Annotated in this window: 108 protein-coding genes, 1 tRNA gene and 1 pseudogene (1 of these 110 running past the window's edge); 72 read left to right on the plus strand and 38 right to left on the minus strand. The window is 60.1% G+C overall.

What is annotated here, in order from left to right; translation table 11 throughout:
- The 6 genes from AC1DYF_RS22240 to AC1DYF_RS22265 all read right to left on the minus strand — a co-directional run.
- Window positions 1-182, minus strand: a 182-nt coding sequence (locus tag AC1DYF_RS22240) for a hypothetical protein (RefSeq protein WP_477878950.1), incomplete at its 3' end; no start/stop codon positions are given.
- A 423-nt stretch (window positions 183-605) separates the two neighbouring features.
- Window positions 606-1358, minus strand: coding sequence for a hypothetical protein (locus AC1DYF_RS22245; protein WP_477878951.1), 753 nt, complete (start codon window positions 1356-1358; stop codon window positions 606-608).
- A 19-nt stretch (window positions 1359-1377) separates the two neighbouring features.
- A complete protein-coding gene (locus AC1DYF_RS22250; RefSeq protein ID WP_477878952.1) occupies window positions 1378-7842 on the minus strand; it encodes an RHS repeat-associated core domain-containing protein in 6465 nt (2154 codons plus the stop codon).
- Window positions 7843-8106: 264 nt separating this feature from the next.
- On the minus strand, window positions 8107-8508 hold the full coding sequence (locus AC1DYF_RS22255) for a hypothetical protein (protein ID WP_477878953.1): 402 nt from the start codon (window positions 8506-8508) through the stop codon (window positions 8107-8109).
- Window positions 8509-8979: 471 nt separating this feature from the next.
- Window positions 8980-11493: a malto-oligosyltrehalose synthase gene (gene treY / locus AC1DYF_RS22260; RefSeq protein ID WP_477878954.1), complete on the minus strand. Its 2514-nt coding sequence runs from the start codon at window positions 11491-11493 to the stop codon at window positions 8980-8982.
- 76 nt (window positions 11494-11569) lie between these two features.
- A complete protein-coding gene (locus AC1DYF_RS22265) occupies window positions 11570-11776 on the minus strand; it encodes a hypothetical protein (RefSeq protein ID WP_477878955.1) in 207 nt (68 codons plus the stop codon).
- A gap of 135 nt (window positions 11777-11911) precedes the next feature.
- Here AC1DYF_RS22265 and glgX point away from each other — a divergent pair, with 135 nt between their 5' ends.
- The 5 genes from glgX to AC1DYF_RS22290 all read left to right on the plus strand — a co-directional run bounded on the left by glgX (window position 11912) and on the right by AC1DYF_RS22290 (window position 16542).
- Window positions 11912-13984 carry a glycogen debranching protein GlgX gene (gene glgX, locus AC1DYF_RS22270; RefSeq protein WP_477878956.1) on the plus strand — a complete coding sequence of 691 codons (2073 nt, stop codon included), beginning with the start codon at window positions 11912-11914 and terminating at the stop codon, window positions 13982-13984.
- Window positions 13985-14337: 353 nt separating this feature from the next.
- Entirely contained in the window at window positions 14338-14934 is a 597-nt protein-coding gene (locus AC1DYF_RS22275) for a LysE family translocator (protein ID WP_477878957.1), read from the plus strand.
- Between the two features lie 113 nt (window positions 14935-15047).
- On the plus strand, window positions 15048-15473 hold the full coding sequence (locus AC1DYF_RS22280) for a nuclear transport factor 2 family protein (protein ID WP_477878958.1): 426 nt from the start codon (window positions 15048-15050) through the stop codon (window positions 15471-15473).
- Between the two features lie 176 nt (window positions 15474-15649).
- The gene (locus AC1DYF_RS22285; protein WP_477878959.1) at window positions 15650-16087 is read left to right on the plus strand and encodes a nuclear transport factor 2 family protein; all 438 of its coding nucleotides are present in this window, start codon (window positions 15650-15652) and stop codon (window positions 16085-16087) included.
- Window positions 16088-16113: 26 nt separating this feature from the next.
- Window positions 16114-16542: a nuclear transport factor 2 family protein gene (locus tag AC1DYF_RS22290; RefSeq protein ID WP_477878960.1), complete on the plus strand. Its 429-nt coding sequence runs from the start codon at window positions 16114-16116 to the stop codon at window positions 16540-16542.
- A 27-nt stretch (window positions 16543-16569) separates the two neighbouring features.
- Here the strand turns inward: AC1DYF_RS22290 and AC1DYF_RS22295 are convergent, their stop codons facing one another.
- The 9 genes and pseudogenes from AC1DYF_RS22295 to AC1DYF_RS22335 all read right to left on the minus strand — a co-directional run bounded on the left by AC1DYF_RS22295 (window position 16570) and on the right by AC1DYF_RS22335 (window position 27858).
- Complete coding sequence (locus AC1DYF_RS22295; protein WP_477878961.1) at window positions 16570-17259, minus strand: response regulator; 690 nt, start codon at window positions 17257-17259, stop codon at window positions 16570-16572.
- Window positions 17228-19823: pseudogene (locus AC1DYF_RS22300) on the minus strand (ATP-binding protein). The gene AC1DYF_RS22295 and the pseudogene AC1DYF_RS22300 overlap by 32 nt, the downstream one beginning before the upstream one ends.
- 15 nt (window positions 19824-19838) lie before the next feature.
- Window positions 19839-20408 (minus strand): potassium-transporting ATPase subunit KdpC, encoded by a 570-nt coding sequence (gene kdpC, locus AC1DYF_RS22305; RefSeq protein ID WP_477878962.1) that lies wholly within the window; start codon window positions 20406-20408, stop codon window positions 19839-19841.
- A 2-nt stretch (window positions 20409-20410) separates the two neighbouring features.
- Entirely contained in the window at window positions 20411-22444 is a 2034-nt protein-coding gene (gene kdpB, locus AC1DYF_RS22310; RefSeq protein WP_477878963.1) for a potassium-transporting ATPase subunit KdpB, read from the minus strand.
- Between the two features lie 28 nt (window positions 22445-22472).
- Window positions 22473-24182, minus strand: coding sequence for a potassium-transporting ATPase subunit KdpA (gene kdpA, locus AC1DYF_RS22315; protein ID WP_477878964.1), 1710 nt, complete (start codon window positions 24180-24182; stop codon window positions 22473-22475).
- A gap of 23 nt (window positions 24183-24205) precedes the next feature.
- Window positions 24206-24292: a K(+)-transporting ATPase subunit F gene (gene kdpF, locus AC1DYF_RS22320; protein WP_477679591.1), complete on the minus strand. Its 87-nt coding sequence runs from the start codon at window positions 24290-24292 to the stop codon at window positions 24206-24208.
- Between the two features lie 366 nt (window positions 24293-24658).
- Window positions 24659-25165: a MarR family winged helix-turn-helix transcriptional regulator gene (locus AC1DYF_RS22325; RefSeq protein ID WP_477878965.1), complete on the minus strand. Its 507-nt coding sequence runs from the start codon at window positions 25163-25165 to the stop codon at window positions 24659-24661.
- A gap of 13 nt (window positions 25166-25178) precedes the next feature.
- Complete coding sequence (locus tag AC1DYF_RS22330) at window positions 25179-26768, minus strand: phytoene desaturase family protein (protein ID WP_477878966.1); 1590 nt, start codon at window positions 26766-26768, stop codon at window positions 25179-25181.
- A 304-nt stretch (window positions 26769-27072) separates the two neighbouring features.
- Window positions 27073-27858, minus strand: coding sequence for a cyclase family protein (locus AC1DYF_RS22335; protein ID WP_477878967.1), 786 nt, complete (start codon window positions 27856-27858; stop codon window positions 27073-27075).
- A gap of 257 nt (window positions 27859-28115) precedes the next feature.
- Between AC1DYF_RS22335 and AC1DYF_RS22340 the strand changes: the two genes are divergently transcribed.
- The 24 genes from AC1DYF_RS22340 to AC1DYF_RS22455 all read left to right on the plus strand — a co-directional run bounded on the left by AC1DYF_RS22340 (window position 28116) and on the right by AC1DYF_RS22455 (window position 53261).
- On the plus strand, window positions 28116-29723 hold the full coding sequence (locus AC1DYF_RS22340) for a phytoene desaturase family protein (RefSeq protein WP_477878968.1): 1608 nt from the start codon (window positions 28116-28118) through the stop codon (window positions 29721-29723).
- 81 nt (window positions 29724-29804) lie between these two features.
- Window positions 29805-30314, plus strand: a complete 510-nt coding sequence (locus AC1DYF_RS22345; protein ID WP_477878969.1) for a MarR family winged helix-turn-helix transcriptional regulator — start codon at window positions 29805-29807, stop codon at window positions 30312-30314.
- A 307-nt stretch (window positions 30315-30621) separates the two neighbouring features.
- Entirely contained in the window at window positions 30622-30987 is a 366-nt protein-coding gene (locus AC1DYF_RS22350) for an NADH-quinone oxidoreductase subunit A (protein ID WP_477878970.1), read from the plus strand.
- Complete coding sequence (locus AC1DYF_RS22355) at window positions 30978-31556, plus strand: NuoB/complex I 20 kDa subunit family protein (protein WP_477878971.1); 579 nt, start codon at window positions 30978-30980, stop codon at window positions 31554-31556. Before AC1DYF_RS22350 ends, AC1DYF_RS22355 begins: the two co-directional genes overlap by 10 nt.
- A 14-nt stretch (window positions 31557-31570) precedes the next feature.
- On the plus strand, window positions 31571-32170 hold the full coding sequence (locus tag AC1DYF_RS22360) for an NADH-quinone oxidoreductase subunit C (RefSeq protein WP_477878972.1): 600 nt from the start codon (window positions 31571-31573) through the stop codon (window positions 32168-32170).
- Window positions 32171-32220: 50 nt separating this feature from the next.
- Complete coding sequence (locus tag AC1DYF_RS22365; RefSeq protein WP_477878973.1) at window positions 32221-33411, plus strand: NADH-quinone oxidoreductase subunit D; 1191 nt, start codon at window positions 32221-32223, stop codon at window positions 33409-33411.
- On the plus strand, window positions 33411-33659 hold the full coding sequence (locus AC1DYF_RS22370) for a hypothetical protein (RefSeq protein WP_477879057.1): 249 nt from the start codon (window positions 33411-33413) through the stop codon (window positions 33657-33659). The genes AC1DYF_RS22365 and AC1DYF_RS22370 overlap by 1 nt, the downstream gene beginning before the upstream one ends.
- A gap of 16 nt (window positions 33660-33675) precedes the next feature.
- On the plus strand, window positions 33676-34809 hold the full coding sequence (locus tag AC1DYF_RS22375) for an NADH-quinone oxidoreductase subunit E (RefSeq protein ID WP_477878974.1): 1134 nt from the start codon (window positions 33676-33678) through the stop codon (window positions 34807-34809).
- A gap of 11 nt (window positions 34810-34820) precedes the next feature.
- Entirely contained in the window at window positions 34821-36125 is a 1305-nt protein-coding gene (gene nuoF, locus AC1DYF_RS22380; protein ID WP_477878975.1) for an NADH-quinone oxidoreductase subunit NuoF, read from the plus strand.
- 5 nt (window positions 36126-36130) lie between these two features.
- Window positions 36131-36622, plus strand: coding sequence for a hypothetical protein (locus tag AC1DYF_RS22385; RefSeq protein WP_477878976.1), 492 nt, complete (start codon window positions 36131-36133; stop codon window positions 36620-36622).
- 1 nt (window position 36623) lies between these two features.
- Entirely contained in the window at window positions 36624-38705 is a 2082-nt protein-coding gene (gene nuoG / locus AC1DYF_RS22390) for an NADH-quinone oxidoreductase subunit NuoG (RefSeq protein WP_477878977.1), read from the plus strand.
- 20 nt (window positions 38706-38725) lie between these two features.
- Complete coding sequence (nuoH, locus tag AC1DYF_RS22395; protein WP_477878978.1) at window positions 38726-39769, plus strand: NADH-quinone oxidoreductase subunit NuoH; 1044 nt, start codon at window positions 38726-38728, stop codon at window positions 39767-39769.
- A 39-nt stretch (window positions 39770-39808) separates the two neighbouring features.
- The gene (gene nuoI, locus AC1DYF_RS22400; RefSeq protein ID WP_477878979.1) at window positions 39809-40300 is read left to right on the plus strand and encodes an NADH-quinone oxidoreductase subunit NuoI; all 492 of its coding nucleotides are present in this window, start codon (window positions 39809-39811) and stop codon (window positions 40298-40300) included.
- A gap of 120 nt (window positions 40301-40420) precedes the next feature.
- Entirely contained in the window at window positions 40421-41035 is a 615-nt protein-coding gene (locus AC1DYF_RS22405; RefSeq protein ID WP_477878980.1) for an NADH-quinone oxidoreductase subunit J, read from the plus strand.
- Window positions 41036-41049: 14 nt separating this feature from the next.
- Complete coding sequence (gene nuoK / locus AC1DYF_RS22410) at window positions 41050-41358, plus strand: NADH-quinone oxidoreductase subunit NuoK (protein ID WP_477878981.1); 309 nt, start codon at window positions 41050-41052, stop codon at window positions 41356-41358.
- Window positions 41359-41365: 7 nt separating this feature from the next.
- Window positions 41366-43360: an NADH-quinone oxidoreductase subunit L gene (gene nuoL, locus AC1DYF_RS22415; protein ID WP_477878982.1), complete on the plus strand. Its 1995-nt coding sequence runs from the start codon at window positions 41366-41368 to the stop codon at window positions 43358-43360.
- Window positions 43360-44871: an NADH-quinone oxidoreductase subunit M gene (locus AC1DYF_RS22420; RefSeq protein WP_477878983.1), complete on the plus strand. Its 1512-nt coding sequence runs from the start codon at window positions 43360-43362 to the stop codon at window positions 44869-44871. Before nuoL ends, AC1DYF_RS22420 begins: the two co-directional genes overlap by 1 nt.
- A 17-nt stretch (window positions 44872-44888) precedes the next feature.
- Window positions 44889-46331, plus strand: a complete 1443-nt coding sequence (nuoN, locus tag AC1DYF_RS22425; protein ID WP_477878984.1) for an NADH-quinone oxidoreductase subunit NuoN — start codon at window positions 44889-44891, stop codon at window positions 46329-46331.
- A 23-nt stretch (window positions 46332-46354) separates the two neighbouring features.
- Window positions 46355-47092, plus strand: a complete 738-nt coding sequence (locus tag AC1DYF_RS22430) for a biotin--[acetyl-CoA-carboxylase] ligase (protein WP_477878985.1) — start codon at window positions 46355-46357, stop codon at window positions 47090-47092.
- Between the two features lie 11 nt (window positions 47093-47103).
- Window positions 47104-48771 (plus strand): ribonuclease J, encoded by a 1668-nt coding sequence (locus tag AC1DYF_RS22435; RefSeq protein WP_477878986.1) that lies wholly within the window; start codon window positions 47104-47106, stop codon window positions 48769-48771.
- A gap of 24 nt (window positions 48772-48795) precedes the next feature.
- On the plus strand, window positions 48796-49065 hold the full coding sequence (locus tag AC1DYF_RS22440; RefSeq protein ID WP_477878987.1) for a DUF1467 family protein: 270 nt from the start codon (window positions 48796-48798) through the stop codon (window positions 49063-49065).
- An 869-nt stretch (window positions 49066-49934) separates the two neighbouring features.
- Complete coding sequence (gene proS / locus AC1DYF_RS22445) at window positions 49935-51263, plus strand: proline--tRNA ligase (RefSeq protein ID WP_477878988.1); 1329 nt, start codon at window positions 49935-49937, stop codon at window positions 51261-51263.
- An 11-nt stretch (window positions 51264-51274) separates the two neighbouring features.
- On the plus strand, window positions 51275-52579 hold the full coding sequence (locus tag AC1DYF_RS22450; protein ID WP_477878989.1) for a lipoprotein-releasing ABC transporter permease subunit: 1305 nt from the start codon (window positions 51275-51277) through the stop codon (window positions 52577-52579).
- Window positions 52572-53261 (plus strand): ABC transporter ATP-binding protein, encoded by a 690-nt coding sequence (locus AC1DYF_RS22455; RefSeq protein ID WP_477878990.1) that lies wholly within the window; start codon window positions 52572-52574, stop codon window positions 53259-53261. Before AC1DYF_RS22450 ends, AC1DYF_RS22455 begins: the two co-directional genes overlap by 8 nt.
- A 28-nt stretch (window positions 53262-53289) precedes the next feature.
- Here the strand turns inward: AC1DYF_RS22455 and AC1DYF_RS22460 are convergent, their stop codons facing one another.
- The 3 genes from AC1DYF_RS22460 to AC1DYF_RS22470 form a co-directional block, all read right to left on the minus strand.
- Window positions 53290-53868 (minus strand): hypothetical protein, encoded by a 579-nt coding sequence (locus tag AC1DYF_RS22460; RefSeq protein ID WP_477878991.1) that lies wholly within the window; start codon window positions 53866-53868, stop codon window positions 53290-53292.
- 33 nt (window positions 53869-53901) lie between these two features.
- The gene (locus AC1DYF_RS22465; protein ID WP_477878992.1) at window positions 53902-54477 is read right to left on the minus strand and encodes a hypothetical protein; all 576 of its coding nucleotides are present in this window, start codon (window positions 54475-54477) and stop codon (window positions 53902-53904) included.
- Window positions 54478-54578: 101 nt separating this feature from the next.
- The gene (locus tag AC1DYF_RS22470; RefSeq protein WP_477878993.1) at window positions 54579-55499 is read right to left on the minus strand and encodes an alpha/beta hydrolase; all 921 of its coding nucleotides are present in this window, start codon (window positions 55497-55499) and stop codon (window positions 54579-54581) included.
- A 184-nt stretch (window positions 55500-55683) separates the two neighbouring features.
- Between AC1DYF_RS22470 and AC1DYF_RS22475 the strand changes: the two genes are divergently transcribed.
- Together AC1DYF_RS22475 and AC1DYF_RS22480 are read left to right on the plus strand one after the other, a co-directional pair.
- Window positions 55684-56001 (plus strand): HlyU family transcriptional regulator, encoded by a 318-nt coding sequence (locus AC1DYF_RS22475; RefSeq protein WP_477878994.1) that lies wholly within the window; start codon window positions 55684-55686, stop codon window positions 55999-56001.
- A 138-nt stretch (window positions 56002-56139) separates the two neighbouring features.
- Window positions 56140-56619: a hypothetical protein gene (locus AC1DYF_RS22480; RefSeq protein WP_477878995.1), complete on the plus strand. Its 480-nt coding sequence runs from the start codon at window positions 56140-56142 to the stop codon at window positions 56617-56619.
- A gap of 21 nt (window positions 56620-56640) precedes the next feature.
- Here AC1DYF_RS22480 and AC1DYF_RS22485 read toward each other — a convergent pair whose 3' ends face one another.
- Window positions 56641-57408 carry a class II aldolase and adducin N-terminal domain-containing protein gene (locus AC1DYF_RS22485; protein ID WP_477878996.1) on the minus strand — a complete coding sequence of 256 codons (768 nt, stop codon included), beginning with the start codon at window positions 57406-57408 and terminating at the stop codon, window positions 56641-56643.
- 104 nt (window positions 57409-57512) lie between these two features.
- The gene (locus tag AC1DYF_RS22490) at window positions 57513-59495 is read right to left on the minus strand and encodes a bifunctional 2',3'-cyclic-nucleotide 2'-phosphodiesterase/3'-nucleotidase (RefSeq protein ID WP_477878997.1); all 1983 of its coding nucleotides are present in this window, start codon (window positions 59493-59495) and stop codon (window positions 57513-57515) included.
- A 412-nt stretch (window positions 59496-59907) separates the two neighbouring features.
- Between AC1DYF_RS22490 and AC1DYF_RS22495 the strand changes: the two genes are divergently transcribed.
- Entirely contained in the window at window positions 59908-60780 is an 873-nt protein-coding gene (locus AC1DYF_RS22495) for a VOC family protein (RefSeq protein ID WP_477878998.1), read from the plus strand.
- Between the two features lies 1 nt (window position 60781).
- Complete coding sequence (gene kdsA / locus AC1DYF_RS22500) at window positions 60782-61630, plus strand: 3-deoxy-8-phosphooctulonate synthase (protein ID WP_477878999.1); 849 nt, start codon at window positions 60782-60784, stop codon at window positions 61628-61630.
- 56 nt (window positions 61631-61686) lie between these two features.
- Here the strand turns inward: kdsA and AC1DYF_RS22505 are convergent, their stop codons facing one another.
- The gene (locus tag AC1DYF_RS22505; RefSeq protein WP_477879000.1) at window positions 61687-63501 is read right to left on the minus strand and encodes a methyl-accepting chemotaxis protein; all 1815 of its coding nucleotides are present in this window, start codon (window positions 63499-63501) and stop codon (window positions 61687-61689) included.
- Between the two features lie 269 nt (window positions 63502-63770).
- Here AC1DYF_RS22505 and eno point away from each other — a divergent pair, with 269 nt between their 5' ends.
- From eno to AC1DYF_RS22575, 14 genes are all read left to right on the plus strand, one after another.
- Complete coding sequence (eno, locus tag AC1DYF_RS22510; protein WP_477879001.1) at window positions 63771-65045, plus strand: phosphopyruvate hydratase; 1275 nt, start codon at window positions 63771-63773, stop codon at window positions 65043-65045.
- Between the two features lie 223 nt (window positions 65046-65268).
- Window positions 65269-65577, plus strand: a complete 309-nt coding sequence (locus AC1DYF_RS22515; protein ID WP_477879002.1) for an FtsB family cell division protein — start codon at window positions 65269-65271, stop codon at window positions 65575-65577.
- 200 nt (window positions 65578-65777) lie between these two features.
- Entirely contained in the window at window positions 65778-66830 is a 1053-nt protein-coding gene (gene pdhA, locus AC1DYF_RS22520; RefSeq protein ID WP_477879003.1) for a pyruvate dehydrogenase (acetyl-transferring) E1 component subunit alpha, read from the plus strand.
- A 3-nt stretch (window positions 66831-66833) separates the two neighbouring features.
- Complete coding sequence (locus AC1DYF_RS22525; protein ID WP_477879004.1) at window positions 66834-67109, plus strand: hypothetical protein; 276 nt, start codon at window positions 66834-66836, stop codon at window positions 67107-67109.
- Between the two features lie 26 nt (window positions 67110-67135).
- Complete coding sequence (locus tag AC1DYF_RS22530; RefSeq protein ID WP_477879005.1) at window positions 67136-68524, plus strand: pyruvate dehydrogenase complex E1 component subunit beta; 1389 nt, start codon at window positions 67136-67138, stop codon at window positions 68522-68524.
- 12 nt (window positions 68525-68536) lie between these two features.
- Window positions 68537-68848, plus strand: coding sequence for a hypothetical protein (locus tag AC1DYF_RS22535; protein WP_477879006.1), 312 nt, complete (start codon window positions 68537-68539; stop codon window positions 68846-68848).
- A gap of 1 nt (window position 68849) precedes the next feature.
- Window positions 68850-70184, plus strand: coding sequence for a pyruvate dehydrogenase complex dihydrolipoamide acetyltransferase (locus AC1DYF_RS22540; protein WP_477879007.1), 1335 nt, complete (start codon window positions 68850-68852; stop codon window positions 70182-70184).
- A gap of 16 nt (window positions 70185-70200) precedes the next feature.
- Window positions 70201-70752, plus strand: a complete 552-nt coding sequence (locus AC1DYF_RS22545; protein WP_477879008.1) for a hypothetical protein — start codon at window positions 70201-70203, stop codon at window positions 70750-70752.
- A complete protein-coding gene (locus AC1DYF_RS22550) occupies window positions 70752-71393 on the plus strand; it encodes an SGNH/GDSL hydrolase family protein (RefSeq protein ID WP_477879009.1) in 642 nt (213 codons plus the stop codon). The genes AC1DYF_RS22545 and AC1DYF_RS22550 overlap by 1 nt, the downstream gene beginning before the upstream one ends.
- Window positions 71394-71453: 60 nt before the next feature.
- A complete protein-coding gene (lpdA, locus tag AC1DYF_RS22555; RefSeq protein ID WP_477879010.1) occupies window positions 71454-72932 on the plus strand; it encodes a dihydrolipoyl dehydrogenase in 1479 nt (492 codons plus the stop codon).
- Between the two features lie 85 nt (window positions 72933-73017).
- Window positions 73018-73272: a GlsB/YeaQ/YmgE family stress response membrane protein gene (locus AC1DYF_RS22560; RefSeq protein WP_477879058.1), complete on the plus strand. Its 255-nt coding sequence runs from the start codon at window positions 73018-73020 to the stop codon at window positions 73270-73272.
- 211 nt (window positions 73273-73483) lie between these two features.
- A complete protein-coding gene (gene lipA, locus AC1DYF_RS22565) occupies window positions 73484-74455 on the plus strand; it encodes a lipoyl synthase (RefSeq protein WP_477879011.1) in 972 nt (323 codons plus the stop codon).
- A gap of 76 nt (window positions 74456-74531) precedes the next feature.
- The gene (locus AC1DYF_RS22570) at window positions 74532-75956 is read left to right on the plus strand and encodes a pyridoxal phosphate-dependent decarboxylase family protein (protein ID WP_477879012.1); all 1425 of its coding nucleotides are present in this window, start codon (window positions 74532-74534) and stop codon (window positions 75954-75956) included.
- A 66-nt stretch (window positions 75957-76022) separates the two neighbouring features.
- Window positions 76023-76493: a type II toxin-antitoxin system RatA family toxin gene (locus AC1DYF_RS22575; protein WP_477879013.1), complete on the plus strand. Its 471-nt coding sequence runs from the start codon at window positions 76023-76025 to the stop codon at window positions 76491-76493.
- Between the two features lies 1 nt (window position 76494).
- Here the strand turns inward: AC1DYF_RS22575 and AC1DYF_RS22580 are convergent, their stop codons facing one another.
- From AC1DYF_RS22580 to AC1DYF_RS22590, 3 genes are all read right to left on the minus strand, one after another.
- A complete protein-coding gene (locus AC1DYF_RS22580; RefSeq protein ID WP_477879014.1) occupies window positions 76495-77781 on the minus strand; it encodes an adenylate/guanylate cyclase domain-containing protein in 1287 nt (428 codons plus the stop codon).
- A gap of 176 nt (window positions 77782-77957) precedes the next feature.
- Entirely contained in the window at window positions 77958-78455 is a 498-nt protein-coding gene (locus tag AC1DYF_RS22585; protein ID WP_477879015.1) for a CinA family protein, read from the minus strand.
- A complete protein-coding gene (locus AC1DYF_RS22590) occupies window positions 78452-79660 on the minus strand; it encodes a bifunctional 2-C-methyl-D-erythritol 4-phosphate cytidylyltransferase/2-C-methyl-D-erythritol 2,4-cyclodiphosphate synthase (protein ID WP_477879016.1) in 1209 nt (402 codons plus the stop codon). The genes AC1DYF_RS22585 and AC1DYF_RS22590 overlap by 4 nt, the downstream gene beginning before the upstream one ends.
- A 183-nt stretch (window positions 79661-79843) precedes the next feature.
- On the opposite strand from AC1DYF_RS22590, the gene dusB reads away from it, so the two are divergent.
- From dusB to hflX, 8 genes are all read left to right on the plus strand, one after another.
- On the plus strand, window positions 79844-80848 hold the full coding sequence (gene dusB / locus AC1DYF_RS22595; protein WP_477879017.1) for a tRNA dihydrouridine synthase DusB: 1005 nt from the start codon (window positions 79844-79846) through the stop codon (window positions 80846-80848).
- Complete coding sequence (locus AC1DYF_RS22600; protein WP_477879018.1) at window positions 80845-82002, plus strand: two-component system sensor histidine kinase NtrB; 1158 nt, start codon at window positions 80845-80847, stop codon at window positions 82000-82002. Before dusB ends, AC1DYF_RS22600 begins: the two co-directional genes overlap by 4 nt.
- Window positions 81999-83453 carry a nitrogen regulation protein NR(I) gene (gene ntrC / locus AC1DYF_RS22605; RefSeq protein ID WP_477879019.1) on the plus strand — a complete coding sequence of 485 codons (1455 nt, stop codon included), beginning with the start codon at window positions 81999-82001 and terminating at the stop codon, window positions 83451-83453. Before AC1DYF_RS22600 ends, ntrC begins: the two co-directional genes overlap by 4 nt.
- A gap of 202 nt (window positions 83454-83655) precedes the next feature.
- Window positions 83656-85923, plus strand: coding sequence for a sensor histidine kinase NtrY-like (locus AC1DYF_RS22610; protein WP_477879020.1), 2268 nt, complete (start codon window positions 83656-83658; stop codon window positions 85921-85923).
- The gene (gene ntrX, locus AC1DYF_RS22615; RefSeq protein WP_477879021.1) at window positions 85913-87277 is read left to right on the plus strand and encodes a nitrogen assimilation response regulator NtrX; all 1365 of its coding nucleotides are present in this window, start codon (window positions 85913-85915) and stop codon (window positions 87275-87277) included. The genes AC1DYF_RS22610 and ntrX overlap by 11 nt, the downstream gene beginning before the upstream one ends.
- Before the next feature lie 27 nt (window positions 87278-87304).
- Window positions 87305-88168: a D-amino-acid transaminase gene (locus AC1DYF_RS22620; protein WP_477879022.1), complete on the plus strand. Its 864-nt coding sequence runs from the start codon at window positions 87305-87307 to the stop codon at window positions 88166-88168.
- Between the two features lie 99 nt (window positions 88169-88267).
- Window positions 88268-88510: an RNA chaperone Hfq gene (gene hfq, locus AC1DYF_RS22625; protein ID WP_201661278.1), complete on the plus strand. Its 243-nt coding sequence runs from the start codon at window positions 88268-88270 to the stop codon at window positions 88508-88510.
- Window positions 88511-88624: 114 nt separating this feature from the next.
- Window positions 88625-90004, plus strand: coding sequence for a GTPase HflX (gene hflX / locus AC1DYF_RS22630; protein ID WP_477879023.1), 1380 nt, complete (start codon window positions 88625-88627; stop codon window positions 90002-90004).
- Window positions 90005-90100: 96 nt separating this feature from the next.
- On the opposite strand, the gene AC1DYF_RS22635 is transcribed toward hflX, so the two are convergent.
- Window positions 90101-90688 (minus strand): transglutaminase-like cysteine peptidase, encoded by a 588-nt coding sequence (locus AC1DYF_RS22635; protein ID WP_477879024.1) that lies wholly within the window; start codon window positions 90686-90688, stop codon window positions 90101-90103.
- 333 nt (window positions 90689-91021) lie between these two features.
- On the opposite strand from AC1DYF_RS22635, the gene AC1DYF_RS22640 reads away from it, so the two are divergent.
- Window positions 91022-91792: a metallophosphoesterase gene (locus AC1DYF_RS22640; protein ID WP_477879025.1), complete on the plus strand. Its 771-nt coding sequence runs from the start codon at window positions 91022-91024 to the stop codon at window positions 91790-91792.
- A 100-nt stretch (window positions 91793-91892) separates the two neighbouring features.
- On the plus strand, window positions 91893-93152 hold the full coding sequence (locus tag AC1DYF_RS22645) for a GGDEF domain-containing protein (RefSeq protein WP_477879026.1): 1260 nt from the start codon (window positions 91893-91895) through the stop codon (window positions 93150-93152).
- On the opposite strand, the gene mazG is transcribed toward AC1DYF_RS22645, so the two are convergent.
- The 5 genes from mazG to AC1DYF_RS22670 all read right to left on the minus strand — a co-directional run bounded on the left by mazG (window position 93139) and on the right by AC1DYF_RS22670 (window position 95472).
- Window positions 93139-93975: a nucleoside triphosphate pyrophosphohydrolase gene (gene mazG / locus AC1DYF_RS22650; protein ID WP_477879027.1), complete on the minus strand. Its 837-nt coding sequence runs from the start codon at window positions 93973-93975 to the stop codon at window positions 93139-93141. The two genes, AC1DYF_RS22645 and mazG, sit on opposite strands and share 14 nt — an antisense overlap.
- A 7-nt stretch (window positions 93976-93982) precedes the next feature.
- Entirely contained in the window at window positions 93983-94579 is a 597-nt protein-coding gene (locus AC1DYF_RS22655) for a deaminase (protein ID WP_477879028.1), read from the minus strand.
- A 130-nt stretch (window positions 94580-94709) separates the two neighbouring features.
- Entirely contained in the window at window positions 94710-94982 is a 273-nt protein-coding gene (locus tag AC1DYF_RS22660) for a hypothetical protein (protein WP_477879029.1), read from the minus strand.
- Complete coding sequence (locus tag AC1DYF_RS22665; protein ID WP_477879030.1) at window positions 94979-95263, minus strand: type II toxin-antitoxin system RelE/ParE family toxin; 285 nt, start codon at window positions 95261-95263, stop codon at window positions 94979-94981. The genes AC1DYF_RS22660 and AC1DYF_RS22665 overlap by 4 nt, the downstream gene beginning before the upstream one ends.
- Window positions 95260-95472, minus strand: coding sequence for a hypothetical protein (locus AC1DYF_RS22670; RefSeq protein ID WP_477879031.1), 213 nt, complete (start codon window positions 95470-95472; stop codon window positions 95260-95262). The genes AC1DYF_RS22665 and AC1DYF_RS22670 overlap by 4 nt, the downstream gene beginning before the upstream one ends.
- A gap of 185 nt (window positions 95473-95657) precedes the next feature.
- Between AC1DYF_RS22670 and cysG the strand changes: the two genes are divergently transcribed.
- From cysG to AC1DYF_RS22690, 4 genes are read left to right on the plus strand one after another with little or no spacing between them, the layout of a single operon-like run.
- On the plus strand, window positions 95658-97094 hold the full coding sequence (cysG, locus tag AC1DYF_RS22675; protein ID WP_477879032.1) for a siroheme synthase CysG: 1437 nt from the start codon (window positions 95658-95660) through the stop codon (window positions 97092-97094).
- A 1-nt stretch (window position 97095) separates the two neighbouring features.
- Window positions 97096-97374 carry a DUF2849 domain-containing protein gene (locus tag AC1DYF_RS22680; protein ID WP_477680024.1) on the plus strand — a complete coding sequence of 93 codons (279 nt, stop codon included), beginning with the start codon at window positions 97096-97098 and terminating at the stop codon, window positions 97372-97374.
- A 43-nt stretch (window positions 97375-97417) separates the two neighbouring features.
- The gene (locus AC1DYF_RS22685) at window positions 97418-99091 is read left to right on the plus strand and encodes a nitrite/sulfite reductase (RefSeq protein WP_477879033.1); all 1674 of its coding nucleotides are present in this window, start codon (window positions 97418-97420) and stop codon (window positions 99089-99091) included.
- Window positions 99092-99105: 14 nt separating this feature from the next.
- Window positions 99106-99603: a DUF934 domain-containing protein gene (locus tag AC1DYF_RS22690; protein WP_477879034.1), complete on the plus strand. Its 498-nt coding sequence runs from the start codon at window positions 99106-99108 to the stop codon at window positions 99601-99603.
- Window positions 99604-99699: 96 nt separating this feature from the next.
- Here the strand turns inward: AC1DYF_RS22690 and AC1DYF_RS22695 are convergent, their stop codons facing one another.
- The gene (locus AC1DYF_RS22695; protein ID WP_477879035.1) at window positions 99700-100125 is read right to left on the minus strand and encodes a nuclear transport factor 2 family protein; all 426 of its coding nucleotides are present in this window, start codon (window positions 100123-100125) and stop codon (window positions 99700-99702) included.
- A gap of 336 nt (window positions 100126-100461) precedes the next feature.
- Between AC1DYF_RS22695 and AC1DYF_RS22700 the strand changes: the two genes are divergently transcribed.
- Window positions 100462-101280, plus strand: a complete 819-nt coding sequence (locus AC1DYF_RS22700; protein ID WP_477879036.1) for a ferredoxin--NADP reductase — start codon at window positions 100462-100464, stop codon at window positions 101278-101280.
- A gap of 9 nt (window positions 101281-101289) precedes the next feature.
- Here AC1DYF_RS22700 and AC1DYF_RS22705 read toward each other — a convergent pair whose 3' ends face one another.
- Window positions 101290-101931 (minus strand): GntR family transcriptional regulator, encoded by a 642-nt coding sequence (locus tag AC1DYF_RS22705; RefSeq protein ID WP_477879037.1) that lies wholly within the window; start codon window positions 101929-101931, stop codon window positions 101290-101292.
- A 144-nt stretch (window positions 101932-102075) separates the two neighbouring features.
- Window positions 102076-102855, minus strand: a complete 780-nt coding sequence (locus AC1DYF_RS22710) for an NAD kinase (RefSeq protein WP_477879038.1) — start codon at window positions 102853-102855, stop codon at window positions 102076-102078.
- Window positions 102856-103134: 279 nt separating this feature from the next.
- On the opposite strand from AC1DYF_RS22710, the gene cobF reads away from it, so the two are divergent.
- The 5 genes from cobF to AC1DYF_RS22735 all read left to right on the plus strand — a co-directional run bounded on the left by cobF (window position 103135) and on the right by AC1DYF_RS22735 (window position 107760).
- The gene (gene cobF / locus AC1DYF_RS22715; RefSeq protein ID WP_477879039.1) at window positions 103135-103905 is read left to right on the plus strand and encodes a precorrin-6A synthase (deacetylating); all 771 of its coding nucleotides are present in this window, start codon (window positions 103135-103137) and stop codon (window positions 103903-103905) included.
- Between the two features lie 156 nt (window positions 103906-104061).
- The gene (locus tag AC1DYF_RS22720) at window positions 104062-105636 is read left to right on the plus strand and encodes a hypothetical protein (protein WP_477879040.1); all 1575 of its coding nucleotides are present in this window, start codon (window positions 104062-104064) and stop codon (window positions 105634-105636) included.
- Window positions 105633-106265: a precorrin-8X methylmutase gene (locus tag AC1DYF_RS22725; protein WP_477879041.1), complete on the plus strand. Its 633-nt coding sequence runs from the start codon at window positions 105633-105635 to the stop codon at window positions 106263-106265. The genes AC1DYF_RS22720 and AC1DYF_RS22725 overlap by 4 nt, the downstream gene beginning before the upstream one ends.
- On the plus strand, window positions 106262-106999 hold the full coding sequence (locus AC1DYF_RS22730) for a precorrin-2 C(20)-methyltransferase (RefSeq protein ID WP_477879042.1): 738 nt from the start codon (window positions 106262-106264) through the stop codon (window positions 106997-106999). Before AC1DYF_RS22725 ends, AC1DYF_RS22730 begins: the two co-directional genes overlap by 4 nt.
- Window positions 106996-107760, plus strand: a complete 765-nt coding sequence (locus tag AC1DYF_RS22735) for a precorrin-3B C(17)-methyltransferase (RefSeq protein ID WP_477879043.1) — start codon at window positions 106996-106998, stop codon at window positions 107758-107760. The genes AC1DYF_RS22730 and AC1DYF_RS22735 overlap by 4 nt, the downstream gene beginning before the upstream one ends.
- Here the strand turns inward: AC1DYF_RS22735 and AC1DYF_RS22740 are convergent.
- A complete protein-coding gene (locus tag AC1DYF_RS22740) occupies window positions 107724-108494 on the minus strand; it encodes a cobalt-precorrin-6A reductase (protein ID WP_477879044.1) in 771 nt (256 codons plus the stop codon). The two genes, AC1DYF_RS22735 and AC1DYF_RS22740, sit on opposite strands and share 37 nt — an antisense overlap.
- Between AC1DYF_RS22740 and cbiE the strand changes: the two genes are divergently transcribed.
- Together cbiE and cobM are read left to right on the plus strand one after the other, a co-directional pair.
- Window positions 108493-109734 (plus strand): precorrin-6y C5,15-methyltransferase (decarboxylating) subunit CbiE, encoded by a 1242-nt coding sequence (cbiE, locus tag AC1DYF_RS22745; RefSeq protein ID WP_477879045.1) that lies wholly within the window; start codon window positions 108493-108495, stop codon window positions 109732-109734. The genes AC1DYF_RS22740 and cbiE overlap by 2 nt on opposite strands.
- A gap of 9 nt (window positions 109735-109743) precedes the next feature.
- A complete protein-coding gene (cobM, locus tag AC1DYF_RS22750) occupies window positions 109744-110508 on the plus strand; it encodes a precorrin-4 C(11)-methyltransferase (protein WP_477879046.1) in 765 nt (254 codons plus the stop codon).
- A gap of 4 nt (window positions 110509-110512) precedes the next feature.
- Here cobM and AC1DYF_RS22755 read toward each other — a convergent pair whose 3' ends face one another.
- On the minus strand, window positions 110513-111712 hold the full coding sequence (locus tag AC1DYF_RS22755; protein ID WP_477879047.1) for an alpha/beta fold hydrolase: 1200 nt from the start codon (window positions 111710-111712) through the stop codon (window positions 110513-110515).
- Window positions 111713-111928: 216 nt separating this feature from the next.
- On the opposite strand from AC1DYF_RS22755, the gene AC1DYF_RS22760 reads away from it, so the two are divergent.
- Both AC1DYF_RS22760 and AC1DYF_RS22765 read left to right on the plus strand, forming a co-directional pair.
- Window positions 111929-112004, plus strand: a tRNA-Thr gene (locus tag AC1DYF_RS22760).
- 425 nt (window positions 112005-112429) lie between these two features.
- Window positions 112430-112855 (plus strand): hypothetical protein, encoded by a 426-nt coding sequence (locus AC1DYF_RS22765; protein ID WP_477879048.1) that lies wholly within the window; start codon window positions 112430-112432, stop codon window positions 112853-112855.
- 62 nt (window positions 112856-112917) lie between these two features.
- Here the strand turns inward: AC1DYF_RS22765 and AC1DYF_RS22770 are convergent, their stop codons facing one another.
- Complete coding sequence (locus AC1DYF_RS22770) at window positions 112918-113253, minus strand: hypothetical protein (RefSeq protein WP_477879049.1); 336 nt, start codon at window positions 113251-113253, stop codon at window positions 112918-112920.
- 80 nt (window positions 113254-113333) lie between these two features.
- On the opposite strand from AC1DYF_RS22770, the gene AC1DYF_RS22775 reads away from it, so the two are divergent.
- Window positions 113334-113567, plus strand: coding sequence for a hypothetical protein (locus tag AC1DYF_RS22775; RefSeq protein ID WP_477879050.1), 234 nt, complete (start codon window positions 113334-113336; stop codon window positions 113565-113567).
- A gap of 699 nt (window positions 113568-114266) precedes the next feature.
- On the opposite strand, the gene AC1DYF_RS22780 is transcribed toward AC1DYF_RS22775, so the two are convergent.
- On the minus strand, window positions 114267-114551 hold the full coding sequence (locus AC1DYF_RS22780) for a hypothetical protein (RefSeq protein ID WP_477879051.1): 285 nt from the start codon (window positions 114549-114551) through the stop codon (window positions 114267-114269).
- 466 nt (window positions 114552-115017) lie between these two features.
- A protein-coding gene (locus tag AC1DYF_RS22785) for an alpha/beta hydrolase (protein ID WP_477879052.1) crosses the window boundary here: on the minus strand, window positions 115018-115343 show its end. 604 nt of this gene lie beyond the right edge of the window; the window shows 326 of its 930 coding nt (coding positions 605-930); the start codon falls outside the window, past its right edge; it ends in the stop codon at window positions 115018-115020.

Genomic DNA, 115343 nt, shown 5'->3' on the forward strand with positions numbered 1-115343 from the left:
TGCCGCGGGCGGCACTGCTCGCCCCGTTGACGGTCAAAATGCTGCAGCGCGCCCCTGACCCGCCGCGCAAGCACCGACATCACCGCTGAACCCTCGAAAACGCCCGCCGAAAGCAAATTCAAAAACAAGTGTGAGATATCCGGGCTAGCCGTTCCAAATTTGGCAATCAAAGCTTCTTCCACCGAGCGAGCCTCCGCCTTCGACATAGATGATAGGCCTGGAATCGCGGAGACTGAAATTCCTTTATTGCTCATGTGTTGGGCGCTTCGCACCTCAACCGTTTGTGTAGTTATTCCGACATATTGCGGCTGCTTTTGGCTATTCAACGAATGATATACGTCGTAATTTCCAGGAGCAATATCTACTGCCTCGGGGCCGGCTTTGAAAGCGTTCTTGATACTGTTGGCAATTGCAGGGACTTTGTCGACCTTGTAATTTCCAGGAGCGATATTTACCGCCTCGGGGCCGGCTTTGAGAGCATTTTTGATACTGTTGGCGATTGCGGGGACTTTGTCGGCGCCCCATAGTGAGAATCACTGCAGGCCAATGAATCACAAACGATCGTCAATCCGAAAGCCGCGTTAACCTGACTTCCCCACCGCGAGCTAAGTGGACGTCTCGGTTGGTTGCATATGAGGATTGTAGTAAGATGCCACAGCTATTGCAATCTTAACGATGCGAGAGATACCTGATTCGACGCTGTTCGAAGCGACATGAAACTGCTCTTCAGACCCTGGACTAATTTCAAATTTTGCATAATGAAATGAGCCCGTCAGATAATAGTCTTGGGCGTTAACATATATATCGCCTGATTTAGGATATATGCTGCTCACATAAAAGTTCATTCTTCCATTGTATTTCAATTTTATGTCAATATGTGCCGTCATTGAGCCGTAAATTATGGCTGGGAACTTGAATTCAATACTTTTTTGCCCTCTAGAGCTTTCTATTACTACGCTGTCAAATGCGGTGCCATCAAAAAAGTCACGTTTTATGTTCCGGAGACACTGATCTATCGCCGGGAACTTCTGGTCAAATGATCCAACGACTGGTCGTTGGTAATCTATACTCTCGCGCCACCGTGAAGCGGTTTCAACGATGCAGTTGTATTTAAGGTTGTGTTCAGCTGTAACTGGCTGCCCTGTGATACACGAAAGGCGCTCCGCGTCTAAAATTTCAAGTATCGATTGACGCGACATCGGTACAAATTCGATGAATGGCAGGTCGAGTATATTGGTGCGGGTGGGATAATTAAGGCCCTCGAAACTACCTCGATGATTGTCGAAATCAGCCAACATGGCTTTGGTCCGAACAAGGACGATTTCACTTTCTGGTTGCATGTTAGAAAAGTAGCGCATTGGTGTCTCCTGCCTCAAGTCACGGGATTTGCGATGCTGCGTATGCAAGTCCCCACCCAATTGTTGCAAGCACCCCCATAAAAGTAGCCGTTTTCGCATTCCGTTCAAATTCCTTGGAGGGCCCGTAATCGCTATTCAGTCCCTCGGAAGCCGTAGAGTCAGCTCTTGAAGCTTGATTCATGGACGATACTTCAGCCTCACGACCCTTTTTATTCACGTTTGTGAGTGAATAGTACACAATACCTGGGACTGTGCCTACATAAGTTCTGACAGTTTTCAACTGACCGTCGGTGCCTGTAATCGTGCCCTGAATCTTTCCGCCTCCAAAGTACTTCGAAAGAAAGTCAGTGGAAGCGAACGTTAAGCTTACGTGATGCTGGCGCGCAACCTGCGACCAGGCCCTCTGCTGTGCAAGGTCACGATCCTTCAATGGCCCGTCGTGAACGTGTGTCACTGGCTTGTAGTCTAAAGTAGAAAGTGCAGCTGGACCTGTAACCAAGCTCCCATCAGGCCGATGCGGATCTTTTGAATCGATGCCAAATGCGCTTCTAAATATCTCACCTAACGTCCTTTCGGGAGTGTATCCAGCTCGTACAGTTGGACCATCGTTGGCACCCAATAATGAATGAACTGCAATGCCGTTTGTTCCGTTGTAATCGAAGTCAAGATGGCCATTCGGATCGCTCTTATTAATTGGGTCGCCTTCGGCATAAGAATACCTGTTCGTACCAACTCCATCCTTAATCGGATCCCAGTCATCTGGTGATATAAACCTACCAGTATAAGGATTCATATAGCGGGCGTGGAGGTAGATAAGATTTGCGTCTTTGTCGAAACGCTCGCCGATATATTTCTTCGCGAGTATGCCGACTGCTGTTGGCGCAGCTCCAGTAGTCGAGTCGAACGGCTGGCCATAGGCCTGATAGACGATGGGGTCTCGTTGGTTTGTCCCACTGGTCAGTATGCGTACCGAAGCCTGATGATCACGGTGAAGGAACCACTGAGTAGTGCCGTCGACTTCGACATCCATATGTGGATAGCGCGTGTATTTCCACGTGCTGGTGCCAGGAGGAAGATCCATCTCGGCCTCCGCATCTGGATACAGTGTGATCTCATTAGTGGTCGAGACTCGCTTTGAGAGTTCTCCATCCGGCCCGTAAAAATATTTGGTTGAGACCGTCTGTCCGCTCTTTGTGACCGTCAACAGCCGGTTGGCGTCGTCCCAGGTATAGGTCGCCGTGCCGTCGGTGAGCGTGTTGCCATTGGCATCATACGTCACCGCCACCCCATTCAGCTTGGAGATCGCATGCGGCGGCTTGTTGGAGTTGCCGTAGACCATGGTGACATTGCTGGCCGTCGCCGAGGTGATATGTGTCCGCTGCGTCAGATTGCCGGCGGTGTCGTAGGTGAAGTCTTCCTTCAGCGGCCCCACATACTGTCCGGAATAGGCAGAGGTCAGCCGGTCGGACCCATCATAGGTATAGGTCCAGCTGTTGAAGTTCAGCCCACCACCATCGATGGCCGTGATGCGGCCGATATTGTCGCGGGTATAGGTGTTGTTGATCAGGTTCGTGCCGCTCGACTGCTTGGTGACCAAGGTCTTCAGCCAGCGGCGGTTGAGGTCATAGGTGAAGTTGGTCGTCACGCCGTTGGCATATTGGATCGAGGTGGTCTGGCCATCGAGCTCGTAGGTGATCGACGGGATATAGCCGCCCGGGATTTTCGTCAGCTGGCCCTTTTTGTTATATTGCCAGGGGCTTGTCGAGGTGCCGACCTGCAGATCGGCAGTGCTCGACGTGGCGCCGAAATATTCCTTGTAGATCGGCAGTTTCGACGCGCGGTCATAGGTGGTGGTCGTCGTGCTGACGACGGGCGTGCTGGCCCCGGCATTGATGGTCGAGACCTTCTTCCGCAGCTGCCCATTGTCATTGTAGTAGAAGCGCTGCTCGGCATAGTTCGCGTCGCTGGTCGCCAGGCCATTGGTCGCCAGTGTCAACTGCCCCTTGCAGTCCGTTGTGGTGTTTTGCGGCACTTCCAGGCAGTCATAGGTATTGACCGCGATATAGGTCGGCGAACTGCTGTTGCCGGTGTACTTCTTCGTCACCCGATCCATGCCGTCATATTTGATCGTCGTGACGATATTGCGGGCATCGGTCTGGGTGCTCAGGCGATTGGCGGCGTCATAGGTGTATGTCCAGTGCCCCATATCGGGGTCTGTGGCATCGGTGCGATTGCCGGCCAGGTCGTAGGCGTAAGCCCAGCGCAGGCTGGGAGTGCTGATGCCGAGCGGATCGGCCACGCCGACCAGCCGTCGAAGATTGTCGTAGGAGGCTGCATAGACGATGTTGAAACTGTCGCTTGCGGCCGGCCCCTTGCGCCGGAGCAAGATCACGTCGCCATCGCTCGACGTCGTCGTCTCGGTCTTTGCGCCGATCTCATCGGTCACGGTGACGATGCCAAGTGGCAGGTTGCTGGAACCGCTCGATGATGTGGCCGTCTGCAGACTGTAATTCGTTGTCTTGGATGTTGTATCCGGATTGGTCGCCGTGATGACGCGATCGCCCCAGTCATAGGCGAAGGTATTGAATTTCGGTGTTTCGGTCCCATGCGGCAGGGACTGTTTGGCGATATTGCCATGCACATCGTAGACCACGTCGACATTGGCGTCCGGCGAAGACGTGTCACCAGCAGTCAGCGTCGAATACACCCGCCCGAAGCCATCGATGAACTTGACGGTTCTGGTCAGCGTGCCATCGGGCAGGGGAGACTGGATGACGACCCGCGGCGGCGTTCCCGACGGGCCGCTGGCGATGGCGTCCACATTGCTTTCATCGCTGTAGTCTGTCGTCGTATAGGCATTCGTCGCGAGGTTTTCGACCCGCTCCTCGCGGCAGAACTCGTCATAGCTGTGGCGCGTGGTGATGCCGTTCGGATCGGTCTCGTCGCCGGCGTCCTCGCAGGTCAGGTTGTTGCTGTAGGTGGAGGTCAGCGTTGTGTTGCTGTCGACCAAAAGGTCCATTTGCGTCGGGCGCAGCAATTGCGCGTCGGTATAGGAGAAGATCGTCCGCTTGAGCACGTCCGAGCCACTCTTCACCGTCTCGACGGTCTTGTTGCCCAGGCTGTCATAGGCGTAGGTGATTGTCGAAGAGGCGTTCGTATTCGCGTTCTGGTAGACCCGCTGCTGCGCCAGGTTCGCATTGCTTGGCGAAACGTTCGGCGTGGCCGTAATATCCGCATTGCCGTACCAGAAATCGGTCTGGGCAATGGCCGCCGTATTGTCGCCCATTGCACCGCTCGGCGACGTGCCGGACGGGCCGGCAAATGTATATTGCCGATAGGGCAGCGAGACGATGTAGCTGGCATTGTTGTAGATGAACCACTTGTCGATCCGCTTGCCGTCGCCGGCAATGTCGGTATCACCAGACGTGCCGAAGGGGCTCGCCAGAGCGTCGGACGGGCTTCTCCCCGGCGTCACCAGGCCAAAATCCCGATCGTGCAGGATATTGCCGTAGACGTCATAATCGCGAGTGGTCTTCAGCGTCTGGACGCTGCCGTCCTCGCGCAGATAGGTGTGGGTGGCGATATTGAAGGCGCTGTAGGGCAGTTGCACGGCCTGGACGCTCCAGGCGTCGTCCACCATCTTATGCCAATTATCGTTCTCGTCGTAGAACACCTGCAATTCCGGCAGGCCGAAGCTGGCAAGGTCCTGGCGATATGTTGTGACGATATGCGAACCCTTGGCCTGGTTTGCCAAAGCAGGCAGATATTTGGTCGAGGTGCTGAAGCCGAGGAATTTGCGCGCGACTTGGTCGTAGAGTCCGCCGGAGTAGCTGTAGGTCGTTGTGGCGACATTGCCGCGCCGGTCGTCGCTTGTCTCCTTGGTCACCGTTTGCACGACGAAGGGCAGATAGGTGTTGGAGAAGGTGGTCGACGGCGTGAATTCAAAGGTCGTCTTTGCGCCGGTTTCGACGACGACGCGTGTCAGAAGATTCGTCGAATTATTGGGTCCGACTTCAGCATTGGGCAGCGTGACCGCGCTGGAGCCGAGCACGGCGGTGTAGGACGTCGCATTTCCAGCGTCGCGCATATCGCTTTGATATTGCAGCTGACCCGTCGAAGTCCACGTGCTTGGGGTCGCGATCCCGTAATTGGCGGGATCGATCACCGTGCCGCCCTTCTTGAGCTGGTCGCGATAGGCATAGTCGGTGAGGCCATCGCCGTTGAAATCGCCTAAGACGATGTCACGGGCCGAAAGCGTCAGGACGTTCTGCAGGCTGTAGCTTCCGGGTGCAGCGTCCGTCGTCATCGTCAGCGTTCCATCCGAAGTCACCCTCAGCTGCTTGACCTTGAACGTCTTCTGGGAGTTGTCGTATGCCTTGAGGTCGTAGTAATCAGTGTTGGTCCCGGCCGGATTCTGGCCGATCGCGATCGGATTGCTGAAGATGATTTCGGCTTTTCCATCACCGTCGAGATCGCGAATGGCAAGCGTCATCGGCTGGATCTTATAGGCCCTGCCGGTATTCAGCGTCGTCGTCAAAACCTTGGTCAGATTGCCGTTGTCGTAGCGGCCCTGGCTCAAATAGGCGGTCAGCGTCACCGTATAGGCGCAGGGTGCCGGCTGCAGATCGGGGCAGGTACTATTGTGGTCGTCATAGATGTCGTGTGATACGACCACCATGACCAGATCGTCGAGACCATCTCCGTTCAGGTCGCCGAACTCGCAATACGAGTACATCGTCTCCGATTCGCCCGAAGGCCCTCCCGGGCAGATAACACCGACGGCCAGCATTGCGATCTCATTGGACGTCGCGCCGGGCAGAAGTCGCTTGACTTCGATGCCGCTGTTGCGCGCGAACACCTGTTCATCCCGGCCGTCGTCATAGAAATTCGCCGTTCCGAGGCTGCCCGCCTGACCGCTGTCATTGGTGGTTGTCAGATTGTCGCGACCATTGCCGTCGAAATCGGCAACCTGTGTCACCAGATAGTCTTCGCCGCATTGGTTATGCAGGGCATCGCTTGCTGGGATATCCGTCGCGCAGGTTTGCGGCGTTATGGTGAAGGTGCTATCGGTATTCCTGCGGAACGTTGCAGCTACATCGACAGTTGCGCTGCCAAGCGGGTGCCGGAACAGCAATTGCGTTTTGTTGATGTTGTCAGCAAAATGTCCGAGGCTGAACTCGGGCAAACTGTGCTCCTTGCCGCTGATATACTGATATGAAGCGGAACAATTGATCGCGCTCATATCGGTGAACCGCGCACTGGGATTGGCGCCGGGGGTCAAACTCAGCAAATCGTAGCAGTCTTGCCTGCTCGCATCCTGGAAGTCCCGCGTCGCCACGATTTCGGTGATTCCGTCGGAGTCGACATCGGCGGGGAGCAGCTTGCCCCAGACGCTGGAGCCGTTCAAAGCAAAGGGAGTGGTGGCCGAGGAGAAGAAGCTGTAGTCCGCATAGGTGAAACTTGTGTCCCTCGGACCCAGGCCCGAATGCGTGACCGTGCCATTCGCCGCCTGCGTGCCGTAGTCGACGGTGCCGTCGCTGTTGACGATGGCATTGGTGCCGTAATGGCGCATCTTGATCAGGCGCGAAGCGCCGCTGCCGGGCGCGACTTCGTAAACAAACTTGTAGGCGCCGACAACGGCGGTCGGCCCGCTGATCTTGATGGCGGCAAGGCGCTTGTTGATCGGCGTCAGATTTTGACCATTGGCCTCGACCAGGTCGTCAGCACGATCTTCGAAGATGAAGCGGATGGTGAAGATGTCGTTGCTGTTGCCATTGTTTCGATAGCTGATGGTCTTGGGGTAGCAAAACGGCAGGGATGGGCAGTTATAGTCGTAGACGATCTTGTTGCCGTTGGTGTCGGTGATCGATGCGACCAGGTAGCGGGCGGCCGTGGCCAGAAGTGTGTTCGGAGCTCCGGTGACGAAGGCACTCGCCGGCTGCAGCACCATTGTGGTGCCTTCACGACTGGTGATCGTCCACGAGGTCGGATTCTGCAGATCCGTGCCGTTGGCGACGATTTTCAGGAAGTTTTCGGTCTCGGAGACATAATTGCCGCCAGCGGTGCAGGATGCATTTGTGCTCGGCGCCTTGGTGCAGCGGACGAGCTCCTCGCCGTTCAGCTGAAACACGTCATTGCTGTCGAAATTCGGAATCGTGCCCAGATGGCGGGCCCGCTCGATGACGTCAAAACCCTTGAAACCCCATTGATAGCCGAGCCATCCCTGGTAAAGGCCGTTGACCTTGGTCTTTCGCGTCGATGAATAATTGATCGACAGCTTGGGTTCGAGCCCACGAAAGTCAGGGACATCGATATCGTAGCTATAATCGAGGGTTCCGGTCGAACTGATATCGGGAACCTTGATGGTCGTGCCTTTTTCCGACTGCTTGGACGGCTGGTCGCCCGGGTCGCTCGCGAAAGACAGCGTCGGAAGCGCAAAAGCAAGCGCCAGCGCCAAGACACAGCGAATAGTACGGAAAGCCATCTCAGTCCCCTCGAACCTGTTTCGTGCCCCACGACACAGAATTAGGGTTTGGTTAACACGGCATTTCCATAAAAATCAAGTGAAGTTTATTGTTACTCGCAGTGCAGTTGCGTTGTTATTAAGTGTAAATTAAGTATTATTAAGATTTAATATACCTAAGTATACTGAGCTATACATAAACTTTCGTTGAAGAATTCTGGATGGAACTTTTTTATGGGGATTGTTGTGTCCATGGCAGAGTGGTTCTTGCCATTCTGTCCTATGTTATTGTGCGGTGCCGGAGGTGTCCGGGCTGGTGGACCCGTCGATCGCCGGATTCTGGGTCGTGTCGCTCGACGTATCGTCGACGCCTGTCGATGTGTCCCCCACCGGAGTCGACGTGTTGTCGACGGAGGTCGTGTTGTCCGTGCTTTCCGGGGGCGGGCTGTCTTCCAGGACATCGATAGCAGTCACGTCTATCGTGCCGTCCGTATAGGTTGCCCTCACCAATTGTCCGGGCGACAGGCCGTCGAGGACAACGCTTTCCGTCAGGTTCAGAACGGCACCACTATCCAATGTCAGGCGATGGTTGTCTGTGTCGATCGAGACCAGGTGGCCGTCGACGGTTGCGCAAAAGGCCGACGCAGGAGCTGAGAGCAAACCAATAATCATAAGGTGTTTAAACATGATAAAGCTCCACTTTATCTCGCGTCATATCGAGCTCGGAATAGTCTGACAAGGGCAATCTAAAGTATGTTAGAGATGCGTCATGTAATGGTGCTAAAGTTGTCATTCATCGATTACCCAATGTATGCTATGTAAATTCACAACCTGAAAGCGTTTGGACATTTTTAGACAGCTCGGATTTCAGAACAATAGTTGGCAGATCTGAAACCATGAGTTCGCTGCCCACTACGATGCTCGCGACATTTTTTGTGTTCCAAGAGATAGCCAGCATTTGCAACGCATAGTTAAGTATACCGTTTCACGCAGAGGCAGTCAGCACGAGATAATCTGATGCACCTTTCTGGATTGGCTGGTTCTCGTCATGCGAACTCCGGTGTGCGGCAATTTGACGCATGATTTCCCGCTATTCGTCTCAACTCAAGCTATGTTCTGGCGAGGAAGCTGCTCAGGGCTGCTTGTCGACAACCGGCATCACGAAATCAGCATAGAGAACGGTAAGCCGTTGAGAAGCGGTCCCACCGCAGCAGGGCAGGTGGGGTTGGGCGTCACAACGCGCCCATCCGACAGAAGCGTATAGGCGCGGTCCCCTCGACTTTCCGGCAAATAGACGACCGTCCCTGCCCAAAACGTCTCTGGAATCTCTCCGTCCCTCAGAGCATGGAACAACAGCCTAGTGACGATCACGACCATCGTGCGTTCCTGATGACTGCGCGCAAAAGCCAGAACATGCTCCGCCCGCGGACCGGACACGGAGAGCGGCACGTAGTCACCTTCGGCAAACAGCTCCGGCAATCTCTGTCGCTGCCGCAGCAGGGCTGCGATGAGGCTGAGCTTCAGGCTGCCGTCACGCAATGCGCCGCGGCTGTTCGACAAGTTTTGCAGAAGCGGCACGTTCAAGAGCGCGCCAATGTCGAGCGGGCGTCGATTGTCCGGATCGACAAGGCTGAAATCGGCCAGTTCGGATCCGTTATAGATGTCGGGAATGCCCGGGCAGGTCAGCTTCAGCACGGTCTGGCTCAGCGAATTATAGAGGCCAGCATCGACGAAGGGTTTTAGCACATTGCAGAAATCTTCAAGGAAGCCGCCAGCTTTGCCATCCAGCATCGCCGCGGCGTAATCCTTGACGGCCCGCTCGTGTTCGAGGTCCGGGCCGTTCCAGTTGCTGTCGAGTTTCGCCTCGCGCAATACCTTTTCGAGATAGGCCGTAAAGCGCCCCTTGAGGTCGGCGGCGGTCGCTTGGTTGTGCGGATCGAAGTCCACCGGCAGGACGCCTGCAAGAGCCTGGAAAATCAGCCATTCGGCATGAGCATCGGGCACGGGACCGGACGCCAGACGGGTTGAAAATGGACGCAACATCTGCCTCCAGCGTTCGATAGCCGCGAGCCAGGTGTCAGGCGCTTCCGACAGCGCATAGAGCCGCGCTCTCGCATCTTCGCCGCGCTTGGTGTCGTGGGTCGAGGTCGCGGACAATGCGTATCGGGCGACCGTCTGGCGGTGGCGCATTTTCCGATGAAAATTGTCCGGTGAAAGGCCTTTTGCCAGCGGATCGCCACCGACTTCGTTGAGGGCGATGAAGCTGTTGTAGCGATAGAAAAACGTGTCTTCGAGCGATTTCGCCAGCAGCGGACCCGTCAGATGCTGCATCCGGGTGCGGGCGCGCAGCGCCCGGTGCAGATGTTGCGACGACACCTTTTCCTCAAGCACCGCCTGGACGAAGGCGAGGGCAGGCCGGAGGTCGTGCGTGGTCTGTGAAGTCAGCCTATCGAACACATCCCGCAGCACCCCGGCGCTTTCCTGCGGCAGGTTGCGCGGCGATCCGTAGGTCCGGTAGACGGGAAGCGCGATCAGCACCTCGCGCACGGCCGCATTGAGCGCCTCTCTCCCGATCGCCGCATTTTCACTTTCGGCGAGCGCATGGAACAGGCGCTGCAGTGCCTCCACTTCGCCGCGGAAATTGACGTCGACCATCAATTCCTTGGCGCGCCTGAGGCCCGCATGCGCATCGGCGTCGTTCGGGTTCATCGCCGCCCAGGCATGCTTCAATGTCTCGACCTCAGGCGACACGAACACGTTCGACAGTGCCTCGATGAACTCGTAGCCCGTGGTTCCCTGGACAGGCCAGGAGTGCGGCAAGTCCTCATTGCCTTCGAGAATCTTTTCGACGACGATGTAGATATCCGGGCCGACGGCGGCGCGCAGCCGTTTCAGATAGGCCTCGGGGTCGGCGAGGCCATCGATATGGTCGATGCGCAGGCCATCCACGCGTCCCTGGCGGACGAGATCAAGCACCGTCGCGTGGACAGCGTCGAAAACATGGGTCCCTTCGACCCGAACGCCGACAAGCCCGGTGATCTCGAAGAACCGCCGATAGCTCAGCCCGTTCGCCGCCTCCTGCCACGGCACGAGCTCCCAGGCCTGCTGCCGGAGGACCGACATGATTGTTTCCCGATTTCCGCTGGTCGCTGCGCGTGCAGCCTCCTGCGAGGCGGGCAGCAGTGGATATTTCGTGCCGTTATAGTCGAAGGCAATGAGGCCATTCTCTTCCTCAAGCTTGCCGGCGCCGTTCGCGATTTCTTCCTGAAGCGGACCAGTCAGGATCGGCAAGGTCAGCTTGCGATCCCAGTCCACGTCGAAATAGCTGGCAAAGCGGCTCAGTCGGCCGTGCTGCAGCACGTCATGCCACCACGGATTCTCCACCGATGCAGCCAGGTGATTGGGGACGATGTCCAGTATCAGTCCGAGGCCATGCTCCCTGAGCCTGTCCGAAAGCCGGATCAGGCCATCCATCCCGCCCAGCGACGGATCCACGAGATTGGGATCGGCGATGTCATAGCCATGCGTCGAACCGTTGGTGGCGGCGAAGATCGGCGATGCGTAGAGGTGGCTGATGCCCAGGCGGGTAAGGTGGGGAATGAGTTCGGCAGCCTTGTCGAAGGTCATGCCGTTGCGAAACTGGAGGCGGTAGGTCGCGGTGGGAAGTCTCATGCGGGCGATCCCAAGAGCATAGCAATGCATTTGCGCCAGCGGCAGTCGCTCCGCCGGCGCGGCAGGCATTCATGCCTCAGGGTCGCCCGTCCGAAAGGTTGCGTCCGTTGATCGACGCCGGAATCGAGATCTGCTCATGCGTCGTCGGCGGCAGCGGCACGTTGACCTCCTGCGGCACGGCGACATGGACTTCATCGCCGAATTCCGCCGACGGCTTGTCGTTCTCGACATTGTGGACGCACGGCTTGGAAGGCTCCGGATGCGTCAATGTTTCAAGGGTCATGTCAGTTGATCTCCTGATGAGGGCAAGCCCCTCTGCAACGGTCGAAACGCCCCTATGTTCCCAAATTAATCGCCTTGCGAGGAACCTCACGTCGCCGAAACGCGTTCTTGACGGGTCTGCAAGCGAGATCCCAGAATGCTCAAATCCAAAGTTTTTGAAATTCTTCCTGGCGATGGACGCCGTCTCGGCGCTCAGGTTACGGAAGAAGGCGTCAATTTCGCGATTTTTTCCGCCTGCGCCGAGGGCGTCGAACTTTGTCTTTTCGATGAAGACGGCAAGACGGAAATTGCCCGACTGCCTCTGCCTGAAAACACCGACGAGATCTGGCACGGCTTCGTGCCGGACCTGAAGCCGGGCGCCCTCTATGGATATCGTGTTCACGGCCCCTACGATCCGGCGAATGGCCATCGCTTCAACGCCAACAAGCTGCTCATTGATCCCTATGCCAGGGAATTGGTGGGTGAGTTGAAACAGTCCAACGCCCATTTCGGCTATGACGTGCTGTCGCCTGAAAAGGACTTGTCTTTCGACGAACAGGACAATGCCAGCTTCATGCCCAAATGTCGGGTTGTCGGCCCGAAGCCTCAGGCGAGGGGGCCATCCCATATGGACATACCCTGGGCGTCGACGATCATCTACGAAACGCATGTCAAGGGTTTCACGCAACTCAATCCGGCGATACCCGAAAACCTGCGCGGCACCTATGAGGGCATGGGCCATGACAGGACGGTCGAATATATCAAATCGCTCGGCATCACCTCCGTCGAGCTGATGCCCGTCCATGCCTTCTTCGACGATTTCCACCTGCTCGACAAAGGGCTGCGGAATTACTGGGGCTACAACACGCTGGGCTTCTTCGCGCCCGCCGCCCGCTACTACGGCCCGGCCGGCCTGGACGGTTTTCGCAAGATGGTGCGGTCTTTCCATGATGCCGGGATCGAGGTGATCCTCGACGTTGTCTACAATCACACCGCCGAAGGCAACGAGCTCGGCCCGACATTGTCTTTCAAGGGGATCGACAATTTCTCTTATTATCGGACCATAGGGGATGAGCACCGCTACTATGTCAACGACACTGGCACCGGCAACACGCTGAACACCTCCCATCCACGCGTGCTGCAGCTGGTGATGGATTCGTTGCGCTACTGGCACGACGAGATGGAAGTCGACGGGTTCCGCTTCGACCTCGGGACCATTCTTGGCCGTGAACCTGGCGGCTTCGACCCGCGTGGCGGCTTTTTCGACGCGATCGCCCAGGATCCCGCTCTTGCCAAGGCCAAGCTGATCGGCGAGCCCTGGGATATCGGCCCCGGCGGCTACCAGGTCGGCAGTTTCCCTCCCGGCTGGGCGGAGTGGAACGACAAATATCGCGACTCCGTGCGCGAATACTGGAAGGGCGATCCCAACACTGCGCAGGATTTTGCCTCCCGCATTCTCGGCTCCGGCGACCTCTACGACCAGCGCGGCCGCCGGCCTTGGTCGAGCGTCAATTTCGTCACCGCCCATGACGGCTTCACGTTGCGGGATCTCGTCTCCTACGACGGCAAGCACAACGACGCCAATGGCGAAGACAACAATGACGGCCACAATGACAATCGCAGCCACAATTACGGCTGGGAAGGGCCAGCGGACAACGAGGACATCAACCGTATCCGGGCGCGCCAGCAGCGCAATTTCCTTGCGACACTCTTGTTCTCGCACGGCACGCCGATGATGCTTGCAGGCGACGAACTCGGCCACAGCCAGAACGGCAACAACAATGCCTATTGCCAGGACAACGAGACGACCTGGCTCGACTGGTCGACGGTGGACAAGGAGGCGGAAGCACTGCGCGACTTCACGAGGCGGCTGATCGTATTGCGCAAGAAACAGCCGCTCCTGCATCGCGTCACCTGGCGCGACGGCATGCTGGTCAACTGGTTCGCAGCCGACGGCGGCGAGCAATCGCCCGAGCATTGGACCGAGGAAACCACGCTCTGCCTGCACCTGTCCCGCGACGATCTGGCCGGTGAGCCCGGCATCTGGACGGAATTGCTGCTGATCTTCAACCCGACGCCTGACGATGTGATGTTCACGGTGCCCGATTACGGCGACAAACCCTGGAAGCTTCGCCTGACCACGATCGACATAGCGATTACCGAGGAACGGATGGAGCCGAACGAGCAGTTCCTAATGGCGGGCAGGGGGCTTGCGCTGTTGAGCCGGTAGGCTTGCTCTTCTATCGCATACGTTGTGCCTGGCCCCTCATCCGGCTGCCGCCACCTTCTCCCCGTAGTGACGGGGAGAAGGGAGATATGGCTCCGCTTTGCCCCACCTCTAACACGGTAAAGGCTTGCTCTACTCGTCTTACCGCAACGGCAGCTGGACGCGAGGCCGGTGCGCCCATCCCCTTCTCTCCGTTTTACGGGGAGAAGGTGGCGGCAGCCGGATGAGGGGCGTGGCACAATGTCTGCGTGTTTTCAAGAAAAGCGAATGACGCCGACCTTCCCCCTCACAAACGTTCAAGACCCACCCTCCATTCTCCCATAAACTCGCATCCGTTCCGACAATGCGAGTTGACCATGACCCCCGACCAGGCCGCAGCCTTCTTCACCTTTTCGCTGGTGGCAGCAATCACGCCCGGGCCGAGCAATGTGATGATCACGGCCACGAGTTCGCTTGCCGGCATCCGGCGCGGTTTTCCCTGCGCGCTGGGTGCTGCGACCGGCATGGCGGCATTGCTCTTCTGCTCCCAGCTCGGCCTCGGCCGCCTGCTCATTGGCTTTCCCGTCATCATGGGCGCGATGAAATGGGCGGGGGCGGCCCTGTTGCTCTGGCTCTCCTGGAAGATCGCCACCTCAGGCGCGATGAACGGCGGCAAGGAGGSCAAGGTGGTCGGTTTCTGGGGTGCTGCCGGCTTCCAGTGGCTGAACCCCAAGGGATGGCTGGTGGCCGTCAGTGCCGCGAGCGTCTACGGCGTCACCGGCGACGGCAATCCCGCTCTTGCGGCGCTGCTCTTCGCCGCGATTTTCTTTGTCGCCGCCTTTCCGAGCTGCCTTGTCTGGCTTTTCCTCGGCGCGATGATCAGCCGCCTGCTGCGCGACGAAAGAAGCGCGCGCGTCTTCAACATTGCGATGGGCCTGCTGCTTGCCGTCTCGGTGGTGATCATCGTCGCCTAGACAGCCTATGGTCTTAACCGGAGGTGGAGAATCGGTCGCAGGAAACCACTTGGATTTCTGTTGCAACTTTCGCAGTTGGGCGCATTATGAAAACAACCAGGCGGGAGGGGACCATGGCGAATTCAGCAGACGTGCGTGCATTGACTGAGGAATTCTTTACGATCCGCAATACGGACGACCCTGTCGAGCATATAGTGAAGCGGTTCCAGCCGGATGGTTGCTTCCAGATCCTCGGCCCGACCCGGCTCGGTGCTTTTACGCAGAGATTCGAGGGCCACGACGCGGTTCGGGTGGCGGCCACCGCGCTCGTCGGGGACTGGGATCTTTCGGGCCTGGCCAATGTCATCTACACGGATGGCGACACGACGCTGACCCATCGCAAAGGGAAGGTGCGCTTCAATCCCACCAACCATGAATTCGAAACGGAATTCATCGACAAGATGACCTTCCGCGATGGCAAGATCGTCGAATATGTCCAATTCCTTGACACGCTGGGCATAGCCGAGGCTGTCGGCATGGTGCGCCTCGCTGAGGAATAGGGGGCACTGGGTTATCACTCGCCAGTGACACGAGCGGGGCCTGCGTAGTCGAGACGCCTTCGGTCGAAAGTCGCAGACATCGCGCGATCATCGATCACTCCGACAACTGGATAATTTTGGCCGTGGCCTTCCGGACGAAAGTGCAACGCGAAAAAACAAAATGGGAGGGGATATCAATGGCAGATTCAGCAGACGTGCGTGCGCTTGCCGAAGGATTCTTTGTCGTCCGCAACGGAGACGATCCGGCCGTTGCCACCGAGGGGGTAATGGACCGATTTGCCTCCAATGCCCGGTTTCAGATCATCGGCACCGAACGTCTCGGCGGCTTTACTCGCAAATATGAGGGCGCCGAGGCGCTTCGGCCGGCTGTGACGGCATTCGTCGCGGACTGGGATCTTTCGAACCTGGTCAAGGTCAGCACACATACCGATGGTGACACGGTCTTCATCCATTGGAAGGGAAAGGTGCGTTTCATCCCGACCGGTCGAGAGTTCGAGACGGAATTCATGGACAAGATGACATTCCGCGACGGCAAGATCATCGACTATCGGCAATTCGTCGACACGCTGGGTTTCGCGGAAACCTATGACATGGTGCGTCTCGCCGAGGAATAACGGAAACGATCATCCGGGAGAAGCAAATGACAGATTCAGCAGACCTGCATCGATTGACAGAGGAATTCTATGCGCTGCGCAATGCCGACGACCCTGTCCAGGACATGCTGGACCGGTTCGCACCTGACGGTTGCTTCCAGATCCTCGGTCCCGACCGGCTTGGCCCCTTCACGCAGCGATGGGAGGGCCTGGATGCGCTTCGTGCGGCCGCCACCCAACTCGTCGGCACCTGGGATCTTTCAGGCATGTTCAATGTCGGCAAATATGCCGACGGCGACACGATCGTTACCCACAGGAAGGGAAAGGTGCGTTTTATCCCGACCGGCCATGAGTTCGAAACGGAATTCATGGACAAAATTATCTTTCGCGACGGCAAGATCGTCGACCATGTGCAATTCGTCGATACGCTTGCTATAGCCGAGGCCGCCGGCTTGGTGCGCCTCGCGCAGGAGTAAGCCCCGGCCCTTATGAGAGCTGCCACTTCACTCCGCTTCCATGAAGCGATAGCCGATGCCCGGCTCCGTCACGATGAACACCGGATTGGCCGCATCGCGTTCGATCTTGGCCCGCAACTGGCCGATGAAAACACGCAGATATTGCAGATCCTCCGCATGCGCCGGACCCCAGACGGAGGTGAGCAGAGTCTTGTGCGTCACCACCTTGCCGGAATGCAGCGCCAGCAGTTCCAACAGATCATGCTCCTTCGGCGTCAGCTTCACCGGCTCGCCGTCGCGCTCGATCCGGCGGCGGACGAAATCGATCATCAGGCCGCCGGTCTCGATCTTCTCCGTGCCCGCTTCTTGCCGCACGCGGTGGCGTAGCGCGGTGCGGATGCGGGCGGTGAGTTCGCCGATGCCGAACGGCTTTTCGATATAGTCGTCGGCGCCGAGGTCCAGCGCTGCGATCTTCTCCGCCTCGCGGTCGCGGGCCGAGAGGATGATGATCGGGATTTCCGACCAGCCGCGCACCCGCGCGATCACCTCCTTGCCGTCCATATCAGGCAGGCCGAGATCGAGGATCATGAGGTCGGGTGCTGCGGTCGCCACTTTCTGGATCGCCTGGGCACCGTTCTCGGCCTCGATCACGTCATAGTCGGCAGCGGTCAGCGCCGGCTTCAGGAAACGCAGGATCTGCGGTTCGTCATCGACGATCAGGATTCGGTGTCCGCTCAACGGTCTGTTCTCCAGTCTCGGGCGCGTCCGGCACCGGGAAGCGCATCATGAAGCGCGTGCCCCGCTTCTTCACGGCAGGGCTTTCCGCCTTGATCGTGCCACTCATCGCTTCCACGAAACCACGGGCAATGGCAAGCCCCAGCCCAGTGCCGGCACTGCGGCCGTCGGCCTTGCCGCCGCGGCGGTAGAATTTCTCGAAGATTCGTTCAAGCTCTGCAGGCGGAATGCCGCGTCCCATATCGGTGACCGACACCGTGACGGACTTGCTATCCTTGCGCGCATAGAGCGCCACCGGCTCGTCGCCGCCATATTTGATCGCATTGTCGATCAGGTTGAACAGGACCTGGCCGAGCAGCACGCTGTCGCCGCGGATGAGCGGCAGGTTCGTGGCTATGCTGACATCGATATCATGGCCGGGAAAATATTTCTTCGCCCGCTCGACGCTGCCGCGGATCACGTCGGTGACGTCGACCCAGTCGCGCTTCGGGTTGACGGTGCCGGATTCGATCCGGGTCATGTCGAGCAGGTTGGCAACGAAGCGCGACAGCCTAGCGCCTTCCTCCTCGATCGATTGCAGGAGGTCGTCACGGCTCTCGGCATTCATCTTGTCGCCCAGCTGTCGCAGGCTGGTGACAGCCCCGGTAATGGTGGCGAGCGGCGTCTTGAGGTCGTGCGAGATGGAGGAGAGCAGGGCGGAGCGAAAGCGGTCGCCCTCCAGCTTGGCGTTCTGCGCCGAGGCCTCGCGCGACAGCCGCGCGCGGTCGATGGCGATCGCCGACTGGTCGGTCATCGCAGCCCAGATGCGCTCCTCGTTGCTGTCGAGCGCCCGGCCGTCGAAGCCGAAACCGCAGACTCCCATCACCCCGTGCGGGCTCATCAGCGGCCGGAATTGATGGGCGCTGTTGGGCAGCGTGCCCGTGCCGGGCCCCGGCGGCGTTGAGCAACGCCTGCAGTTGCGACACGGTGGCCCAGATCACATCGTCGGCCTTGGCCGTGCCGGAGAGCTTTGAGGAAAAGCCGTAGAGCGCTTCGGTCATGCGGGCGCGCTCGCTGGCGAGCTGCGCCTGATCACGGGTGCGCGAGGCGATGCCGCCCGCGGTCAACGCGGCGACGATGAAGATCACGAAGGCGAAAACCTCGTGCGGCTGCGCAATGCTCAGCGTGCCAATCGGTGCAATAAAGGCAAAGTTGTAGGTCAGCGCTGAAAGCAGGGCGGTGATGAAAGCGGCGCGATAACCCTCTCGGATTGCGCCCACCAGCACCGCCAGCAGATAGAGCAGCGATACATTCGGCAGCGGAACAATGGCGTTGAAGGACAGTCCAAGCGCCGTCGCCACGGCGACGGAAAGAACAGCCGTGACGATGTCGCGCGGTAGCGCCTGCCAGCGCCAGTCGCTCGGGTCGAGCCGGCGCCGCGTCGTTCCATTTTCGCCGGTCACATAGTGGATGCCAAAGCCTTCGGAATTGTGCAAAAGCGCTTGCGGCAGCGATTGCCGGAACAGGCGTGACAGTGGATCGCGGCGCGGCGCGCCGATGACGATCTGCGTCGCATGCTCCTTGCGCGCGAGCTTGAGGATTTCCACGACATAGTCATTGCCGGCGACGCGCCTGGTTTCCGCGCCCAGCCGCTCGGCCAGCAGGAAAATTTCGTCGAGCCGCCGCAATGCCTCGCTGTCGCCGGAGCGGTCGGTGCGCTCGACGGAGACGACCAGCCACGGCGCGTTGAGGCCGGAGGCAAGGCGGCTTGCCGTGCGCACTACCTTCTCCGCCAGCGCATCGGGGCCGACACAGACGACCAGCCGCTCGGCAGACTGCCATGGCCCCTCGATAGCATTCTGCCGGAGATAATCGACCATCTGGTCGTCGACACGGTCGGCGGTACGGCGGAGCGCCAATTCGCGCAAGGCCGTGAGATTGCCGACGCGGAAAAACTTGTCCGTCGCCCGCTTGGCATTGTCAGGCAGGTAGATCTTGCCCTCGTCCAGCCGGGTGATGAGCTCGGCCGGCGTCAGGTCGATCAGCACGACTTCGTCGGCCTTCTGCAGCACGATATCCGGAATGATCTCGCGCACGGTGACGCCGGTAATGTCGGCGACGATGTCTGACAGGCTTTCGAGATGCTGGATGTTGAGCGCGGTCCAAACATTGATGCCGGCCCGCAGCAATTCCGCAACGTCCTGGTAGCGCTTGGGATGCCGGCTGCCCTCGACATTCGAATGCGCCAGTTCGTCGACGACGATGATCTTCGGCTTGCGCGCCAGCGCCGCGTCGATGTCGAATTCCTCGACGATGCCGTTGCCGTATGGCACCTGCCGACGCGGCAGGATATCGAGGCCGGTGACCAGTTCGGCGGTCTCTCGCCGGCCGTGAGTCTCGACGAGGCCGATGACGATATCAGCGCCATCGGCCTTGAGTCTTTTTGCCCGCGCCAGCATGGCATAGGTCTTGCCGACACCGGGTGCGGCGCCGAGGAAGATCGTTAGCTTGCCGCGACCGTCCCCGCTCGCCAGCGCGAGCAGGGCATCGGGATCGGGCCGGTTCGGATCGCGGTCGCTGTCTGCCATGCCTATGTTCTAATCCTACGACTTGAGGGAATCGAGGGCCATGTTGAGCTCGAGCACGTTGACGCGCGGCTCGCCGATAATGCCAAGCAGCCGGCCGTCGGTGTGGTCCTCGACTAGCGTCTTGACGGCGTCGGGCGAGAGATTGCGGGCCTTCGCGACCCGCTCCACCTGCGCCAGCGCGAAGGCCGGCGAGATGTGCGGGTCGAGACCCGAGCCCGACGATGTGGCTGCATCGGCGGGGATCGGACCTGACATGCCCGACTTGTGCAGATTGTCGATCGCCGCCTTGACAGCCTGTTTCAGCTTGTCGGAGGTGGGGCCGAGATTGGTACCCGTCGAAGCGCTCGCGTCGTACGGCGCGTTACTGGTCGCGGAGGGTCGCGGCCAGAAGTATTTGTCCTTCGTGAAGTTCTGGCCGATCAGCGTCGAGCCGATGATCGTCTTGTCCTTCATGATCAGGCTGCCTCCCGCAAGATCATGCAGCGCCGTCTTGGCGATGCCGGTGATGGCGAGCGGATAGGCGATGCCGGTGAGGACGGTGAAGAGGACGAGCATGGAGACGCCCGTGCGAAGATGGTTGAGCATGGTTACACCAAATGAATCGCGTTGACGACGAGGTCGATCGCCTTGATGCCCACGAAGGGCAGGAGGATGCCGCCAAGGCCGTAGACGATGAGGTTGCGGCGCAGAAGCGCGTTGGCGCCGACGGCGCGGTACGCCACGCCCTTGAGCGCCAGCGGGATCAGCGCGATGATGATCAGCGCGTTGAAGATGACTGCGGAAAGGATCGCCGACTGCGATGAGTGCAACCCCATGACGTTGAGCGCGCCGAGCGACGGATAGGTCACCAGGAACAGCGCCGGGATGATGGCGAAATATTTCGCCACGTCGTTGGCAATCGAGAAGGTCGTCAGCGAGCCGCGGGTCATGAGCAGCTGCTTGCCGATCTCGACGATCTCGATCAGCTTGGTCGGCGAGGAGTCGAGGTCGACCATGTTGGCGGCCTCGCGGGCGGCCTGGGTGCCGGTCTGCATGGCGACGCCGACATCGGCCTGCGCCAGCGCGGGGGCGTCGTTGGTGCCGTCGCCGCACATGGCGACCAGCTTGCCGCCGGTCTGCTCGCGGCGGATATAGGCGAGCTTGTCTTCCGGCTTGGCCTGGGCGAGGAAATCGTCGACGCCGGCTTCCGAAGCGATCGCCGCCGCCGTCACCGGGTTGTCGCCGGTGACCATGACGGTACGGATGCCCATCGAACGCAGCGCGGCGAAGCGCTCCTTGATGCCTGGTTTGACCACGTCCTTGAGGTGGATGACGCCGAGCAGCCGGTTGCCTTCGGCGACCGCGAGGGGCGTGCCGCCGGTGCGCGCGACCTTGTCGACTGATTGACGGAAGATATCCGGCGTGTCTGCTTGCTTGAGGCCGGTAAAGGCCAACACCGCATCGACCGCGCCCTTGCGATAGGTGCGCTGCATTGTATCGACGCCGGAAATGCGGGTTTCGGCAGCGAAGGGAATGACAGCGTCGATCGCGCTGGCCGGCTCGGGAACGGCGAACTCGCCCTTGGCCAGCCCGATGATCGAGCGGCCCTCGGGCGTATCGTCGCCCTGGCTGGCAAGCATGGCCGCTTCGGCAAGCTCACGCGCCGTGACACCCGGCACAGGCAGGAAATCGGTCGCCATGCGGTTGCCGAAGGTGATCGTGCCGGTCTTGTCGAGCAGCAGTGTGTCGACGTCGCCGGCAGCTTCCACCGCGCGGCCGGAGGTGGCAATGACATTGAAGCGGACGAGGCGATCCATGCCGGCGATACCGATGGCCGAGAGCAGGCCGCCGATGGTCGTCGGGATCAGCGTGACCAGCAGCGCCGAGAGCACCGTGACCGACAGGATGGTGCCGGAATAGAGCGCCAGGCCGGCGAGAGTCACCACGGTGATCAGGAAGACCAGCGTCAGGCCTGAGAGCAGTGTCGAAAGCGCGATTTCGTTCGGCGTCTTCTGGCGCTTGGCGCCTTCGATCAGCGCAATCATGCGGTCGACGAAGGAATTGCCCGGCGCCACGGTGATCTTGATCTTGATGACGTCGGAGAGCACTTCCGTGCCGCCGGTGACGGCCGAACGGTCGCCGCCGGCCTCGCGGATCACGGGGGCGGATTCGCCGGTGATGGCGCTTTCATTGACGGTGGCGATGCCCTCGATGACTTCGCCGTCGCCGGGGATCAGTTCGCCCGCCTTGACGCGGATGATGTCGCCAATCCTCAGCGAGGTCGCAGCGACCTTCTCGACCTGGCCGTTGGGCAGCAGCCGGTTGGCGCTGAGGTCGGATTTGGTCTTGCGCAGGCTGTCGGCCTGCGCCTTGCCGCGGCCTTCCGCCACGGCTTCGGCGAAGGTGGCGAACAGCACCGTGAACCAGAGCCAGGCGGCAATCTGGCCCGAGAAGCCGGCATTCTTGATATTAAAGGCGAGGTCACGGAGGAAGAACAGCGTGACCACGGCGGCGACGACTTCGGTGACGAAGATCACCGGATTCTTCAGCAGCAGCCTGGGATCGAGCTTCACGAAGGCATCGCGAAAGGCCGGCCCGAGGATCTTGGCGTCGAACAGGGAGGTTGGTTTTTGTTTGCTCATGATCAAAACTTTCAGAAGGCCCCGTTTGTTAAAAGGTTTGGCCGGCCAGCATCGAGAAATGCTCGACGATCGGGCCAAGTGCCAGAGCCGGGAAGAATTGCAGGCCGCCCATGATCAGGATGACGCCGATCAGAAGGCCGACGAACAGCGGTGTATGGGTCGGGAAGGTACCGGCGGACGGGGCGACACGGATCTTGGCGGCGACTGAGCCGGCGATCGCCATCACGGGAACCGCGTAGCCGAAGCGGCCGAGCAGCATGCCGAAACCGAGCGTCGTGTTGTACCACGGCGTGTTGGCGCTAAGACCACCGAAGGCCGAGCCATTGTTGCCGGCTGCCGATGTGTAGGCGTAGAGGATTTCCGACAGGCCGTGCGGGCCGGCGGTACCGATCGAGGAGACGGCGAAGGGCAGGATGGCCGAGACCGCGGCAAAGCCGAGGATGGCCGCCGGCAGGATGAGGATGGCGAGCACGCCGAACTTCATCTCGCGGCTTTCGATCTTTTTGCCCAAGAGTTCCGGCGTGCGGCCAACCATCAGGCCGGCAACGAACACCGACAGGATGGCATAGACGATCATGCCGTAGAGGCCCGAGCCGACACCGCCCGGCAGCATTTCGCCGAGATGGATCAGGAACATCGGGATCATGCCGCCGAGACCGGTGAACGAGCCGAGCATGCCATTGACGCCGCCATCGGAAATGGCGGTGGTCACGGCGCTATAGGCGGCGGTCATCGCCTGGCCGAAGCGGACTTCCTTGCCTTCCATGTTGCCGAGCGTAGGGTCGAGGCCAAGAGCGGTGTGGATCGGGTTACCGGTGCTTTCCGCCCAATAGATGATGCCGGTGCCGATGATCAGAAAGAAGCCGCAGGCCGCGACGAAGGCCCAGCCCTGCCGGCGATCACCGACCATCTGGCCGAACGTGTAGAGCAGCGCCGCGGTGATCGACAGCATGCTGATGATGTTGAGATAGTCCGCCAGCGCCGACGGATTCTCGAACGGGTGCGCGGCATTGACGTTGAGGAAGCCGCCGCCGWTGGTGCCGAGCTGCTTGATGGCTTCCTGGCTGGCGATTGGGCCGAGCGCGATCGTCTGCTTGGCGCCTTCGAGCGTGGTCGCCGTTGCCGACGCGTCAAGCGTCTGCGGCAGGCCCATGGCGACGAAAACCAGTGCCACGACAATCGATAGCGGCAGCAGCACGTAGAGCGTCGAACGGGTCATGTCGACCCAGAAATTGCCGATCGTCTTGGCGCCGGAGCGGGCAAAAGCCCGGGTGACGCCGAGCGCGAGCGCAATGCCGGTGGCGGCCGAGAGGAAATTCTGCACGGTGAGCCCGGCCATCTGGCTGAAATTGCTCATCGTCGTTTCACCGCCATAGGACTGCCAGTTGGTGTTGCTGACGAAACTGACGGCGGTGTTGAAGGCAAGATCCGGTGACACGGCGCCAAAGCCCTGCGGATTCAGCGGCAGGATGCCCTGCAGGCGCAGGATGGCATAGAGCAGCGCGAAGCCGAGTGCGTTGAACACCAGCATCGACATGGTGAACGACAGCCAGCCCTGCTCTTTCTTCGGATCAACGCCGGAGATTGCATAGAAGCCGGCTTCGACCGGCCGCAAGATTGGCGAGAGAAAATTGCGCTCGCCCTCGAACACGCGGGCCATATAGAGGCCGAGTGGCTTGATCAGCGCCAGCGTGATCAGGAAGAGAAGGCCGATTTGCAGCCATCCGTTGAAGGTCATGGAAAATACTCCGGATGGCGGGGTCAGAACCGCTCGGGATGAACGAGGGTGACCACCAGATAGGCGCCGAGCGCCAGCGCGACGGCAAGGCCGAAGATGGCTTCAAACATGCTTCACCTCACAACCGTTCGAGAAGCCGTGCATAAACGGCAAAAATGCCGAAGGCGGCGACGCCCACGGCCAGGAAAACCAGGTCCAACATCTCTAACTCCTGAGGATAATTTGGAGCCCGCACTTTGCCTCTCTTCCGGATCAAATCTCGATCGGGAAGGTGGGTTGGCTGCGTAAGGAATTGATAAGGGCGCGGGGTGCCCGGCGGAGCCGGTGGCGGACAGAAGCCCGTCGACATCTCTTGCGCACGAAATTCGAGATAAGGGTCAACGGAGCGGAGAGCCGCTCCGACAGCGTGTCATACGCAGCGACCTTGCGTCACGACAGCTGGTGCATGACGTTACGTGAACGGGACCATGCCCGCCTCAGATATCATGTTTGCGGATATTGTGCAGGATCCGATGGAGCACATCGATGAAGGCCTTATAGTCCTCTTCCTCGATGCCGTGGAACATCTTGACGAGCGAGTCGTACATGGTCGGCCAGATCTTCTCGAAGGCGGCGCGGCCGGCCTCGGTGATGGTGACGTCGCGCACGCGCATGTCGTCGGCGCGCGGCTGGCGGCGGATATAGCCCTGTTCCTCCAGCGAATCCAATGTCCGGCTCATTGTCGATTGTTCGGTGACGGCAAACACGGAGAGCTCGTTGATCGTCACCGACGGCGTGATGGCGAGGATGGCGAGTGCCCGCATCTTCGCCGTGGTCATCTCCTGGGATTTGATCTCATCGGCAAGGTTGGCGTTCCAGCGCGCCATGATCCGGTTCATGAGGTAGGGCGCGAACTGGTTCAGCCCGATCTCCCCCATAGTCGGGCGTTTGGCCTCGGCGCCATCGAGATCTCGGAGCACTGTGCCTGAAAACCGTTCCGTCATGAAGTTTTTCCGATTATTTCAACGATGAGGCGAGCAGGAAGCCTGAGCCGCCGCCAAGGCCGGGGCCGGGATGGGTCGAGGCGCCGATATGGTAAAGGCCCGGTACATGGGTCTTGTGGTTGACCGATGATTTGAACGGCCGGAAGAGGAAGAACTGATCGACGCCGCAATAGCCGCCATAGGGATCGCCGCCGACAAGGTTCATGTTCATCTTTTCGAGATCGCCGGGCGAATAGGCCTTTCGCGCCATGATATTTTCCGACCAGCCGTCGATATGGCTTTCAAGAATGCGCTCGACCCGGTCGGCAAACCGTTCGCGCAGTTCCTCGGTCCATTGGCCATCGGCCGGGATCGGCAGTTCGGCGGCGGCATCGCCCTTGATATAGCGCGGCGCTTCCGGCAGTTGCAGCCAGAGGATAGAGCGGCCTTCCGGCACGCGGCTCGGGTCGAACGAGGCCGGCTGGCCGACGCAGATGGTCGGCACGGCCGGCAACAGGCCGCGCTCGCATTCATTGGCGGCGCGCGACACGCCGTCGAGGCCGGGCGTAAGATGCAGGAGAGCCACCTTGCCGAGCTCGTCGCCGCCCTTCCAGCGCGGCGGCGACTTCAGCGCATAGTGGATCTGCATATTGCCCTTGCCGTAACGATAGTTCTTCAGGCTTTCGGCAATCTCCTGCGGCAGCTTGGCGGAGGTTTCGCGCAGCAGCCGGCCATAGAGCTGGGTTGGCGTCACCGAGGCGATGACGCCCTGGTTCGCCTGCATCACTTCGCCGCTCGCCAGCCTGACACCGCTCACCTTGCCGCCGGGGCCATCGAGAATCCGGTCGACATCGGCGCCCGTGCGAATCGTGCCGCCATTGTCGGTGATCAGTTTTTCGAAGGCAGCGAGCAGGGTCCGCGCGCCGCCCTTGGCGACCGGGCAGCCGGCCAATTCGATGGCAAAGCCGATCACCTTGGCCATTTCCGCCGAATAGGCGCTTTCCGGTCCGAGGCCGCAATGCAGGACCCAGGGCGCCCAGAGCGCGCGGACCAGATCCGACTGATAATTGCTTTCGAGATGAGCCCGCGCGGTGACCAGCGCCTCGCCAAACCAGGCGGCGAGGCCGCGCAGCCCGCGCTTCCAGGCCTCCTTGGCGATGGTCTTGGCAATATTGCCGGACCAGAGTGAGCCGCCGAGCAGCGAGAATAGGAAGGGCGCATCGGCGCCGAGCCTGTCCATGTCGCGCGAAAAGGCGTAGCCATCGCCGGCCGCCAGATTCTCGAAGGCAGCGACATTGCGCGCCCGGTCCTTGGAGAAGATGAGATGCGAGCCATCCGGCCTGAGAACACCGGTCGGAAGATCGGCGTGGGCGAATTCCAGGCCCCGCGCTTCCAGATCCTTGCCGAGTGCGCCATAGGCAGGCGAGGTCAGGAACAGCACCATGGTGGTCGCCATGACGTCGTGCTTGAAGCCCGGCTCGGTGATCTCCTCCGTCCGGAGGCAGCCGCCGATGCGATCACTGCGCTCCAGAACCAGCACCTTCTTGCCCTTCTTACCGAGCAGGCTGGCTGCGACCAGGGCATTGATGCCGCTTCCGACGATGATGTAGTCATAAGTGGACATGGCGGATCACCGGACTGATGCAAAACTGGTGCAAAATCCCTTCGCCCCGTGACAACGGGGAGAAGACAGACATTCTCGCCTAGACGGCAGAACTACGCGTCCGGCGTTAAGACCCCGCCCCAAACCCCTCCCCACAAGGGGGAGGGGCTTAACCCGGCCGCACCCTCGGAGCCCCAATCGAGGCAAGGAGCGAGCCGCGAGTCTTCTCCCTCCTTGTGGGGGAGATGGCCGGCAGGCCAGAGAGGGTCTTTATCCCATATGCGATTGCCCGGCCGTGAACGGGAGTGGGGACCTTCTCTCGATCTTAGTTCGCCACCAGCGCCAGCGCGCGGATCGGCGAGCCTGTGCCCTTGACGAACTTCAGCGGTGCGGCGATCAGGATCGCGCCCTTGGCCGGCAGCTGGTCGAGATGGCAGAGGCTGGCAAGGCCGTAGCGGCCGGCCTTGTGCATCAGGTTATGCGCCGGGAAGGGCGGGTTCATGCCGCCCGCAGAACCGGCATCGGTGCCGATGGTTTCCTGGCCCCAGCCCATGATCTTCTTGGAGACGAGATATTCGATCGCTTCCGCCGTCGGTCCGGGTGAATGCGGGCCGTTCTCGTCAGCATTGAGGAAGGTTTCGGTCGAGCCGTTGCGCTTGTACCAGTCGGTGCGCATCACCACCCAGCTATTGGCTTCGATCTCGCCATGCTCGGCTTCCCATTCCTTGATGCTGTCGACGGTCAGGAGATAGTCGGGATTGGCGGCCGATTCCTTGGAACGGTCGATGACGTTGAGCGGGCCGACGAAGGACTGCGGCGGAATGGTGTCGGTGGTGTTGTTGGCCAGGTCCTTGCCGGTGATCCAGTGGCATGGGGCGTCGAAATGGGTGCCGGTATGTTCGCCGAGTTCCAGCCAGTTCCAGGCCCAGAACGGGCCATTCTGGTCATAGTGCGAGATTTCGTGCACCTTGACCTTCGGCGTGTTCTGGCCGAACTGCGGAGGCAGGTAGAGGACCGGTGTTTCCGGACCGAGCGGTGCGGTCAGGTCGACGACCCTCACGGAACCGGAAAGAAGTGCGGCTGCGACGTCGGCAAGTGCTTTGGCTGTCATGGTTCTGTTCCCTGGTTGCGAGGGTCTCTCAGCGGCCCAACCGGTCGCCGTCTCCGCCCCTGTAGAGGCAACGCTAAGCCAGGAAATATGAAATTGCAAGCATCTGGCGGCGCGGGGAAATGCCGTCCAACGCCTCAAGGGATTTCAGTATTATGTTGATATAAAACATCATTTCAAAAATTGACGTAACGTAATCCCAAAAACCTTTATACTTAAAATATTTGTGACTTGCGACGGTCCGGCGAAGATGTATGCATATGCGGAAAACAATCGACGGCCTGCAGCAGGAGAGGACGATGAACTACGACGCGGTGGTGATCGGTGCTGGACACAATGGGCTGGCTGCGGCCGTCGAACTGGCCAACAAGGGTTGGTCGGTCGCCGTCGTAGAGGCGAAGGACGAGCCGGGCGGGGCGGTCAAGACCCGCGAGGTGACGCTGCCCGGCTTCCGCCACGACCTCTGCGCCATGAACCTCTCCATGTTCGCCGGCTCTGCCTTCTTCAACGCCAACAAGGATGCGCTGTTCGCCAATGGCCTCGGCATCGTGCCGGCGGCCGATTGTTTTGCCAGCGTTTTTCGCGATCACACCTGGCTCGGCGTCAGCACCGATCTGGAAAAGACCGCCAGCCGCATCGCAGCACTTTCTGCCAGGGACGCTCAGGCCTGGCGCGACCTGCTCGCTACCTTCGGTGCCGATGCGCCGCACATCTTCGGCCTGCTCGGCTCGCCGATGCCATCCTTCGCCGCCGCCAAAGTCGCCTGGAAAGCCTGGCGCGAAAAGGGCACGGGCTGGATGTACGACACATTGAAGCTGCTGCTGGCTTCGCCGCGCGATTTCCTCGACGCCCGTTTCGAAAGCCCTAAACTCAAGGCGATGATGGCGGCGTGGGGCATGCATCTCGACTTTCCGCCGGATGTCGCCGGTGGCGCTCTCTTCCCCTATCTCGAATCTATGGCCAACCAGGCGTTCGGCATGGTGATCGGCCAGGGCGGCGCCGACACTATTATAAAGTCTATGGTCGGCGTGCTGAAATCCAAGGGCGGCGAACTCCTGCTCGGCACGTCGGTCGACCAGATCGAACTGGGCAATGGTGCCGCAACCGGTGTCCGCCTCTCTGACGGCCGCGTGCTCGCGGCCAGGCGCGCTGTGATCTCCAACGCCCATCCGCAGATCGTCTTCGGCAACCTGCTCGCCAAGGATTCGTCTCGCGCAGCATTCGACGCCAAGATCGAAAAGTTCCGGGCCGGGCCGGGTACGCTGATGGTGCATCTGGCCCTCGACAGCCTGCCGGACTGGCGCGCCGGCGAAGAGTTGAAAAAGTTCGCCTATGTCCATGTCGCGCCCGATATGGAGATGATGACGCGGGCCTATGCCGAAGCGGCAGCCGGACTGCTGCCGGTTGAACCGGTGCTCGTCGTCGGCCAGCCGAGCGTGCTCGATGCGTCGCGCGCGCCGGATGGCAAGCATGTGCTCTGGATCCAGACCCGCGTGCTTCCGGCCGAGATCAAGGGTGACGCCAAGGGTGAGATCGGTGCTCGGGATTGGGATCAGGTCAAGGAAGCCTATGCCGATCGCGTCCTCGACATTCTCGAAACCTATGCGCCCGGCCTGCGTGGAAAAATCCTCGGCCGCTCAGTCTTCTCGCCAATAGACCTCGAACGGGAGAATCCGAATCTGATCGGCGGCGACAATCTGTCCGGCAGCCATCATCTCGACCAGAATTTCCTCTTCCGTCCCGTCGCCGGCTATTCACGTTACAGGACGCCGGTGAAAAACCTCTATCTTTGCGGCGCCTCGACCTGGCCGGGCGCCGGAACCGGTGCAGGCTCGGGCTTCATGCTTGCCAAGTTGTTGGCAAAGTGACGGGCGTGCCAGCTAACATTTGACATCTAAAATATTGACGCGCATAGAGCGGGAGACACTATACCCAATCCGGGCCGGGATATGGCAGACAGCGATACCGTCGACATCGAGATCATCGTTCAGGACACGCAGGAGGGCAAGAAGCCCGAACTCAGGCTCTGGCTGCGCATGCTCTCGACCACCAAGCTGATCAGCCAGGAAGTCCGCCGTCGCCTGCGCAGCGAATTCGGCGCCACGCTGCCGCAATTCGACCTGCTCGCCCAGCTCGACCGCGAGAAGAACGGCCTGCGTCTCGGCGAGCTGTCCAAGCGCACCATGGTCACCAACGGCAATGTCACGGGCCTTGTCGAGCGCCTCGAAGGAGATGGCCTGATCGTCCGCGAAACCCCTGACGGCGACCGCCGTGTCACAGTCGCCAAGCTGACCGCCAAAGGCGAGAAATTCTTCGCCGAAATGGCCGCCGCMCATGAAGGATGGCTGCGCGACATGATGGCCGATGTCGATCCCGCGGCGATCAAGGTGCTGCTTGACGACATGCATCTGGTGAAGGCTTCGGTGAACAATCACCTCTCCGGCTCGGACGACGACTGAACGGCTGCAGAAACGCCGAGGCAGCCCTGCGCAAAAGGCAAGGCGCTGGTCGAACGAAATCCGACATCCATCGTCTACTTTGAAAAAATCGGATAGATCGGTCAATCCCTGCAAATTCAATCGTTTCGCAGCGGCTTTGTGACGCTTTTGTCAAATCATGCGACAATGCAGCGAAAATAGATTCCGACACTTGCTTATCCGGTATAGCTGCGCTAACCACGATTGCGTTGCAACAAATTCGGCTCTGCCGGGCCGCACGATCGCTGATCGCAGTCTCGTGTAGCGTGGCGGGCGAGGTTGGATTGAAATGACTGCTCTCCTCGGCTCCTATATGCCAATCGCCATCTTCATTGGCATCGCTCTCGTCATCGGTCTTGCTCTTCTGGTCGCTCCTTTCATCGTTGCCTTCAAAGCGCCCGATTCGGAAAAGCTGTCGGCCTTTGAATGCGGCTTCAATGCCTTCGACGATGCGCGCATGAAGTTTGACATCCGCTTCTACCTGGTTTCGATCCTGTTCATCATCTTCGACCTGGAAGTGGCCTTCCTGTTTCCCTGGGCCGTGTCCTTCCATGCGATCGACTGGTTCGGTTTCTGGTCGATGATGGTTTTCCTCGCCGTGCTGACCATCGGCTTTATTTATGAATGGAAGAAGGGAGCACTCGAATGGGAGTGACATCCTCGACGCTCGTCGCCGAAGAGCCGAAGGGGATCATCGATCCCGCGACCGGCAAGCCGGTTGGCGCCAATGATGCTTTCTTCGGCGAAATCAACAATGAACTCGCCGACAAGGGTTTTATCACCACCACGACCTCCGCCCTGATCACCTGGGCGCGCACGGGTTCGCTGATGTGGATGCAGTTCGGCCTCGCCTGCTGCGCTGTTGAAGGCCTGATGCAGGTCTCCGGCCCGCGCTACGACATGGAGCGCTTCGGTGTCGCGCCGCGCGCCTCGCCGCGCCAGTCAGACGTGATGATCGTCGCGGGCACGCTGACCAACAAGATGGCCCCGGCGCTGCGCAAGGTCTACGACCAGATGCCCGAGCCGCGTTACGTCATTTCGATGGGCTCCTGCGCCAATGGCGGCGGTTATTACCACTATTCCTATTCGGTGGTGCGTGGCTGCGATCGCGTCGTGCCTGTCGACATCTACGTGCCRGGCTGTCCTCCCACGGCAGAGGCGCTGCTCTATGGCGTGCTCCTGCTGCAGAAGAAAATCCGCCGCACCGGCACGATCGAGCGCTGAGGGGAGACGGGACCATGGCCACTCTGGACGAGCTTTCCGTCTATCTCCGCGAAGCCCGCGGTCCGCTGATTGCCGACGCGGTTCTCGCCTATGGCGAACTGACGCTGACGGTTGCGCCTGAAAACTATATCGAACTGCTGACCTTCCTTCGGGATGACGAGCGCTGCCAGTTCATCAGCTTCATCGACCTCTGCGGCGCCGACTATCCGTCGCGCGAAAAGCGCTTCGATGTGGTGGTACACTTGCTGTCGCCCAAGCATAACATTCGTGTTCGCGTGAAGGCGCAGGTCGGCGAAGACGAGACGATCACCTCGGCGACCGGTCTCTATCTCGGCGCCGAATGGTTCGAACGCGAAGCCTACGATATGTACGGCATCCTGTTCGCCGGCCACTCGGATCTTCGCCGCATCCTGACCGACTACGGCTTCGAAGGCTTCCCGCTGCGTAAGGACTTCCCGACAACGGGTTATGTCGAAGTCCGCTACGACGACACCGTCAAGCGCGTCGTGTATGAGCCGGTTCAGCTCCGCCAGGAATTCCGCAATTTCGACTTTTTGTCGCCTTGGGAGGGAACAGACTATGTCCTGCCAGGTGACGAGAAGAAGAGCCAGTAAGGCCTGCTGAGTCTCTATCGCTTATTCGCCTCCATTCTGGAGCATGAAATATGACTGAACATAACGTCCGGAATTTTACCATCAACTTTGGACCGGAGCATCCGTCTGCGCACGGTGTGCTTCGTCTTGTGCTGGAGCTTGATGGTGAAATCGTAGAACGCGTCGACCCGCACATTGGTCTCTTGCATCGCGGCACTGAAAAGCTGATCGAGACCAAGACGTATCTGCAGGCCGTGCCTTATTTCGATCGCCTCGATTACGTCGCCCCGATGAATCAGGAGCATGCTTTCGCGCTCGCTGCGGAAAAGCTGCTCGGCCTCGAAGTTCCGATCCGCGGCCAGCTGATCCGCGTGCTCTACTCCGAAATTGGCCGCATCCTGTCGCACATCATGAACGTCACGACGCAGGCCATGGACGTCGGCGCCATGACGCCGCCGGTCTGGGGTTTCGAAGAGCGCGAAAAGCTGATGGTGTTCTACGAGCGCGCCTGCGGCGCCCGCATGCACTCCGCTTATTTCCGTCCGGGCGGCATCCATCAGGACATTCCGCCGGAATTGGTCGAGGATATCGGCAAGTGGTGCGACAAGTTCGACGCCATTCTCGATGACATCGAAGGCTTGTTGACCGACAACCGCATCTACAAGCAGCGCAACGTCGATATCGGCGTCGTCACGCTCGCCGACGCCTGGGCTTGGGGCTTTTCGGGTGTCATGGTCCGCGGTTCGGGGGCTGCCTGGGACCTGCGCCGGGCGCAGCCCTACGAATGCTATTCCGAGCTCGATTTCGACATCGCCGTCGGCAAGAACGGCGACTGCTATGACCGTTACCTGATCCGCATGTTCGAAATGCGCCAGGCCAACCGGATCATGAAGCAGTGCGTCAACCGCCTGCTCGGCAAGGAGAAATATGGCCCGGTGTCGTCGCTCGACGGCAAGGTCGTGCCGCCGAAGCGTGGCGAGATGAAGCGCTCGATGGAAGCGCTGATCCACCACTTCAAGCTCTATACCGAAGGCTACCACGTGCCGGCCGGCGAGGTTTATGCCGCGGTCGAGGCGCCCAAGGGCGAGTTCGGCGTCTATCTGGTCGCCGACGGCAGCAACAAGCCTTATCGCTGCAAGATTCGCGCTCCGGGTTACGCGCATCTGCAGGCGATGGACTTCCTTTGCAAAGGCCACCAGCTCGCCGACGTCACCGCCGTGCTCGGCTCGCTCGATATCGTTTTCGGTGAGGTCGACCGGTGATGATCAAGGTCGCGCTCGCAGCTTCCGCCATTCTGCTCGCCACTGTCGCATTCGCGCAAGAGGACGAGCAGAAGCCGGCCAAGAGCAGCGACGGCTCCACGATCGGACAACTGATTGCGCAGGGATACGAGATCAAGGCGGCCGTGCCGAACGGCAAGCGCTTCGTCGTTTTCCTGCAGCAGGATTCAACAGGATACGCATGCGAAATGACGGGCCTCAGCACGTCGCAATGCGGAAAGATCAATTGATAGGACGATAACGAGAATGTCCGTACGTCGATTAGCCGAAGAGAATGTCCAGCCGCCGAGCTTCGCTTTCACGAGCGACAATGCGACCTGGGCGCAGGCGACGATTGCGAAATATCCGGAAGGTCGGCAGCAGTCCGCCGTCATCCCGTTGCTCATGCGTGCGCAGGAGCAGGACGGCTGGGTGACCAAGGCGGCGATCGAATCGGTCGCGGATATGCTCAGCATGGCCTATATCCGCGTCCTCGAAGTCGCGACCTTCTATACCCAGTTCCAACTGGCGCCGGTCGGCTCGCGCGCTCATATCCAGGTCTGCGGCACGACGCCGTGCATGCTGCGTGGTTCCGAGGACTTGATGGCCGTTTGCCGGTCGAAGATTCATCCCGAGCCGCATCATCTCAATGCCGATGGCACGCTTTCCTGGGAAGAGGTCGAATGTCTTGGGGCCTGCGTCAACGCCCCGATGATCATGGTTGCCAAGGACACCTATGAGGACCTGACGCCGCGGCAGCTCGAATATATCATCGAGCGCTTCGAGGCCGGCAAGGCCGGCGACGTCAAGCCGGGCACGCAGATCGACCGTTTCTATTCCGCTCCCTTCGGCGGCATGACCTCGCTCACCGCTCCGGACGAGCGCCGTCCGCTGCAGCCGGCGCTGACCGGCGAAGAACCGCCGAAGCCCGCGGCGGAAGCCGTCGCGGTCCCGCCGTCCAATGCGGCCCAGCCGAAGACGGCTGCTGTCGAGACAGCGCCCGCGGTGAAGTCGCCGGCCGACGACAAGAGTGCCACGCCTAGTGGCGCACCGGTCAAGGAATCCACGGCTGCCGAAAACGCCGCCGATGCTGGCAAGGCCGCGGCCAAGCCGTCGCTGGACGATCCGAACCGCCCGACTGGCATCGAAAAGCCGGCAACGCCGGATGACTTGCAGCTGATCTCGGGCGTCGGCCCTAAGATCGAAGGTACGCTGCACGATCTCGGCATCTTCACTTATGCGCAGGTTGCTGCCTGGAATGCCGAGCAGCGTGCCTGGGTCGACAGCTACCTGAACTTCCGCGGCCGCATCGATCGCGACGAATGGGTCAAGCAAGCCGACGCCTTGGCGCGCGGCGGCGAAGAAGAATATGTTCGGGTTTTCGGCAAGAAGCCCCGGTAAGGACGAGACGGATGTTGGACGATAAGGACCGCATATTCACCAATATCTACGGCCACAAGGACAAGTCGCTGAAGGGCGCCATGTCGCGTGGACATTGGGACGGCACCAAGCAGATGCTTGAAAAGGGCCGCGATTGGATCGTCAACGAGATGAAGGCGTCGGGCCTGCGTGGCCGTGGCGGCGCCGGCTTCCCGACCGGCCTCAAATGGTCCTTCATGCCGAAGGAAAGCGACGGCCGTCCGCATTTCCTCGTCGTCAACGCCGACGAATCCGAACCCGGCACCTGCAAAGACCGCGACATCATGCGCCACGATCCGCATACGCTGATCGAAGGCTGCCTGATCGCGAGCTTCGCCATGGGCGCGCATGTCGCCTATATCTATCTGCGCGGCGAATATATCCGGGAGCGTGAGGCGCTACAGGCGGCGATCGACGAATGTTACGACGCCAACCTGCTCGGCAAGAACAACATCCATGGCTGGGACATGGAAGTGTTCCTCCATCACGGTGCCGGGGCCTATATCTGCGGCGAAGAAACGGCACTGCTCGAAAGCCTCGAAGGAAAGAAGGGCCAGCCGCGTCTGAAGCCGCCATTCCCGGCCAATATGGGCCTCTACGGCTGTCCGACGACGGTCAACAACGTTGAATCGATCGCGGTGGCGCCGACCATCCTGCGCCGCGGCGCCGGCTGGTTCTCTGCCATCGGCCGGCCGAACAATGTCGGCACGAAGCTGTTCATGCTGTCGGGCCATGTCAACAAGCCCTGCACCGTCGAGGACGCGATGGGTGTCACCTTCCGCGAACTGGTCGACAAGCATGCCGGCGGCATCCGCGGCGGCTGGGACAACCTGCTCGCCGTCATCCCCGGCGGCGCATCGTGCCCGATCGTGCCGGCGGCCGATATCATCGATTGCCAGATGGACTTCGACGGCTTGCGCGCTGTCGGTTCCTCCTTCGGCACGGCCGGCGCCATCGTCATGGACAAGTCGACCGACGTCATCAAGGCGATCTGGCGCATCTCGGCCTTCTTCAAGCACGAGAGCTGCGGCCAGTGCACGCCCTGCCGCGAAGGCACGGGCTGGATGATGCGCGTCATGGAGCGCATGGTGCGCGGCAACGCGCAGAAGCGCGAAATCGACATGCTGTTCGAAGTTACCAAGCAGGTGGAAGGCCACACGATCTGCGCGCTCGGCGACGCCGCGGCCTGGCCGATCCAGGGCCTGATCCGTCGCTTCCGTCCGGAGATCGAGAGGCGTATTGATCAGTATACCAGCAATGCCACGTCGCATGGCGCGGTTCTGGAGGCTGCCGAGTAGGAAACATGAGCGAGCCGCAACAGGGCAGGGACGAGGCGGAAGCGCGGGATACCGCAGCTGAGCCGAACTTTGCCCAAGCGTCCGCCAAATTCATCGCCGATCAGGCGGCGGTGATGACGATGATGACTGCCGTCGGCGTCAATATGGCGACGCAGATGGCGGGTCTCTTCATGGGGGCAATGGCCGATGCGCTGGACAAGCGCAATGAGGCGGCGCCGGTGAAGACGGAAGGGGCGAAGAAGCCGGAAGAACCGAAGGTCGTGCCGCTCAAGGTGGTCCGGAAAACCGAGACCGCCAGGACGGACGACCTCAAGCGGATTTCCGGCATCGGCCCGAGATTGGAAAAAGTGCTCAGGGACATGGGTGTCACCTCATTTGCCGATATCGCCAAATGGGATGATGCCGAGGCCATGAGAATCGATAAAGAGCTTGACCTCGACAACCGGATTATCCGGGACGGCTGGGTCAGGCAGGCGAAAGCGCTGTTGGAAGGCTGAAATGGCGAAGCTGAAAGTTGACGGAAAAGAAGTCGAGGTACCGGATCATTTCACGCTGTTGCAGGCGTGCGAGGAGGCTGGCGCCGAAGTTCCGCGCTTCTGTTTTCATGAACGGCTGTCGGTCGCCGGCAATTGCCGCATGTGTCTGATCGAAGTGAAGGGTGGCCCGCCGAAGCCGCAGGCATCGTGCGCCATGGGCGTGCGCGACGTGCGCGGCGGCCCGAATGGCGAACTGCCGGAAGTCTTCACCAACACGCCGATGGTCAAGAAGGCCCGCGAAGGCGTGATGGAATTCCTGCTGATCAACCATCCGCTGGATTGCCCGATCTGCGACCAGGGCGGCGAATGCGACCTGCAGGACCAGGCGATGACCTTTGGTGTCGACGCCTCGCGCTACCAGGAAAACAAGCGCGCCGTCGAAGACAAGTATATCGGACCGCTGGTCAAGACGGTGATGAACCGCTGCATCCACTGCACGCGCTGCGTCCGCTTCACCACGGAAGTGGCTGGGATCAGCGAACTCGGCCTGATCGGCCGCGGCGAGGATGCTGAGATCACCACCTATCTCGAAAGCGCCATGACCTCGGAACTGCAGGGCAATGTCGTTGACCTCTGCCCTGTCGGCGCGCTGACCTCCAAGCCCTTTGCCTTCACGGCACGTCCGTGGGAGCTCAACAAGACGGAATCGATCGACGTCATGGACGCGCTTGGTTCGGCGATCCGCGTCGACACCCGCGGCCGTGAAGTCATGCGCATCCTGCCGCGCGTTAACGAAGACATCAACGAGGAATGGATCTCCGACAAGTCCCGCCATATCTGGGATGGTCTGAAGACCCAGCGCCTCGACCGGCCCTATGTCCGCAAGGACGGCCGACTGGTGCCAGCCACCTGGCAGGAAGCGTTTGCCACCATCAAGGCTGCCGTTTCCGCCACATCAGGCGAGAAGATCGGCGCCGTTGCCGGCGACCTCGCTTCCGTCGAGGAAATGTATGCGCTCTCCGAACTCGTGCGCTCATTCGGTTCGCAGAATCTCGATTGTCGCCAGGATGGCGCCCAGCTCGATCCGTCGAACGGCCGTGCCAGCTATATCTTCAACCCGACCATCGCCGGCATCGACGAGGCGGACGCGCTGCTGATCGTCGGCGCCAATCCGCGCATCGAAGCCTCTGTGCTCAACGCTCGCATCCGCAAGCGCTGGCGCCGCGGCGGTTTCCCAGTCGGCCTCATCGGCCAACAAGCGGATCTGCGCTACAAGTATGACTATCTCGGCGCAGGCACCGACACGCTCGATGATCTCGCCGCCGGCAATGGCAGCTTCCTCGACAAGCTGAAGAACGCCAAGAAGCCGATGATCATCATCGGCCAGGGGGCGCTTTCTCGCGCCGATGGCCGCGGCATTCTCGCAACCGTCGCCGGCCTCGCCGAATCGGTGGGTGCGCTGACGCCTGAATGGAATGGCCTTGCTGTGTTGCACACCGCCGCTTCCCGCGTCGGTGGCCTCGATCTCGGCTTCGTGCCGGGCGAGAACGGCGTCGATGCCGCGACCCAGCTCGCGACCATGGACGTGGTCTTCCTGCTCGGTGCCGACGAACTCGATTTCTCCAGGAAGAGCACCAATCTTCTGGTCTATATCGGCTCGCATGGCGACAATGGCGCCTCGAATGCTGATGTGATCCTGCCGGGCGCCACCTATACCGAAAAGTCGGGCATCTGGGTGAACACCGAAGGCCGCGTGCAGATGGGCAATCGCGCCAATTTCGCACCGGGCGACGCGCGCGAGGACTGGGCGATCATCCGCGCCCTCTCGGACGTGCTCGGCAAGCGCTTACCCTTTGATTCGCTTCATCAATTGCGTGCAAAACTCTATGCAGCCTTCCCGCATTTCGCCGAAGAGGACGAGATCAAGCTGGGCAGCGTCGACGAAATTGCCGCAGTTGCGAAAAAACTCAGGAAAATGGACAAATCGGGGTTTGCTTCTCCGATCAAAGACTTCTATTTGACGAACCCGATAGCACGCGCCTCGGCGGTCATGGCCGAATGCTCCGCATTGGCCCAAAGCAACCTTAAGGTTGCGGTGGAATAGGCGCGAGGGGACAGGGAATCATGGACGATTTTTTCACCGCCTATGTCTTGCCGGCATTGATCATGGTCGGCCAGTCGCTTCTGATGCTGGTTCTGCTCCTGGTCTTCATCGCCTTCATTCTGCTTGCCGACCGCAAGGTCTGGGCGGCAGTGCAATTGCGCCGTGGTCCGAATGTGGTGGGTCCGTTCGGACTTTTCCAGTCCTTCGCCGACCTGGGCAAATTTATCCTGAAGGAACCGATCATCCCGGCCGGCGCCAACAAGGCCGTCTTCCTGCTCGCCCCGCTCGTCGCCGTGACGCTGGCGCTTGCCACCTACGCCGTCATCCCGGTCAACCAGAACTGGGTGATCGCCAATATCAATGTCGGCATCCTCTACGTGTTCGCCATCTCTTCGCTCGAAGTCTATGGCGTCATCATGGGCGGCTGGGCCTCGAACTCGAAATACCCGTTCCTCGGCGCGCTGCGCTCGGCGGCGCAGATGGTGTCCTATGAAGTCTCGATCGGCTTCGTGATCGTTACCGTGCTGCTCTGCGTCGGTTCCTTGAACCTCACCGATATCGTGCTGTCGCAGAAGGTCGGCCTCGGCACCAAGCTTGGCCTGCCGAACTCCTTCCTCGACTGGCATTGGCTGTCGCTGTTCCCGATGTTCATCGTCTTCTTCATCTCGGCTCTCGCCGAGACGAACCGGCCGCCCTTCGACCTCCCGGAAGCGGAATCGGAACTGGTCGCCGGCTTCATGGTCGAATACGGCTCGACCCCGTACATGATGTTCATGCTCGGCGAATATGCAGCCATCGTGCTGATGTGCTCGCTGACCACCATCCTCTTCCTCGGAGGCTGGCTGCCGCCGGTCGATATCTTCCTCCTCAACTGGGTGCCGGGCATCATCTGGTTCCTGATCAAGGTCTGCCTGTGCTTCTTCATGTTCGCCATGGTCAAGGCCTTCGTGCCGCGCTATCGCTATGACCAGCTGATGCGGCTGGGCTGGAAGGTCTTCCTGCCGCTGTCGCTCGCCATGGTCGTCATCACCGCCTTTGTCCTGAAACTGACGGGATGGGCGTGATATGGCGGCTCCAATCAATACAATGAAGGAATGATTGCGATGTCAGCCATTGCACAGTCCATCCGTTCGCTGTTCCTTCGGGAGTTCTTCGGCGCGTTCGTCCTTACCATGCGGTATTTCTTCAAGCAGAAGGCGACCGTCAACTATCCCTACGAAAAGGGTCCGGTCTCGCCCCGCTTCCGCGGCGAGCATGCGCTGCGCCGTTATCCGAACGGCGAGGAACGCTGCATTGCCTGCAAGCTCTGCGAGGCGATCTGTCCTGCCCAGGCCATCACCATCGAGGCTGGCCCGCGTCGCAATGACGGCACCCGCCGCACAGTGCGCTATGACATCGACATGGTGAAGTGCATCTATTGCGGCTTCTGCCAGGAAGCCTGCCCGGTCGACGCCATCGTCGAAGGCCCGAACTTCGAATTCGCCACCGAAACCCGCGAAGAGCTCTATTTCGACAAGCAGAGGCTGCTCGACAATGGCGACCGGTGGGAGCGTGAAATCGCGCGCAATCTGGCGCTCGACGCGCCCTATCGCTGATCGGCATTTCAATTCCTCCGGCCCGGCCGGAGTTCATTCAAAAGGCCCGGTTGCTTAGCCGGGGGAAACGGGGAGGGGCCACGTGGCCTCAGATCCCGGGGAAGAAAAAGGCGCCAAAATATGGGTCTGCAGGCTCTGTTTTTCTATCTGTTCGCCTTCGTCGCTGTGGCGTCGGCATTCATGGTCATCTGGGCCAGGAACCCGGTTCATTCGGTCCTGTTCCTGATCCTGACCTTCGTCAATGCGGCAGGCCTCTTCCTGCTCACCGGCGCCGAATTCCTGGCGATGATCCTGCTGGTCGTCTATGTCGGCGCGGTGGCGGTGCTCTTCCTGTTCGTCGTGATGATGCTCGACATCGACTTCACCAAGCTGCGCTCGACGGCGCTTGAATATACGCCGGTCGGCGTGCTGATCGGCCTCATCCTTGCGGCAGAACTGGTCATCATCATCGGCGGCACGGTGTTCACCCCGAACGTGGCGAAGAGCATTTCGATGCCGATCCCGGACGTGGCCAAGCGCACCAACACGGCAGCGCTCGGCGACGTGCTCTATACCCACTACGTCTACTTTTTCCAGATTGCCGGCCTCGTTCTCCTCGTCGCCATGATCGGCGCGATCGTGCTGACCTTGAAGCACCGCACCGATATCAAGCGGCAGAACATCGGGAGCCAGGTGGCGCGCAATCCCAAGACGGCTATCGCCGTCGTCAATCCGAAACCCGGCCAGGGCATCTGAGGCGGAGAGAGATCATGGAAATCACCATCGGCCATTACCTCACCGTCAGCGCCATCTTGTTCATGCTCGGCCTGTTCGGCATCTTCCTGAACCGCAAGAACGTCATTGTCATCCTGATGTCGGTGGAACTGATCCTGCTCGCGGTCAACCTCAACATGGTGGCCTTCTCGTCCTTCCTGCACGACATTACGGGCCAGGTTTTCGCGCTGTTTATCCTGACCGTCGCTGCCGCCGAAGCGGCGATCGGTCTTGCAATACTCGTCGTCTTCTATCGTAACCGGGGCACGATCGCGGTCGAAGACGTCAACATGATGAAGGGCTGAGAAGGCTATGATCATCTACAAACTCATCGTCTTCTTGCCGCTTCTGGGCGCGATCATCGCTGGCCTCGGCGGCAACCAGATCGGCGCCAAGGCGTCGGAATATGTGACGACCGGCTTGCTGCTGATCGCCGCCGTTCTCTCCTGGATCGTTTTCTTCATGGTCGCCGTCGGCAACACGGAACAGTTCACTGTTCCTGTCATGCGCTGGGTGCAGTCCGGCGGCGTCGACGTCGAATGGGCCTTCCGCATCGATACGCTGACTGCCGTGATGTTCGTCGTCGTCAACACAGTGTCGAGTCTGGTGCATGTCTATTCGATCGGCTACATGCATCACGACCCGGATCGGCCGCGCTTCTTCGCCTATCTGTCTCTCTTCACCTTCGCCATGCTGATGCTGATCACTGCCGATAACCTGCTGCAGATGTTCTTCGGCTGGGAAGGCGTGGGTCTCGCTTCCTACCTGCTGATCGGCTTTTGGTATAAGAAGCCGTCGGCGAGTGCTGCGGCGATGAAGGCCTTCATCGTCAACCGCGTCGGTGACTTCGGCTTCGCGCTCGGTATCTTTGGCGTCTTTGTCCTGTTTGGCTCGATCAATTTTGAATCCATCTTCGCTGCTGCCCCGACTTACATCCCGGCACCGGGCGCCAAGGGTGCCACCGATGCGGTGATCAATCTCTTCGGCATGCAACTCGACAAGCAGGCCGCGATCACTGGCACCTGCCTGCTGCTGTTCATGGGCGCGATGGGCAAGTCGGCGCAATTCCTGCTGCACACCTGGCTGCCGGACGCGATGGAAGGCCCGACCCCGGTCTCGGCCCTCATCCATGCCGCGACCATGGTTACCGCCGGCGTCTTCCTCGTCGCCCGCATGTCGCCGCTGTTCGAGCTGTCGCATACCGCGCTCGTCTTCGTGACGCTGGTCGGCACGATCACCGCCTTCTTCGCTGCCTCGGTTGGCCTTGTGCAGAACGACATCAAGCGCGTCATCGCTTATTCGACCTGTTCGCAGCTTGGCTACATGTTCGTGGCGCTCGGCATGGGCGCCTATGGCGCAGGCATTTTCCACCTGTTCACGCACGCCTTCTTCAAGGCGCTGTTGTTCCTCTGTGCCGGTTCGGTGATCCATGCCGTCTCCGACGAGCAGGACATGCGTAACATGGGTGGCCTTCGCACCTATATTCCGAGGACGTTCTGGCTGATGGTCATCGGCACGATCGCCATCACCGGTGTCGGCATTCCCGGCACCTTGATCGGCACCGCCGGCTTCTTCTCCAAGGACGGCATCATCGAGACGGCCTATGCCTCGACGAGCCCGCTCTCCGGCTTCTCCTTCACCCTGCTGGTGCTCGCCGCGGTGTTCACGAGCTTCTATTCATGGCGCCTGATCTTCATGACCTTCTTCGGCAAGCCGCGCGCTTCCCACGATGTCATGCATCACGTGCATGAATCGCCGAATGTCATGCTGGTGCCGCTCTATGTCCTCGCAGCCGGCGCGCTTGTCGCTGGTGTCATCTTCCACAATTACTTCTTCGGCGAAGCCTATAAGGAGTTCTGGAAGGGGGCGCTGTTCACGCTGCCGCATAACGACATTCTCGAAGCGCATGAGCATGTGCCGCTGCTCGTCAAGTGGGCCTCGTTCATCGCCATGGTCGTCGGTCTGGCGGTCGCCTGGCTGTTCTACATCCGCTCGCCGTGGATGCCGGGCTACTTCGCCAACCAGCAGCGATTCCTCTACCGGTTCCTGCTCAACAAATGGTATTTCGACGAGCTCTATGACGTGCTCTTCGTCCGCTCTGCCAAGTGGCTCGGCCGCTTCCTGTGGAAAGAGGGTGATGGCACGGTCATCGATGGCCTCGGTCCGAACGGTGTCGCTGCCCGCGTCATCGATGCGACCAACCAGGTCGTCCGCCTGCAGACCGGCTATCTCTACCACTATGCCTTCGTGATGCTGATCGGCATTGCCGCACTCGTAACCTGGATGATGCTCGGGAGTTCGTTCTGATGTCCGGTTGGCCCATTCTTTCGCTGGTCACATTCATACCGCTGGTCGGCGCCGCCCTGCTTCTGCTGATGAAGGGCGATAGCGAGGACGGCCGGCAGAACGTGCTCTATATCTCGCTTGCCACGACTGTCGTTACCTTCGTGCTGTCGCTGTTCATCTGGTGGGGCTTTGACAATTCGACGGCCAGCTTCCAGTTCGTGGAGAAGCAGAATTGGCTGAACACCGGCATTTCCTACCATGTCGGCGTTGACGGCATCTCGATGCTGTTCGTGATCCTCACGACCTTCCTCATGCCTTTCTGCGTGCTGGCGAGCTGGATCTCGGTCGAGAAGCGCATCCGCGAATATATGATCGCCTTCCTGTTCCTGGAAACACTGATGATCGGCACCTTCGTGGCGCTCGACATCGTACTCTTCTACGTCTTCTTCGAAGGCGTGCTGATCCCGATGTACATCATTATCGGTGTCTGGGGCGGCAAGGAGCGCGTCTACGCCTCCTACAAGTTCTTCCTCTATACGCTGCTCGGCTCGGTGCTGATGCTCTTGGCAATCATGGCGATGTACTGGGATGCGGGCACGACCGATATCACCCAGATGCTGACCCACAAGTTCCCGGCGCATATGCAGACCTATCTCTGGCTGGCCTTCTTCGCCTCGTTTGCGGTGAAGATGCCGATGTGGCCGGTGCATACCTGGCTGCCGGACGCACACGTGCAGGCGCCGACGGCGGGCTCGGTCATCCTGGCCGGCATCCTCTTGAAGCTCGGCGGATACGGTTTCCTGCGCTTCTCGCTGCCAATGTTCCCGTTGGCGTCCGAATATTTCGCGCCGCTGATCTTCTCGCTCTCGGTCATCGCGATCATCTACACCTCGCTGGTGGCGTTGATGCAGGAGGACATCAAGAAGCTGATCGCCTATTCGTCGGTGGCCCATATGGGCTACGTGACCATGGGCATCTTCGTCGCCAATACGCAGGGCATCCAAGGGGCGCTGTTCCAGATGCTGTCGCATGGCATCGTCTCCGGCGCGCTCTTCCTCTGCGTCGGCGTCGTCTATGACCGGACGCATACACGCGAAATCAACGCCTATGGCGGCCTGGTCAACAACATGCCGAAATATGCGGTGGCCTTCATGGTCTTCACCATGGCCAATGTCGGCCTTCCCGGCACGTCCGGCTTCATCGGCGAGTTCCTGACGCTGCTCGGCGCTTTCCGCTTCAACACCTGGGTGGCCCTGTTTGCCACGACGGGCGTGATCCTCTCGGCCGCCTATGCGCTCTGGCTCTATCGCCGGGTGATTTTTGGTGCGTTGGAGAAAGAGAACCTCAAGAAGCTTCTCGACCTCTCACCGCGCGAACAGCTGATCCTCTATCCGATGGTCGCGCTGACCATTTTCTTCGGCGTCTATCCGGCACCGGTCTTCGATGCCACCGCCGCTTCGGTCGACCACCTCGTCAATAGCTATACCGCGGCCGTGCAGGCCGCGCATGATGTCGCATCCGCGGCGCAGTGATCACGGGACACTTGAAAATGACTTCTGAACCCATTCTCTCAAGTCTGAGCGTCTCGACCCCAGAGCTGATCCTGGCGATCGGCGCCTTGGCGCTGCTGATGATCGGCGTCTATGGCGGCGAAAAGTCGGCCAAGCCGGTGACCTGGTTGTCGATCGCGTTGATGGTTGTCGCCGCACTCTGGATCATCTTCTACCCGGCCGACGGTTCTGCCTATAGCGGCGCCTTCGTCTCGGACCATTTCGCGCGCTTCATGAAGATCCTGGCGCTGATCGGCTCGGCATCGGCACTTCTCATGTCCACCAGCCTGCAGGGCGTGGAGAAGATCGACAAGTTCGAATTCCCGGTCCTGGTCACGCTTGCGACTCTCGGCATGATGCTGATGATCTCGGCGCATGACCTGATCTCGTTCTACATGTCGCTGGAATTGCAGTCGCTGGCGCTCTATGTCGTCGCCGCGATGAACCGTGAATCCGCCCGTTCGACCGAAGCCGGCCTGAAATATTTCGTCCTCGGTGCGCTGTCCTCGGGCATGATGCTTTACGGCATGTCGCTGGTCTACGGCTTCACCGGCCACACGAATTTCGCCGACATCGCCAAGATCCTCGGTTCCGAGACCCGCTCGCTGGGCCTGGTCTTCGGTCTGGTTTTCGTCCTCGCCGGCGTCGCCTTCAAAATCTCGGCCGCTCCCTTCCACATGTGGACGCCGGACGTCTATGAGGGCGCACCGACCCCCGTGACCGCCTTCTTTGCCGGCGCGCCGAAGATTGCCGCCATGGCGGTTTTCGTCCGCGTGGTGATCGAGGCCTTTCAGCCGATCACCCATGATTGGCAGCAGATCGTTATTTTCGTCTCGATGCTGTCGATGGTCATCGGTTCCTTCGCCGCCATCGGCCAGACCAACTTCAAGCGCCTGATGGCCTATTCCTCGATCGGTCACATGGGCTACGCCTTGGTCGGTCTCGCGGCCGGCAACCAGCCGGGCGTTTCCGGCGTGATGCTCTACATGACCATCTACGTTGCCATGACGCTCGGCACTTTTGCCGTCATCATGTCGATGCGCAACAAGGATGGCGAAGCGCTGGAGCGCATCGACGACTTCGCCGGCCTGTCGACCACAGATCCGCTGATGGCTGCGGTGCTAACGATCATGATGTTCTCGCTCGCAGGCATTCCGCCGCTGGCCGGCTTCTTCGCCAAGTATTTCGTCTTCGTCGCCGCGATCAAGGCCGGCCTCTACTGGCTGTCGGTCATCGGCGTACTCGCTTCGGTCGTCGGCGCTTACTATTATCTGCGCATCGTCAAGCTGATGTGGTTCGATGCGCCTGTCCGCGAGATCGCCCGCGTTCCAGGTAGCCTCAAGCTGGTCTATAGTATCGCCGGTGTGTTCGTCCTCGGCTATGTCGTCTTCGGCGGTCCGATCGGCAATGCGGCAGAAGCGGCGGCGGCCGCCCTGTTTTGACAGTTACCGAACAGAATAGCAGATTGATCGAGCGCTTCAGGCATGAGGCGCTCGATGACGTTGGATCGACCAACACTGTTTGCATGGAGCGCGCTCGCGCCGGAGATTCCGGCCATCTCTGGATCACCGCCCGCCGCCAACTTGGCGGTCGCGGCCGTCGAGGCAGGGTCTGGGTGTCGGAGCCGGGCAATCTCTATGCATCCCTGCTGCTGATCAATCCCGCGCCGGCATCTGCCCTGGGATCCCTGCCGATCGCTGTGGCGCTCGCGCTCTATCGCGCCATTTCCGACGAAATGCCGTTTGCCGACGACCGCATCGCCATCAAATGGCCGAATGATATCCTGGTTGATGGCAAGAAGGTGTCCGGCATCCTGGTCGAGGCGGAAAACCTGCCGGATGGCCGGCATGCCGTGGTGATCGGCTGCGGCATTAACATCGCCCACCGACCGGACAATCCGCTCTATCCTTCCGTCACTCTTCACGAAGTGGGCGCCACGGCCTCGCCGGAAAGCTTGTTCGCGCATCTGATGCAGGAACTGGCCGGCGTGCTTGCCCTCTGGGATCATGGACAAGGTGTGCCGGCCGTTGTCGCCGAATGGAAACGGCACGTGAAGGGCATCGGCGCACCAATCACCGTGAATTTGCCGGATCGGTCGATATCCGGGATTTTTTCGGCTATAGACGATGACGGCCTGCTGCAATTGCAACTTCCGACCGGCGAGGTGATACGGATCGCTTCGGGCGATGTCTTCTTTTCGTGAAAGTATGATCGATGGCCGCAAATGACGAATTGGTATTCCTGCCTTTGGGAGGTGTCGGCGAGATCGGCATGAACCTCGCCCTCTATGGTTTTGGCCCGAAACAGCACCGGCAGTGGATCATGGTCGATTGCGGCGTGTCTTTCGCGGGGCCGGACCTGCCGGGCGTCGAACTGATCCTGCCCGATATTAGCTTCGTTGAAAAGGAAAAGCCCAACCTCAAAGCGATGTTCATCACGCATGCGCATGAAGACCATTATGGCGCCGTCCGCGATCTCTGGCCGCGGCTCGGCGTACCGCTTTACGCTTCGCCCTTCACCCAGGGCCTTCTGGAAGCGAAGGGCGATTACGACAGCACCCGCGACGAAATCCCGGTGAAGACGCTTGTCCCCGGCATGCGCGTCGACGTCGGCCCCTTCAGCGTCGAGCCAATCAATGTCGCCCATTCGATCCCCGAAGCGATGGGTCTCGTGATCCGCACCCCGCTCGGCAATGTGCTGCACACCGGCGACTGGAAGATCGATCCGCAGCCGTCGCTCGGCAAGCCCACCGACGAAGCGCGGCTGCGCGAGATCGGCAATGAGGGCGTGCTGGCGCTGATCTGCGATTCCACCAATGCCCAGCGCGAGGGCGATTCTCCGTCCGAGATGGACGTCTCCAACAGCCTGGCGGAAGTGATCAAGCGTGCCGAGGGCAGGGTGGCGATTACCACGTTCTCCTCCAATGTCGGCCGCATCAAATCGGTGGCGCTTGCCGCTCAGCAGGCCGGCCGTGAGGTGATGCTGCTTGGCTCGTCCATGCGCCGCTCGACCGATGTCGCGCGGGATCTCGGCATGCTCGAAGGCATGAAGCCGTTCATCGCCGAGGACGAATTCGGCTATCTGCCGCGCGAGCACGCGGTGGTGATCCTCACCGGCAGCCAGGGCGAGGCGCGTGCGGCGCTTGCCAAGATATCGCGCGACGAGATGCGCAATATCGGTTTTTCCAAGGGCGACACCTTCGTCTTCTCCTCGCGCACGATTCCCGGCAATGAGAAGGCGATCCTCGACATCAAGAATGCGCTGATCGACCAGGGCATGATCGTCATCTCCGACACCGATGCGCTGGTGCATGTCTCGGGCCATCCGCGCCGCAACGAATTGAAGCGCATGTACGAATGGACCAAGCCGAAGATCCTTGTTCCGGTGCATGGCGAAGCGGCGCATCTGCATGCCCATGCCGAACTTGGCCGTGAAGCCGGCATCCCCCAGGTGGCCGAAGTGCGCAACGGAATGATGTTGCGTCTGGCGCCGGGGCCGGCCGAGATCATCGACGAGGCGCCGCATGGCCGCATCTTCAAGGACGGCAACCTGATCGGCGATTTCGACGAAATGGGTATCGGTGATCGCCGCAAGCTCGCCTATGTCGGCCATGTCTCCGTTAATGTCATCCTCGACGGCCGTTACGATTTCGTCACCGAGCCGGATGTCGTCGCCTTCGGCCTGCCTGCCTTCGACGAAGAGGGCGAGGACATGGAGGACCTGCTGTTCGACGCGGTGATGGGCGCTGTCGAAAGCATTCCGCGTACCAAGCGCAAGGACCTCGACATGGTCAAGGAGGCGGCGCGGCGTGCGGTGAGGGCTGCGGCAAATCAGACCTGGGGCAAGAAGCCGGTTGTGACGGTCTTCGTCACCCGGATATAATCGCCGGAAACGGGGAAACCTCACATGCCTTGGCTATCGATCGTCGCGGAATATTTCATCTGCTGGTGGATCACCTTGTTCATGGTCCTGCCGGTGGGGCTGCGGACGCAGGGCGAGAACAAATCCGTGGTCAAGGGTACGGTGGAAAGTGCGCCGGCGAACTTTCGCTTCTGGCGGATGTTCCTGATGAACACCATCGTCGCCGCTGTTGTCTACGGCGTCTTTTACTGGCTGACCGAGGTCAAGGGCGTCAGCGCCATGTCTATCCCGCGCATCATCCCGGACTTCAAATAATTACAGGTAATGCGAAACGGCGTCCGCCGCGCGGACGCTGATCTCCTGGCGGGGCATAGATGGCGGTGACAGCCTTCGCTTACCGGTTCCATCCGCGACTGTAAAACGACGCGATCTCGACCTGCCGATCCTGCCTTTATGGCATCGGCCATGGGAGACAGTCGGCGCCTCGTATCCAGTCCGGACTCGCTTTCCGGCACACCGGGTTTTCTTGTGTTTTGTTACCAATTGCTTACGCAATTTGACGCTTATCAAGCGCCGCGACAGTGCTGTCGCCAGCGGACAAGTCGACGACGCTTTCGAGAATCCGCGTTCAAGGCAAGCTTCGTAAGCCATTCGCAAGGCAAAAAAAAACAAGGCATAAAGCCTTGTTTTTTAGTGATTTCGCGTGATCTCATTCCCTATTCGGGGGCAGCGGGTTAGCGCGCCAAAGATCCCATCCTCCCAAGACTTGACCGCGAATGCTGACAAGGATTTGATCTCCCTGCCTGTTTTATGACCGGACCGTAGCTTAAAGAATAATCGTTGTCATCCGCTTTTTTGCAAAAATGAGACACGATCGAAAAAAAATTTCGTTGACAAAGAAAACAAGGTTGCGGTAGCTGCATCCGTCGCAAAACTGTCAAATAATTGACAAATTCAATCAAATTCACCTCGTTATTTCCCGGTGCATTGGGCGTTCACATATGAACATATAGCAGCCTTTGCATCTCGTGGACTGACCTTCTTGGGCTTCCACTTTTCATAAGCAAATGCGAGATTTGGCGGCAGGCCGGGTTTTCTTCCGGACGGGAAGCCGTTAAGAACGCCTGTCAAAGATCGGGTATTTTTCGCGATTCTGATCATCGCCAGCGTTCCGGATAAACATCATGCGTCTCAGCCGTTATTTTCTGCCCATTCTCAAGGAAAACCCCAAGGAAGCGGAGATCGTCTCGCACCGGCTGATGCTGCGCGCCGGCATGGTCCGCCAGGAAAGCCAGGGCATCTATGCCTGGCTGCCATTGGGCAAGCGGGTGCTGGACAAGGTCAACGCGATCATCCGCGAAGAGCAGAACCGCGCCGGCGCCATCGAACTGCTGATGCCGACGCTGCAGTCGGCCGATCTCTGGCGCGAAAGCGGCCGCTACGATGACTATGGCAAGGAAATGCTGCGCATCAAGGACCGCCAGGAGCGCGAAATGCTCTATGGTCCCACCAATGAGGAAATGATCACCGAGATTTTCCGCGCCTATGTCAAGTCCTACAAGGACCTGCCGCTCAATCTCTATCATATCCAGCTAAAATTCCGTGACGAGGTGCGGCCGCGCTTCGGCACCATGCGCTCGCGCGAATTCCTGATGAAGGATGCCTATTCCTTCGACCTGAACCGCGAAGGCGCCGAACATTCCTACCGCAAGATGTTCACGGCCTACCTTCGCACCTTCGACCGGCTCGGTCTGCGCGCCATCCCGATGCGCGCAGACACTGGTCCGATCGGCGGCGATCTCAGCCATGAATTCATCATTCTTGCCGATACCGGCGAATCCGAAGTGTTCTCGCACAAGGATTTCGTCAATTTCGACATTCCGCCTGTCGACACCGATTTCGACGATGTCGCCGGACTGCAGGCGATCTTTGACAAGTGGACCTCGGTCTATGCCGCGACGTCCGAAATGCATGACGAGGCTGCCTTCAACGCGATTCCCGAATCCGACCGTCTGTCGGCGCGCGGCATCGAGGTCGGCCACATCTTCTATTTCGGCACCAAATATTCCGAACCCATGGGCGCCAACGTCCAGGGTCCGGATGGCAAGCAGCATACGGTCCATATGGGCTCCTATGGCATTGGGCCGACACGCCTTGTTCCAGCCATCATTGAAGCCTCACATGATGAGAATGGAATCATCTGGCCGAAATCCGTGGCGCCGTTCGAGGTCTCCGTCATCAATATGAAGGTCGGCGACCAGGCCTGTGATGGCGCCAGCGAGCAGATTTATGCTGCGCTGTCGAAAGCCGGCGTCGACGTGCTCTATGACGACACGGACGATCGCGCCGGTGCGAAATTCGCCACCGCCGATCTCATCGGCGTGCCGTCGCAGGTCATCGTCGGCCCGCGCTCGGTGGCGAGCGGCGAGGTCGAGATCAAGGACCGCAAGTCTGGCGCACGCGAGACCGTGTCTATTGAGGCGGCTATCAACCGGCTGACATCGGCCAATTGAGCGGGGCAGGAATGACGGAAGGCGTGGTGGAAGCGGAAGCGACGGTTGAACACAGCCCGTCCGCCGCACCGTTTTCCGCTTTCGAACGGATGGTCGCGTGGCGCTATCTGCGCGCGCGGCGCAAGGAATCCGTCGTTTCCGTGATCGCGGCTTTCTCCTTTATCGGCATCATGCTGGGCGTGGCGGCCCTGATCATCGTCATGGCCGTCATGAACGGATTCCGCAGCGAACTGATCAGCCGCATCCTCGGCGTCAACGGCCATATGGTGATTTCGTCGGCAGACGATCCGCTCAAGGACTATGCCGACATGAGCGACCGTTTCACCAAAATACCAGGCGTCAAGCTCGCCATTCCCTATATCGACGGCCAGGTGCTGGCGGAGGGCAAGGGGCAGAACAATTCCGGCGCCTTGGTGCGTGGTATTCGCGCTGATGACCTGAACAAATTGAAGCTGGTCTCCGAAAATATCCGCGAGGGCGACCTCGTCGGCTTCGCCTCAGGCGACGGCATCGCCATCGGCAGCCGGTTGGCGGCGCAACTCGGCGTCGGAGCGGGCGACTCGATCACGCTGCTGTCCCCGGATGGCGACGTTACGCCGATGGGCGTCAATCCGCGCGTCAAGAACTACAAGATCACGGCCGTCTTCGAGGTCGGCATGTCGGAATATGATTCTTCGATTATCTTCATGCCGTTCGAGGAGGCGCAAACCTTCTTTAATGCCGATGGCATCGCCCAGTCGATCGAAGTCTTCATCGACCACCCCGATATGGTCGACCAGATGCGGCCGTTGATCGAAAAGGCGGCCGGCAAGCAGATATTCATCACCGACTGGCGGGAGCGCAATAGGACGTTCTTCTCGGCGCTGTCGGTCGAGCGCAATGTCATGTTCATGATCCTGACGCTGATCGTCCTGGTCGCAGCACTCAACATCATTTCCGGCTTGATCATGCTGGTGAAGGACAAGGGCAGCGATATCGCCATCCTGCGCACCATGGGCGCCTCCTCCGGGGCGGTGATGCGCATCTTCTTCATGACCGGGGCGGCGATCGGCATTGTCGGCACGCTGGCCGGCGTCATCCTCGGCGTTATCGTCTGCCTTAATGTCGAGCGCATCCGGGAATTCTTTTCCTGGATCTCAGGCACGACGATTTTCAATCCCGAACTCTATTTCCTCAGCCAGCTTCCGGCCGAGATGAATTTCGGCGAGACCATGTCTGTCATCATCATGGCACTGGTGCTTTCCTTCATCGCCACCATCTTCCCGGCCTGGCGTGCCTCGCGCCTCGATCCCGTACAGGCGTTGCGCTATGAATGATCACGCTGCGGAAGTCCTGAAGATCGACAATGTCTGGCGCCACTACGGCAAGGCCGAGACGCGTCTTGATATCCTCAAGGGTGCCAATTTCGCTATCCGCAAGGGCGAGATGGTCGGCCTCGTCGCGCCGTCAGGCACCGGCAAGTCGACGCTGCTGCATCTCTGCGGCCTGCTTGAAAAGCCCGATGAGGGCAATGTCTTCATCGATGGCAAGGATTGCGGGAACCTGCCGGACAGCGAGCGCACCGCCATCCGCCGCTCCGATATCGGCTTCGTCTATCAGTTCCATCATCTGCTGCCGGAATTCTCGGCACTGGAAAATGTGATGATGCCGCAGTTGATTTCCGGCCTTGGCCGCAAGGAGGCGAGCGAGCGGGCAGGGCAGCTGCTCGACTATCTGCGCGTCGGCCATCGCGGTGAACATCGTCCGGCGGAACTTTCCGGCGGCGAGCAGCAGCGTGTTGCCATTGCCCGCGCCGTTGCCAATGCGCCGCTCATCCTCCTCGCCGACGAACCGACCGGCAACCTCGACCCCAAGACCGCGCATTATGTCTTCGATGCGCTGGAGGCACTGGTGCGGCAATCGGGGCTCGCGGCAATGATCGCGACGCACAATCACGAACTCGCGGCCCGCATGGACCGGCGGGTGACGCTCGAGGGCGGGCTGGTTGTCGAAGTTTGAGCGCCTTCCGCGTTCGGCGCAACGGCTTTCAGGAATGTATTGTGAACTTGCCTTTGGCGACGGCAGTCTGATTTTTGGTCAGATCATGGACGGTCAACTCCAATGTATAACCGCCGACTGTGTAGTTCATGGTATCGAGATAGAAATTGAGAAAGAAATCCAGGCTGGCTTCCCGCGCTGGCAGACTGTTGAACGGCAGATTATTTCGCTGAAGAACGAAGTTATGGTCGTCTGACGTGACTTTGAAGTCGAGAGTTATGTTGGGACGATACAAACCATTGCCAATTGACTTCCAGAGCAGTCCAATTGGTTCAAGATAAACGTTAATCCGCTCACCTGCCGTGTAGCTGGTGTTCGTTCGCTCGACATAGCCCTCGAATCCCTTCGAGGGAAAGGCTACGAATACGATCTTTTTCATCATCAGCGGCACGGAAGCCGCATAGTCTTGCTCGGCCCTCTTCAGAGCGTCGAGAGCATCTGCCTGCTTGCCTTCACGATCCAGATCGATCGCGTGCCGCAACAATCCCTTCAGTTCGACTGCCTGTGCGGGTGGGGTTGTGGATATGGTCAGAGATACGGTCGTGGCAAGAATTTGAACAATATTCATTTCAGATGCCCAATGGAGAAATGGCAGTTCTTTCTACTTCAGCTTGAACCTCTGTTCAATATCCGTCGACTTCTTCGAATTGAGGTCGTTGAACGTATATTTCAGCACATAGTCGCCGGCCGGCACGGCGGAGACGTCGAGTGTCAAAGGCGTAAAGATCTCGAACAACGGTTCGTGGCTCTCGATCTTGAAACTGCCGAAAGCCTTCTGTACCGCGAGCACCTCGCCCGCCGGATTGCGCAGCTCGAAATCGACCGTGAACTGCGCCTGCACCTCGGCGCCATCGGCCGGCCTCCAGGCCAGGCCTACCGGTTCGGCATAGGTGATCAGCGATGAGCCGACCGGGAACTCATTGTTGCCGACGCGGGCATAATTGCCGAAATTGACCGGCTTTTCGCTGACGAAGAAGGCCTTGCGGATGTTGAAAGGGGTCTTCTCGGAGGCCTCGTTCAGCGACTGCCGCATCTTTTCATAGGCGCCCATAGCGTCGCCCTTGTTGATCAGGCCTTCCGCCTGGGTGGCGAGATCGACCAGTTCGCCCGCATGCAGTTGAGGTGCAGCGGACATCGCGACGACCGCCGATAGCAGGAAGCTCAGATAGTTCGCCAAGACACTCTCCGCCGCGCAGAATCATTGTTCGTGACGCTGATTAAAGAACGCCGCCCGCCGCCCGGTCAAGAAATGTGCCGGGCGAATTCGGCCTGTCGGTCTCATTTCAGGTTGAGCACCTTTCCTAACCATGCCTTTGTCGCGGTTGCGGCGTCCCTGGTGGTCGATGGCGACAGCGTGTCGCCGACGGGCACATGCTGATAAGGATCATCAGCATTGGAGATTTCAACCAGTTCATGTTGGCCGCCCCAACGTGCGACAATCGCACGGGTTACGCTTGGCGACACGATCTGATCCCTGGGCGAGATCATCACATAGAGTGGGGTCGGAATTTCCTCCACACGGGTATTGACTGCGAGCTTGACGATTTCCGCCATCGGCAACAGTGCTTCGACAGGATAGGAATATGTCCAATATTTCGCGTGCGATGCGTTGACCGGAACAAAAGAGCGGGTTTTGCCGATCAGCAGATGCGCGAGCTCTTTCGCACCGCGCATGGTAAGCAGAGATGCACCAAAACTCCGGATCTTGAAATTGGGAGAGATGAAGATCGCCGCCGCCACCCGACTCCTGAACTGCGGTTGGGCAAGCGCCCAAGTCAGTGCCGAGGCGCCGGTCGAGACTGCGATGGCGACGACGCGGTCGCCGATCGTCTCGCCGATGGCAATCGATTCAGCAATGTCGTTGAGCCAGTCGTTGACAGTGAACCTGCCCATCGCTTCATTCGTCGCGCCGTGGCCAGTCAGCCGGCTGAAATAAAGGTTGGCGTCGAGTGCGCTGGCGATCAGGTCCGGATAGGGTCTGGCTTCACCCAGTGAGGCGGAAAAACCGTGGATATAAACGATCGCGATCGGCTTTTTTTCCTTGGTTGCCGGATCGGCCCAGATAATCTGCTTCTGTAAACCCGGCCGGATACCGTCAACCTTAGCTTCCGCAGCCTTGAGATAGGCATCTGGATCGGCGCCGATCGCGGCGCTGTCGAAGGTCATGGTCGTGTCGACATGTGTCCGCGAACCGAACATCTGGACCGCTCCTCTTGCCGCTACGATCATAACAACAAATAGAATAACAATTTTCCTCGCCAGCTTCCCCAAATATATGCGCCGCACTCTACCTTCTCACGAGGCCTAACCGGTTGATCCGGTTTGACGCTGGTCTCGTTTTGGGCTTTATGCTAAGCCTCGTTTGCAACATGTGGATTGTTTCATGGCTGGATTTTTTTCCAAGATTCTCGGTGCTTTCTCCGGTGGCGATGCGGCTTCGGTCGCAGCGGGCAAGGAGCACAAGCAGCAAATCGGCGAATACACCGTTTTTGCCACGCCGCGCAGGGAAGGATCACAGTATCGTCTCGCCGGCCGGATCGAGCATGAAGTGAATGGCGAGAAGCTGATCCGCAATTTCGTCCGCGCCGACGTCTTTGCCAGCGAGGATGACACGGTCGAAACTACCTTCCGCAAGGCGACGCAGATCATAGAGCAGAATCCCGGCCTGTTCGCCGACGGCGAGAAAGAACGCCAGGTCTGAGGCGGCCGTGGGCCGTCGACATCCTTCTGATCGTCGATGGTCGATGCATATGGCCGTCGCCACATGCCTCTGCATGATCACAGCGAATTTCGAATGGCCATGAACCGTATTTCTACTGTCGCTGCTTCAGGGGGAAATATGCGCTCGTTGTTTCTGTCTTCCGTTATCGTCTCCGCCGCATCGCTTGTCATGCTGCCTTCGGTCGCTTTCGCCGACGCGCCGAAGATCGAGAAGCTGCGTGCCTTCCTGATCTATGAGGATAGCGGAGACATGTCGAAGAATGTTGCCGCCAAGGCCGACAGCGGCGATACGATCGTCGCCAACGGCGACAAGGGCCAGAGCATCCAGATGCGCGTCGACATCGTCATGAGCGGCAAGGCCAACCAGCTCTACGAGAACAATCCGGTGCTGCATGTCGTCGTCCACGGCAGCGATTCCGGCACGCCGCCGATCGTCAATGCCGAATTCCCGCTGGCCTTCATGGCGAAGGACAAGCTCTTTCGCACTGTCGTGATCGACCACAACTGCAACGGCGTCAACATCGACGCCTATATGATGGACGGCAACAAAAAGACGTCCGAAATCAAGAAGTCGTTCTCGATCACCTGTGGCGATTGAGGCTCCTTTGTCCGAGCAGCCTCAATGCATGAAATCCGGCTCCTGCTTTTCCAGCAGGATCCTGAGATCGGCGAGGTGGCGTTCGGCCTGGCCCGGATAGTCATCGATTTCCTGAGCCACCTTCTCGGCGATTTCGTCGGAAAGTATCCTTAGCTTCTGGCCGGTCATCAGCGCCTTGATATAGGTTTCGGCGGCGCGCTCGAAATAGTACATGCGATTGAAAGTGTCGGCGACGTTCTTGCCGATGACCAGCACACCGTGATTGCCCATGATCATCACCTTGTGCTTGGGGTCCTTCAGCATGCGGGCGCAACGCTCGCCCTCGCTTTCGAAGGCGAGCCCGCCGAATTGCTCGTCGATGACATAGCGGTTGAAGAAGGTGGCGGTGTTCTGGTCGATCGGCAGCAGGCGGGAATCGGCCAGCGAGGCGAGCACGGTGGCATGGATCGAATGCACATGCATCAGGCAGCGCGCATGCGGCACGTATCGATGGATGGAGCCGTGCAGGCCCCAGGCGGTCGGATCGGGTGCATCGGGGCGATCCATGGTTTTCGGATCGTTGGCGTCGAGCAGCAGCAGGTTCGAAGCCTTGATCAGCGAGAAATGCACCTGGTTCGGATTCATCAGGAACTGTGTGCCGTCGTCATTGACCGCAAGCGAGAAATGGTTGGCGACCGCCTCGTGCATATTGAGCTTTGCCGTCCAACGGAAAGCACAGGCGAGGTCGACGCGCTCCAGATAGTGGGGCAAGTTGTCCAGGCGGTGGACCGAAGCGACGTTGGCGGTCATGGCAAATCTCCCAGAATAGGTCTGCCATGAAGATGCCCGCCCAGCGCAGGGGCGTCAACAAAACCGGCGGATTTCCCGCCGGTTCTGACACAAATTATTCGGGGTCACAGCGTGATGCGGAATTTCGCGAAGCCATTTTCGCCTTCGCCGGCATCCGCGATATTCACGCCCTTGACCTCCTTGATGAAGTTGCGTGCCTTGGGACCACTTTCGAAGGTCACGGTCGTGCCCGGCAGCGGCTTGAAGGTCCAGTTGCCGTCGGCGGTTGGATTGATCGTGCCGTTCTGGATGATGTAGCGCACCAGCACGTCGCGATTGGTGTCCGGTGCCACGAAGACCACCTTGTCTCCCTTGATGTCGGGGAAATTACCGCCGCCGCCGGCGCGATAGTTGTTGGTGGCGACGATGAATTTTTGCGCGGGATCGATCGGCTTGCCCTTGTATTGAAGGTTCTGGATGCGGCTCGAATCCGGATTGATCAGCTTGCCGTCATGATCATATTTCGGCGGCTGCGACAGGTCGATCTGATAGGTGACACCGTCGATCACGTCATAATTATAGGACGGGAAATCGAGGTTGATCAGCGCTACATCCTTGGAGCCCGGCTTGACCTGGTTGAAGATGCCGGCCGACATTTCCAGCCAGTTCTTGACCTCGGCGCCGGTGATCAGCACGCCGCGCAGCGTATTGGGATAGAGATAGAGGTCGGAGGCATTCTTGATGGCGATATTACCGGCCGGCACGTCGGTATAGTATTCAGCGCCGCCGCGGCCACCGCATTTGAACGGCGCCGCTGCCGACAGCATCGGCAGGTCCTTGTACTGCGACGACTTCAGGATGTCCTTGAGATACCAGAGCTGCGCCTCGCTGACGATCTGCACCGACGGGTCATCGGCGACCAGGGCGAAATAGGAATAAAGCGGTGCCGAGGTCTTGCCGACCGGCTTGCGGATATAGGCAAGCGTCGCCTCATGTTCGGTCTTGATCGCATCGATGATGCGCTTGTCGTCGCCGACATCGGCGACCACCTTCTTGCCGTCGCGATGATAGATCGGCCGCGCTTCGGCGGTGAAATCGACAATCTTCCAGCTCTTGCCGTCCTTTTCGAGCAGCAGGTCGATCAGGCCCATATGCGAGCCCCAAAAACCGGCCATGACCGCCGGCTTGCCCATCAGCGTGCCTTTCTTGGGATCAGCGCCGGCAATGCCATCCCAGGTTTTGGGGCCGGGGAACACCAGATGCTGGTGGCCGGTGAACACCGCATCGATGCCCTCGACACCAGCGAGGTAGAGCGAGGCATTTTCCATGCGTTCGTCCGGCTTGGCGCCATCGATGCCCGAATGCGAGAGGGCGACGATGAGATCGGCGCCGTCTTCCTTCATGACCGGAACCCAGGCTTTGGCAGCTTCGACGATGTCGCGCGTCTGCGCCTTGCCCTCAAGGTTCTTCGAATCCCAGATCATGATCTGCGGCGGCACGAAGCCGATAAAGCCGATCTTGACCTTGCTTTCGACGCCCGCGCCATCCTTGATCGTCTTTTCGACGATCCGGTAGGGTTTCAGGTAGAGGTCATCCTTGCGCGGGTCGCTCGCCAGTTGACCCTTGGTGAGGTTGGCGCAGACGTAAGGGAAGTTGGCGCCCTGCATGACCTTGAACATGAAGTCGAGGCCATAGTTGAATTCGTGGTTGCCGAGCGTGCCGCATTCATAACCGAGCACGTTCATCGCTTTGATGACGGGATGCAGGTCGCCATCCTTCATGCCGCGCTGATAGGCGATATAGTCTCCCAGCGGATTGCCCTGCAGGAAGTCGCCATTGTCGATCAGCATGGAATTGCCGGCTTCGGCGCGGATCTTGTCGATGATCGTCGCTGTGCGGGCAAGGCCGGATTTGTCGTCCGGCGCGTCGGCGTAGTAATCATAGGGATAGACGGCGACGTGGATGTCGGTCGTTTCCATGATTCGAAGATGTGCTTGGTTGGCGGCGGCACGGGCGGCGAAGGGATGCAGCATGACGAGCGCCGAAGTGGCTGCGATGCCGGTGAGCAGGGAGCGGCGGGTAGAGGGAAGGTCCAGGATCGATTGCATTGTCATCTCCTCGTCTTGAATGCGGAAGGAAATCCTGACTACGCGCCGAAGATGACAGAAATGTTGTGGCTCGCAATGACTGGATGTGCATGCGTCAAGATGCGCCGGGGCGCAAGCGTGTGGTGTTCTTTCTCATAATACTTGGGGTAGGGCCTTTCGAGGCCCCATTCCGCTTCGCGTCATGAGGCGCCTCACGGTGAGGGGAGATTGGGCGCTCGCGGTGCCGCAAGCGCACTTGCAGCAAGGGGTAGATTGCGGCACCTGCGCTGCCACATATAGGCCCTCACCCCGGGGCGCTTTTTCGGCATAGCCGGAAAGCCTCGAAGGGGCCCGCCAAGACTGCTGACCATCACGCCCTTGATCCGCCACCCCTAAACATGCAAAAGGGCACCATCCTTTTCAGGGAGCTCCCATGCCGCCACGCCCGCTCGACCATCTCGTCCTGCCTGTCACCGATATCCGCACCGCCCGGGCGCGCTTGACGCGCCTCGGATTTACCGTCGCGGCCGACGCCCGCCATCCGTTCGGCACCGAAAATGCCTGCGTCTTCTTCAAGGATAAGTCCTATCTGGAGCCGCTCGGCGTCGCCAGCGAAGAGGAGTGCGCTGTCGCGATCAAGGCCGGCAACCAGTTCGTCGCCCGCAGCGCGGCCTTCCGCTTCCGCAATGGTCCGGAAGGCCTGTCGGGGATCGTCATGGGATCCGATGATGGCGATGGCGACGATGCGGCCTTCCGCGCCGCCGGCATCTCGGCCGGTGAACAGTTGCAATTCTCGCGGCAGATGAAGTTTCCAGACGGCAATGAGATCACAGCGACTTTCAAGCTCTCCTTTGCCGCCGATCTCAGGGCGCCGGAATTCCATGCCTTCACCTGCCAGCGCATCAATGTGCCGCCGGCAGATCGCTCAGCGCTCGAAGCGCATGCCAATGGCGTGACTGGCATCAAGTCGGTGATCCTGACGGAACATGAGCCCGTCGAGTTCGCGCCGTTCCTCGAAGAGGTGATCGGCCAGCCGGCGATGGAGCGTAGCCGGGGCGGTATCGATATTGCTTCGCGCAATGTCGAAATCCAGGTGCTGGACAAGGATGGCGCACGCGACTATCTGCGCATCGACATGCCGGCGGAGCGCGGCCTTCGCGGCCGGGCGATCGTCTTCTCCGTCGAGAGCCTGGCACAGACGGAGGCGCTGCTGATTGCCAATGGTGTCACCACGATGAGACATAACGGCATGCTGCTCGTGCCCGCCGAACCGGGGCAGGGCATTCTGATGGGTTTCTGGGAGTAAGATGATGACAAATACCAATTCAACCGTCGTGGTCGGCGAAGGCCGGCACAAGGTGACCTTTACCAATACCGGTAGCCTGTCGCTGATTGCCGGCCCCTGCCAGATGGAAAGCCGCGAACACGCCTTCATGATCGCCGGCACGCTTTCCGAACTGTGCCAGAAACTCGGTATCGGCCTGGTCTACAAGTCCTCTTTCGACAAAGCCAATCGCACTTCGCTCTCCGGCAAGCGCGGCATCGGCCTCGAAAAATCGCTGGAAGTCTTCGCCGACCTGAAGAAGGAATTCGGCTTTCCGGTGCTGACCGACATTCATACCGAGGAGCAATGCGCCGAGGTGGCCCCGGTGATCGATATCCTGCAGATCCCCGCCTTCCTGTCACGCCAGACCGATCTCCTGATCGCCGCCGCCAAGACCGGCCGCGTCGTCAACGTCAAGAAGGGGCAGTTCCTCGCACCTTGGGACATGAAGAACGTGCTCGCCAAGCTCAACGAGAGCGGCAATCCGAATGTGCTGCTCTGCGAGCGTGGCGCGTCCTTCGGCTATAACACGCTTGTCTCCGACATGCGCTCGCTGCCGATCATGGCGGCCATGGGCGCGCCGGTGATTTTTGACGCCACGCATTCGGTGCAGCAGCCGGGCGGGCAGGGCGCGTCTACCGGCGGCGATCGGGCGATGGTGCCGGTGCTGGCGCGTGCGGCGGTGGCCGTGGGCGTCGCTGGCGTATTCATGGAAACGCACGAGGATCCGGACAACGCGCCATCGGATGGTCCCAACATGGTCTATCTCAAGGATATGCCGATGCTGCTCGAAAAGCTTATCTCTTTCGACCGCATCGCCAAGGCGGCCTGAGCAGAGATTATTTCGCCGGCGAAGAATTTTGCAAGGCCGCGGGACCGGGTCGCTGGTCACGCGGCCTTGTTCTGTCTCTGCCCGGTGATGTGATCGAGATGGAAACGGCCAACCACAGCCTCGAGCGCCTGCGTTTCACCGCCAAGCGCGCGGCAGGCGGTCGTCGTCTCGGCGGCCATGGCCGTATTCTGCTGCGTCGCCTGGTCGAGCGTATTGACCGATAGATTGATCTCGCCGATCGCGGAGGCCTGATCGCTGGATGCCGCGACGATCTCGCCGATCAGCCCCGTCACCTTGCCGACCTGTGCTTCGATGTCCGTGAGCGCGCTGCCGGTGCGGTTGACCAGCGACACGCCGTTGGCCACTTGCGCTGATGACGCCGAGATCAATGTCTTGATCTCCTTGGCAGCTTTGGCGGAGCGCGAGGCAAGTTCCCGGACTTCCTGCGCCACAACGGCAAAACCCTTGCCGGCTTCGCCGGCGCGCGCCGCCTCGACACCGGCGTTCAGCGCCAGGAGGTTGGTCTGGAAGGCGATCTCATCGATGACGTTGATGATCTGGCCGATCTCGCTCGACGAGCTTTCGATCATCTCCATGGCGGAGATCGCCTCGCGTACGACGATGGCCGAATGCTCGGCACCGGCGCGTGCCTCGGCCATCATATCATTGGCCCGCCGGGCGCGGTCGGATGCGTTCTTCGCCGTGGTGTTCATCTGGTCGAGGGCGGCGGCTGTCTCTTCGATCGTCGCCGCCTGCTGCTCGGTCCGGCGGGCGAGGTTTTCATTGGCTTCGGTAATGCTGGCCGAGGCCAGTCGTACGCGGCCACTTGTCGCGGCGATCTCATCCAGCGAGTGCGACAGCGCTTCGAGGCTGGCGTTGAATTCGGCCCTGAGGGTTTCGTAATTGGCTGCGAACGCCTGTTCGATGCGGTAGCCGAGATTGCCGCGCGACAATTGGTCAAGCCCGCCGCGCAAAGCGTGGATCACCGCCTCGCGCATGCGCTCTTCCGCAGCCTTCTCGGCCGTAGTGCGGCGCTCGCGTTCGCTCTCGGCATCCTTGGCCGCCTCGTCGCGGTGGCGCGCCTCCTGCCGTTCACGCGCGGTGTCGCGGAACACTGCGACCGCCTTGGAGATCGCGCCGATTTCGTCGGAACGGTCCGCGTAGGGAACCTCGGCGGTGAAATCACCGGCGGCCAGTTCGCCCATATAGGCCGTCATCGCTGCGACCGGCACGATCACGCGGCGGCGCAACAGGTAGAGTCCAGCAAGCAGCAGCGCGAACGAGCCCAAGCCTGCCGCGCCGGCATAGATCGTCCAGGTGACGATTTCGGAGCCCGCGTTTTTCTCCTCGCCTTCGAGGAAAGCGTTGGAATTCTCGACCAGCTTTTCGACCGCATCCTGATGCGTATGGAAGGCGACGCGCAATTGCTCTATCGCATCGTGCGCCTTGTCCTCATCCTTGGCTTTCAGTGCAGGGATGATCTTGCTGTCCATCACTTTCCAGAAGACATCGCCCTTGGCGACCACATCATGTTCGAGCTCGTCCTTCAGCGATTGTGGCAGCCGTGTGGTTTGCCAGTAGGCGCGGCGATCGTCATATTGGCTCTTCAGATTGGCAATCTTGGCAAGATTGGCTTCGGTGAGTTCCGGGAATTTCGCGGCCTCGAAGGACAGCATGTAGGATTCGACCACAAACAGCGGCGGCGGCAGTATATCGGCAATCAAGTCCTTGCCGTAAACTACCTGCTCATAGACCGGCCCATTGACCTTCAGCCGTTCCAGCGCACTCTGCTGCAAGCCGATAGACACGAAAAGTCCGGCTGAAACGGCAATGCCAAACACGACAAGACTACGGGCGATGGTGAATGCCATGCTGACCTCCTCAGGGCAAACAAATCGATCTGAACCCTGGCGAACGTGGCCAGACCAAAATCAATTAAGTAATTGTGTGATAATTCACCACGATATAGTTAATACTTGCTTGCACGGTCTGTTTTCTCGCGCACAGCGACACTCAAATCGTTTTAAGTCGCGGCTGAACTTTTGAATCCGCGAAATTCCGCCCCACCATTGAAATTTCGCACAGACGGGCTAATGAGTGCGGGAACCGCCAGAATCCGCCAACAGCAAGGGATAGGATCATGACCGCAATCGTTGATATTTTGGGCCGGGAAATTCTCGACAGCCGTGGCAACCCGACCGTCGAGGTCGATGTGCTGCTCGAAGACGGCAGCCTCGGCCGCGCCGCAGTCCCGTCGGGCGCCTCGACCGGCGCGCATGAGGCGGTCGAACTGCGCGACGGCGGCAAGCGCTATCTCGGCAAGGGTGTCGAAAAGGCGGTCGATGCCGTCAATGGCGAGCTCTTCGACGCTATTACCGGCATGGATGCCGAGGACCAGATCGATATCGACCGCGCCATGATCGAGCTCGACGGCACGCCCAACAAAAGCCGCCTCGGCGCCAATGCCATTCTCGGCATTTCGCTGGCTGTCGCCAAGGCCGCCGCGATCTCCTCCGGCCTGCCGCTTTATCGCTATGTCGGCGGCGCCAGCGCCCGCACGCTGCCGGTGCCGATGATGAACATCATCAATGGCGGCGCGCATGCCGACAATCCGATCGACTTCCAGGAATTCATGATCCTGCCGGTTGGCGCCGAGACGCTACGCGACGCCGTGCGCATGGGTTCGGAAGTCTTCCACACGCTGAAGAAGGAGCTGCATGCCGGCGGCCACAATACCAATGTCGGCGACGAAGGCGGTTTTGCTCCCAACCTCAATTCCCCGCCGGAAGCGCTGGACTTCATCATGAAGTCGATCGAGAAGGCCGGCTATCGTCCGGGCGAAGACATCTATCTCGGCCTCGACTGCGCCTCCACTGAATATTTCAAGGACGGCAAATACAATATGGAAGGCGAGGGCAAGGTGCGCGATTCCGCCGAGATGGCGCAGTATCTCGCTGACCTCGTCGGCCGCTACCCGATCATTTCTGTCGAAGACGGCATGGCCGAGGATGATTGGGAGGGCTGGAAGATGCTGACCGACCTCTGCGGCAAAAAGTGCCAGCTCGTCGGCGACGACCTGTTCGTCACCAATACCAAGCGCCTCAAGGACGGTATCAAGCAGGGTGTCGCCAATTCGATCCTCGTCAAGGTCAACCAGATCGGTTCGCTGACCGAGACGCTCGAAGCCGTCGAGATGGCACACAAGGCGGCCTATACCGCTGTCATGTCGCATCGTTCGGGCGAAACCGAGGACTCGACCATCGCCGACCTCGCCGTCGCCACCAACTGCGGCCAGATCAAGACCGGCTCGCTGTCGCGCTCCGACCGCACTGCCAAGTACAACCAGTTGATCCGAATCGAGCAGGAACTCGGCTCGGCCGCTTATTACGCCGGCCGTTCGATCATCAAGGGCTGATCATTTCGCATACGCGAAACGGCCTGCGGGTGGAACGCCACCCGCAGGCCGTTTGCTTGAGTCGGAGAAGGTCAACTCCCGTCGTCGGGGTATTTGCTGAGTCTCTGTAAAATATCGGATTCGCTGACGAATTTCGTGCCGATGCAAACAGAGTCAATGTTCGGTTAAACATTTCGATTCATATTGGTCATCAAGAACGTATTGCGTCTCTCCAAGGCCTGACATGTGGACCAAGCAACATAAAAAGCGTTATTTCGGCCGCCTTATCACCCCTCTTCTCGCCGTCTGCTTCTGCAGCTATTTCGGCTATCATTCCATTCATGGCGACCTCGGCCTGAACGCTACCAAGCAGTTCGAACAGCGCCGTATCGAGCGCGAAGCCGAGCTGACTGAGCTGGTCAAGACGCGCGAAGCGCTGGAACGCCAGGTCCATCTGATGAGCGACGGCTCGCTCGAAAAGGACATGCTGGACGAGAAGGCGCGCTATTACCTCAACGTTTCACGCAGCGACGAAATCGTCATTTTCAAATGAGGCGTGATCGGCGTTTTGCGTTGCAAAACGGTACATGTTGCGTCGCAAAATAGAATTAACCTGAATTTAGTTTATTACAGAATTATGTAGCGGAATCAATAGCATGGAATGAATAGTAGCTGTGCAATTATGGCATTGCTACCTCTCGCGGAATTGCCTATTCTCCCGTCAGATCGAGACCGCCGCTAGGGAGGATTTGAATGGCCACGCGCAAGACTGCGACGCTTCCTGCTCGTAAACCCGCCGTCAAGGCACAGAAGAGTGAGAGCAAGGCGCCCGCTATTGCCGAGTTCGACCGCGACGCCGAATTGAAGGCCTATCGCGAAATGCTGCTCATCCGCCGCTTCGAGGAAAAGGCCGGCCAGCTTTACGGCATGGGCTTTATCGGCGGCTTCTGTCACCTCTATATCGGTCAGGAGGCCGTGGTTGTCGGCATGCAGATGGCGCTCAAGGACGGCGACCAGATGATCACCGGCTATCGCGATCACGGCCACATGCTCTCCATGGGAATGAGCGCGCGCGGCGTCATGGCTGAGCTGACCGGACGCCGGGGCGGCCTGTCCAAGGGCAAGGGCGGCTCGATGCATATGTTCTCCAAGGAGAAGAATTTTTACGGCGGCCATGGCATCGTCGGCGCCCAGGTGTCGCTCGGCACCGGCATTGCCTTCGCCAACCGCTATCGCGACAATGGCAGTGTCTGCTGCGCCTTCTACGGCGACGGCGCCGCCAACCAGGGCCAGGTCTACGAGAGCTTCAACATGGCCGAGCTCTGGAAGCTGCCGGTCGTCTACGTGGTCGAGAACAATCGCTACGCCATGGGCACCGCGGTATCGCGCGCTTCGGCGCAGACCGATTTCTCCCAGCGTGGCGCCTCCTTCAACATCCCCGGTATCCAGGTGGATGGCATGGATGTCCGCGCCGTGCAGGCGGCGACCGCCGAGGCTGCGGATTATGCACGCTCCGGCAAGGGGCCGATGATCCTTGAAATGATGACCTACCGCTATCGCGGCCACTCCATGTCCGACCCGGCCAAGTACCGCTCGAAGGACGAAGTGCAGAAGATGCGCTCCGAGCACGACCCGATCGAGCAGGTGCGTGCACGCCTCCTGGAAAAGAAGTGGGCCTCCGAGGACGACCTGAAGGCGATCGACAAGGATGTGCGCGACGTGGTCGCCGATGCAGCCGATTTCGCCCAGGCCGACAAGGAGCCGGATGTCTCCGAACTCTGGACGGATATTCTGCTCGAGGCATGATGCATGACAGCCGCGGAGCCGGTGGGTTGGATCGTTTTTGCTGTCCTCCTGCTTGCGCTCTTCGGCTGGTTTTTCTGGCATACGGCAACATCGATGCTGCATTATGCCAGGAGGATAGTTGAGTATCTGGATACGCGTTCGGAGCGGCTGCGGCGTCAGCTGGAATTCGAAGCGATCCACGGAAGACCGCCATTCTGGTACCGCCTCGCACAGAGGCTAGTTATTCTGATGGTCATCGCAGGTGCTGCCGCGCTGATCTGGACCAAATTCAGGGGCTGACGCTCCGAAGACACGGGTGAGGAAAAATGCCGATCGATATTCTCATGCCAGCGCTGTCGCCCACCATGGAAGAAGGCACGCTTTCGAAATGGGTGAAGAAAGAGGGCGACACGGTGAAATCCGGCGATGTCATTGCCGAGATTGAAACCGACAAGGCGACCATGGAGGTCGAGGCGGTCGACGAAGGTACGATCGGCAAGCTCCTGGTTGCCGCCGGCACTGAGAACGTCAAAGTCAACACGCCGATCGCCGTGCTCCTGCAGGAAGGCGAGAGCGCTTCGGATGCCAAGGCGCCTGCTGCTCCGACAGCTGCTGTGGCCCCGAGGGTCGAGGAAGCCGAACAACCGACCAAAGCGGTTTCGGCCGCGGCTCCGGTTCCGGCCGCGCCGAAGGCTGAAGTCGCCGCCGATCCTGCGATCCCGGCCGGCACCGAAATGGTGCATATCACGGTCCGCGAAGCACTGCGCGACGCCATGGCCGAGGAGATGCGCCGTGACCCCAACGTCTTCGTCATGGGCGAGGAGGTCGCCGAATATCAGGGCGCCTATAAGATCACCCAGGGCCTGCTGCAGGAATTCGGCGCCAAGCGCGTCGTCGATACGCCGATCACCGAGCATGGCTTTGCCGGCATAGGCGTCGGTGCTGCCATGGCCGGGCTTCGCCCGATCGTCGAATTCATGACCTTCAACTTCGCCATGCAGGCGATCGACCAGATCATCAATTCTGCTGCCAAGACGCTTTACATGTCCGGCGGCCAGATGGGCGCGCCGATGGTGTTCCGCGGCCCCAATGGTGCCGCCGCCCGCGTTGCCGCCCAGCACAGCCAGGATTACGGCGCCTGGTATAGTCAGATCCCAGGCCTCAAGGTCATCCAGCCCTATACGGCGGCCGACGCCAAGGGCCTGCTCAAGGCCGCGATCCGCGATCCCAATCCGGTGATCTTCCTTGAAAACGAAATCCTCTACGGCCAGTCCTTCGACGTGCCGAAGCTCGATGATTTCGTCCTGCCGATCGGCAAGGCGCGCATCCATCGTTCCGGCAAGGACGTAACCATGGTTTCCTGGGGTATCGGCATGACCTATGCGGTCAAGGCGATCGCCGAACTCGAAAAGCTTGGCATCGATGTCGAACTCATCGACCTGCGCACCCTAAGGCCCATGGACCTGCCGGCGGTGATCGAAAGCGTCAAGAAGACCGGCCGCCTGGTGACGGTGGAAGAGGGTTACCCGCAGAGCTCGGTGGGCGACTTCATCGCCAACCGCGTCAGCCGCGAGGCTTTCGATTATCTCGATGCGCCGGTCATCACAATTGCCGGCAAGGACGTGCCGATGCCCTATGCATCCAATCTCGAAAAGCTGGCTCTGCCGAATGTCGGCGAAGTCATCGATGCCGTCAAAGCCGTCTGCTACAAGTGAGGACGACGGCCCATGGCCACAATGGATGAAGTCAGGCGGATAACCTGGTCGATCTATTGGAAGCTGATGCTGATTTCGCTGATCGGCGGTTTCGCTGCCGGTGCTGTTGTCGGATTCATCATCGGCTTCACAGCTGCCATCGTCAGTGGCTCGACTGCGCTAGCGACTGCTCCGTGGCCGACCATCATTCGGGTTTCCTCGGGTTTGGTTGGCCTCGGTGTCAGCTTTCTCGCGTTGAATTATCTAATCGCCAATTCCATCGGAAAACAGATTGGCAGCAAGAAGCTGGTGCTCGTCGACGCTTTTGCTGCGGGGGAGAAGTAAGATGCCCATCAACATTACCATGCCCGCCCTTTCGCCGACCATGGAAGAGGGCAATCTCTCCAAATGGCTGGTCAAGGAAGGCGATACGATCAAGTCCGGCGACGTGATCGCCGAGATCGAGACCGACAAGGCGACGATGGAAGTCGAAGCCGTCGATGAGGGCACGGTCGCCAAGATCGTCATTCCTGCCGGCACGGAAAACGTCAAGGTCAACAGCGTGATCGCCATCCTGGCGGCCGAAGGCGAGGATGCCAAGGCTGCCGCGAGTGCGGCACCCTCTGCTGCTCCAGCGCCGAAGGCCGAAGCCGCACCTGCTCCTGCGGCGGCGCCGGCCCCGGCTCCCGCCGCTTCGGCGCCCGCGCCGCAGCCGGCCGCAGCATCCCACGGCGACCGCGCCTTCTCTTCGCCACTCGCCCGTCGTCTCGCCAAAGAGGCCGGCCTCGATATCTCGCTGGTGTCCGGTTCCGGTCCGCATGGCCGCGTGGTGAAATCCGATATCGAAAAGGCCGTCGCCTCAGGCACCGGCAAGGCTGCACCGGCCGGTACAGCCGCTGCGGCCCCGGCGCCTGCCGCCGCAGCGCCGGTGGCAGCCAAGGGACCTTCGGAGGATGCCGTGCTCAAACTTTTCGAGCCGGGTTCCTACGAGCTTGTGCCGCATGACGGCATGYGCAAGACCATTGCCCGGCGGCTCACCGAGTCCAAGCAGACGATTCCACATTTCTATGTTTCGGTGGATTGCGAACTCGATGCGCTCTTGGCGCTCCGTGCTGAGCTGAACCACGCCGCGCCGAAGAAGGACGACAGGCCGGCCTACAAGCTCTCGGTCAACGACATGGTGATCAAGGCCATGGCGCTTGCCCTGCGTGATGTACCGGAAGCCAATGTCTCCTGGACCGACAGCAACATGGTCAAGCACAAGCATTCCGACGTCGGTGTTGCCGTCTCCATCCCAGGTGGCCTGATCACCCCGATCATCCGCCATGCCGAGCTCAAGAGCCTGTCAGCCATCTCCAACGAGATGAAGGACCTCGGCAAGCGTGCCAAGGGCCGCAAGCTGAAGCCCGAGGAGTATCAGGGTGGCACGACCTCGGTGTCGAATATGGGCATGATGGGCGTGTCGAACTTTGCCGCCGTCGTCAATCCGCCTCATGCGACCATTCTCGCGGTCGGTGCCGGCCAGGAGCGGGTGATCGTCAAGAACAAAGAGATGGTGATCGCCCAGGTAATGACCGTGACGCTCTCGACCGATCATCGCGCCGTCGATGGTGCGCTGGGGGCCGAATTGCTGCAGGCGTTCAAGCGCTACATCGAAAACCCGATGGGGATGCTGGTTTAAGTCTGGAGCCGCCCGCATGTCGGACTACTTCCAGTCCTATGTTTTCGGGGAGCTGGTTGCTGGACATAGTCACGGCGATTTCCAGCGCGTGCCGGCCTTTCTCCTCTCTGAGCAGATCATGGGAGAAAAGACAGCGAACAACACTCTGGAAGGTGATGGCCATGTTCCAGGATTGCGGGCGGCAACCATACTAACCGAAGACAATGGCTATTGGCGGCTCCTCGACGTCAAAGGCGTGCGGGTCGAACAAGGCAGAATCATCGAGTTCTCGTCAGAACTAGAACATGGCCGGTGCCCGCATTGCCATGTCGAGATCGAGGCAGGGACCGAAGCCTTCCAGCCGATCGACGATGCCCTGTCTGCATTTAACGACGGCCATGGCGACGATGTCGAATGCCCAAATTGCCGGGCACGTAGCAAGCTCTCGCAATGGGATTTCGGCAACGGTCTGGCTGTCGGATACGCGATGGTGAAGTTCTGGAATTGGCCAGACATCATTGAGGGCCTCAACGCCAGGTTTGAGGCATTGGCAGCGATGAAATGCAAGAAGATCTGGGGAAAGCTCTGATGAAAACCATTCTCTGTTACGGCGATAGCCTCACCTGGGGCGTGGATGCGGAAAATGAACAGCGCCATGCTTATGAGAACCGCTGGACCTCTACGCTGCAGAAAGGTCTCGGCCACGGCGTCCGCGTCATCCCCGAAGGCTTGAACGGTCGAACGACAGTCTATGACGACTACATGGCGGAATGCGATCGCAACGGCGCGCGTGTCCTGCCGACGCTCCTGCACACGCACGGTCCTCTCGATCTGATAATAATCCTGCTCGGCACCAACGATCTGAAACCTGTATATGCCAACAACGCCGTGATCGTCGGCGCCGGCATCAGGCGGCTGGTCGAGATCGTCCGCCATCACGCCTGGCCGATGGGATTGGAGACTGAGCCGGAAATCCTGCTCGTGTCGCCGCCGCCCTTCTGCGAAACCGATCACGCGCTGCTTGGCCCGATGTTTGCCAGTCGGATTGATGAGAGCCGCAATCTGGCGTCCGTCTATCGCGATGTCGCCGACGAACTGGGCTGTGGTTTCTTCGATGCTGGTTCGGTGGCGAGGACCACACCGATCGACGGCATTCATCTCGATGCCGAGAATACCGCGGCGATCGGGCGCGGCCTCGAGCCGATCGTCCGCATGATGCTGGGAATGTAAGGCCTTTCGGCCGGTCGGCGCTCGTCGCCGATAGATTAGTCTAAGGAGTGGAAGCGCCCCATGTCTGATACGAAAGCTGCGAATGCATATGACGTCATCATCATCGGTTCGGGTCCGGGCGGCTATGTGGCCGCAATCCGCGCCGCTCAACTCGGCCTCAAGACGGCTGTGGTCGAGCGCGAGCACCTCGCCGGCATCTGCTCCAACTGGGGCTGCATCCCGACCAAGGCGCTGCTTCGCACGGCCGAAATCTATCACTATGCCGAACATCCCGGCGACTATGGCATCAAGATCGAAGGCAAGGTCACGCCTGACATCAAGGCGATCGTCGCCCGCTCGCGCGGCATTGCCCAGCGGATGAATTCCGGCGTCGGCTTCCTGATGAAGAAGAACAAGATCGACGTCATCTGGGGTGAAGCCAAGCTCACCAAGGCTTCGACAGGGGCTCAGCCCGGCGAGATCGTCGTCTCCAAGACCGCCAAGAAGCCGGTCGAGCCGATGGGGCCGATCCCGAAGAACACGCTGCCCGAAGGCACCTATACCGCCAAGCACATCATCGTTGCCACCGGTGCCCGGCCGCGCGCTCTGCCAGGCATCGAGCCGGACGGCAAGCTGATCTGGACCTATTTCGAGGCAATGAAGCCCGACGAGATCCCGAAGTCGCTGCTGGTCATGGGTTCGGGCGCCATCGGCATCGAGTTCGCCTCCTTCTATCGCACGCTCGGCGTCGACGTCACGGTCGTCGAGATCATGAGCCAGGTCATGCCGGTCGAAGATGCGGAAATCTCGGGCCTGGCGAAGAAGCAGTTCGACAAGCAGGGCATGAAGATCCTGCTCGAAGCCAAGGTCGCCAAGGTCGAGAAGGGGGCCAATTCGGTCACTGCCACGGTCGAGACGAAGGACGGCAAGACCCAGACCATCACCGCGGACCGGATGATCTCCGCCGTCGGCGTCCAGGCCAATGTCGAAAATATCGGCCTTGAAGCGCTGGGCGTGAAGACCGACCGCGGCTTCATCGCCATTGACGGCTACGGCAAGACCAATGTGCCGGGCATCTATGCCATTGGTGACGTCGCCGGCCCGCCGCTGCTCGCCCACAAGGCCGAGCACGAGGCGGTGATCTGCGTCGAAAAGATCGCCGGCCTGCCGAACGTGCATCCGATGGACCGCAACAAGATCCCGGGCTGCACCTATTGCCAGCCGCAGGTCGCCTCGGTCGGCCTCACTGAAGCCAGGGCCAAGGCCGAAGGCCGCGACATCCGCGTCGGCCGCTTCCCCTTCGTCGGCAACGGCAAGGCAATCGCGCTCGGCGAGGATCAGGGCCTGGTCAAGACCATCTTCGACAAGAAGACCGGCGAACTGATCGGCGCGCATCTGGTCGGTGCGGAAGTCACCGAACTGATCCAGGGTTTTGTCGTGGCGATGAACCTCGAAACCACCGAGGAAGAATTGATGCACACGATCTTCCCGCATCCGACGATTTCGGAGACGCTGAAGGAAAGCGTGCTCGATGCCTATGGCCGGGCGCTCAATATCTGAGTACCCGGAATACAGAAATTTCATGAGCGCCGCTGCTCCCTTTCATGCTATGGAAAAGCGGCGTCTGTCAGTGGAGGACTATGCGATGCATCCAAATGGAGTGGGCTTTATTGCGGCAATCATCATCGGCGGTTTTGCCGGCTGGTTCGCCGAAATGTTCATGAAGTCGAATACCGGCATCATCATGAACATCATTCTCGGCATCGTCGGTGCTGCGCTCCTGAACTTCGTTCTCGCGAACCTCTTCCACATCGGCTACACCGGCTGGCTCGCCTATCTGGTCATCGGTTTCATTGGCGCCTGCATCCTGATCGTGCTCGGGCGAATGATCCGGCGCTGACTCACCTTCAGCAGAGTCTTGACGGTACATATGGCCGTGTTGCGCGGCAGTGCGTAGTCGTGACTTTGCTGGAAAGCTTCATCGCGAATAATTAGATAAGTAGCCTTGCAGGGTCTGCAAGGCAGCGGTGAGGCTTAGTCGAGGCTTCGGGCTTTGAACGCCCAAACTTCTGATTTATAAGCAGGTACATCTGCACACGGGCACGGTTTCGATGGTCACTATTCTCGATACGGTCAATTCCGAAAAGCGCCTCCGGCATCCGGAAAAAGCGCATCGGCCGGACACGGAAGTGCTGCGCAAGCCGGACTGGATCCGCGTCAAGGCGCCGGTGTCGAAGGGTTACCAGGAAACCCGCGCGCTCGTCCGCGACCACAATCTCGTCACCGTCTGCGAAGAGGCCGGCTGCCCCAATATCGGCGAGTGCTGGGACAAGAAGCACGCCACTTTCATGATCATGGGCGAGATCTGCACCCGCGCCTGTGCCTTCTGCAATGTCGCCACCGGCCGGCCGGTAGCGCTCGATCAGGAAGAGCCTTCCAACGTCGGCAAAGCGGTGAAGAAGATGGGGCTCAGCCACGTCGTCATCACCTCCGTCGACCGCGACGATCTCGAGGACGGCGGCGCCGAGCATTTCGAAAAGGTGATCTTCGCCATCCGCGAAACTTCACCTGAAACGACGATCGAGATTCTGACGCCGGATTTCCTGCGCAAGCCCGGTGCGCTCGAACGTGTTGTCGCCGCCAAGCCTGATGTCTTCAACCACAATCTCGAAACCGTGCCGTCCAACTATCTGACGGTGCGCCCAGGCGCCCGCTATTTCCACTCGATCCGCCTGTTGCAGCGGGTCAAGGAACTCGATCCCTCAATGTTCACCAAGTCCGGCATTATGGTTGGCCTGGGCGAGGAGCGCAACGAGGTGTTGCAATTGATGGACGACCTGCGCGTCGCCGATGTCGATTTCCTCACCATCGGCCAATACTTGCAGCCGACCCGCAAGCACCACCAGGTGATGAGCTTCGTCACCCCGGACGAGTTCAAGTCCTACGAGACGGTCGCCTATACCAAGGGTTTCCTGATGGTGTCGTCGAGCCCACTCACCCGCTCCTCGCATCATGCCGGCGACGATTTCGCCCGGCTGAGGGCGGCGCGGGAGAAGGTGCTTGCTGGCCGCCACGGGGTCTGATCCGGCTTTTCCGGAATCGGGTTGCCTTTTTCCCGTTTTCCTCGAAACTGCGTGCCAGGGATAGGGGGAGGTTGGGATGGATGTCCGGTCATTGTTCCTGAAGGCTGCGGAGCAGGCGGCGGCTTTCCGGGAGCGCGCTTCTACTGACAGACGGCATGGCCCGTCGCAGACATATTCCGAAGCGCTGGCAAGCTTTTCCGAACTATTGCCGCAAGGATCGACCGACGCGGATTCGGTGATTGACGATCTTGTTGTCCGGGCTGATCCCGGCCTTCATCTGATGGCTGGGCCAAGGTTCCTCGGTTGGGTCATCGGCGGATCGCATCCTGTCGGCGTTGCAGCCGACATGCTCGTCTCCGCCTGGGGACAGAATGCCGGCAACCATGTTGCCACGCCCGCTGCTGCTGCGGCGGAAACCGCGGCGTCCGCATGGCTGCTTGAACTGCTCGCATTGCCACGGCAAAGTTCTGTCGGTTTTGTCACCGGCGCCACGCTTGCCAACTTCAGCTGCTTGGCGGCCGCGCGCAGCGCGGTGCTGCGCGCGGTCGGTTGGGACCCGGATGTACAGGGCCTGTTCGGTGCGCCGCCGATTTCAGTTCTGATTGGCGACGATGCGCATACGACTGTGTTCTCCGGACTGCAATTTCTCGGGCTGGGCCACGATCGTGTTGTCAGGATTGCGACGGACGAGCAGGGACGGATGATCAATAGCGCCTTCGAAGAGGCGATAGCGCGGGTCGACGGTCCGGTGATCGTGATTCTCCAAGCAGGGCAAATAAATACCGGTGCGTTCGACGACTTCGCGACGGTTATTCCGGCCGCCAGGGCCAAGGGCGCCTGGGTGCATGTCGATGGTGCCTTCGGACTTTGGGCTCAGGTGTCGCCAGTGCTGCGTCACTTGACCGATGGAGTCGAGAACGCCGACAGTTGGGCGACGGATGGTCACAAATGGCTGCAGACGCCTTATGACTGCGGCTATGCGATCGTTCGCGATGAGCTATCGCATCGCCGCGCCATGACGATCGCGGCGAGCTATTTGCCGAGCGCCGTCGACGGGGAGCGAGATCCATCCCACTATGTCCCGGAGCTCTCGCGTCGTGCACGCGGATTTGCGACCTGGGCCGTTATCAAACATCTTGGTCGACAGGGCATCGTCGATATCATCGAACGCGACTGCAATTCGGCAGCGTTGATCGCAGAGGCGCTGGCCCACGAATCTGGCGTCACCATCCTCAACAAAGTTGTGCTCAATCAGGTGATCGCCCGCTTCGGCGCCCATCTTCCTGCGGAGGAAGCGGACTTACTGACCGCGCGCGTCATCGCCGGCATCCAGGAAGACGGTGAGATCTTCGTCGGAGGTGCGAAATGGCGCGGTCAGCAGGTCATGCGCATATCGGTGACCAACTATCAGACCGATGAAGACCAAGCCCGCAGGGTGGTCTCAGCCATCCTGCGTGCCTATCACCAGGCCCGCGGCGACAACCTGGGAGAGGAGCGCTGAAATAATGCCCGGTCACGTCGGATGCGGGGGCTTGTATCAACGCGGTGAGTTCAATATTTCAACGCCATGCCACAGTTCGAAACCACCCGCATCGCCCGCCATTCCGCAGATCAGATGTTTGCGCTTGTCGCCGACGTCGAAAAATATCCGCAATTCCTGCCGCTCTGCGAGGCTCTTAATGTGCAAAGCCGCAAAGAGCGAGAGGGCAAGACGCTGCTGATCGCTGACATGAGCATCGGCTACAAGGCGATCAAGGAGACCTTCACCACCCAGGTTCTGCTCAAACCGGATGAGAAGGTCATCGAGGTCAAATATATCGACGGGCCGTTCAAATTTCTCAACAATACCTGGCGTTTCGTCGACCACGGCGATGGCCGTGCGGAAGTCCATTTCTTTATCGAGTATGAATTCAAGAGCCGTATTCTCGGTGCGATGATGGGCGCGATGTTCGACCGCGCCTTCCGCATGTTCACCGATGCCTTCGAGAAACGCGCCGATCAGATATACGGCCCGAACGCTGCACCGGTCGCGCCGTAGATCACTCCGAACGTCGGCGGGGCATGGGATAAACGTTTCCATGTCCAGCGCTGGCCGGCTCGTCGAAGCGGAGCGACATCACGTCGACCGCTTCGCCCACGCCCTTCAGGCTGAATCGCCCGAGACTCTCGACCTCGTTCGCGCAGTCGGCCTTCTCGACAAACGCCTTTGACAGCAGCACTGGACGATTGACATCCTTGGTCAGGCTCTCGAGCCTGGACGCAATATTGACGGCCGGGCCGATGACGGTGAAATCGAGCCGTGCCTTGGAGCCGATATTGCCGTACATCACATCGCCGAAATGCACGCCGACACCGTAGCCGAGCTGCGGACGGCCTTCCCCGGCACTTTTTTCATTCAGCGCCGCCATCGCCGCCCGGCCTTCGCGGATGGCGGCGAGCAAATCGCTGAAAGCGCTCGGCTTGGAAAGCGGGAAGATGGCCAAAAGGCCGTCGCCCATGAATTTCAGGATTTCGCCGCCATGTTCCTCGATCGGTCCTGAAAGGGCATCGAAATAAGCGTTCAGGAGATCGATGACGAAGTCACGCGGCCAGAGCGAGGAAAGCGTCGTGAAGTCGCGAAGATCACAGATCATGATCGCTGCACTGATCGTGGCGCCGCTGCCGCGGGTCGTGGCGCCGGCGAGGATCTCTTCGCTGGCATGCGGCCCGACATAAGTCCGGAGCAATGTCCGGGCCATGATGTTCTTGACGCGGATCTCGGTGACCAGCGCGATCACTGGAAGAAGGTCTTTCAGAAAGGTAACATGCTCATCCGAGAATCCGCCCGGGCGCGCCGTCGAAAAGGTGACAACATGGCGCTTGCCGAGCGTGTGCTCGAGGGGCAGAGCCATGTATTCGGTCAGTCCATCCTGCCTTAGGTCGGCATAGAGCGTCGGCTCGGATGAGGGATCGGCCGGCACTTGCGTCAGGTCGGTGCGCAGTTCCGGCGCGCCTTCAAAAATCACTTTGATCGGGCTTTTCTGGAAAAGCTGCGAAACCTCGACCTCATAGCCGTAGAATTCGAATTCGGCCTCGGTCAGACCGGTGCGCCAGAGCAGGCGCGCGCCACGCCATTGGGGATGGTTGGTCTGGAAATGAAACGAGACGCGTACAACGGGTACGCCGGCTGCCACCAGCCGCTCGCTCATTTCGACCAGGATGTTGTCGACGAACCGCTGATTGCGCGTCTCGTTGACCAGCCAGTCGAGGATTTTCCGTCGCCGCGCCGGCCAGACGCCGTCTTCGATATCGCGTTCGGTTTCGGAAGCGTGTGCCGTCATCGCCATAAACTACCCCTCAATCAGTCCGATGAGTCACCGACTGGTGATCATGCCATGGGCCGATCAACTTTCCACATGGACAACACATAGGATTTCAATTGCCGGTGAGACAGGTGCGCCCGCAAAAAATAAAACCCTGAAGCCCACGCGCGGTGATCGCCGGCCAACCTTGCAGATGTCCGTCAGCCTTCCCTGGCGAGCTCGATGATCATTTCAAGCGCGATCTCCACCGAAGCCATCCGCACCTCGTGGCGGCCGATATCGCCGAAATTCATCTCGCGATGGATCATCTTGCCCTTATAGTGGCGCCCGCCGAAATGCACGAGGCCGACCGGCTTGCCGGTCGTGCCGCCCAACGGACCGGCTATGCCGGTCGTCGAGACAGAAATGCCGGCTTCCGAGCGGGCGAGCGCGCCATGCGCCATCTCAAGCGATACATCCTTCGAGACGGCGCCATATTGCCTGAGCGTGATCGGCATCACGCCGAGCATTTCGATCTTTGCCTGGTCGGAATAGGTGACGAAGCCGCGCTCCAGCACCTGCGAGGCGCCGGATATCGCCGTGATCGCGCCGGCCACCAGTCCGCCGGTGCAGGATTCCGCCGTCGCGACCATGACATTCTTGTCCGTGCACATCGTCACGACCTGCTGGGCGAGTTCAAGGATGATCTTGTCATTCATGGCTTTCTCCCGAATACCACTGTGGCGGTCGCAATGGCCGCGATACCTTCACCGCGACCGACGAAGCCGATCTTCTCATTCGTCGTCGCTTTGACGGAGCAGCGATCCAGATCGATTCCGAGGATGTCGGCGAGGGCTTGTCGCATGGCTTGCCTGTGCGGGCCTATCCTCGGGGCCTCGGCGATGATGGAAATATCCGCATTCATGATGACACCGCCATGGTCGCGGACGATCGCTGCCGCATGTTCGAGGAAAATGCGCGACGGAGCGCCCTTCCATTGCGGATCGGACGGCGGAAAATGGTCGCCGATATCGCCGGCGCCGCACGTGGCCAGCAATGCGTCGGTCAGGGCATGCAACGCGCAATCGGCGTCCGAATGGCCCCTGAGCCTTTGGTTGTGATCGATGAACACGCCGCTCAACGTGACGCCATCGCCCGGTTCGAGTTGATGGACATCATAGCCGTTGCCGGTCCGCACGTCGGGAAGGTTCGTTTGCATCAGTCTCTGGTCCGCCAGTTCGATATCGCTGGCAAGTGTCAGCTTGACATTTTCACGGTCGCCCTCGGCGAGTCTTACCGCAAGCCCCGCCCATTCGGCGATAGCCGCGTCGTCGGTGAAATCGCTTATCCCCGACCGGGCGGCTGCGCGATGTGCTTCGAGAATCGGCTCGAACAGGAAACTCTGCGGCGTCTGYGCCGCATAGAGCCCAGCCCGCGAGACGGTTTCCGCGACGTGACCGTCCGGCGAGCCACGCTTCAATGTATCGGCAACGGCCGTGGCGGGCAGCACCGCGCGTTCGCCGGCATCGAGCGCGGCAGCGATGCGATCGAGCAGGTCGGAGCCGACGAATGGGCGTACAGCATCCTGGATCATGACGTGCGAAACAGACAGCTCGGCCATCGCTTCGAGGCCCGCCAGCACGGAACCTTGTCGTGTCGGGGCGCCATGGACCGTGCGGATCGTGTGAGAGACGTCAAGCATCGCGATCGCCTTGGCGAACAAGGCCTCGTCATCTGGATGGATTACCACGACGATCGCCCCGGAGCGCGGCCATGCGAGGAAACGCTCCAGCGTATGGGCGATCACCGGCTTGCCGCCGATCGAACGATATTGCTTGGGTCCTTCCGCGCTCGCGCCGGCGCGCTCGCCGCGGCCTGCGGCGACGATGAGAATGCCTATCTTATATGTATTGTCTTGGTTCATGCTGTCCGAAATTTGCCTGCTGGAATTTGCCGCAATCGGTTTATAGAGAGCGCTTCGACTTTGCCAGTCTGCTCATTTGTCAAGACAGCTAGTTTTTTAGGCTTGCACGCGAATCCGCTTGGCAAGTGAAATGGAAATGTCTAAAAATAATGCATTGGAAAATGGTGCCCGAAAGATAAGCATTTGAGTTTGGACGTTTTGACATCGCTGCTCAGCGTCGGACCGGTAGAGTTCCGCAACCGGGTGGCGCTCGCGCCGATGTCCGGGGTCACCGACCTGCCGTTCCGCCAGCTCGCCTTTGAATTCGGCGCGGGCTTCGTGGTGACGGAAATGGTCGCCAGCCGCGAACTGGTCGGCAATTCGGCCGAATCGTGGTCGCGACTGCAAAATTCCGGCATCCACCCGCACATCGTCCAGCTTGCTGGCCGCGACCCCTACTACATGGCCGAAGGGGCGCGAATCGCGGAAGCCAACGGCGCCGATGTCATCGATATCAACATGGGGTGCCCGGCCAAGAAAGTGATCGGCGGATTGTCCGGTTCGGCATTGATGCGTGAACCGGAACTTGCATTGTCGCTGATCGAGGCGACGGTGAAGGCGGTGAAAGTCCCGGTCACGGTGAAGATGCGGCTCGGCTGGGACGAACAGTCGATCAACGCGCCGGAGCTGGCCCATGCCGCTGAAGAGCTCGGCGCGCAGATGATCACCGTTCATGGCCGCACCCGCATGCAATTTTACGAGGGCAGGGCTGACTGGGACCGGATAGCGGAAGTCCGCGCTCGGATAAAGCTGCCGCTGATCGCCAATGGCGATGTCGAAACTGCTGATGATATCGCCACGATCCTCCGGAAATCCGGCGCTGACGGAGTCATGATCGGTCGCGGCTCGCAGGGCCGCCCCTGGCATGCCGGCGTCTTGGCAGGCATGCGCACAGCGCCCGACCGTGCTGAGATCGCGTGCATTTTCGAACGGCATTATCGTATGACTCTGGACTTTTATGGCGCACCGCCCGGCCTTCGCCACGCGCGAAAACACGTCAACTGGACGCTGGAGCGCTTCGCACCTGCGCTATCAGCAGAACGGCGCAGTGCCGTGCTGACGTCGCATGATCCGGAAATGGTCATCGGCGCGATGCGCGACATCCTGCTCGATCCGGCCTCCGAAATATCAGTCAGAGAGGCCGCATGAACGGCGATCCTTCCAAGCGCAAGACCAAGAAGACCAGCGGCAGCGATCTTGCCCTCGGCGTTCTGAATGCCATCCAGAATGCTGTGATCATGGTCGACGAGGACGGCTACATTGCCTTTGCCAATTGGGAAGCGGAAGCCTTCTTCGGCGCCTCCGAAGCCTATCTGTCGCGCCACACGATCTATGCCTATATCCCGTTCGGCAGCCCGTTGTTGACGCTGATCGACCAGGTGCGCGAACGCAAGGCGCCGGTCAACGAATACCGGGTCGACCTGAGTTCTCCCCGGCTTGGAGCCGATAAACTGGTCGACATCTATGTCGCCCCGGTGTTGWCCGATCCCGGCGCGGTGGTGATCGTCTTCCAGGAACGGTCGATGGCGGACAAGATCGACCGGCAGCTGACGCACCGCGCTGCGGCCCGCTCGGTGACGGGGTTGGCCTCGATGCTGGCGCATGAGATCAAAAATCCGCTTTCCGGCATCCGAGGTGCCGCGCAACTGCTCGAAACCTCTGTCAACGACGAGGACCGGGCGCTGACGCAGCTGATCTGCGAGGAGACCGACCGGATCGTGTCGCTTGTCGATCGCATGGAAGTCTTCTCCGACGAACGGCCGGTGGACCGCGCGCCCTGCAACATCCATTCGATTCTCGACCACGTGAAAGCGATCGCCAAAGCCGGCTTTGCCCGCAATATCAAGATCACCGAGAATTATGACCCGTCGCTGCCGGCCGTGCATGCCAATCGCGACCAGTTGATCCAGGTCTTCCTCAACCTCGTCAAGAATGCCGCCGAGGCGGTGGCCGACCGGGCTGATGCCGAGATCATGCTGACCACCGCCTATCGCCCCGGCATCCGCATCTCCGTCGCCGGCACGCGGGAAAAAATCTCACTGCCGCTGGAGTTCTGCGTCATCGACAACGGCCCCGGCGTGCCGGAGGACCTGAAACCGCACCTCTTCGACCCGTTCATCACCACCAAGACCAACGGCTCGGGCCTCGGCCTGGCACTGGTCGCCAAGATCWTCGGCGGCCATGGCGGCATCGTCGAATGCGACCGGCAGAACAACAAGACCATTTTCAGGGTGCTCATGCCTGCCTCCAAGAACGTGCAGGCAGATGACATCTACGACGAACCAGGGAAATCAGCCAAATGAGTTCTGCCACAATTCTGGTCGCCGACGACGATGCCGCGATCCGCACGGTGCTCAACCAGGCGCTGAGCCGCGCCGGCTACGATGTCCGCATCACCTCCAATGCCGCCACGCTCTGGCGCTGGATCTCGGCCGGCGACGGCGACCTCGTGATCACCGACGTGGTGATGCCCGACGAGAACGCTTTCGACTTGCTGCCGCGTATCAAGCGGGTGCGGCCAGACCTGCCGGTCCTGGTCATGAGCGCCCAGAATACCTTCATGACGGCGATCCGCGCCTCGGAGAAGGGCGCTTATGACTATCTGCCCAAGCCCTTCGACCTCACCGAACTGATCGCCATCGTCGGCCGGGCACTCGCCGAGCCGAAGAAGAAGCCGCCGCGTCACGAGGACGACCAGCAGGACGCCATGCCGCTCGTTGGCCGCTCGGCGGCAATGCAGGAAATCTACCGGGTGCTGGCGCGCCTGATGCAGACCGACCTGACGCTGATGATCACCGGCGAATCCGGTACCGGCAAGGAACTGGTCGCGCGGGCGCTGCACGATTACGGCAAACGCCGCAATGGCCCTTTCGTCGCGATCAACATGGCCGCCATCCCGCGCGATCTCATTGAATCGGAACTGTTCGGCCATGAGAAGGGCGCCTTTACCGGCGCCCAGGCGCGCTCGACCGGTCGCTTCGAACAGGCGGAAGGCGGCACGCTCTTCCTCGATGAGATCGGCGATATGCCGATGGACGCCCAGACCCGGTTGTTGCGCGTGCTGCAGCAGGGAGAATATACCACTGTTGGCGGCCGCACCCCGATCCGCACCGATGTCCGCATCGTCGCCGCCACCAACAAGGATCTGAAACAGGCGATCAACCAGGGACTGTTCCGCGAAGACCTCTATTATCGCCTGAACGTCGTGCCGCTCCGCCTGCCGCCGTTGCGTGAGCGCGCCGAGGATATTCCGGATCTTGTCCGCCATTTCGTCGCCATGACCGAGAAGGAAGGCATGGCGCCAAAACGCTTCGACAACGAAGCGCTCGACGTGATGAAATCCTATCCTTGGCCCGGCAATGTCCGAGAGCTGGAAAATTTCGTCCGGCGGCTTACAGCACTCTATCCGCAGGACGTGATCACCCGCGAGATCGCCGATTCTGAACTGAAGCCGGATATCGCTGCCGGCCCCGCGGAAAAGCCCGGTGCGGCGCCCGGCTCGGTTTCGATTTCACAGGCCGTCGAAGAAAATATGCGCATCTATTTCGCCGAATTCGGCGACAACCTGCCGCCGCCTGGCCTCTACGACCGGGTGCTGGCCGAGATGGAATATCCGCTCATCCTGGCAGCTCTGACCGCCACGCGCGGCAATCAGATCAAGGCTGCCGATCTGCTCGGTCTCAATCGCAACACGCTGCGTAAAAAGATCCGCGAACTCGGCGTCACCGTCTATCGCAGTGCTAGAATGGTGTGATCAACCCTTGACCTGAGGGCACTCACGTTGCATTTTCGCCACAATGCGTTGCTCTATAGCAACGCATTGTTTGTGTCGGGACGTGGCGATTCCACGCTTCCCCCGCGACATCTCCTGGCCGTGCGTCCGCCTTCGGTGCCTTGTCGCCGGCCGTCATGAACAGAATTGCACCGGTCGCCAGACCGGAAAGGGGAACCACCGCATGGCGGAAGCGGTAGCAGAACAGGCAATGACGACTGGGGAGCGGCGCGGCATTTCCACGTCGGCCGGCATTGCGGTCGCCGGCGGCGCCCTGGTCGTGGCGCTTGCGACGTTGGCGGTGTTGCTCGGCTATACCCCGATCGAACCTGTTGACAGTGTCGTCTTCGCCTCTGCCATCATCAATGCGGTCTTCGTCTCGGGACTTATGGTCCTGGTCGGCTATGAGCTCTACCGATTGATCAAGGCGCGCGCCCGCGGCCGGGCGGCGGCGCGGCTGCATATTCGCATTGTTTCGCTGTTCTCGATCGTGGCGATCGCGCCTGCGATTCTTGTCGCTGTGATCGCATCGCTGACTCTCAGCGCCGGCCTCGACCGTTGGTTCAGCACCCAGACGCAGGAAATCGTCAATTCCTCCATCAATGTCGGCGAAGCCTATGTGAAGGAGAATGCCAGCTATCTGCAAGGCCAGACGATTTCCATGGCCAACGACCTCGACAGCTATCGCCAGCTCTTCGCCCTGGACAAGGGTGGTTTCGAGGAGCTGTTGACCCGCCAGACCAAGGGACGCGGCCTGATCAGCGCCCAGCTTCTCAATGCCGATGGCACGGTCATCGTCGGCTCCGAAATGGACGATATCCGGCCTGTACCGCCGGCGCCCCAGGATGCGTTGAGGGCAGCCGTGGCCGGCCGGCCGGCGCTCATTCCGCAGAATTCCACCAATATTGTCGGCGCCATTATCGCACTCAACCAGATCGACGCCTATCTCTACACGATCCGCGCCGTCGACCCCAAAGTCGTGAATGCGCTGCATCTGATGCAGGACAATGCCGCTTACTATAAATCGATGAAGGAAGGTCAGGTCACCACCCAGATCGCCTTCGGCATCATCTATTTGGGCTTCGCACTGATCGTGCTCTTGGCTGCCATCTGGGCGGCGATCGCGGTGGCCGACCGAATCGTTCGGCCGATCCGCCTGCTGATCAACGCCGCCGACAATGTCGCGAGCGGCAATCTCAACGTCGTCGTGCCGGTCCGGGCGATCGACGGCGACGTCGGCTCGCTGTCACGCACCTTCAACAAGATGATTTCCGAAATCCGCACCCAGCGCGACGAGATCGTCACCCAGCGCGACGAAATCCTGATCGCCAAGGACGAGGTCGACGACCGCCGGCGCTTCATCGAGGCGGTGCTTTCCGGCGTTACGGCAGCCGTCATCGGCGTCGAAGGCGACCGGACGATCACCATCGCCAATCCCTCGACCGAATTCCTCCTAGGCCTGAAGCCGGCCGATATTACCGGCCGCAAGCTCGCCGACGTGGCACCTGAAATCGATGCTTTTCTGACCGAGGCAGCATCCCGCGCGCGCAAGGAATTCCGCCGTGAACTGGCGATGATCCAGGGCGGCAAGGAGCGCAATGTCAATGTCCAGGTGACGCGCGAGGAATCGCATGCCGGACAGGAATCCTATGTCATCACCATGGACGACATTACCGACTTGATGATCGCCCAACGTTCGACCGCCTGGTCCGATGTCGCCCGCCGCATTGCCCACGAGATCAAGAATCCGCTGACGCCGATCACGCTCTCGGCCGAGCGGCTTAAGCGCCGCTACGGCCGGCAGATCAACGAGGACGACCGTGCCGTCTTCGACCAATGCACGGACACGATCGTCCGCCAGGTCGAGGATATCGGCCGCATGGTCGACGAGTTCTCGGCTTTTGCCCGCATGCCGAAGCCCTCCAAGGCGCCGAGCGACCTGCGCGACATCCTCAAGGACACCGTCTTCCTGCGCGAAATGGGCAGCCAGAACATCCGCTTCATCCGCGAATGGGGTGACGAGCCGCTGTTTGGCGCCTTCGACGCGCGCATGCTCGGCCAGGCCTTCACCAATCTGGTGAAGAACGCGGTCGAGGCGATCGAAGCCATCCCCGAAGGCGAGACGCGCGACGAATACAAGATCCTCGTCCGGGCGGGCGTCGACGAGCGCAGCGACCGGATCATCGTCGATATCATCGACAATGGCAAAGGCCTGCCGCAGGAAAATAGGCATCGCATTCTCGAGCCCTATATGACCATGCGCGACAAGGGCACCGGGCTCGGCCTGCCGATCGTCAAGAAGATCATCGAGGAACATGGCGGCCATCTGGAGCTTCACGATGCGCCGGCGGATTTTGACCATGGCTATGGCGCCATGATGCGGGTTTTGCTGCCGCGCACAGACGCGGCGGCCGAGGCAGTTGACGGGAAGGTAAGTGCTCATGGCGTCTGATATTTTGGTTGTCGACGACGAACAGGATATCCGCGAAATCGTCTCGGGGATCTTGTCGGATGAGGGTCACGAGACCCGGACCGCGCACGATAGCGACAGTGCACTGGCTGCGATCTCCGATCGTGTGCCGCGGCTGGTGTTTCTCGATGTCTGGATGCAGGGCAGCCGGCTCGATGGGCTCGGTCTGCTCGACGAGATCAAGAACCGCTATCCGGAACTGCCTGTCGTGATGATCTCCGGCCACGGCAATATCGAGATGGCCGTCAACGCCATCCGTCGCGGCGCCTATGATTTCATCGAAAAGCCGTTCAAGGCCGATCGGTTGATCCTGATTGCCGAGCGGGCGCTCGAAACCTCCAAGCTCAAGCGCGAGGTGCGGGATCTGAAGAAGCGCTCCGGCGACACCGCTGAACTGATCGGCACCTCCGTCGCGGTTTCGCAGCTCCGCCAGACGATCGATAAGGTGGCGCCGACCAATAGTCGCGTGATGATTCTCGGACCGTCCGGCTCCGGCAAGGAACTGGTGGCGCGCATCCTGCATCGCAAATCCTCGCGCGCCGAAGGCCCGTTCGTAGCGCTCAATGCCGCGACGATCACGCCGGAGCGCATGGAGATTGCGCTGTTCGGCACCGAAGGCACGCCCGGCCAGCCGCGCCGGACCGGTGCCCTGGAAGAGGCGCATCGCGGCATCCTCTATCTCGACGAGATCGGCGAGATGCCGCGCGAGACGCAGAACAAGATTCTCCGGGTTCTGGTCGAGCAGCAGTTCGAACGCGTCGGCGGCTCCAAGCGCGTCAAGGTCGACGTCCGCGTCATTTCCTCGACCGCCTATGACCTTGAGCATATGATCGGCGAGGGCAAGTTCCGCGAGGACCTTTATCATCGCTTGTCGGTCGTGCCCGTGCGCGTGCCGCCGCTTTCCGACCGGCGGGAGGACATTCCCTTCCTCGTCGACCTGTTCATGCGGCAGATCTGCGACCATGCCGGCATCAGGGCGCGCAAGATCGGCGACGACGCGCTGGCGATTCTTCAGGCCCATGATTGGCCGGGCAATCTTCGTCAGCTGCGCAACAATATCGAGCGGCTGCTGATCCTGGCCCAGTCGGACGGTCCGGATACGCCGATCACCGCCGACATGCTGCCGGCCGATGTGTTGGACGCGATGCCGAGAGTGTCATCGACCGGTGACCAGCACATCATGACGCTGCCGCTGCGCGAGGCGCGCGAGCTTTTTGAACGTGATTATCTGATCGCCCAGATCAACCGCTTTGGCGGCAATATCTCGCGCACCGCCGAATTTGTCGGCATGGAGCGCTCGGCGCTGCATCGCAAACTGAAGACGCTCGGCGTCTGACAGCTACATTTTAATAAGGATTTAAGCATGTCGAGAATTGCCTATGTCAACGGCGCCTATGTCCCGCTTCGCGACGCAGCCGTTCATATCGAGGATCGCGGCTTCCAGTTCGCCGATGGCGTCTACGAAGTCTGCGAGGTCAGGCATGGCGTTATCGTCGACCTGACGCGGCATCTCGACCGGCTGGGGAGGTCGCTTTCGGAACTTAGGATCGCCTGGCCGATGGAGCGCAGGGCGCTGATCCACGTGATCAAGCAGGTGATCAAGAAGAACCTGGTGAAGAACGGCCTGTTCTACATCCAGGTGACCCGCGGTGCAGCCAGGCGCGATTTTGTTTTCCCCGCCGCCGGGACCCAGCCGTCGGTCGTGGTGATCGCCAGGAGCGCCAACCCAGCTATCATCACTGCCAAGAACGAGAATGGAATCAGGGCGATAACGGTCACTGAGAACCGCTGGGACCGCGTCGACATCAAATCCACCGGCCTGTTGCCAAACGCACTGGCGCGCCAGTCCGCCAAGGAACATGGCGCCGCCGAGGCGATTTTCGTCGATCGTGACGGCACAGTGAAGGAGGGCGCCGCCAGCAATGTCTGGATGGTCGATGAAGACGGGACGCTTCTAACGCGTCCCGCCGAGCACGGCATCCTGCGTGGAATCACCCGGACCACGCTCTTGGATGTCGCAAAGAAGCTCGGCCTCACGATCCGCGAAGAGGGCTTTTCTGTTGAAAAAATGAAAGCTGCGCGTGAAGTTTTCATCACGGCAGCGACCAGCATCTGCTTTCCGGTGGTGCAAATCGACGATCAGGTCATCGCCAACGGACATCCTGGGAGTGTTTCGCAAAAAATCCGAGAAGCCTTTTTCGACATTGCGGAAAAGACACCGATTTGATAGCAGTCTATGAAGGTGGCCGCCGGAGGGAGAGGCCGCCCGGAAGCATGTGACAAAAATCCGGCAATAAAGGGCCGGCAACAAGAAGCGGCGGGCGCAATGGCTGAACGTTCTCAAAATCTACAAGATCTTTTTCTCAATACTGTTCGTAAACAGAAAATCTCCCTGACAATATTTCTCATCAACGGTGTCAAGCTGACGGGCGTGGTGACGTCGTTCGACAATTTCTGCGTGTTGCTGCGCCGTGACGGACATTCCCAGCTTGTCTACAAGCACGCGATCTCGACCATCATGCCCGGCTCACCAGTGCAGATGTTTGAAGGCGAAGAGAATATCGGCTAAGACATCCGCTTCCGAGCCTTCCGGCTCGATCATCCGCCGTTCCCGGCGGATGGAACGGATTGGCGTATCTGTCGTTGGCCCTTAGGCGCGCAGATCGGGCGCCACAGTGGAGTAATGGATATTTCAGAACGCGATACGAGCCAGGAATCTCTCATTCCCGAGACGTCTCGGCTCAGGAACGATCATCGAGCCGTCATCGTCGTGCCGGTGTTGAAAAACGGCCACGACACGCATTCGATCCGCAGCAGCGACAGCCGGCTGGACGAGGCGACCGGGCTGGCGCGCGCGATCGACCTCGACATAGCCGGCGCCGAGATCGTCCAGGTGGCGCAGCCGCGGCCGGCGACGCTGATCGGCTCCGGCAAGATCGAGGAAATCCGCCAACTGCTCGATCACGGCGATGCCGGCCTCGTCATTGTCGACCACCCGTTGACGCCGATCCAGCAGCGCAATCTCGAAAAGGCATGGAACGCCAAGGTCATCGACCGCACCGGTTTGATTCTGGAAATTTTCGGCCGCCGTGCTTCCACCAAGGAAGGCTCGCTGCAGGTCGAGCTGGCGCATCTCAACTATCAGAAGGGCCGGCTGGTCCGCAGCTGGACCCACCTTGAGCGTCAGCGCGGTGGCGCGGGCTTCCTCGGCGGTCCCGGTGAAACCCAGATCGAAGCCGACCGTCGCCTTTTGCAGGAAAAGATTCTCAGGCTGGAGCGCGAACTGGAACAGGTGCGCCGGACCCGGCAATTGCACAGGGCCAAGCGCAAGAAGGTGCCGCATCCGATCGTGGCGCTGGCGGGCTATACCAATGCCGGCAAGTCGACGCTGTTCAACCGTCTGACCGGCGCCGGTGTGCTGGCTGAGGACATGTTGTTTGCGACGCTCGACCCGACGCTCCGCCGCATCCGCCTGCCACAGGGGCGCACGGTGATCATGTCCGACACGGTCGGCTTCATCTCCGACCTGCCGACGCATCTCGTCGCCGCTTTCCGCGCGACGCTGGAAGAGGTGCTCGAAGCCGATCTGATCCTGCATGTCCGTGACATCTCCGATCCGGACAATGCCGCCCAGGCATCGGACGTCCTGCGTATCCTGACCGATCTCGGCATCGAAGAGGGCGAGCGCGAGACCCGGATGCTAGACGTCTGGAACAAAATCGACCGCCTTGAGCCGGAAGCCCATGCGGCGCTCGTCGCCAAGGCTGAAGGAACCGAAAACGTCATGGCGGTGTCGGCGATCAGCGGGGAGGGTGTCGACGCTCTCCTGGCCGAGATCAGCAAGCGCCTTTCCGGGGTGATGACCGAGGCGACCGTGGTACTTTCGGTCGACAAGCTGTCGCTGCTGCCCTGGTTCTACCAGAATGCCATCGTCGACGCCCGCGAGGACCGCGAGGACGGCTCAGTCAGCCTCGATGTGCGGCTCGCCGAAGCCGAAGCGGTGGAAATGGAACGCCGACTCGGTATCGGCCAGCCGGCTACGAAGGAGCCTTGGGAAGACTGACAGGGTAGAGCAGACCGGTTTTGGGTGAGGCGATCACCCCGCTATGCCGGAACGCTGTCGCGCGTCCTATGTATTCCGCCACCGGTGTGCAACCCGTTAGAGGCGATACCAGACCTTCGGATCGTCCGCCGCCTGGATCATTTCCCAGCGCAGGCCCGTCTTGCGCCAGCTGCGGACGGCGCCGGTGAGGTTGTCGAGCACGAGATCGCCCTTGCTGGTGCGAACGACGAGGACCAGGTGGCCTTCGCCCCAGGAGGTATAGGCGACGGCCAGCCGCAACGCTGACTCAGGCCAGCCGCGCGCGATCAGCGCGTGGCGCTTGGTGATCGCATAGTCATCGCAATCGCCCGAAATGGGCGCGAGTGTCCACTGGTCATTGCCGGCATCGTTGACAGGCGTGATTTCACGGTTGATCTCCGCGTTGACGGCGATCAGCTCATGCTTTTTGGCTGGCGTCAGATCGACGATCCTCGGGCCGCTGGAAGCGGTGCAGTCCGCGGGCTGCTGGACGCAGAACATCACATGCGCGAAAGGCGCGACAGCCCGGCTCTTTTCCTGCAGGAACGGCACGCGGTTCTGTTCGGGCGCGCGGGTCAGTCCGCCGAGGCCGAACGGAAAAGCAGCTGTGCTGGACAGCGCTACCGAAAGCACGGTTGCCACGAAAATCGTGATCAGTTTGTGCATCGAAAATCCCCAATCATACACCAAAATTGTCCCGCCGCGATGTCGCACCCTGCGACCGAGCGGCTCTTGGTTCGACTTTTTTTGAGTCTTTTTGAATGTAGCGGGCGTTTGTTGGCTTATTTTCAAACTTTTCGATTCAATTTTATGGAACATGCCATTTCGGGACAGCATTGCCGATTATTTGCCATCTCGACGCGGTGATGAACCGACAGGCTCAGCGCTTTTTTCTGGGTTGTCGAACGTGCTCGCGGATCACCCGCGGGTCCGATATGCTTGACGTCCGGGATCTGGATATGACGACCGTCCCGACAAAGTGGAATTGTTGCCGTTGCTATGCGTAAACTGATTAGCAAATTCTTTGAGCCAGAGCCCGAAGCACCGCGGCGCAGCCGGATCACCATACCGTCCGAGCGCGTCGCGAATATCTTTGCGATCGGTGACATTCACGGGCGGCTCGACCTGCTTCTCAATCTCGAACGACGGATTTTGGAGCGGGCGCGGGAGATTGGCCAGCCGGCGCTCGTCGTCTGCCTCGGTGACTTCATCGATCGTGGATCGAATTCACGTGGCGTCATCGAGCATCTCATGCGGAAAATGCCGGCGCCGCTCTTCCGCGTGAACATTTGCGGCAACCACGACGATGCTTTTCTACGGTTCATAAGGGATGGGCATTTCGATCCAGGTTGGCTTGGATTGGGCGGTGAGCAGACGCTGCAATCCTATGGCATCGATGTGTTCGGCTTGCTGGCTGCCGACTCCAGCGGGCACAAGCTCAAGCGTTTGGCACGCGACGCCATCCCGCCGGCGCATGTCGATTTTCTGCAGAACCTGCCGGTCACGATTTCGATCGGCAAGCTGCTTTTCGTGCATGCGGGTGTCGTGCCTGGTATTCCTCTGGCACAGCAGTCAGACTCGAATCTGATGTGGATCCGCGAACCGTTCCTGACGGAAGGGCCGCGGCTCGACCTCACTGTCATCCACGGCCATACTCCGTCGAGCACGGTCCAGTTCGGCACCAATCGCGTCGGCGTCGACACCGGTGCCTACGCCACCGGCAAGCTGAGCGCTGTGCATATCGGTCCGCACGGCATCACCGAAGTGTGAGGCCGCATTCTGTCGTCTCAGGGCTGCTAAGCCGTTGACGATTCCTGGTTGAGCAGGCAGAACGGCTTCCTGTCGTGGACGACTCGCCGGGCTACTTTCGATGGAAATCTATAATTTCGCACTCATGGCCTTCGAAGCCGTGATCTATTTCGTCGTCCTCATCGTCCTCCTGCATTTTCGCGCGCGCATCGGCATCGGGATCTTCATGACCGTGCTCGGGACGATGCATTTCCTTGAAACCTATCTTGCTGCAAAATTCTATGTGCAGTTGCCGTTCGGCGCAGTGTCGCCCGGATCGGCGACGATGTTTGCCGGCAAGCTGCTGATGATCCTGCTGCTCTACATCAAGGAGGACGCGACAACCGTCCGGCAGCTGATCTACGGTCTGCTGATCGGCAATTTCGTCTGCCTGCTGTTCGGCTTCGTGCTGGCGCTGCATAGTGGTGGCGGTCCAAATGGCGGTGTGCTTGCCGATAGCGATTTCCTGCGGGAAATGGGCGTGCTGATGGTCTGGGGAACGACCCTTCTCTACATAGACTCTCTCGCCATCATCATCGTCTACGAGCGGCTCGGCAATCTCATCGGCCGAAGCCTGGTGCCGCGTTTCTTCGTCGCCGGCGTGCTCACGCTGACATTCGATCAGGTGGGCTTCTTCGGCGCGCTGCACTATCTCGTCGGTGCCCCCGCTTCGGTGTTCTGGGCCGGCCTGTTCGGCAAGATCAGCATGGCGGCGGTCTATGCCGCCGTCACTGCGGCCTATCTCGCGCTGACCTATGAGAAACGCGCGGCCGTGCCGTCACGCTCCGTCGCCGACTTGTTCAACGACCTGACCTATCGCGAGAAATATACCGATCTTCTGTCGCGCAGCGGATTGGACGCCCTGACCGGGCTGCTCGATCGCGGCCGGCTCGACCGCGACGGCGGCGACATGGTTCGCGCCGCCATGCGTCGTGGCCACGATTTCAGCGTCATGGTGGTGGATGCCGATCATTTCAAGGAAATCAATGACCAGTTCGGCCACCTCGAAGGCGATGCGGTGCTGAAGACGATCGCCGACACGGTTCGGCGCAGCGTGCGCGGCAATGATCACGTCTATCGCTTCGGTGGCGAAGAATTCATTGTGCTGGCCGACGCCACCGGCCATGAGGAGGCGATAGCCATGGCCGAGCGTATGTGCCGCAACATCAGCGATAGCGTTCGTGCGGCCGGCGACGCGAAAGTGTCGGTCAGCATCGGTGTCGCCACAGGGCCAAAGCAGGGCCAGAGCCTGGTCGAACTGATTTCCGCCGCCGACAAGAGCCTCTATCAGGCCAAGGCAGATGGTCGCAATCGAGTGCAGGGCGCATTCACGAGCGGTTAGACGGCTCACTTTTCTTCGCGTCCTGCCAGAGCTCCTCCATCCGTTCGAGACTGGCGTCTTCCAGATTTTCACCAGCCGCCGAGAGGCTCTTCTCGATGTGACCAAARCGGCGCCGGAACTTGGTGTTTGTGCCCCGCAGCGCCATTTCCGGATCGGCGCCGACATGCCGGCCGATATTGACGGCGGCGAAGATCAGGTCGCCGAGTTCATCGGCGATCTTCGCCTTGTCGTCTGTCGAGATGGCCGCACGGAATTCGGCAATCTCTTCTTCTATCTTGTCGAGGATCGGTTCGGGCTCCGACCAGTCGAAGCCGACTTTCGCCGCATGCTGCTGCAGCTTCAGCGCCTCGGTCAATCCCGGCTGGGCTCGATCGACACTGCCCAGGTGACCCGCCTTGAAATCCTCGGTGATGCCGCGGCTGGCCCGTCGCTCGGCGCGAGCGCGCTTTTCCTCTGTCTTGATCTCATCCCATTGTTTCCTGACCTTGGTCGGATCGTCGGCATCGGAGGTAGCGAAGACATGCGGATGGCGGCGGATCATCTTGGCCGTGATCGCCTCGACCACGTCGCCGAACGAGAATTCGCCCAGTTCCTCGGCCATGCGCGCATGGAAGACGACCTGCAGCAGCAGATCGCCCAACTCGTCGCGCAGGTCGTCGAGGTCTTTGCGCTCGATCGCGTCGGCGACCTCATAGGCTTCCTCGATCGTGTAGGGTTTGATGGTCTCGAAATTCTGTTCAAGATCCCACGGGCATCCGGTGACGGGCGTGCGGAGCGCCGCCATGATCTCGATCAGGCGGCTGATATCCTTTGAAGGCTGCATGGCGGTCTCAGTTCAGCGGAATGGCGTTGTCGTCCTTGGAGGACTGATAGGCATCGGACATCTCGGCATAGGCTGCCTTGATGGCGTCGATGCGGGTGGCGAATTCGCTTTTGTGGCCGGGAGCAGCGATCTCAGCGAGCTCGGCAATGGCAAAGCTTCTCCAGAAAGCGTTGCTCCGCCGATAGCCGCCGGGCTCCAGCCCAAACACCTCTTTGAGGATTTTCAGGTCATGCGGGATGGCGAAGGCGTCGCGGCTATCCTCATGGCTGAAGAAATATAAGAAATTGTCGAAACCGGCCCAGGTGATCGCCGACATGCACATCGTGCAGGGTTCGTGGGTGGAGAGGAAGATCAGATCGCGTGTATCCGGCCGGTCCGGCATTTCGTAAAAGCGTTTCAGCGTGTGAACTTCACCGTGCCAGAGCGGATTCTCCGTCTCGTTATTGGTTTCGGCGAGCACCAGCGACAGGTCAGATTTGCGCAAAAGTGCTGCGCCAAACACCTTGTTGCCCGCCTCCACGCCCCGCCGCGTCAACGGAATGATGTCGTTTTCCATCACGGACAGGAGGCGCGAGACGAGGGCATCATTGACGGCGTAGGACATTTGGGGGCTCCGATGGCTGTCGCGACCTTAGCTGGTCAGCCGCCGGATTGGAAAGGCTTCGGCGGTGCAAGCAACAGATTATTCGGGCGGCCATTTCTGCGCCCAATGATTTGCGTCACTCGTCGCAATCTCAGGTAACCCTCACGAGAATCGCAGCGCGACGGTTCTCGCAACGCTTCAGCGCTTCATCATGAGAAAACCATTTGGCAGCCGGATCGCTTGCGCGATCCAGTCCTTCCTGCACTTTGCGCAAGAACCACTGGTCGTAGGTTTCTTCTTGACTGTGTTTTGGCGGCGGCGCGTCTCGGACATCGGAAATCTCATTTCTATCGTCGAGAAGAGGACGGTGCAAAAATAGCGATTTTCGATTGCTACCGAAGTTGGTTCGAAGCGCAAGTGTCACTTCAGCGGCCGCCTCTGCGACGAATGCAGGATGCGGAGGACGACGATCTCCTCTTCACGGACCGAGTAAACGGCAATGTAGGATGTACCCGCGAGCACCATCTCTCGTGTGCCTGCAATCCGACCGGCTTTCCAACCTGTCGGAAATGTCTTCAGCAATTTGACTCGTGTTTCAATCTCATCGCGGACCTCCAAGGCCGCGACCGGATTTCTTTCAGCGATGTATTCGGTAATATTTTCGATATCTGCTTCGGCGTCAGAAGACCAGCGAAGCTCTGTCACTCAGGCTTCCGGGCAGCGGCCAGCAACGCGGCTCGTTTTTCCCGCCAGCGAGCATCGTGCTCTTCCTCGCTGATCAGAACTGCGGACCCGTCCTTCAATCTGGCAATCGTTTTCTCGACTTCCGCGCGGAACCATTCATCGTGGCCGCTCGGAGCATCATCCGATGAAAGCGCAGTGGATATCTTTGAATGTGTGGCCATGATGATCACATACCTTTACTTGCGTGATCATAGGCCATTTTACCGAAATCCTCAACTCGACTGCTCGGCAGATATTGCTCTTAAACCCCGAAAACCGAGGATAAGAATATACTTATTCCGCCCTTGTCGGATTTCTGTTCCTTCACTTTTGCCACGCTATGAAAGATAGTGCAGCCTCTCGAAAGGGTGTGTGTATGTCAAATCGCGACGATCAGCTGTCTGTCTTTCCGGCCTTTTTCCGCGTCGAAGGGAGAAATGTCGCCGTGATCGGCAATGGCGATGAGGCGCTGGCCAAGGTGCGGCTGTTGATGAACACGCGCGCCAAGATCACGCTGATTGCCGATCGGCCAGAAGCCGCGTTGATGATGTTGGTGATCCAGCAGGATATCCGCCATGTCGCGCGCGCTTTCGAGGCCAGCCTGATCGAAGACACGCAATTGGTCTTTGCCGCCACCGGCGACCACGAAGCGGACCGTGATATCGCTGAAGTGGCGCGGGGACTAAAAATCCCGGTCAATGCCGTCGATCAGCCCGAACAATGTGATTTCCTTACGCCTGCCATCGTCAACCGTGCGCCCGTCGCCGTGGCAATCGGCACGGAAGGGGCAGGGCCGGTGCTGGCGCAGATGATTCGCGCCCAGATCGACCAGATTCTCTCGCCGTCGCTCGGTCCGCTGGCGCGGCTGGCAGTGCTCTACCGCGACGCCGTCGACCATGTCTTGCCAAAGGGCGTCACCCGCCGCGTTTTCTGGCGGCGGTTCTTTTCCGGTGAGGTCGCGGATGCTGTCAGCCTCGGTCGTATGGCCGAAGCCGAGCGTGAAGCGACGCGGCTTCTCAACACCATGGACGCGGTCAAGGGCCATGTCTGGTTGGTTGGCGCCGGCCCCGGTGCCGAGGACCTGCTCACGCTGCGCGCCCAGCGGGCGATGATGGAGGCGGATGCCATCGTCTACGACGCGCTCGTGCCGCAGTCGATCGTCGAGATGGGCCGCCGCGACGCAGATCGCATCCCCGTCGGCAAGCGCAAGGGCTGCCATTCCAAATCACAGGAAGAAATCAACGATCTGCTGGTCACGCTCGGCAGTGCCGGAAAGCGCGTCGTGCGGCTGAAATCCGGCGATCCGCTGATTTTTGGTCGCGCCGCCGAGGAAATGACGGCGCTCCGTGGAGCCGGCGTCAGCTATGAGATCGTGCCGGGCATCACCTCCGCCTTCGCCGCCGCCGCCGATTTCGAACTGCCGCTGACGCTGCGTGGCGTCGCCTCGTCGCTGATCTTTACCACCGGCCATGACCTGACCGGAGACGTGCTGCCGGATTGGGCCAGCCTTGCCATTTCCGGTGCTACGATTGCCGTCTATATGGGACGCACGGTCGCGGCCTCCGTGGCAGGCCGTCTGATCGGCGCCGGCCTGCCGGGCGACACCACTGTTGCCGTGATCGAAAATGCCAGCCGCCGCGACCGGCGCATGCTGCACGGCGTGCTCGCCGACCTGCCGGGTCTCGATGGCCGCGATGATCTGACCGGGCCGGTCATGGTGATTATTGGTGACGCCGTGGCGGGCGCCAACCTTGACAATTCGGAGCCATTGCTTTCAAGGCAATCCGAGCCCGCCGAGACTTCCGGAGTTTGATATGGCCCTGCAGATTTTGACCGCCAACCGGCTGACGGATGGCATTGCCGTCTGGTACGATGTTGACGGTCGATGGAACGAAAGTATAGCCCGTGCCCAGATCGCCCATACCAAGGAGGATGTGGAGCGGCTTGAGGCAATCGGCAAGAAAGCTTTCGCCGACAATGTCGTGCTCGACGTCAATCTGATCGACGTCGAGGTGAATAATGGCTTCATCCGGCCGCTTCGGCTGCGCGAACGCATCCGCGCCGAGGGGCCGACGATCGATTACGTGATCTGACGGCGTCCGCGCCGGCAAACGAATGCACTGAGGACAGAGTGTAATGTACCGCTACGATGAATTCGATCATGCCTTTGTCGCCGGTCGTGTCGCGCAATTCCGCGACCAGGTGGAGCGACGCCTCGCCGGCGAAATCGCCGAGGATGCCTTCCGGCCGCTCCGCCTGATGAACGGCGTCTACCTGCAGCTCCATGCCTATATGCTGCGCATCGCCATCCCTTATGGCACGCTGAATTCGAAGCAGATGCACATGCTGGCGCATATCGCGCGCAAATATGACCGCAGCTATGGCCACTTCACCACGCGCCAGAACATCCAGTTCAACTGGCCGCGGCTGGAAGATACCCCTGATATCCTTGCCGATCTGGCATCGGTCGAAATGCACGCCATCCAGACCTCAGGCAACTGCATCCGCAATGTCACGGCCGATCACTTCGCCGGCGCTGCTGCCGACGAGGCTGCCGACCCGCGCCCCTACGCCGAAATCCTGCGTCAGTGGTCGTCGGTGCATCCGGAATTCACTTTCCTGCCGCGCAAGTTCAAGATTGCCGTCACCGGCGCCGATTATGATCGTGCCGCGATCCAGGTGCACGACATTGGCCTGCACCTGAAGAAGAACGACAAGGGCGAGATTGGGTTCGACGTCTATGTCGGTGGCGGCCAGGGCCGTACGCCGATGGTGGCGAAGAAGATCCGCGAATTCCTACCGGAAGAGGATCTGCTGTCCTACATCACCGCGATCATGCGGGTATATAACCTCTACGGTCGCCGCGACAACAAGTACAAAGCGCGCATCAAGATTCTCGTCCATGAGACCGGCGTCGAAAAGCTCTCGGCCGAGATCGAGGAAGAATTCAAGACGCTCAAGAATGGCGAACTGACGCTGCCGGAAGCCGATGTCGAGAAGATTTGCAGCTATTTCGCTCTGCCGGACCTGCCCGAACGCGCGGAAGGCTGGGCAAACCTGGCGGCCTGGAAGAAGGCTGACCCGGATTTCGCCCGCTGGGTGGATTTGAACGTCAAGCCGCACAAGAACCCGGATTACGGCATGGTGACGATCTCGCTGAAGCCGATCGGCGGCATTCCCGGTGATGCCAGCGATCGGCAGATGGACCTGATCGCTGATCTCGCCGCAGAATATGCCTTCGACGAAATCCGCATCAGCCACGAGCAGAATGTCATCTTCCCGCATGTGGCGCTGGCCGATCTCGAACCGCTCTACCGCGCTCTGCAGCCTGCCAATCTGGCGACTGCCAACAACAACCTGATCACAGACATCATTGCCTGTCCTGGCCTGGACTATTGCGCCTTGGCGAATGCCCGCGCGATCCCGGTGGCGCAGGAAATTTCCGAGCGCTTCGGTTCGCCCGAGCGGCAGGCCGAAATCGGTGAGTTGAAGATCAAGATCTCCGGCTGCATCAATGCCTGCGGCCATCACCATGTCGGCCATATCGGGCTTCTGGGTGTCGAGAAGAAGGGCACGGAACTCTACCAGATCACGCTCGGTGGCTCGGCCGACAACGAGACATCGATCGGCGAAATCATCGGCCGCGGTTTCGAGCCGGAAAAGGTGACGGATGCGGTCGAGGTCGTGGTCGATACCTATCTTGGCTTGCGCCTGTCGTCCGAGGAGACTTTCCTTCAAGCCTATCGCCGTGTCGGCCCCCAGCCGTTCAAGGTCGCCCTCTATGGCGGCAATGCCGCTGAAGCCGCTTGAGACCGGAGCCCATAATGACCAGAATTTGGAATGAATCCGGTTTTGTCAGCGACGATCCCTGGGTGGTCGAGACCGAGGAAAACAAGGCTGGCGTCAACGAAAAGCCGATTCTGTCGCTCGATGCGTTCATCGAAAAAGCCAAGGCCGGGGAAACCGCTCTCGGCGTGCTGATCAAGCCGGCCGATAATGTCAGGGACCTTGCGCCTTACCTCGATAACATCGCCATCGTTGCCGCCTCCTTTCCGGCCTTCAACGATGGCCGCGCCTTCAGCCATGCCTCGATCCTGCGCGAGCAGCTTGGCTACAAGGGCGAATTGCGCGCGGTGGGCGACGTGCTGATCGACCCGATTCCGCTGATGCTGCGCGTCGGCATCACCAGCTTCGCCGTCACCAATCCGGTGGCGCTCAAGCGGCTGGAAGAGGGAAAGCTGCCGGGCATCACCAACCATTACCAGCCGACCGCACGGCCGTCGCAGAACCCGCATTCCTACAGCTGGCGGCGGGTTTCGTAAAATCCGCGTGGCGCCGTCAGTCTATCTGCCCGACGCCATCCCGGCTTGTTCTGAAGATGCCCAATAGTCGCGCGACAAGTCGTTGCGCGATTTCGCCTATTTGGCAGATTTCTTCTTTGAATTCTTCTTTTTCATGAATTCATCCACCGCGAATGTATCGACGAATTGCAGATATTCAATGATGAGGTCATCCTTGAATGTCAGTTTATCGACCACCTGGGTGTCTGCTATCTTGGAACCATCAGGAATATAGATGACGTCACCGCGGCGGTGCACGTAGATCGTATCTTTACTCTGGTGTTGGGTGATGATCTTGAGCTGGCTGAGATCCCAGGCCGCAAACAGCATTGTTGCCGCTTGTTCAATTTCCTCTTTTCCTACCCATCGTTTGGTGAGCGCATCGAGCTTGTCTGTGCCGACGATCTGGAATGTACAGTCCGGATGAACGTAACTGAGGTGCTTTTCTTGCTCGGATTTGGCCCGCGCATCATAGAATTTCCTCAGCACTTTCTTATTGCCCATTGGAAGCCTCCCCATTTGATGACAGGAAATGTGCGCGCAATTTTCGCGGGTCGCAACTATGAACATTGTGCGACCTGATGAAATCGGCACGCCTATGCGAAGTGATGCACACAGGTCAGGGGAGCAAAACTCTCTTCAGGGGCAAATTCATTCGTACACAAACAATTTTCTGGAAATCCTCGTCATTTCGGCGTATAGTCGAATGCGTGAATTCATGGATATTCAAAAGCCTATTCCGCGTGGCTTCACGGCATTGGAAACCGATGCCTTCAATATCCATCGCCGATGTAATATCTGCCTAGTTCGAAATTGCACATGCTGAGGAATCAGGACTTCATGAACGCGCCCGCTCTGAACAAGGAAATCATCTCCGCTGCCATCCCGGCCGGTGTCTATGCCGAAACGGTCACGGCTGTGCAGCATTATACCGACCGCCTGTTCCGTTTCCGGATGACCCGGCCGGCGGATTTCCGTTTCCGTTCGGGCGAGTTCGCGATGATCGGCCTGATGGTCGAGGGCAAGCCGATCTACCGCGCCTATTCGGTCGCCAGCCCCGCCTGGGACGAGGAACTGGAATTCTTCTCGATCAAGGTTCCGGATGGCCCGCTCACCAGCCACCTACAGAGCATCCAGGTCGGCGACACTGTGCTGATGCGCAAGAAGCCGACAGGCACATTGGTCAATGACGCGCTGCTGCCGGGCAAGCGGGTCTATATGTTCTCTACCGGCACCGGCATTGCGCCCTTCGCCAGCCTGATCCGCGACCCGGAGACCTACGAAAAGTTCGACGAGGTCATTCTTTGCCATACCTGCCGCGACGTCGCGGAGCTGCAATATGGCTTCGACCTTGTCGAGGAAATCCGCAATCACGAATTCCTGTCTGAAATCGTCGGCGACAAACTGAAGCATTATGCGACCGTGACCCGCGACCCGAGCTATCCGCACCAGGGCCGCATCACCGACAATATCCGCTCCGGCAAGCTGTTCACCGATCTCGGTGTGCCGCCGCTCAATCCGGAAACCGACCGCGGCATGATCTGCGGCTCGGCGGCGATGCTGAAGGAAACCAAGCAACTGATGATCGACGCCGGCCTGGAAGAGGGTGCCAACAGCAGGCCCGGCCAGTTCGTCATCGAACGCGCCTTCGTCGACTAAAAGCCCCTATCACCGCTCGGTGACGGCGCCTGTCGCGGCCATGCCGCAGACCAGCGCCGTCATTTCTTTTTCGGCCGCCTCGGCATCGCCGGAGAGCAGGGCGCGGATCTCCCGCACATGCAATTCGACCGCTTGCTCCAGCGTCTGCTGCGTGGCGCCGGCGAACCAATAACGCCGTGAATGTGTCTGCAGCGATGCCAGGGCCTGTGCGATAAATGGATTGGGACAATTCTCTTCGAGGATTTCGTCGAAAATCTTATCGGCGCTCAGAAATCCTTCTTGGTCGCCGGTGACCGAGCACTCCGTCATATGCTTGGCACAGTCTATCAGTTTTTCGCGCGCTTCCGGCAAGATGTGGCCGGCCATCAGCCGCGCCGCGAGCGGTTCGAGCTGCCGGCGTGTCTCCATAATCATCGCTGGTGCAGCCGGATCGAGCGCGGTGATCATTAGCCCCGCACGTGGACGCACGGCTATCAGGCCCTGCCATTCGAGCTTCTGGATCGCCTCCCGCACGGGCGTGCGGCCAAGTGCGGCCAGTGCGATCAACTGCTTCTCCGTCACCAGCGAGCCGGGCGCCAGCTTCAGCGTCACAATCAGGCTTTCGAGCCTGCGATAGGCGAGGCGGCTATGAGATTCCACGGCTTCGGGCATGATTTTTACCAAATTGATATATCAGAGGATCACGTGTCGCAAACAGGCCAGATGTATAGTTGATATATCAGCGGGCATTTCAAATGGATAGAGACGTCGCCGACGACGCTATCAAATGTCACAGGTTTGAGTGTTCAGCTCGATTTAGACGTCAGTCGAGAACTGTTCGGCAAGAATGCGGTCGGACCATGAATGGTCGGGATCGGAAAGCAGCTTGGCGGCCCGTCCCAAGGATTGGGTGATCGTCACCTCGATCACCGACTTGATCTCCGTATTGTCGGCCACCGCATTGACCGGCCGCTTGACCGGTTCGAGCACGAAAATCTCCACTTTGACCTTGTCGGGCAACAATGCCCCGCGCCAGCGCCGCGGCCGGAAGGCGCTGATCGGCGTCAGCGCCAGAAGCGGTGCCTCGAGCGGCAGGATCGGCCCATGGGCGGAAAAATTATAAGCCGTCGATCCGGCCGGCGTCGACAGCAGCAGCCCGTCGCAGATCAGTTCCGGCAGGCGCTCATGGCCGTCGATGACGACGCGCAGCTTGGCCGCCTGGTAGGACTGACGGAACAGCGACACTTCATTGATCGCATAGGCGATGGCGCTATTGCCGTCGGCGTCGAGCGTCTGCATCTTCAACGGCCTGATGGAGTTCTCGACGGCGACGGCGATGCGGTCGAGCAGCTTTGCGCTCGAATATTTATTCATCAGGAAGCCGACCGAGCCGCGGTTCATGCCATAGACGAGCTTGCCCGTGTTCATCGACGAATGCAGCGTCTGCAGCACGAAGCCGTCGCCGCCGAGCGCCACGATCACCTCGGCATCCTCCGGCGCGACATTCTCATAGAGCCCCATCAGTTCCTCGCGCGCCGCCTGGGCTTCATCGGCGGTGGAGGCAACAAAGGCAACGGAATTGAAGGTTCGGGGCATGGATCTTCGCTTGCTGCACTCTGGGACGCCTAAATGAGCTTGGTTTCCAGATATTTGCAAGCTCGCCCGGCAAAATGATGCTGGTTTTTGACAGGCGTTTGACGCCGGACGACGTTTGCAGCAAAAGACCGCGTGGCCATGCATGCCAGAGTGGGCTGAGCAGGTTCCGGAAAAATGTCCAAAGGTTTTCCGACAAGAACCTGCGACAAAGCAAAAGACCAGGCGGATGAATCCTCGGCTTGCCGACGAAAGTCTGCTTAGGAAATATGAGGTTATCAAATGCGGCATATCCTGATCGTGGGGATCGGTTCCGGCAATCCGGAGCACATGACCGTGCAGGCGATCAACGCGCTCAATCGCGCCGACGTGCTGTTCATCCCGACCAAGGGCTCGAAAAAGGCCGAGCTTGCCGACGTCCGCCGCGATATCATTGCCCGCTATGTCTCTAGCCCGAAGACCCGGGTCGTGGATTATGCCGTGCCCGTGCGCCAGACAGCCGGCCGCAGCTATGGCGAAAGCGTCGATGACTGGCACGCGGCGATCACCGACATCTATTCAGGCCTGTTCCGCGACGAATTGGATGAAAACGGCACCGGCGCCTTTCTGGTCTGGGGCGATCCGATGCTCTATGATTCGACGATCCGCATCATGGATCGGGTAAAGGCTGCGGCGAGGGTGCCGTTCGACTATTCCGTCATTCCCGGCATTACCAGCCTGCAGGCGCTCTGCGCCTCGCACAAGATTCCGCTCAATCTCGTCGGCAAGCCCGTGGAAATCACCACCGGACGCCGGCTCAAGGGCACTTTCCCGGAGCATTGTGAGAGCGTTGCCGTCATGCTCGACGGCCAGCAGGCCTTTCTAGAGATAGACGACCCCGAGGCTTCGATTTACTGGGGCGCCTATCTCGGCACCGAGGACGAGATCGTCATCGCCGGCAAGCTCCCGGAGAAGAAACAGGAAATTCTCGACACCCGCGCCCGCGCCCGCGAGCAGCACGGCTGGATCATGGATATCTACCTGCTGCGCAAGGGTGAGGATTTTGACGATTGATCCGGCGCAAGGCTTCGCTTGCGCATTGAGTTGAAAAGCGGTCTAACGAATCGCCGAGCAGGAATGATAGCTATGCCCAGGCTCGCCCCACAGCCGCCCACCCCTATTCCGGCGCCCGCAGAGCGCCGCGGCGCCTGCCCGACGCTGGCCAAACCTATGCAGACCGGCGACGGCCTGTTGGCGCGCCTCAGGCCTGTCAACAACCGACTAACGCTGGAGCAATTGCGGTTGCTGGCGGAGGCCGCCTCACAATATGGCAATGGTATTGTTGAGATCACCGCGCGCGGCAGTTTGCAGGTGAGGGGGCTTCGCGCGGAGACCGTCGCGCCGTTCGAGGCGGCTGTTCGGGCTTCGGGCATCGATATTTCTACCGGACTTGTCGAAACGCCGCCGCTTGCGGGGATGGACTCGGACGAGTTGGTCGACATGCGGCCGGTTGCCGAGGCGCTGCGCCGGAGCGTCGAGGAGCACGTTCCGCCTCTGGCGCTGGCGCCGAAGCTGGCGATTACCCTGGATGGCGGCGGGATGTTTCACCTCGGCGGTGTCTCGGCGGACGTGAAGGCTGAGGCGTTCTTGCACAGGGATGGGGATAAGATCGAATTTCTGCTCTTCGTCGGTGGACGTGTGTTCGGTGTCGTCACGCAGGATGGGCTTGTTGGGACGATTGTCGACATTCTCAATAGGATCGCGGCGATCGGGCCAGCGGCGCGTGGGAAAGACGTGCGGTTTTCGGAGATCGAGAGACCTGCCCTTAAGTCAACGGAAGCCCCATTGGTCGGTATTTTCCCGCTTATGGTAGATGTAAGCGCTTGTGGCTCACCCCCCTCTGTCCTGCCGGACATCTCCCCCTCAAGGAGGGAGATCGGGTGGGGCGCGGACATCGCGTCATTGAAACGTCCCGGAGAAACAGGAGCGACACCTGAGGATCAGAAGACTTCCATTAGGCAAYTGATTGGCAAGACAAGTGTTCTCGACCAGCAAGAGTTTGCCCCAACTGCTTCGGCAGCCGTAGTTGTTGAGGGCGCCGCTAGCCAATCTCCCCCCTTGAGGGGGAGATGTCCGGCAGGACAGAGGGGGGTATCACTCGACAACACCGAAGCGGAACTCTCCGAGCAAAGCCCTGAAGCCAATTTCGCCCTCGGCCTAGCCTTCCCCTACAGCCAGGCAACCACAGACACGCTCATCGCCCTGACGGATGCAGCACAGGCCCACAGCGCCGCGGAAATCCGCCTCTCCCCCAACCACGGCCTCTTCCTCACAGGCCTCACGCAACGTGAAGCATCCCAACTCCAACAACATGCCGTAGCGTCAGGCTTCGTCACCAGCCCGCACGACCCGCGCCGCGCCATCGCCCTCTGCGCCGGTGCACTCGGCTGCGCCTCGGCCTTCTACGACACACACACGCTCGCCGCAAAAATCCTCTCCCACGCCCCGGACCTGCTCGACGGCTCCATCGCCCTCCATCTCTCCGGCTGTGCCAAGGGCTGTGCCCATCCGGCCGCCGCCCCGCTCGCTTTTGTTGGTGCGCGGGAAGGCTATAGCCTTGTCGTAAATGGCGCGGCTTCCGGTCAACCCGCAACCTATATTGCGGAAAACGACATCGATGCCGCACTTCAGCGCTTGCAAGCGCTCGTGCGGCAAAGCAAAGAGAGCGGCGAAACGGCGCATGCCTGCCTTGATCGGCTAGGCGAGCGTGCCATTGCCGCTGCTCTGCAACTGGACAGGACATGATCGAATACGACTATATCCGCGATGGAAATGCGATCTACGAGCAATCCTTCGCCATCATCCGTAGCGAAGCCGACCTTTCGCGTTTCAACGAGGCTGAAGCCGATGTGGCGGTCCGCATGATCCATGCAGCCGGATCGGTCGAGGCGGTGGGTCATTTCGAGTTTTCGCCCGATTTCGTCGCGTCGGCCAGCACCGCCTTGAAAAATGGCGCCCCGATCTTCTGCGATGCACAGATGGTCGTCCATGGCGTCACCGCCGCCCGCCTGCCGGCAAATAACGAGGTGATCTGCACGCTGCGCGACCCGAAGACATCGGAGATTGCCAATGAGATTGGCAATACCCGCTCCGCCGCCGCGATCCGGCTCTGGGGTGAGCGGATGGCCGGCTCGGTCGTGGCGATCGGCAACGCACCAACCGCGCTCTTCTACCTGCTCGAACTCCTGCGTGACGGCGCGCCGAAACCGGCAGCGATCCTTGGCATGCCCGTGGGTTTCGTCGGCGCCGCCGAATCCAAGGCGGCGCTTGCCGAACAATCCTACGGCGTACCCTATGCCATCGTCCGCGGCAGGCTGGGCGGCAGCGCCATGACGGCCGCGGCCCTCAATTCACTTGCGAGGCCCGGCCTGTGAGCGACACGAAGATTGGAAAACTGATCGGCGTCGGCACCGGTCCCGGCGATCCGGACCTGCTCACCGTCAAGGCGGTGAAGGCCATCCAGAGCGCCGATGTGCTCGGCTGGTTTGCCAAGGAAGGCAAGCGTGGCAATGGCCGCGGCATTGTCGACGGCCTCGTGCCGGAGACGACGATCGAACTGCCGCTCTACTATCCGGTGACGACCGAGATCCACCGCGCCAAGCCGGAATATGTCCATCAGGTCACTGCCTTTTACGAGGAGTCGAGCGCTGCGATTGCGGCGCATATCGAAGCAGGCCGCACCGTTGCCGTGCTCTCGGAAGGCGATCCGCTCTTCTACGGCTCCTACATGCATCTGCATGTGCGGCTCTCCCAGCGCTATCCGACCGAGGTCATTCCAGGCGTCACGGCCATGTCCGGCTGCTGGTCGCAAGCGCAATTGCCGATCGTCCAGGGCGACGATGTCCTCTCCGTCCTGCCCGGCACGATGGACGAGCACGAACTCGTCCGCCGCCTGCGTGACACGGAAGCCGCGGTGATCATGAAGGTTGGCCGCAACCTGCCGAAGATCCGCCGGGCGCTGGCCGAAGCCGGCCGCATCAATGATGCCCACTATGTCGAACGCGGCACCATGGCCAACACCTGGATGACGCCGCTCGCCAGCAAGTCCAATGACGAGGCGCCGTATTTCTCGATCGTGCTCGTGCCGGGCTGGAAGACCAAGCCATGACCGGCACGCTTTACGTGATCGGCACCGGCCCCGGCAATCCCGAGCAGATGACGCCGGAAGCGTCGCATACGGTCGAGAAAGCCACCGAGTTCTTCGGCTATTTCCCCTATCTCGATCGCCTGTCACTGCGAGGTGACCAGATAAAAGTCGCCTCCGACAATCGCGAGGAACTGGATCGTGCCAATGCCGCGCTGACGCGCGCTGCCGCTGGCGTGTCCGTCGCCGTCGTTTCCGGCGGCGATCCCGGGGTCTTCGCCATGGCGGCGGCCGTCTGCGAGGCGATCGAAAAGGGGCCGGCAGAATGGCGAGACATCGATATCGTGGTGACGCCGGGCGTGACGGCCATGCTCGCGGTTGCGGCCCGCGCCGGCGCGCCGCTCGGCCATGATTTCTGCGCCATGTCGCTCTCCGACAACCTGAAGCCCTGGGAGATCATCACCAAAAGGCTGAGGCTTGCCGCAGAGGCCGGGCTGGTGATCGCGCTCTATAATCCGATCAGCAAGGCGCGGCCCTGGCAATTGGGCAAAGCCTTCGACGTGCTGCGTGAAACCCTGCCGTCGACCGTGCCGGTGATCTTCGGCCGCGCCGCCGGCCGTCCGGACGAACGGATCGTCGTCAAGCCGCTGGGCGAAGCCGATGCCGGACTTGCGGATATGGCGACCTGTGTCATCATCGGCTCGCCGGAAACGCGCATCATCGACCGCGGCGAAAGACCCGGCCTTGTCTACACGCCGCGTTCCCTTTCGGGCGACAGCAAGTGAACGATCGTTTCGAGCGCAGTCCTGGCATCATGCACGGTCTGGAGACCGGCTGCTGGTTGCCGCTCGACGATAATTACGGCAATGCCGAGCGCCCGGGCCGCCTCGATCTTGGCATAGGTCGCGGAGCCGCCGCTGTTCTTGGTGACCAGCGTGTCTATCCGGTTCTGCCGGAAGAGCTCGGTTTCGTCCTCCACCGTGAACGGGCCGCTCGCCAGGATATAGTCAGCCTGCGGCACCGAAAGCGCCGGCTCGACCGGATCGACGCTGCGCACCAGGTAATCGTGCTGCGGCGCCGCCGAAAAATGATGCGCCTCCTGCCGGCCGATCGACAGGAAGACGCGGCGCGGTGTCTCGCCCAGGGCCACGACTGCGGCTTCGATCGAGCCGACCGAGATCCAGCGGTCATCCGCCTGCCGCACCCAGCCGGGGCGGCAGAGCGCGAAAATCGGCACATCGGCAGTACGGGCGGCTTGCGCCGCATTGGCCGAAATCCGGTTGGCGAACGGATGGGTCGCGTCGACGATAAGGTCGATCTTTTCGTTTCGCATGTAGTCCGCCAGCCCCACAGCGCCGCCGAAACCGCCGATGCGGGTCGGCACGGGCAGGGGCTTCGGCGCTTCCGTGCGGCCAGCAAGCGAAACCACCGTATCCAATTCCGGCCGTCCGGCCAGCAATTCACACAGGCCGCGTGCTTCCGTCGTGCCACCCAGGATGAGGATTCGCTTTCTCGCCATGCCTGATCTGTCGAACCCTTCTCATGCAAAACACCGCTGGCTGACGATCATCGGCCTCGGCGAGGACGGTATAGCGGGCCTCGGCGACGAGGCCAAGCGGCACATTGCCGAGGCCGAATTCGTCTTCGGCGGCAAACGGCATCTGGAACTGGCGGGATCGCTGATCAGGGGGCAAGCCGAGAGCTGGCTTTCACCGATCGAAGGCTCGGTCGCGCGCATCAAGGCGCTGAGCGGGCGAGGGGTTGTGGTGCTGGCATCCGGCGATCCGTTCTTTTTCGGCATGGGCGCCACGCTGTCGCGCAGCGTCGATCCCTTGGAAATGCTGACGCTTCCCGCACCGTCCGCCTTCAGCCTGGCGGCCTCGCGACTGGGCTGGCCGCTGCAGGATGTAACGACGGTATCGCTGCATGGCCGACCGCTTGATCTCATCCGTCCATACCTGCAGCCATGTGCGCGCATCCTTGCTTTGACCTCGGACGAGAAGGGACCGGCCCAACTTGCCGAACTGCTGACGAAGAGCGGTTTCGGCCCGTCGTTGCTCGTGGTGCTGGAGGCCTTGGGCGGTGCTTCGGAGCGCGTCGCGCGCCACGTCGCATCCGAATTCGCGCTCGCGTCTGTAAACCCGCTCAATGTCTGTGCCATCGAGGTCGAAGCCGTCCCAGATGCGCGCATCCTGCCACTGGCTCCCGGGCTAGATGATGGCCTTTTCGAACACGACGGCCAGATCACCAAGCGTGAGGTCCGGGCGCTGACGCTCTCGGCGCTCGCACCACGCAAGGGCGAACTGCTCTGGGATATCGGCGCCGGCTCCGGTTCGATCGCCATCGAATGGATGCTCCGCCACCCGGCCATGCGCGCCGTCGCCATCGAGGGCCATGCCGAGCGCGCTGCCCGCATCCGTCGCAATGCCGACAATTTCGGCGTGCCGGGCCTCGTCGTGATCGACGGTACAGCGCCCGACGCGCTGGCTGGATTGCCGACGCCTGACGCAATCTTCATCGGCGGCGGCGGCAGTGAAGCCGGCGTCATGGAGGCCGCCATAGCCGCGCTCCGGTCGGGCGGCCGGCTGGTCGCCAATGCCGTGACGACCGAAATGGAAGCCGTGCTGCTCAAGCAACATGCTGCGCGCGGCGGCAGCCTCATCCGCATCGATATCGCCCGCGCCAGCCCCGTCGGCACCATGACCGGCTGGCGACCGGCCATGCCGGTGACGCAATGGTCCTGGGTAAAGCCCGAATAGGAAACGACAATGACCGTTCATTTCATTGGCGCCGGTCCCGGCGCCGCCGACCTGATCACCGTGCGCGGTGCCAAGCTGATTTCAGAATGCCCGGTCTGCCTCTATGCCGGCTCGATCGTCTCGCCGGAATTGCTTGGCTACTGCCCCGAAGGCGCCCGGATCGTTGACACCGCACCAATGTCGCTCGACGAGATCGAAGCGGAATATCTTCGCGCCGCCGCCGACGGTCGTGATATTGCACGCCTGCATTCCGGAGACCTTTCCGTTTGGAGTGCTGTCGCCGAACAGATCCGCCGGCTCGAAAAGCATGGCATTGCCTATACGATGACGCCGGGCGTGCCATCCTTTGCCGCCGCCGCGGCGGCACTCCGCCGCGAGCTGACCATTCCCTCGGTCGCCCAGAGCCTGGTTTTGACGCGTGTCTCCGGCCGCGCCTCGCCGATGCCGGAGAAGGAGACGCTTGCCAATTTCGGCCAGAGCGGTGCGACGCTCGCCATCCATCTCGCCATCCACGCTCTGCCGCAGGTGGTCGCCGAACTGACGCCGCTCTACGGCGCCGATTGCCCCGTCGCCATCGTCGTCAAGGCAAGCTGGCCGGACGAGCGCATTGTCCGCGGCACGCTTTCCACCATCGAGGCAAAAGTCGCCGAAGAACCGATCGAGCGCACCGCGCTGATCTTCGTCGGCCCCGGCCTGGCGGCCGAGGATTTTCGCGAGAGCTCGCTCTACGACCCTGGCTACCAGCGGCGGTTCCGAGGCCGAACCACGTTCTGACGGATCAATCCGCTTCGACCATGCGCGTCAAATGCCCGTCTGATCCGAAGCCGACAAAGCCGCCGTCCTTGAGCTGGTAGATGCGGCTGCAGGTCTTGAGGAAGCAGATCCTATCGCCGTCATCGCGCATCTCTTCGTGAAAGGTGCTGTCGTCGGCCGTCACGGTGGCCATCGACAATGAATATTGTTCGACTGTCACCTGGCCATAGGCGCCGGTGACGATGAAGGTCCTGTTGTTGAGCTCAGAGAGCGAGACCAGCCGTGCGCCGCCGTCCAGCGCATCCTGTTCGGTTGCCACCGACCGGCTGTCGGTCTTTGAGGCCGGGATCGACGTGTCGCATTGCATCGTCCTCGGCTGTTCCAGAAACGTATCGAGGCAGCCACCATAGATATAGTCGAACTGCGGCATCCAGCCACCGCCATGGCCGAGGAAGCCGGGAGGCTGGTCGATCACCATCGCGGCGACATGATTGGCGGCAAATGTATCGCGCGTCACTGGCCCGCGGCCGCCGGGGTCGAAGCCGTCGTCCTTGAAGAAGATCGCTGCCGTCGGCACGCGGATTGTCTTGATATTGGCTTCATACTCGGTCTTGTTGAGGATGAAATAGCTGTTCGGCTTGCCCTGCCAGACGCTGGTGCCGTAATTTGCCGGCGCGGTGAGCAGCAGCGCATCGATATGCTTCTCGGCACCATTCTGCTTTGCAGCCACAACGGTGATCCAGGCACCCCAGGACTGACCGGCGACGATGACCTTCTTGTAGCCCAGGGCGTGCAGCTCATCGACGCGCTGCATCAGGTACATGGCTGAGCCGGGGATGGCATTGAGCGAATAGGGCTCGGCATTGGGGAATTTCGCCGCGATCACATCCCAGCCCGAATGGGTGTTGAGGCCATAGACATAAGGGTAGGTCGCGAGATAGTCGTCGCGGGTGCGATTGTAGCTGTCGAGCCCGTTGATGAAATAGATCACCCCCTTGGCCTCGGCCGGCCCCTTGTTCTTGACCTTGAGCGGTACATATTCGGTCAGCTTGATCGGTGTCACCGGCGGCTGGCGAACGGCCGTCGCCCCCGATTCTCCCTTTTTGCTGCTGGTGGCGACCGGGTGCACCTTGATCGCCTCGCCCGATCCGGTTTCGGCAAAGGCCTGCCCGAAGGCGGACAGCGTGGCCAGCAACAATACAAGACCAAATTTCGGCAGTCGCATCGCGAACCCTCCAAATTTCATCCATTGCTGAAATTACGTTTCTGCCCGCGGATTCCAAGGTCCCCGTTTTGAAATTCCTCTGACGCCAGCCGTTGGGAAAAGGCGCTGAGCAAGTCGCCGCCGACAACGGCCTCAAGCCGCATTGCCCATCGGGTGCCGTAGCGATGCGTTTTTTTGCTTTACACAACATCGAAATGTGCTAACTCGGTCGCCGCTGCCCTTATAGCTCAGTTGGTAGAGCATCTGATTTGTAATCAGAGGGTCGGGAGTTCGAGTCTCTCTGGGGGCACCATTATTTCACCGAGATTTCCACCGGTTTGAGGCTCGTTTAGCCGCTCTTAGGCGCCCTTGCATGTTGAATCGGCGTTGCGACGAACTTCCCGAGATTTCCAGCCATTTCAAACTGCGCGCGGCGAATCCGTGCAACATGGAATGCAACATGGAAAGGTCCATTGGGTAGCGGCCGAAGGCCCTATTCGCCAGCATATGCGCCTTGCTTGATGTAGGCATCGGACACACAGCGTCGGATGCCAGCCAAGATGCTCGTCGCCTCGCCCTTTGTCGCATAGGCGCCTAACACAAAGCTGATGAAACCCGGCTGAAAGCCAAACTTGACGCTGAAGTCATTGAAAGTTTTGAAGCCGTGACCATACCTTGACTTCACCCGTAAGGTGCAATTCATTGCGGATATCGACCCACCCCGATCACAGAGTTCCTATGAAGCCGCCACCGCTTGTCGATCCCGATCAGACCCTTTCAGACGGCTATCGGATTACACTCCCCTTTCCGATGGCACGTCGCGTCGAGGACGATTCGATTGTATTCTGGCATACGCCCATGGGGCTCACTTACTGGATTAGATCGCTTGAGCGCGGCAATCAGGATGATCCTGTCGAACGCTGGCAGGACATCAGGCCGGTAGATGGCTGTGACGAGATCGTCGAGCGCGATGACAACGTCACGCGGTACGGGTTTCGGCTCGAAGAGAAGAGCGATGACAACCGGCAGGCGGCTTTTTATGGCTTTGTCGCCGGCCCTGCGAGAGAAGTCTGGATTTCAGCCTACTTCGATGAAGAAGAAGCGTTTCCTGCCGTTCTTGAAACATGGCGGAGCATTCGCCCCGGCCCACCCCGGCTGAACTGATCACACCTCGCAAGCCTTCGTGATCTTGCCGGATTCTCGCTCATGGGGCGCGGCGCTCGCCTTCATGCGGACGGCCTCGACAGTCTCGCTCTGGCTTTGGCGGCGGCTTTGTCGAGCTTGATCCGGTCTTTGCCCTGCCCGATTTGATGCCGATACTGCTCGAAAGAATCGGTTTCCACGCTTTCGGGTAGGATCGTTCCGAGTTTACGGTCAACCTCAAATTTCACGACTATGCGGTCGTCGACGAGGATGGTGTAGAAATCCTCGTACTGATCAGGGATCCACCGCAAAGAGTGAAAGACAGCCCCATCTTGGCCAATTTTTCCGAGCGCCGTGATAAGATCATTGTCACGATCAATCTCCGGGACTTCGTCTCGGTCTGTGAGGCGTTGCGGCATGGTAGCGTCTCCGGTTTCTCGGCTCAACCTAACCCTCATTGAGTTACTATGCCAGCGTCTGCCAAGTGGGAGAGTCAGACATGCAATGGCGAAGAGATGAGCCGCCAGTCGGCATCGAGATCGAATATGAGCGTGATGACGGCGTGATCGCGAAAGGTAAGCTCCGACCGGCCGGCGAATTTGGGATCGGCGACATCGCGAGGCCCGGTGTGCGCACGAAGCGCCAGTTTGTGGATGAGGCCGAGGCGAAAATATTCGAAGTCTTGCGTTGGCGCCCGTGCATACCCGGCGGACTCGAGAACGTCGGCGGCTGAAGTTCGCTAAGGTAGCTGCATCACCCAGGCTTGCGAGGCGTGGTTCCGATAGCCGTCCCTGGTTTCGACCGCGTTGTGCAATTCCCTGGGCAGGGCGCCCCGATTCCCGCGCTACAAGAGCGGGCCACGACGATGAGAGGAAGACCATATTGAAAAGTTCGCAGTCCATGTCGCCGGCATGTCTACCGGCAATTGGGATCAGCTGCATCAGATCGCTTAGGTGACCGTATTCGCCTCGGCGGACAGAAAAAAACAGCTTTTCACGACAGACGGAGATGAACCCAATCCATCCGGGAGAATGTATTTTCCGAATATCACTCAGCCCACGGTGGCTGAGTGCACTACCGTGGCCGCCATTCAACGATGAAGTACAGCACCACCCCGACGCAGCAAACGACGATTGTAAGTCCGGCGACCATCTTCTACCCTCACAACGCATGGGATAGCACCGAACTCGTTGAAAATTTCATAATCCGAATATGGATTTACCAAATTGAAGCGAGAACCGGCCTTGCGATATTCGATTCGTCGCCAAACCTCTGGCTGGCGGCCCTAACGCGCGATTTGGCGCCAAGGCTCGCTGAGAGATGTCCGCAATGCGAGCACATGTTTCCCGAAAGTGGTCATTGGTTTCGAGAGACATGCGCGGAAACAAAGAGCCGAAGCGCCGCGAGCAGATCCCGGAGATCGCGATGCGCTTTAATGAACGATATCCTCTCCGGTGTCGACGTCCATGCGCCGTTCTCCTGGAGTCCATTCGCCGGGGTAGAGGCTGAATCTGTGGCCCTCTTCGCCGTCGGCTATCTGGACACGTTGTCCGGCCGACATCTTGCCGAGGATCAGACTGTCGCCCATGACGTGGCCGTGGCCGCTGATCTGGCCGTTGCCGTTCTTGTAGACGTTGATTTCGAATGCGCAATGGCCGATCGAATTGTCGTCGACATAGACCGGGCCTGTCCCGCTGACCGTACGAATTCTATTCATGACGGATCCTCCGTTGTTGAAGGCCGCTCGCATTCCCCCACGTCGGCTCGCAGCCCGAGGCACAGAAGTTTCAAGACCGGCGAAAGCGAATTTCGCAGCCACTAGGGGAAACGCATTGATGCCGCAAATGGATCCATCTGCGATCGAAAGAATCTGCGGGCTTTCGGAGGCAGGCTGTCGTTACAATCTGTGGCCGAATGTGATCGGTAGTTTTTGATATTCCTCAAATCGCAATCGGCACGAATCATCTACACCGAAATTCAAGTTGACCGGGCCAATGTTCTGGCTTCCTCAGCGGCGGGGACGGAAGCCATACTCCTCCCAAGCAGCGGTTTGGTCGACGTGTTGCGTGCGGTGTCAGGCGGGACAACTGCGCGTGAGAATACGGGGCGCGACGGCCGGATGCAGAGTTGCATCCGGCCGCTTTGCGTTTTGGCTTGTGGGAATCGAATTGCTGAGTCGATTCTCAGAGAACCGATTGGATAAAATCGTTGACGTTGCTGGTATAGCTGCTCGACACGCCGAGTTGGCTGTTGATGGCTCTCGGCGACAGCCCCTGCGTCGACACGGTCACCTTGACGCCGAGATTATTGGCCGCCTGGGAAAAGGCATTGGCCTTGGCGCAGGTGTCCTGCCTGCTCTCCGACGAGCAGACCACCAGCATCGGCAAGCCGGATTGGTCGAGCAGATTGGTGGGCGAAGCGTCTTCCCAGAAATCGGAATTGGTGCCGAAGGCGGTGTCATAGACTGTATCGTGACTGCTGGACATGATCGCCGGGATGTTGAGCGCCG

The sequence above is a fragment of the Rhizobium sp. P2_G9 genome, from assembly GCF_056403475.1.

Excerpts from the sequence above, each read along its gene's own strand:
- AC1DYF_RS22245 (WP_477878951.1), bottom strand. The coding sequence starts at position 1,358 with ATGCGCTACTTTTCTAACATGCAACCAGAAAGTGAAATCGTCCTTGTT.
- AC1DYF_RS22250 (WP_477878952.1), bottom strand. The coding sequence starts at position 7,842 with ATGGCTTTCCGTACTATTCGCTGTGTCTTGGCGCTGGCGCTTGCTTTT.
- AC1DYF_RS22255 (WP_477878953.1), bottom strand. The coding sequence starts at position 8,508 with ATGTTTAAACACCTTATGATTATTGGTTTGCTCTCAGCTCCTGCGTCG.
- treY (WP_477878954.1), bottom strand. The coding sequence starts at position 11,493 with ATGAGACTTCCCACCGCGACCTACCGCCTCCAGTTTCGCAACGGCATG.
- AC1DYF_RS22265 (WP_477878955.1), bottom strand. The coding sequence starts at position 11,776 with ATGACCCTTGAAACATTGACGCATCCGGAGCCTTCCAAGCCGTGCGTC.
- glgX (WP_477878956.1), top strand. The coding sequence starts at position 11,912 with ATGCTCAAATCCAAAGTTTTTGAAATTCTTCCTGGCGATGGACGCCGT.
- AC1DYF_RS22280 (WP_477878958.1), top strand. The coding sequence starts at position 15,048 with ATGGCGAATTCAGCAGACGTGCGTGCATTGACTGAGGAATTCTTTACG.
- AC1DYF_RS22285 (WP_477878959.1), top strand. The coding sequence starts at position 15,650 with ATGGCAGATTCAGCAGACGTGCGTGCGCTTGCCGAAGGATTCTTTGTC.
- AC1DYF_RS22290 (WP_477878960.1), top strand. The coding sequence starts at position 16,114 with ATGACAGATTCAGCAGACCTGCATCGATTGACAGAGGAATTCTATGCG.
- kdpC (WP_477878962.1), bottom strand. The coding sequence starts at position 20,408 with ATGCTCAACCATCTTCGCACGGGCGTCTCCATGCTCGTCCTCTTCACC.
- kdpB (WP_477878963.1), bottom strand. The coding sequence starts at position 22,444 with ATGAGCAAACAAAAACCAACCTCCCTGTTCGACGCCAAGATCCTCGGG.
- kdpF (WP_477679591.1), bottom strand. The coding sequence starts at position 24,292 with ATGTTTGAAGCCATCTTCGGCCTTGCCGTCGCGCTGGCGCTCGGCGCC.
- AC1DYF_RS22325 (WP_477878965.1), bottom strand. The coding sequence starts at position 25,165 with ATGACGGAACGGTTTTCAGGCACAGTGCTCCGAGATCTCGATGGCGCC.
- AC1DYF_RS22330 (WP_477878966.1), bottom strand. The coding sequence starts at position 26,768 with ATGTCCACTTATGACTACATCATCGTCGGAAGCGGCATCAATGCCCTG.
- AC1DYF_RS22335 (WP_477878967.1), bottom strand. The coding sequence starts at position 27,858 with ATGACAGCCAAAGCACTTGCCGACGTCGCAGCCGCACTTCTTTCCGGT.
- AC1DYF_RS22340 (WP_477878968.1), top strand. The coding sequence starts at position 28,116 with ATGCGGAAAACAATCGACGGCCTGCAGCAGGAGAGGACGATGAACTAC.
- AC1DYF_RS22350 (WP_477878970.1), top strand. The coding sequence starts at position 30,622 with ATGACTGCTCTCCTCGGCTCCTATATGCCAATCGCCATCTTCATTGGC.
- AC1DYF_RS22360 (WP_477878972.1), top strand. The coding sequence starts at position 31,571 with ATGGCCACTCTGGACGAGCTTTCCGTCTATCTCCGCGAAGCCCGCGGT.
- AC1DYF_RS22365 (WP_477878973.1), top strand. The coding sequence starts at position 32,221 with ATGACTGAACATAACGTCCGGAATTTTACCATCAACTTTGGACCGGAG.
- AC1DYF_RS22370 (WP_477879057.1), top strand. The coding sequence starts at position 33,411 with ATGATCAAGGTCGCGCTCGCAGCTTCCGCCATTCTGCTCGCCACTGTC.
- AC1DYF_RS22375 (WP_477878974.1), top strand. The coding sequence starts at position 33,676 with ATGTCCGTACGTCGATTAGCCGAAGAGAATGTCCAGCCGCCGAGCTTC.
- nuoF (WP_477878975.1), top strand. The coding sequence starts at position 34,821 with ATGTTGGACGATAAGGACCGCATATTCACCAATATCTACGGCCACAAG.
- AC1DYF_RS22385 (WP_477878976.1), top strand. The coding sequence starts at position 36,131 with ATGAGCGAGCCGCAACAGGGCAGGGACGAGGCGGAAGCGCGGGATACC.
- nuoG (WP_477878977.1), top strand. The coding sequence starts at position 36,624 with ATGGCGAAGCTGAAAGTTGACGGAAAAGAAGTCGAGGTACCGGATCAT.
- nuoH (WP_477878978.1), top strand. The coding sequence starts at position 38,726 with ATGGACGATTTTTTCACCGCCTATGTCTTGCCGGCATTGATCATGGTC.
- nuoI (WP_477878979.1), top strand. The coding sequence starts at position 39,809 with ATGTCAGCCATTGCACAGTCCATCCGTTCGCTGTTCCTTCGGGAGTTC.
- AC1DYF_RS22405 (WP_477878980.1), top strand. The coding sequence starts at position 40,421 with ATGGGTCTGCAGGCTCTGTTTTTCTATCTGTTCGCCTTCGTCGCTGTG.
- nuoK (WP_477878981.1), top strand. The coding sequence starts at position 41,050 with ATGGAAATCACCATCGGCCATTACCTCACCGTCAGCGCCATCTTGTTC.
- nuoL (WP_477878982.1), top strand. The coding sequence starts at position 41,366 with ATGATCATCTACAAACTCATCGTCTTCTTGCCGCTTCTGGGCGCGATC.
- AC1DYF_RS22420 (WP_477878983.1), top strand. The coding sequence starts at position 43,360 with ATGTCCGGTTGGCCCATTCTTTCGCTGGTCACATTCATACCGCTGGTC.
- nuoN (WP_477878984.1), top strand. The coding sequence starts at position 44,889 with ATGACTTCTGAACCCATTCTCTCAAGTCTGAGCGTCTCGACCCCAGAG.
- AC1DYF_RS22435 (WP_477878986.1), top strand. The coding sequence starts at position 47,104 with ATGGCCGCAAATGACGAATTGGTATTCCTGCCTTTGGGAGGTGTCGGC.
- AC1DYF_RS22440 (WP_477878987.1), top strand. The coding sequence starts at position 48,796 with ATGCCTTGGCTATCGATCGTCGCGGAATATTTCATCTGCTGGTGGATC.
- proS (WP_477878988.1), top strand. The coding sequence starts at position 49,935 with ATGCGTCTCAGCCGTTATTTTCTGCCCATTCTCAAGGAAAACCCCAAG.
- AC1DYF_RS22450 (WP_477878989.1), top strand. The coding sequence starts at position 51,275 with ATGACGGAAGGCGTGGTGGAAGCGGAAGCGACGGTTGAACACAGCCCG.
- AC1DYF_RS22455 (WP_477878990.1), top strand. The coding sequence starts at position 52,572 with ATGAATGATCACGCTGCGGAAGTCCTGAAGATCGACAATGTCTGGCGC.
- AC1DYF_RS22460 (WP_477878991.1), bottom strand. The coding sequence starts at position 53,868 with ATGAATATTGTTCAAATTCTTGCCACGACCGTATCTCTGACCATATCC.
- AC1DYF_RS22470 (WP_477878993.1), bottom strand. The coding sequence starts at position 55,499 with ATGTTCGGTTCGCGGACACATGTCGACACGACCATGACCTTCGACAGC.
- AC1DYF_RS22475 (WP_477878994.1), top strand. The coding sequence starts at position 55,684 with ATGGCTGGATTTTTTTCCAAGATTCTCGGTGCTTTCTCCGGTGGCGAT.
- AC1DYF_RS22480 (WP_477878995.1), top strand. The coding sequence starts at position 56,140 with ATGCGCTCGTTGTTTCTGTCTTCCGTTATCGTCTCCGCCGCATCGCTT.
- AC1DYF_RS22485 (WP_477878996.1), bottom strand. The coding sequence starts at position 57,408 with ATGACCGCCAACGTCGCTTCGGTCCACCGCCTGGACAACTTGCCCCAC.
- AC1DYF_RS22490 (WP_477878997.1), bottom strand. The coding sequence starts at position 59,495 with ATGCAATCGATCCTGGACCTTCCCTCTACCCGCCGCTCCCTGCTCACC.
- AC1DYF_RS22495 (WP_477878998.1), top strand. The coding sequence starts at position 59,908 with ATGCCGCCACGCCCGCTCGACCATCTCGTCCTGCCTGTCACCGATATC.
- kdsA (WP_477878999.1), top strand. The coding sequence starts at position 60,782 with ATGATGACAAATACCAATTCAACCGTCGTGGTCGGCGAAGGCCGGCAC.
- AC1DYF_RS22505 (WP_477879000.1), bottom strand. The coding sequence starts at position 63,501 with ATGGCATTCACCATCGCCCGTAGTCTTGTCGTGTTTGGCATTGCCGTT.
- eno (WP_477879001.1), top strand. The coding sequence starts at position 63,771 with ATGACCGCAATCGTTGATATTTTGGGCCGGGAAATTCTCGACAGCCGT.
- AC1DYF_RS22515 (WP_477879002.1), top strand. The coding sequence starts at position 65,269 with ATGTGGACCAAGCAACATAAAAAGCGTTATTTCGGCCGCCTTATCACC.
- pdhA (WP_477879003.1), top strand. The coding sequence starts at position 65,778 with ATGGCCACGCGCAAGACTGCGACGCTTCCTGCTCGTAAACCCGCCGTC.
- AC1DYF_RS22525 (WP_477879004.1), top strand. The coding sequence starts at position 66,834 with ATGACAGCCGCGGAGCCGGTGGGTTGGATCGTTTTTGCTGTCCTCCTG.
- AC1DYF_RS22530 (WP_477879005.1), top strand. The coding sequence starts at position 67,136 with ATGCCGATCGATATTCTCATGCCAGCGCTGTCGCCCACCATGGAAGAA.
- AC1DYF_RS22535 (WP_477879006.1), top strand. The coding sequence starts at position 68,537 with ATGGCCACAATGGATGAAGTCAGGCGGATAACCTGGTCGATCTATTGG.
- AC1DYF_RS22545 (WP_477879008.1), top strand. The coding sequence starts at position 70,201 with ATGTCGGACTACTTCCAGTCCTATGTTTTCGGGGAGCTGGTTGCTGGA.
- AC1DYF_RS22550 (WP_477879009.1), top strand. The coding sequence starts at position 70,752 with ATGAAAACCATTCTCTGTTACGGCGATAGCCTCACCTGGGGCGTGGAT.
- lpdA (WP_477879010.1), top strand. The coding sequence starts at position 71,454 with ATGTCTGATACGAAAGCTGCGAATGCATATGACGTCATCATCATCGGT.
- AC1DYF_RS22560 (WP_477879058.1), top strand. The coding sequence starts at position 73,018 with ATGCATCCAAATGGAGTGGGCTTTATTGCGGCAATCATCATCGGCGGT.
- lipA (WP_477879011.1), top strand. The coding sequence starts at position 73,484 with ATGGTCACTATTCTCGATACGGTCAATTCCGAAAAGCGCCTCCGGCAT.
- AC1DYF_RS22570 (WP_477879012.1), top strand. The coding sequence starts at position 74,532 with ATGGATGTCCGGTCATTGTTCCTGAAGGCTGCGGAGCAGGCGGCGGCT.
- AC1DYF_RS22575 (WP_477879013.1), top strand. The coding sequence starts at position 76,023 with ATGCCACAGTTCGAAACCACCCGCATCGCCCGCCATTCCGCAGATCAG.
- AC1DYF_RS22580 (WP_477879014.1), bottom strand. The coding sequence starts at position 77,781 with ATGGCGATGACGGCACACGCTTCCGAAACCGAACGCGATATCGAAGAC.
- AC1DYF_RS22585 (WP_477879015.1), bottom strand. The coding sequence starts at position 78,455 with ATGAATGACAAGATCATCCTTGAACTCGCCCAGCAGGTCGTGACGATG.
- ntrC (WP_477879019.1), top strand. The coding sequence starts at position 81,999 with ATGAGTTCTGCCACAATTCTGGTCGCCGACGACGATGCCGCGATCCGC.
- AC1DYF_RS22610 (WP_477879020.1), top strand. The coding sequence starts at position 83,656 with ATGGCGGAAGCGGTAGCAGAACAGGCAATGACGACTGGGGAGCGGCGC.
- ntrX (WP_477879021.1), top strand. The coding sequence starts at position 85,913 with ATGGCGTCTGATATTTTGGTTGTCGACGACGAACAGGATATCCGCGAA.
- AC1DYF_RS22620 (WP_477879022.1), top strand. The coding sequence starts at position 87,305 with ATGTCGAGAATTGCCTATGTCAACGGCGCCTATGTCCCGCTTCGCGAC.
- hfq (WP_201661278.1), top strand. The coding sequence starts at position 88,268 with ATGGCTGAACGTTCTCAAAATCTACAAGATCTTTTTCTCAATACTGTT.
- hflX (WP_477879023.1), top strand. The coding sequence starts at position 88,625 with ATGGATATTTCAGAACGCGATACGAGCCAGGAATCTCTCATTCCCGAG.
- AC1DYF_RS22635 (WP_477879024.1), bottom strand. The coding sequence starts at position 90,688 with ATGCACAAACTGATCACGATTTTCGTGGCAACCGTGCTTTCGGTAGCG.
- AC1DYF_RS22640 (WP_477879025.1), top strand. The coding sequence starts at position 91,022 with ATGCGTAAACTGATTAGCAAATTCTTTGAGCCAGAGCCCGAAGCACCG.
- AC1DYF_RS22645 (WP_477879026.1), top strand. The coding sequence starts at position 91,893 with ATGGAAATCTATAATTTCGCACTCATGGCCTTCGAAGCCGTGATCTAT.
- AC1DYF_RS22655 (WP_477879028.1), bottom strand. The coding sequence starts at position 94,579 with ATGTCCTACGCCGTCAATGATGCCCTCGTCTCGCGCCTCCTGTCCGTG.
- cysG (WP_477879032.1), top strand. The coding sequence starts at position 95,658 with ATGTCAAATCGCGACGATCAGCTGTCTGTCTTTCCGGCCTTTTTCCGC.
- AC1DYF_RS22680 (WP_477680024.1), top strand. The coding sequence starts at position 97,096 with ATGGCCCTGCAGATTTTGACCGCCAACCGGCTGACGGATGGCATTGCC.
- AC1DYF_RS22685 (WP_477879033.1), top strand. The coding sequence starts at position 97,418 with ATGTACCGCTACGATGAATTCGATCATGCCTTTGTCGCCGGTCGTGTC.
- AC1DYF_RS22690 (WP_477879034.1), top strand. The coding sequence starts at position 99,106 with ATGACCAGAATTTGGAATGAATCCGGTTTTGTCAGCGACGATCCCTGG.
- AC1DYF_RS22695 (WP_477879035.1), bottom strand. The coding sequence starts at position 100,125 with ATGGGCAATAAGAAAGTGCTGAGGAAATTCTATGATGCGCGGGCCAAA.
- AC1DYF_RS22700 (WP_477879036.1), top strand. The coding sequence starts at position 100,462 with ATGAACGCGCCCGCTCTGAACAAGGAAATCATCTCCGCTGCCATCCCG.
- AC1DYF_RS22705 (WP_477879037.1), bottom strand. The coding sequence starts at position 101,931 with ATGCCCGAAGCCGTGGAATCTCATAGCCGCCTCGCCTATCGCAGGCTC.
- AC1DYF_RS22710 (WP_477879038.1), bottom strand. The coding sequence starts at position 102,855 with ATGCCCCGAACCTTCAATTCCGTTGCCTTTGTTGCCTCCACCGCCGAT.
- cobF (WP_477879039.1), top strand. The coding sequence starts at position 103,135 with ATGCGGCATATCCTGATCGTGGGGATCGGTTCCGGCAATCCGGAGCAC.
- AC1DYF_RS22725 (WP_477879041.1), top strand. The coding sequence starts at position 105,633 with ATGATCGAATACGACTATATCCGCGATGGAAATGCGATCTACGAGCAA.
- AC1DYF_RS22735 (WP_477879043.1), top strand. The coding sequence starts at position 106,996 with ATGACCGGCACGCTTTACGTGATCGGCACCGGCCCCGGCAATCCCGAG.
- cbiE (WP_477879045.1), top strand. The coding sequence starts at position 108,493 with ATGCCTGATCTGTCGAACCCTTCTCATGCAAAACACCGCTGGCTGACG.
- AC1DYF_RS22740 (WP_477879044.1), bottom strand. The coding sequence starts at position 108,494 with ATGGCGAGAAAGCGAATCCTCATCCTGGGTGGCACGACGGAAGCACGC.
- cobM (WP_477879046.1), top strand. The coding sequence starts at position 109,744 with ATGACCGTTCATTTCATTGGCGCCGGTCCCGGCGCCGCCGACCTGATC.
- AC1DYF_RS22755 (WP_477879047.1), bottom strand. The coding sequence starts at position 111,712 with ATGCGACTGCCGAAATTTGGTCTTGTATTGTTGCTGGCCACGCTGTCC.
- AC1DYF_RS22765 (WP_477879048.1), top strand. The coding sequence starts at position 112,430 with ATGAAGCCGCCACCGCTTGTCGATCCCGATCAGACCCTTTCAGACGGC.
- AC1DYF_RS22770 (WP_477879049.1), bottom strand. The coding sequence starts at position 113,253 with ATGCCGCAACGCCTCACAGACCGAGACGAAGTCCCGGAGATTGATCGT.
- AC1DYF_RS22775 (WP_477879050.1), top strand. The coding sequence starts at position 113,334 with ATGCAATGGCGAAGAGATGAGCCGCCAGTCGGCATCGAGATCGAATAT.
- AC1DYF_RS22780 (WP_477879051.1), bottom strand. The coding sequence starts at position 114,551 with ATGAATAGAATTCGTACGGTCAGCGGGACAGGCCCGGTCTATGTCGAC.